This is a genomic window from Streptomyces sp. NPDC050704, assembly GCF_040654355.1.
In the GTDB taxonomy this organism is placed as follows: Bacteria; Actinomycetota; Actinomycetes; order Streptomycetales; family Streptomycetaceae; genus Streptomyces.
In genome coordinates, this window is record NZ_JBFAHW010000014.1 from 57,672 (window position 1) to 155,863 (window position 98,192).

The following is a 98,192-nucleotide window of genomic DNA, read 5'->3' on the forward strand; positions in this document are numbered from 1 at the left end:
CGAGTGGAACCTGACCAGGCACAGGGCCAGGCCTGAAGAAGACGGCTACGAAACCACCGCCGGATCCACGGACTTGGCGGTCCGCTCGGAGTTGCCTTCGTCACCCATGGCGATGCCGCGCCGCTTGGACACGTACACCGCGATCACGATGACGGCGATCGAGAGCACCGCGATGAGGACCCGAATGCCGACGCTCGCGTCGTCGCCGTAGCTGAATTTGACTACTGCGGGCGCGATGAGCAGCGCCACCAGGTTCATCACCTTCAGCAGCGGGTTGATCGCGGGGCCCGCGGTGTCCTTGAAGGGGTCGCCGACCGTGTCGCCGATCACCGTCGCGGCATGGGCCTCGCTGCCCTTGCCGCCGTGGTGGCCGTCCTCGACGAGTTTCTTCGCGTTGTCCCACGCGCCGCCGGAGTTGGCGAGGAAGACGGCCATCAGCGTGCCGGTGCCGATGGCGCCCGCGAGGAACGAGCCGAGTGCGCCGACCCCGAGCGTGAAGCCGATCGCGATCGGCGTCAGTACGGCGAGCAGACCTGGTGTGGTCAGCTCACGCAGCGCGTCCTTCGTACAGATGTCGACGACGCGCCCGTACTCGGGTTTCTCGGTGTAGTCCATGATCCCGGGGTGCTCGCGGAACTGCCGCCGCACCTCGTAGACCACGGCCCCGGCGGACCGCGACACCGCGTTGATCGCCAGCCCCGAGAAGAGGAAGACGACCGCGGCGCCCGCGATGAGCCCGACCAGGTTGTTGGGCTGCGAGATGTCCATCATCAGGTTCAGCGGCGCGTCCTCGCCGGAGACCTTCTCGCCCACTTCGTCCGCGGCCGTGAAGATCGCGTCACGGTACGAGCCGAAGAGCGCCGCCGCCGCCAGGACGGCGGTGGCGATGGCGATGCCCTTGGTGATGGCCTTGGTGGTGTTGCCGACGGCGTCCAGGTCGGTGAGCACCTGCGCGCCGGCGCCTTCGACGTCACCGGACATCTCGGCGATGCCCTGCGCGTTGTCGGAGACCGGACCGAAGGTGTCCATGGCGACGATCACGCCGACGGTGGTCAGCAGACCGGTACCGGCCAGCGCCACCGCGAAGAGCGCCAGCATGATCGACGTACCGCCGAGCAGGAAGGCCCCGTACACGCCGAGGCCGATCAACAGGGCGGTGTAGACGGCCGATTCGAGACCGATGGAGATACCGGCGAGAACGACGGTGGCCGCGCCGGTCAGCGAGCTCTTGCCGATGTCCCGTACGGGACGCCGGGTGGTCTCGGTGAAGTAGCCGGTCAACTGCTGGATCAGCGCGGCCAGCACGATGCCGATGGCGACCGCGATGAGCGCGAGGATCCGCGGGTCGCCGGACTTGCCGATGATCTCCTCGTCCGTGACGCCGTCCAACTCCGCGTACGAGGACGGCAGGTAGATGAAGACGGCCGCGGCCACCAGCACCAGCGAGATCGCCGCGGAGATGAAGAACCCGCGGTTGATGGCGCTCATCCCGCTGCGGTCCGCACGGCGCGGTGCCACGGCGAAGATGCCGATCATCGCCGTCAGGACACCGATCGCGGGCACGATCAGCGGGAAGCCGAGCCCGTAGTCGCCGAACGCGGCGCTGCCGAGGATCAGTGCGGCGACGAGCGTGACGGCGTACGACTCGAAGAGGTCGGCGGCCATGCCGGCGCAGTCGCCGACGTTGTCGCCCACGTTGTCGGCGATGGTCGCGGCGTTGCGCGGGTCGTCCTCCGGGATGCCCTGCTCGACCTTGCCGACCAGGTCGGCGCCGACGTCGGCGGCCTTGGTGAAGATGCCGCCGCCGACACGCATGAACATGGCGATCAGCGCGGCGCCGAGACCGAAGCCCTCCAGGACCTTCGGCGCGTCGGCCGCGTACACCAGCACCACACAGGAGGCGCCCAGCAGACCGAGCCCCACCGTGAACATGCCGACGACGCCGCCCGTACGGAAAGCGATCTTCATGGCTTTGTGCGAGACGGCGGTGAGATCCTTTTCGGGTTCACCCTCTGCCGGAGTCGCTTCCCGGGCCGCGGCGGCCACGCGGACATTGCTTCGTACGGCGAGCCACATGCCGATATAGCCGGTGGTCGCCGAGAACGCGGCGCCGATCAAGAAGAAGACCGATCGGCCGGCGCGCTGACTCCAGTCGTCCGCGGGCAGCAGCATGAGCAGGAAGAACACCACGACGGCGAATACCGCGAGCGTGCGCATCTGCCGCCCCAGGTAGGCATTCGCGCCCTCCTGGATCGCCACCGCGATCTTCTTCATGCTGTCGGTGCCCTCGCCGGCCGCGAGCACCTGGCGCACCAGGACCCCGGCGACGGCAAGCGCCGCAAGGGCGACGGCCGCGATGACCATCACGATGAGCCGGTTGTCGTCTGTCAGTACTGCGGCTGCGAAGGTTGTGGGCTGGTCAAACTGATGAGGGGTAGAAAGCCCCGCCATTCGTCCTCCTTGACGCTTGGACCGAGCTCAAGATGTGGACGGATTGTAGGTACCGGAACCTGATCAAAACAGTGCGCGGTAAGCGGAATTAGCCTTCACGTGCTCTTCAGCAAATGATCCAGGGGCCACCATGGGGCCCGAAAGGGGTAATGCCCCAAAAGCATTGACGCCTGACCCTCGACGAGCGGCGCGGCGTAAAGCTGATCGTATTGTTGATCGTCATGCGGATCGTGAATTGATTCACGAAAACCCGGAACACGGTCCGGACATGCGAAAGGGCCCTGCTGAGCAGGGCCCTTTCAACGGGTCGGGGTAGTTCCCAGGGGGTGGGATCAGGAAACGAGCGCGGCCGGCGGCGTGGTGGGCCAGCTCATCCTGATCAGACCGCCGTTCTCACCGGCGGTCACTTCCACGTCATCGACGAGGCCGCTGATGACCGCTAGGCCCATCTCGTCCTCCTCGGTCTCGATGTCCGGATCGTCGGCTCCGCCGTAGGCTCCTGGCGTCTTGTCGCCGGGAGCCGTATGCGGGGCCTCGTCGCCGACCTCGATGGAGAACTGCTTCTCCTCCTCGATCAGCGACACCCGCACCGGCGCCGAGATTCCGCCGCTCTGGTGCAGGCCGACGGCCCGGGTGCAGGCCTCGCCGACAGCGAGCCTGACCTCATCGAGGACGGCCTCGTCCACTCCGGCCCTGCGCGCCACCGCTGCCGCCACCAGTCGGGCGGTCCTGACGTGCTCGGGCAGCGCGCTGAAGCGGAGTTCAACGGTGGCCATGCATCCCCCTCGGAACTACGGGCGCGGTCGGGGGGCCGGGTCGCCGAGACTCCGGACTCCCCTCCATTGACTTCTGCCTCCCGGGCCACGGCCCGGGATTCGACTGCCGGCCACTGACCGACCGGTCAGTGGTGGTCGGTCAGCGCGTGGCCGCTCAGTCGGTGGCCGCCACCGCTTCTTCGACCGAGGTGTGGATCGGGAACACCTTGGTGAGACCGGTGATGCGGAAGATCTTCAGAATGCGCTCCTGGTTGCAGACCAGCCGGAGCGAGCCCTCGTGGGCACGCACCCTCTTCAGCCCGCCCACCAGCACGCCGAGCCCGGTGGAGTCGAGGAAATCCACGCCCTCCATGTCGACGACAAGGTGGAAACTGCCGTCGTTCACCAGCTCGACCAGCTGCTCCCGCAGCTTGGGCGCGGTATATACATCGATTTCGCCACCGACCTCGACGACCGTACGATCGCCGACGGTACGGGTCGACAGGGACAGGTCCACGGATCCTCCAGCACCTTGCTATCGAGCGGTCATCCCAAGGGACACCTCGGCAGAGCCCCCGGGACGGTTCGCCAGCCGCGATGGCATTCAATCACTTACCGGCAGGCGTGCACGACGCCTTGGGTCCATTGTCCGTCACGCCAGTGACACACTCGATGCCGATGGCCAAGAATCACCGATCCGATCGACCCTCGACGGACACCGCTTCCCGCCCCTCGCCGGGCGAGATCCTGGACCGGCTCGCCGCTGGGCCGAGCCGGGCTTCGCGCATCACTCATACGGAGCACTTGCCCCCGCGCGAGGGTCGCCATGCCGTGTGGCCCGACCGGATCCGCTCAGAGGTCATCGCCGCGGTGCAGTCCGCGGGTATCGAGCACCCCTGGGCCCACCAGGCACTCGCGGCCGAACACGCCCTGGACGGCGATTCGGTGATCGTCTCCACCGGCACGGCCTCCGGCAAGTCGCTGGCGTACCTCGTGCCCGTCCTGTCGTGTCTGCTGGACGGCTCCGAGGCTCCGAACGGCCGCGGCGCCACCGCGCTGTACCTCGCTCCCACGAAGGCCCTCGCGGCCGATCAGCGGCGTTCTGTGAAGGAACTTTCACAACCGCTGGGCAATGCCGTACGCTCCGCGGTCTACGACGGGGACACTCCCGTCGAGGAACGCGAATGGGTACGCCAGTACGCCAACTACGTCCTCACCAACCCCGACATGCTGCACCGCGGGATACTGCCCTCGCACCCCCGCTGGGCCTCCTTCCTGCGCGCCCTGCGCTATGTCGTCATCGACGAATGCCACACCTACCGGGGCGTCTTCGGCTCGCATGTCGCCCAGGTGCTCCGCCGCCTGCGCCGCCTGTGCGCCCGCTACGGCTCCTCTCCCGTGTTCCTGCTGGCCTCCGCGACCGCCGCCGAACCTTCGGTCGCCGCGACCCGGCTGACCGGCCTGCCCGTCGTGGAGGTCGCTGACGACGCCTCACCGCGTGGCGAAGTGGTGTTCGCCCTCTGGGAACCGCCCCTCACAGAACTCCACGGCGAGAAGGGCGCCCCCGTCCGCCGAACCGCCATCGCCGAGACCGCGGACCTCCTCACCGACCTGGCCGTGCAGGGCGTGCGCTCGGTCGCCTTCGTACGGTCCCGTCGCGGGGCCGAGCTGATCTCGGTGATCGCCCAGGAGCGGCTGGCCGAGGTCGACCGGTCGCTCGCGAGACGCGTGGCGGCGTACCGCGGCGGCTACCTCCCCGAGGAACGCCGCGCCCTCGAACGCGCCCTGCACTCCGGCGAACTCCTCGGCCTCGCCGCCACCACCGCCCTCGAACTCGGCATCGACATCTCCGGTCTGGACGCCGTCGTCATCGCCGGCTACCCGGGCACCCGGGCGTCGCTGTGGCAGCAGGCGGGCCGCGCGGGCCGCAGCGGGCAGGGGGCACTGGCGGTCCTGGTCGCCCGTGACGATCCGCTGGACACGTTTCTCGTCCACCACCCCGAGGCCCTGTTCGACCAGCCGGTGGAGTCCACCGTCCTCGACCCCGACAACCCGTACGTCCTCGCACCCCACCTGTGCGCGGCGGCCGCCGAACTGCCGCTGACCGACGAGGACCTGCCCCTCTTCGGTCCGGCCACCGCCGATCTGCTGCCGCAGTTGGAGGCCGCGAAACTGCTGCGTCGCCGCACGAAGGCCTGGCACTGGACGCGCCGGGAGCGGGCCGCGGACCTCGCCGACATCCGCGGCGGGGGCGGCAGTCCGGTGCAGATCGTGGAGGACGGTTCGGGGCGGCTGCTGGGCACGGTCGACGCCGCGGCCGCGCACACCAGCGTCCACGAGGGTGCGGTCCACCTCCACCAGGGCCGTACGTACCTGGTGAAGGAACTGCACCTCGACGACTCTGTCGCCCTGGTCGAGGAGGCCAACCCGCCGTATTCGACGGTCGCCCGCGACACCACGGCCATCTCCGTCCTGGAGACGGACGTCGAAGTCCCCTGGGGCGAGGGCCGGTTGTGCTACGGCTCCGTCGAAGTCACCAACCAAGTCGTCTCCTTCCTGCGTCGTCGTGTCATCACCGGCGAAGTGCTCGGCGAGTCGAAACTCGACCTCCCGCCTCGTACGCTCCGTACGCGTGCCGTGTGGTGGACGGTCACCGAGGACCAGCTCGACGCCGCCCGCGTGAACCCCGAGATCCTCGGCGGCGCCCTGCACGCCGCCGAGCACGCGTCGATCGGCATGCTGCCGCTCTTCGCCACCTGCGACCGCTGGGACATCGGCGGCGTCTCCGCCCCGCTGCACCCGGACACCCTCCTGCCCACCGTCTTCGTGTACGACGGCCACCCCGGCGGCGCGGGCTTCGCGGAACGCGCCTTCCACACCGCCCGCGAGTGGCTCACGGCCACCCGCCAGGCCATCGCCTCCTGCGAGTGCGAGGCCGGCTGCCCGTCCTGCATCCAGTCCCCCAAGTGCGGCAACGGCAACGAGCCGTTGCACAAACGGGGGGCTGTCCGACTGCTGACGGTGCTGCTGCAGGGAGCGGCGGGGGCGCGACAGGGAGAGGCGGGGGTCGCGTCGGGGGCGGGTCACACCCCCGGCGAGGGCGCGGGGCACGCCCCCACTGAGGGCGTGGGGGGCTAGGGACGTCGCCGCCGTACCGCGTCCCGGACGCCCCGACGACTCACCCCCACTCCCACCCCCACTGTCCAGCCGGGGCACCGACCAGCCGGGGCCTCACGGGCGAGGGAGGCCGGCCCCGCCATCGTGTCGTCGTCGAAGACGCCGAAGAGGCCCAGGAGACGGGGACGGGGGCGCGAGCGGTCGAAGGAGCGGGAGGCTGACAGTTGAAGGGGCGGGAGGCTGGCAAGGGGGCAGCTACGGCCCCACCTCCCCGGCAACTCGCCCTGAAGACCCGGCTGCCGTCACCGGTTCCCCGGGACCGGCCGACACCGCCGACTCCTCAGCCCGTGCCAGTCCCCCAGACCCTGCCGGTCCCCCAGGGCCTACCGGGCCTACCGGTCCTGCCGGTCCTGCCGGAGCCACTGGCCCCGCCGGGCCCGCCCGCGACCTGACCTCGGCGCCCCACGGACCCCGTCCCGCCGCGACCGTGACGTCCGAGATCTCGCCGTGGACGGCGCACTTCACGATCCAGGTGCCCTGGGCCCGCGCCACCCGGTCCGCCTGGGCGCAGGCTTCCGTTCCGCCGTCCATCCAGTGGTCGGCCGCCGCGAGCGCCGCCAAGTCGGCCGCGCTACCCGCGCGATGACGGATCACCACCGCCTGGCTCATCGCGAGGACGGCACCGAAGACGACACACAGCACCGCAATCGCGCCCACGGTCCAGACGGTGGCCGACCCCCGGTCCGAGTCCGACGCGAACGCCCTCGTACGCGACCGGAGACCGCCGCCCGTCACCGTCATCCGCCCGCTCCCACCGTCTCCTCGGCCAGGGCCACGGCCTCGTGGTCCAGGTCGAGGACCAGCGCGTCGGGCCCCGGCGGCTTCGCCTCGACCCGTACGCGTACCAGATCGCCCTCACGTCGGACAGTGACCCGCGCGCCACTCGGCGCCGTCTGCCGGGCCACCGCCGTCACCGTGCCCGGCGGATCCTGCCGGGCAGCCGCCCGAGCCCCCGCCCGGGCCGCGTCCACGCACTGGATCTGCGCGGACGCGGCCAGCAAGGCCCAGACCAGCGCCATCGTGAACACGACCAGCACGGGCAACACCACGGCCGCCTCTGCCGTCACAAACCCCCGGTCACCGCCCCGGCCCACCGCTCGGGACCCGAGTCCGCCCTTCTCAGACCCGCCGGAACTGTCGGAGCTGCCAGAACTGTCAGAACTGTCCATGGAGTGCCTTCTCCACCAGCTCCTGCAGAGCCGCGCGCACCTGCCCACTGGTCAACACCTGATAGAGCAGCGCGGCGAACCCGACCGCCGCGATCAGCCCCATCGCATATTCGGAAGTGACCATTCCGGTATCCCTCCGCATGGCCCGTCCCCGGCCCGCCAGGGCCCACATCCGCACTCGCAGCCACACCCGCATTGCCTTGCTCATCCGAACCCCCGTGCAGTTCAACTCTGTTGCCTCGTCCGGCTCATCCGGCTCGCGCAACTCGTACAGATCCACGCTGTTCACCACTCGTCGTTCACCGTTCACCGCGTCCCGTCCGTCATCCGCCACCCCCTCCCAGCACTCCGTCCGCAAGCCCGATCACCACAGGCAGCACCCCGATGGCGATGAACGCGGGCAGAAAGCAGAGCCCCACCGGCGCGGTGACCAGGACGCCCGCCCGCCGTGCACGAGCCGTGGCGGTACGCCCCCACTCCGCGCGCGCCTCCGCCGCGAGGCGTGCGACGGGCACCGCCGCCGGCACACCGGACTCGCCGGCCCGCTCCAGCAGCCGAGCCAGCGCCCGGGCCCTCGGCAGGGCGGCCAGTCCTCGCCACGCCTCGGCCGGTTCACCCCCCAGCCGCATCTCGGCCGCACCCCGCGCCAGCCGCTCCCCCACGGGCCCGCCCAGCGCCTCTCCCACGGCCTGGGCGGCCACTACGGGACCGGCACCCGCCGCGATACAGGCCGCCAGCAGATCGGCGGCGAGGGGCAGTTGCCGCTCCGCCAGAACGGCGTCGAACTCCTCGGCCGGCACCGGTCTCCGCTGCCACCACCCGACCCCGGCACCGGCCACAAGCCCCACCACGAGCCCGGGAACACCACCGACGAACACCCAGCAGGCGCCCACCGCCCCCACAACCGGCAGCCACCGCCTCACCCCGGCACCGACCTCGAAGCGCCGACCGACGGGGCCCGACTCCACGACCGGTCCCGGACCCGGCTCGCCAAGAAGGTCCAGCACCGCCCCCAACCGTCTGCGCACCCTCCGCTCCCGTCGCGCCGTACCCAACGCCCGCGCCAGCGACCACACTCCTGCCACCACGCACAGGGCTACCCCCAGCCTGTGGACAACCTCCACGCTCATCCCGCCTCCGCTCCGCGTACGATCCGCAGCGCCCACCACAGCCCGACGCTCTCCAGCACCCCGCCGACCAGCAGACAGCCCAGGCCCGCCCCGGTGTGCAGCACTACGTGGAGCGGATCGGCGCCGAGCGCGGTGCCGAGAAGCAGCCCCAGGACCGGCAGTCCGGCGAGCAGCACCGCAGTCGACCGTGCGCCCGCCAACTGGGCGCGCAAGTCCGCCCGTTGGTCCCGCTCGGCACGCAGCGCTCCCTCCAGCCGGTCGAGCCCGGCCGCGAGTCCGGCGCCCCGGTCCACGGCGACCCGCCAGCACGCGGCGAGTCCCAGCAGCCCTTCGGCGCCCGGCCGCCGTGCCGCATCGGTGAGCGCGCCGGGCACATCCCCGCCGAACCGGGCCGCCGCCAGCACCACCGCCTGCGCGCCACCGAGCCCGTCCGAGTCACGGGCGGCGCCGAGCAGTGCCTCACCCGGCTGCCGACCGGCGCGCACCTCCCCCGCGAGCGCCCCGCACAACGCGATCACCGCGTCGGCCCGACGCTCCCGCGCCCGCCGCCCCGCCCCGGCACGCCGGGCCCGCCGCACCACCGGAACCCCGAGCGCTCCCACGACGAGCGGCAGCACGGACGCGCCCAGCAGAGCGATCACCGACCCGGCGACCAACGACCACCACTCGCCCCGTGAACGGTGCAAACGCCGCAGCCACTCCCCGGCCCGCGCCACCTGCTCCCGCGACGGCGGTCCGACCCCGGCCGCGCCACCACCCGCGCACAGCAGCTGCGCCCGCCGCGCTCCCGGACCCTGTCCGCCCATCAGCCAGGCTGCCGCCCCGGCACACACCGCGACCGCCCCCACGGACACTTCACCGACCCCCGTCACAGCCCTTCAACCCCTTTCACGGTCATCACGAACATCACTGCCGCCACTGAAAACACCGCCCGCACCGACTGCACCGACCGCCCTGGCAGTACTGCCGGCACTGATGGCACTGACGGCACCACTGGCCTCAAACAGCCCCCGCAACCGCTCCCACCCCCGCTCGTACACGAAGGCCTCCGCGCCCCACCGCAGCGCCGGTACCGTCACCACCAGCCCCGCCGGGTCCCGTTCCAGCACGTGCACCTCGGCGATGCGCCGCCGCCCGGCCCGGTCGCGTGCCAGATGGAGCACCACCGACAACGCGGCCGCCAACTGGCTGTGCAGGGCGGCCCGGTCGAGTCCCGCGGCCGTGCCCAGTGCTTCGAGGCGGGCCGGTACTCCCGAGGCCGCGTTGGCGTGGACAGTTCCACAGCCGCCTTCGTGACCCGTGTTCAAGGCGGCCAGCAGATGGACCACTTCGGGCCCGCGCACCTCGCCGACGACCAGCCGGTCCGGCCGCATACGCAGGGCCTGGCGCACCAGGTCCTGGAGGGTGACGAGTCCGGCGCCCTCCTGGTTGGCGGGGCGGGACTCCAGGCGTACGACGTGCGGATGGTCGGGGCGCAGCTCCGCCGAGTCCTCGGCGAGCACGATTCGCTCGCCCGGCCCGACGAGGCCCAGCAGGGCGCTCAGGAGCGTGGTCTTGCCGCTGCCCGTACCGCCGCTGATCAGGAACGACAGCCTCGCGTCGAGCAGGGCCCGCAGCACTCGGTCCCCGCCGGGCGGCACCGTCCCGGCCGCCACCAGTTCGTCGAGCGTGAACGCCCTCGGCCGTACGACCCGCAGCGACAGGCACGTCGAGCCGACGGCGACCGGTGGCAGCACCGCGTGCAGACGGGTGCCGTCCGGAAGCCGCGCGTCCACCCAGGGGTGTGCGTCGTCGAGCCGCCGCCCGGCCACCGCGGCCAGGCGCTGCGCGAGACGTCGGACGGCCGCCGCGTCCCGGAAGGAGACAGCCGTCAGCTCCAGGCCGCCGCCCCGGTCCACCCACACTCGGTCGGGCGCCGAGACCAGCACATCGGTCACCGAGGGGTCGCCGAGCAAGGGTTCCAGCGGCCCGGTTCCGACCAGCTCCGACCGCAACCGGGCGGCTGCCCCGAGGACTTCGGCGTCCCCGAGCACCCGACCCTGCTCCCGCAACGCCTGCGCCACCCGTGCCGGAGTCGCCTCGGCGCCACTCTCGGCAAGCCACTGCCGCACCCCGTCCAACAGCCCCGCGTCGGCCGGCCCCGCATCGGCGGGCACACCCGCGCCCGCCCGTCCGCCGGGCCGTCCCGTGTCCGCGGGCACACCTGCCCCCGCCCGCCGACCCACCGGTGCCATCTCCGCAGACAGGCCCACCGAGGGTGCCGGGCCCCTACGCCCGTCCGAGAGCCCCGCGTCCACAGGCAGAGCCGCGCCCCCACGCTCGCCGTGCAGCCCTTCGGGCACGGACAGCCCCACAGGCACCCGGCGCCGCACACGCGTGCCCCCGCTCATACGATCCCTCCCGCCACCGCGGCCCGCTCCCAGAACGCCGAGCAGAAGCGCGCGAGCGGCCCCCGCCCGTCTCCGCCCGGCGGAGCTCCTCGCTCCTGGGCCGCCGCCAACCCCGCCTCCACGGGCACCTCACCCGCCAGGGGCAGCCCGAGCAGCCGGGCCACCTCCTGGTCGTCCAGACCGGGCGCGTACGGCCCTCGTACCGCGACCCGCAGGTCCCGGAGCACCATCCCGACCGCGGACGCCACCCGTCCGGCCGCCGCGACCGCGCGCAGCTCGGCGGGGACGACGAGCAGTCCCAGGTCCAGCTGGGCGAGGGCCTCCGCGCCTCCTTCGTCGATCCGGCGCGGCAGGTCCACGACCACGGCTCCGCCCCGCCGCCGGGCCGCGGCCAGCACCGCGCGGACGGCCTCGGGCGCGATGGTGACGGCATCGCCCCGGTCCCAGCTGAGGACCCGGAGGGCGTGCAGGGAGGGCAGCGACTCCTCCAGGGCGCCGCCGCCGACCCGTCCGTGCGAGGCGGCGAAAGCCGGCCAGCGCAGACCTTCGGCGGCCTCTCCGCCGAGGAGTACGTCGAGTCCGCCGCCCAGCGGATCCGCGTCGACGAGAAGGGTGCGCCGTCCCTGGCGCGCCGAGGTGACCGCTAGGGCGCAGGCCAGCGTCGAAGATCCGGCGCCGCCGCGACCCCCGATCACGCCGACGGTGAGGGCGGGCGGCCCGACTCCTTCGGCCACGTCGGCGATCCGGTCGACCAACCATTGTTCGCCATCCGGCAGCAGCAGAACATGGTCGGCACCGATCTCCACGGCCCGCCGCCAGACCCCGGAATCGTCCTGATCTCGTCCCACCAGCACGACGCCGCGTCTGCGGGCGGCCCCGCGCACCCGTCGCGCGGCATCGTCGCCGACGAGCACCAGAGGCGCCGTCTCCCAGCCGCCACCGCGCTCCGGCACCCCGTGGTGGACTTCGGGCCGGGCGCCGGCCGCGGCGCACAGCCGCAGCAGGTCGTCCAGCAGATCCACGTCCTCGGTGACGATCAACGGTCCGCCCTGCCGCCCCTCGGCGGCCGACGGCCAGTCGTGTGTGATGGCTCCCGCCACGATCTCCATCCCCCTTCACAGCGTCCGCCGCGGAGCCCCGGTGGCCCCGCGATTCCCGCCCGCACGCAAGAACCGGCAACCGGCCCTCCATATGAACCGCCGATACGAACCGGCCATAGCCGTCGGGCAAACCGAACCGGCCATGAACTTCCGCGAGCGGGACGCGCTGGAATCACGGTGCAGCGATCCCGGAAATCGTGTGGATCTTGATCGATAACTGTGGACAACTCGACGGTTGTGAATATCGCCTTCACCCAAACCGGCGACGCCCGTGCGACTTCCTTAGAGCAGCGCGACGACTACCCACAGTGACGGATCACGGGATGGGCACAGAGAAGCGCCGACGCCCGCACAACGGGCCCCGGCGCTCGGGAAGGAGAGAAAACGGAGGGCGAAAACCCATCCGGACATGCGACGACCCCCGCCGGGGGGGAGAGCGGGGGTCGTCTCCACGGCCGACTCGGGGGGGGGAGGAGCCGGACCGGGTTAGACACGGTCGCGAACGATCCGTGACTTCCATGGTGTACCCGAGAGGCCTCTCAGGCAAACCCACACGCCCCACACTAGCCCGAATGGTGGGCGCATATGCTCGGCCCCGTGGAAAACCACTCCTTGCCTCGCACAGCGGCCTTCTTTGACCTGGACAAGACGGTCATTGCGAAGTCGAGCACGCTCACCTTCAGCAAGTCGTTCTACCAAGGCGGGCTGATCAACCGCCGGGCGGTGTTGCGTACCGCATATGCCCAGTTCGTCTTCCTCGCGGGCGGCGCCGACCACGACCAGATGGAGCGGATGCGCGCATACCTGTCCGCGCTGTGCCGCGGCTGGAACGTCCAACAGGTGAAGGAGATCGTCGCCGAGACCCTTCACGACCTGATCGACCCGATCATCTACGACGAGGCCGCCTCCCTCATCGAGGAGCATCACATCGCCGGTCGCGACGTCGTGATCGTCTCCACGTCCGGGGCGGAGGTCGTCGAACCGATCGGCGAACTGCTCGGCGCGGACCGGGTGGTGGCGACCCGCATGGTCGTGGGCGACGACGGCTGCTTCACGGGAGAGGTGGAGTACTACGCGTACGGCCCGACGAAGGCCGAGGCCGTCAAGGACCTGGCCGCGTCCGAGGGGTACGACCTGTCCCGCTGCTACGCCTACAGCGACTCCGCGACCGACATCCCGATGCTGGAGGCGGTGGGCCACCCCCATGCCGTCAATCCCGATCGCACACTGCGCCGGGAGGCCACCGCGCGCGGGTGGCCCATTCTCGACTTCCACCACCCGGTCCGACTGAAGCAGCGGCTGTCCGTACCGCCCCGGCCGGCCATCGTCGCGGCCGCGGCGATCGGCGCGGCGGCGGCCACCGCGGGGCTGGTCTGGTACGCGAGTCGACGCCGTTCGGCGGTGAGCTGAGCCCGCCGGAAACCCCTCCGGGAGAGACCTGCGCCCGATTCGCTCGCCTTTGAACCTAAAAGTAAAGAAGTACAGCGAGGGCTTCCGCTTCCTCCGGTCCAGGAGTACAAAGGGATTAACGGCCCGCGAGACCAAGGACATCCGAGAGGATCACCTTTAAACGCAACCAAGGCCCCACGGACCGAGCATGAACACCGAGCACCCACGCGACGTCGACCCGTCGATTACGGGCCAGCCGCACCAGGGACGGGCAACAGTTCCCGACCTGATGGGCAATACATCGAGGACGCTTGGTAACCCGGTGAACATGCCAGCGGCGGTACGAACCTCGTACCGCCGCAACCCCTTTTCTAGGGCTCTGTTCGCCTCCGGGGCGCAGAAGCCGGTGTCCTACGCAGCGCCGCGCTGCAGCGCCTCGCAGACCGCCGTCGATTCCCGGGCCCCCAGCTCAACCGCCTTGCCGCAGTGGCTGATCCAGGCCGCCATGCCCTCCGGGGTGCCGGAGACGTAGCCGTCCAGGGCCGAGGCATAGGCGGCGCGGCCCAGTTCCGCGTGGCCGACCTCCGCCGGGCAGACCGACTTGGGGTCGAGGCCGCTGCCGACCAGGACGACACGCTCGGCCGCGCGCGCGACCAGGCCGTTGCGGGAACCGAAGGGGCGCAGCGCGAGGAGTTCGCCGTGCACCACCGCGGCGGTCACCAGAGCGGGCGCCGATCCCCCTGCGATGACCAGCCGCGAGAGACCGTCGAGACGGCCCGCCACCTCGGCGGCGTCCGGCAGCGGAAGCTCGATCAGCGGCTCGTCGACGGGCTCCCCGTCCCGCCGCGGACGCCCGACCTCGTCACCCTCGCCCTTGCCCGCGGCGGCCAGCAGATGCAGCCTCGCCAGTACTCGAAGGGGCGACTGCCGCCAGATGGACAGGAGTTGGCCCGCCTCGGCGGTCAGCCTGAGGGCGGCGCCCACCACCCGGGCCTCGTCGTCGCCACTGAAGTCCGTGCGCCGGCGCACCTCTTCGAGGGCCCAGTCGCCGCCGGACAGCGCCGCGGAGCCGCGCGCACCACGCAGCGCGGCCTCCGAGGTGATCTCGTTGCTGCGGCGCCGCATGATGCGGTGCCCGTAGACCCGGTCCACGGCCTTGCGCATCGACTCGACGGCTTCGGGCACGCCGGGCAGCGAGCCCAGCGCCGCGAGCGGGTCGGCGTTCGCACCTGTCGTACTCATGAGTACGACCCTACGCACCCCTGGCCCGCATCCCACTGACGAGTGGTCTTCTTCACGTTTCACAGCTCGCTCGCACGGTCGCGCCACTACGCTTTCTGAACATGAAAATTGCTTTCGTTGGGAAGGGCGGCAGCGGCAAAACCACGCTGTCCTCGCTCTTCATCCGCCACCTCGCGACCACTGGGTCGCCCGTCGTCGCGGTGGACGCCGACATCAACCAGCACCTCGGGGCCGCGCTCGGCCTGGACGACACGGAGGCCGAGGCGCTGCCCGCCATGGGCGACCGGCTGCCGCTCATCAAGGACTACCTGCGCGGCTCCAACCCCCGGATCACCTCGACCGAGACGATGATCAAGACGACCCCGCCCGGCGAGGGCTCCCGGCTGCTGCGGGTCCGCGAGGACAACCCGGTGTACGAGGCCTGCGCGCGGCCGGTGGAACTCGACGGCGGTGCCGTCCGTTTGATGGTCACCGGCCCGTTCACCGAGGCCGACCTGGGAGTGTCGTGCTACCACTCCAAGACCGGTGCAGTGGAGCTCTGCCTGAACCATCTCGTCGACGGCCGGAGCGAGTACGTCGTCGTCGACATGACGGCGGGCTCGGACTCCTTCGCGTCCGGCATGTTCACCCGCTTCGACATCACGTTCCTCGTCGCCGAGCCGACCCGGAAGGGAGTCTCCGTCTACCGGCAGTACAAGGAGTACGCGCGTGACTTCGACGTCACCCTCAAGGTCGTCGGCAACAAGGTGCAGGGGCAGGACGACCTCGACTTCCTGCGGGGCGAGGTGGGTGAGGACCTGCTCGTGACGGTCGGGCACTCTGACTGGGTGCGCGCCATGGAGAAGGGCCGCCCGCCCCGGTTCGCGGAGCTGGAGGACGACAACCTCCGCGCGCTGCGGACCCTTCGCGCCGCCGCCGACGCCACGTACGAACAGCGCGACTGGGCGCGCTACACACGTCAGATGGTCCACTTCCATCTGAAGAACGCGACCTCCTGGGGCAGCGAGAGGACGGGCGCCGACCTGGCCGCCCAGGTCGACCCCGCTTTCGTCCTGCGTGAGGCCGAGACCGCCACTGCCTGAGCGCCGGACTGCGTACGACCGCCCGCCCAGGCCTACGGCTACGGCTTGGCCGCCGGTGTGCCCGGGACGCCCTTCGGGGCCGGGGCGGGCCGGCCGGACAGGAGCGACGGCCAGCCCTGCTTCGGAGCCTCGCCGACCTTGAGCGTGCGGAGCCTGTCGAGGGTCTGGGGGTCCTGGGCGTCGAGCCAGTCGGCGAGCTGCCGGAAGGAGACGCAGCGCACCTCGCGCCGGGTGCAGACGCGCTCGATGGTCTCCTCGATGGCGCGCATGTACGTGCCGCCGTTCCAGGACTCGAAGTGGTTGCCGATGATCAAGGGCGCGCGGTTGCCGTCGTAGGCGCGCTGGAAGCCCTTGAGCAGGCCGTCACGCATCTGGTCGCCCCAGTACCCTTGCTTGGCGGGATCGCCCTGGGATGTGGTGCCCGACTGGTTGACCATGAAGTTGTAGTCCATGGTGAGCGTCTCGAAGCGACGGCCCGGGACCGGGACGAGCTGCAGTGACAGGTCCCACAGCCCCTCCTTCTTCTTGGGCCACAGCTGGTTGTTGACGCCACTGGTGTCGTAGCGGAAGCCCAGCTCGCGGGCGGCGCGCATGAAGTTCCGCTGCCCCTCCAGGCACGGCGTGCGGGCGCCGATGAGCTCCTTCTCGTAGTCGAAGGGCAGCGGGGCGGCCGTCTTCGTGCCCGTGTTGGTCTTCCAGGACTTCACGAACGACTTGGCCTGGGCGATCTCGCTCTTCCAGTCCTCGACCGACCACTCGCCCACACCGCCCCCGCGGCCGCAGAAGTGGCCGTTGAAGTGCGTGCCGATCTCGTTGCCTTCGAGCCAGGCGCCGCGCAGTTGCGTAACGGTGTCCTTGATGCCCTGCTCGTCATTGAAGCCGATGTCGGAGCGGCCCGGTGAGTGCTGCGGCGGCCGGTACAGGTCCCGCTTCTCCTCCGGCAGCATGTACACGCCGCTCAGGAAGTACGTCATCGTCGCCTTGTTGGCCTTGGCCACCTTGCGGAAGTGCGAGAACAGCCGCTGGCCGTCCTCACCGGCGCCGTCCCAGGAGAACACCACGAACTGCGGCGGTCTCTGACCGGGCTTCAGCCGCTCGGGCCGGGGCAGATACGGCTGCGCGCCGGTGAATGCCGTCGAGCCGTCGCCGATCAGGCGGACCGCGCTCTTGGGCGCCGGAGCACCCGGCGCTTTCTTCGCGCCGTGCGCGCCTTCGCCTCGCGCGACTTCGCCCCGGGCACCTTCACCCTGCGCGCCTTTCTTGGCGCCGGTGGAACCGGTGTCGCCGATGGAGCAACCGGCGAGCGCGGCGGCACAGGCCGCGACGACCATGACGCCCGCGGCGATCCTCTGGGTGGCGGCCATGTTCCGCCCACCTTCTTCCTTCAGTCAGGCCGGCGCCGACGTGGGGCGCTGGGACAGCGCCATCAAGGTCGCAGGGACCGAGGGAGGAAGTAGTACGACAAGCCGATCAAAATGCCCAATCACTCGCCAGAGTGAATTACTGACCTATTTGCACCACTTTTTCGTACGGGGTCTTTACTCTCCATTACCATTCATTTACCGAGCGTTGATAAATCCCGCCGCTGTACGCCGTGACCCACGGCCGCGTCCCAAGCGACCGCGTAGCCCCGGAGGAGACGGGAACATGCCTGCCTGCGACCCCACCCGCACCGACAACTCTTCACCCCGGATCAGAGCCTCCGATCTGTCCGCATCGATCGCCGTCTTCCTGATCGCCCTCCCTCTGTCCCTGGGCATCGCCCTCGCCACCGGAGCGCCACTCCAGGCGGGACTCGTCGCCGCCGCCGCGGGCGGGCTCGTGGCCGGCCGGCTGGGCGGCGCGCCGCTCCAGGTGAGCGGGCCCGCCGCCGGGCTCACGGTGGTCACCGCCGACCTCATCCAGACGTACGGGTGGCGTACGACCTGCGCCATCACCGTGCTGGCCGGTCTCGCCCAACTCGGTCTGGGGTTCCTGCGAGTGGCCCGTTCCGCCCTCGCCGTCAGCCCCGCGATCGTGCACGGCATGCTGGCCGGTATCGGCATCACCATCGCCGTCGCCCAGCTCCACATCGTGCTGGGCGGCTCCCCCCACAGCTCCGTCATCGACAACATGCGCGAGCTGCCCGCCCAGTTGGCCGACCTCCATGGGGCGGCCCTGTCGATGAGCGCCCTGACACTGGCCGTACTGCTGCTGTGGCCGCGCGTTCCCGGGCGGGCGGGGCGAGTCGTCCGTACGATCCCGGCGGCGCTCGCGGCCGTCGCGGTGGCCACAGCCGTGGCGTCCCTCGCCGGGCTGCGGCTGCCCCGGGTCGACCTGCCCTCCTGGAGCAGCCACACCCTCGTCGGGCTGCCCGAAGGGCCCGTCCTCGGCATCGTCGCGGCCGTCCTGACCGTGGCGCTGGTCGGCAGCGTCGAGTCGCTGCTCTCCGCGGTGGCCGTGGACAAGCTGGTCGCCGCCCGGAAACGCGGCCCGCGCATCCCGCGCGCCGACCTGGACCGGGAGCTGCGCGGCCAGGGCGCGGCGAACATCGCCTCCGGCGTCCTCGGCGGACTGCCCGTCACGGGCGTCGCGGTACGCAGCGCGGCCAACGTCCAGGCGGGCGGCGTGAGCCGCGACTCGACCATGCTGCACGGGCTGTGGATCGGGGTCGCCGCCCTGCTGCTGGTGCCCGTGCTCGACCTGATCCCGCTCGCCGCGCTCGCCGCGCTGGTGATGGCCGTCGGCGTACAGATGGTGTCGATCAACCACATCCGCACCGTCACCCGCCACCGCGAGATCCCGGTGTACGCGGTCACGACGGCCGGCGTGGTGTTCCTCGGCGTCCTCGAAGGAGTGCTGATCGGTGTCTGCGTGGCCGTGGCCGTCGCGCTGCACCGGCTCACGCGCACGCGGATCACCCACGAGCGGGACCCGGAAGGCGTCCACCATGTGCGGGTCCGCGGGCAGTTGACGTTCCTCGCCGTGCCGCGCCTGAGCCGGACGCTGCACCTGGTGCCCCAGGGGGCCGATGCCGTCGTGGAGCTGGACGGCTCGTTCATGGACCACGCGGCGTACGAGTCGCTGCACGACTGGGAGAGCGCGCACCTCGCGCAGGGCGGTCGCGTCGAGCTGACCGGGCGCACCGGGGCACGGCTCGCGGAGCCGCACGACAAGCACGGCCCCGGGCAGGCCGCGCACTGCAACTGCCGGCCGTGGACCCCGTGGCGCAACCACCACTGCGAGCGCCCGGAGGACGCGTCGGCCGGCGGATCCGGGGACGAGCCGACGGGTTCCGCGGACCCTCAGAGCCCCAGCGGGCATCAACTCGCGCGCGGGATCAGCACGTTCCAGCGCAACACCGCGCCCTTGGTTCGCGGTGAGCTGGCCCGGCTCGCGCGGGAGGGGCAGCGGCCCTCACAGCTCTTCCTGACCTGCGCCGACTCCCGGCTGGTCACATCGATGATCACCTCCAGCGGCCCCGGCGACCTCTTCGTCGTACGGAACGTGGGCAATCTCGTGCCGCCGCCCGGCGAGGAGAGCGGGGACGACTCGGTGGCGGCCGCGATCGAGTACGCGGTGGACGTACTGAAGGTGAGGTCCATCACGGTGTGCGGGCACTCCGGGTGTGGGGCGATGCAGGCGCTGATGAACACCGAACCGGGCGGCGCGCGGACGCCGTTGAAGCGGTGGCTGCGGCACGGGCTGCCGAGTCTGGAGCGGATGGCCGCGAAGGACCGGCCGTGGGCGCGGATCACCGGGCGGGCGCCCGCGGATGCCGTCGAGCAGCTCTGTCTGACCAACGTGGTGCAGCAGTTGGAGCATCTGCGGGCGCACGAGGCCGTGGCGCGGGCGCTGGAGGAAGGCGCGCTCGAACTGCACGGGATGTACTTCCACGTGGGCGAGGCCCAGGCGTATCTGCTGACGGAGCCCACCCGCCACGAGGAGCCCGACGGGGAACTCTTCGACCGGGTCACGGCGACGGCGTTGTACGACACCCCGGCCTGAGCCGCGGCCGCCCCGGCAGGCTCCGACACCCCGGCCTGAGCCGCCCCGGCGGCCACCGCGGTCCTCCCGCGCACTGGTCCACGAAGGCGTCCGCGCACGGGTCCGCGCACGCGGGACCGCCCGCGAGCCTGAACCGCCGCCCTCCCCCGTCCGTGAGAACGTGTGGCCCCCCGGTGCGCCGAGGGCCGGCTGCACACAAGATCCGTACACAGGTCTAAACCAATTCTCGGGCGGCCCTTGTCACCAGGGGTCCACGTCTGATGAGCTGGCCTGGGACACAACGGACACCCCGGGAAAGGGAGATGTCGTGAGCAACGAAAGCCTGGCCAACCTGCTGGGGGAGGAGACGGGACAGTGAGCGAGAACCCCTCCCTCTCCAACCTGCTCAAGGAAGAGCGCAGGTTCGCGCCGCCCGCCGACCTGGCCGCGAACGCCAACGTCACCGCGGAGGCGTACGAACAGGCCAAGGCTGACAGGCTCGGCTTCTGGGCCGAGCAGGCCCGCCGGCTGACCTGGGCCACCGAGCCGACCGAGACGCTGGACTGGTCGAACCCGCCGTTCGCCAAGTGGTTCGCGGACGGAAAGCTCAACGTCGCGTACAACTGCGTGGACCGGCACGTGGAGGCCGGGCACGGCGACCGCGTCGCCATCCACTTCGAGGGTGAGCCCGGCGACAGCCGCGCGATCACCTACGCCGAGCTCAAGGACGAGGTCTCCCGGGCCGCGAACGCCCTGACGGAGCTGGGCATCGAGAAGGGCGACCGGGTCGCCATCTACCTGCCGATGATTCCCGAGGCCGTCGTCTCGATGCTGGCCTGCGCCCGCATCGGCGCCGCGCACTCCGTCGTCTTCGGCGGTTTCTCGGCCGACGCCATCGCCACCCGCATCGCGGACGCCGACGCCAAGCTCGTCATCACCTCCGACGGCGGTTACCGGCGCGGCAAGCCGTCCGCGCTCAAACCGGCCGTCGACGACGCGGTCTCCCGGGCCCCCGGTGTCGACAAGGTGCTCGTCGTGCGCCGTACCGGCCAGGACGTCGCCTGGACCGAGGGCCGCGACGTCTGGTGGCACGAGATCACGGCCAGGCAGTCCGCCGAGCACACGCCCGAGGCGTTCGACGCCGAGCACCCGCTCTTCATCCTCTACACCTCGGGGACGACGGGTAAGCCGAAGGGCATTCTGCACACGTCCGGCGGCTACCTCACCCAGGCCGCGTACACCCACCACGCCGTCTTCGACCTCAAGCCGGAGACCGACGTCTACTGGTGCACGGCCGACATCGGCTGGGTGACGGGCCACTCGTACATCACGTACGGGCCGCTCGCGAACGGCGCGACGCAGGTGATGTACGAGGGCACGCCGGACACCCCGCACCAGGGGCGGTTCTGGGAGATCGTGCAGAAGTACGGCGTGACGATCCTCTACACCGCGCCCACGGCCATTCGTACGTTCATGAAGTGGGGCGACGACATCCCCGCGAAGTTCGATCTCGGCAGCCTCCGGGTGCTGGGGTCCGTGGGTGAGCCGATCAACCCCGAGGCCTGGATGTGGTACCGCAAGCACATCGGCGGCGACCGCACCCCGATCGTGGACACCTGGTGGCAGACCGAGACCGGCGCGATGATGATCTCGCCGCTGCCGGGCGTGACCGAGACGAAGCCCGGGTCCGCCCAGCGGCCGCTGCCCGGCATCTCCGCGACCGTCGTCGACGACGAGGCGCGGGACGTGCCGAACGGCGGCGGTGGCTACCTCGTGCTCACCGAGCCGTGGCCGTCGATGCTGCGCACCATCTGGGGCGACGACCAGCGGTTCCTCGACACGTACTGGTCGCGGTTCGAGGGCAAGTACTTCGCCGGTGACGGGGCCAAGAAGGACGATGACGGCGACATCTGGCTGCTCGGCCGGGTGGACGACGTGATGCTCGTGTCCGGGCACAACATCTCCACCACCGAGGTCGAGTCGGCGCTCGTCTCGCACCCGTCGGTCGCCGAGGCGGCGGTCGTGGGCGCGGCGGACGAGACGACCGGCCAGTCGATCGTGGCCTTCGTGATCCTGCGCGGGACGGCTTCCGCCGAGGACGAGGGCCTGGTGGCCGACCTGCGCGCCCACGTGAGCAAGGCCCTCGGCCCGATCGCCAAGCCCAAGCGGATCCTGCCGGTGGCCGAGCTGCCGAAGACCCGCTCCGGCAAGATCATGCGCCGCCTGCTCCGTGACGTCGCGGAGAACCGTGAGCTCGGTGACGTCACCACGCTCACCGACTCCACGGTGATGGACCTCATCCAGGCGAAGCTCCCGGCGGCGCCCAGCGAGGACTGACGTACGGAGCTGCCGTACGACCTGACGTACGAGCTGAGGGGCACCCGGCGCCGGACGCGCCGGGTGCCCCTTCCGCGTTTAACGTGAAGATCACCGTTTGGCTCCGGCCGCAGCTTGGATAAGCTGAGGAACGCGTCAACAACGCGACAAGAGAACTCAGAAATCTATAGGTGCGCCGGGAAGTCTGGTCGGCATGTGCTCAGTGCTGCCCACCGACCGGAGGTCGTCCCCGTGTCCGCGCCCACCCCCTCCCCCGCTCCCGACCCCGATCCCGCTCCCGAAGAAGCCGGGAAGGACCGCAAGGTCCTCGGGCGGCTCTCGCTCCCCGAGCGGACCTTCGTCGCGGACGCGCTGCGCACCGAGACGGTCGGCGGCGTACTCCTCCTCGTCGCCGCGATCACCGCGCTGATCTGGGCGAACACCCCCCTGCGGGACAGTTACGAAGCCGTCCGCGACTTCCACGTCGGACCCGCCTCCCTCGGCCTGGACCTCTCCGTCCAGCACTGGGCCGCCGACGGGCTGCTCGCGGTCTTCTTCTTCGTCGCCGGTATCGAACTCAAGCGTGAACTGGTCGCCGGCGACCTCAAGGACCCGAAGGCCGCCGCGCTCCCGGTCGTCGCCGCGCTGTGCGGCATGGCCGTACCCGCGCTCGTCTACGTACTGGTCAACGTCACCGGCGGCGGCTCGCTCGCCGGCTGGGCCGTACCGACCGCGACGGACATCGCCTTCGCGCTCGCCGTCCTCGCCGTCATCGGTACCTCGCTGCCGCACTCCCTGCGCGCCTTCCTGCTCACACTCGCCGTCGTCGACGACCTCTTCGCGATCCTGATCATCGCGGTCTTCTTCACCGAGGACCTGAACTTCGCCGCCCTCGGCGGCGCCGCCGTCGGCCTCGCCGTCTTCTGGCTGCTGGTGCGCAAGGGCGTACGCGGCTGGTACGTGTACGTCCCGCTCGGCCTCGTCATCTGGGGGCTGATGTACAACAGCGGCGTCCACGCCACCATCGCCGGTGTCGCGATGGGCCTGATGCTGCGCTGCACCCCCCGCAAGGACGAGAGCGAACAGCGCTCCCCGGGCGAGCACATCGAACACCTCGTACGTCCCCTGTCGGCGGGCCTCGCCGTACCGCTGTTCGCACTGTTCAGCGCCGGGGTCGCGGTCTCCGGAGGCGTACTCGGGGATGTGTTCGCGCAGCCGGAGACCCTCGGTGTCGTCCTCGGCCTGGTCGTCGGCAAGGCGCTCGGCATCTTCGGCGGCACCTGGCTGACGGCCCGCTTCACCCGGGCGTCGCTCTCCGACGACCTGGCCTGGCCGGACGTCTTCGCGGTGGCCTCGCTCGCGGGCATCGGCTTCACCGTCTCGCTGCTCATCGGCGAACTCGCCTTCGAGGGCGACCAGGCGCTCACCGACGAGGTCAAGGCCGCCGTGCTCGTCGGCTCCCTGATCGCGGCCGTCCTGGCGGGCACGCTGCTGAAGATCCGCAACGCCAAGTACCGCAAGATGTACGAGGACGAGGAGCGCGACGAGGACCAGGACGGCATCCCCGACATCTACGAGGTGGGCAACCCTGCGTACCACCTGCGGATGGCCGACATCTACGAGCGGAAGGCCGCAGAGCACCGGAGGCTTGCCGAAGTGACGGCCGGGGCAAGCGATGAGGACGACGGTCCGGCATGATCTGACACGCACGGTCCGACACGTACGGAAAACGCCCCAAGAGAACGTCCCAAGAGTCCTAAGAGCCCTAAGAGGACGTCCCAAGAGAACAGGGAGAACGCGATGAGCGCACCCGACGGCAGCCCGGTCGGCGCCGAACGCAGCATCGGCCAGCTGTTCGCCTCGGCGACGACCGAGATGTCCGCACTGGTGCACGACGAGATCGCACTGGCGAAGGCGCAGCTCAGGCGGGACGTCAAGCGCGGCGCGGTCGGCGGCGGCGCCTTCGCGGCGGCGGGCATGGTACTGATCTTCTCCCTCCCGATGCTGAGCTTCGCCCTGGCGTACGGCATCCGCACCTGGAGCGACTGGAACCTGGCCGTCTGCTTCCTGCTGTCGTTCGCGGCGAACGTGGTGGTGGCCGGGGTGCTCGCGCTGATCGGTGTGGTCTTCGCGAAGAAGGCCCAGAAGGGCAAGGGTCCGCAGAAGACCGCGGCCTCGGTCAAGGAATCGGCAGCCGTACTGCAGAACGTGAAACCGCACCCCCGTGAGGTGGGCCCGGCGGAGCGGGTCGGTGACAGCGGCAAGGCTGTGGCACGCTCGTCCTCATGACGGACCCCTCCATCCCTGCGGGGCAATCACCTTCGGCGCAACCCACCTCGGTCGTACGGCTCGACGTTCCCGGCGGGCACGAGGTGACCCACCGGGACGTCGCCGCCAACGGCGCGCGGTTCCACATCGCCGAGATGGGCGACGGGCCACTGGTCCTGCTGCTGCACGGTTTCCCGCAGTTCTGGTGGACCTGGCGGCATCAGCTCGTGGCGCTCGCCGACGCGGGCTTCCGCGCCGTCGCGATGGACCTGCGGGGTGTGGGCGGCAGCGACCGCACGCCCCGGGGCTACGACCCGGCGAACCTCGCGCTCGACATCACGGGGGTCGTCCGGTCCCTCGGCGAGCCCGACGCCGCGCTCGTCGGCCACGACCTCGGCGGCTATCTGGCGTGGACGGCGGCCGTGATGCGGCCCAAGCTCGTCCGCCGGCTCGCGGTCTCCTCGATGCCGCATCCCCGGCGCTGGCGCTCGGCGATGCTCTCGGACATGAAGCAGACCGCGGCGGGCTCGTACATCTGGGGCTTCCAGCGGCCCTGGATCCCCGAGCGTCAACTCCTCGCCGACGACAGCGCCCTGGTCGGCCGGCTCATCCGGGACTGGTCCGGGCCGCGGCTGCCGGACGACGAGGCAGTGGAGGCGTACCGGCGCGCGATGCTCATCCCGTCGACGGCGCACTGCGCGCTGGAACCGTACCGGTGGATGGTGCGCTCGATGGCCCGCCCTGACGGCATCCAGTTCAACCGCCGCATGAAGCGGCCGGTGCGGGTGCCGACGCTCCATCTGCACGGCTCGCTCGACCCGGTGATGCGCACGCGGAGCGCCGCGGGATCCGGGGAGTACGTCGAAGCGCCGTACCGCTGGCGGCTGTTCGACGGGCTGGGGCACTTCCCCCACGAGGAGGACCCGGTGGCGTTCTCGACCGAACTGGTGAACTGGCTGAAGGACCCCGAGCCGGACCGCTGAGGCCCGCCGAGGGCCGACTGAGGGCCCGCCGACGCCGCCGCACCGCACGTCCGACGCGCCCCGGGGAACACTTGTCCTACGAACAGCCAATTGCCTGGCGCATAGGCCAATTGGGGGGAGTGGGGGCGGTTATCGACCTTGGGGCAGGGGCAGACGTCGGGGTATGGGCTGGACGCACGACTACAGTGACGCAGCACGAAACCGCCGCTCGGCCAGTGGTCTGAGCTCCCACCAGAGGGGTGCCCCGCAACTACAGGGCACCGATCCTCGGCTGGGAATCCCGCACATTCTCAGGCGTCGGGCCCGCTGGGTCTCGGCGCGCCTGCGCCATCCTCGCGGCTGAGTCCTCCACCGAGTCCTCGGCCGGGGCCCTCGTACGTGCGACCCTCGCGGCCGGTCCTCCCGACGCCGCCGAGCTGCCGGGCTACAGCGCGCAACTGTCGCTGTCCACCTGCTGGTTGGCGGTACGGCCCCGGGTGATGTCCTCCTGGACCTCGTCCACGGTGAGCGCGTAGCCCGTCTCGGCGCTGTCGAGGGACTTCGCGAAGACCACCCCGGACACCTTGCCGTCCGGGGTGAGCAGCGGGCCACCGGAGTTGCCCTGGCGCACGGTCGCGTGCAGCGAGTAGACCTTCCGCTGCACGGTGCCGCGGTGGTAGATGTCCGGGCCATTGGCCGTGATGAGGCCGCGCACGCGGGCGGGGTTGATGGTGTACGACCCGTTCTCGGGGAAGCCCGCGACGATCGCGCTGTCCCCGGTCACGGCTTCCTTGGTCGTGAACTGCAGGACGGGCGCCCGCAGATCCGGCACGTCGAGTACGGCGATGTCGCGCTCCCAGTCGTAGAGCACGACCTTCGCGGCGAGCCGCCTGCCCTCGCCGCCTATCTGGACGTACGGCTCATCGACGCCGCCCACCACGTGCGCGTTGGTCATCACACGGCGCTGCCCGAAGACGAAGCCGGTGCCTTCGAGGACCTTGCCGCAACTCTCGGCGGTGCCGGTGACCTTGACGATGGAGCGCTGGGCCCGGGCCGCGGCCGCGCTGTCGGCGAGCGCGGGGTCGGGGGCCTTCACCTCCTTGATGGGCTCGTTCGAGAACGGGCTGAAGACCTGGGGGAAGCCGTTCTGCGCGAGTACCGAGGAGAAGTCGTCGAACCAGGTGTCCGCCTGGTCGGGCAGCACCCTGGACACGCCGAGCAGCACCTTGGAGTTACGGATCTCCTTGCCGGGCGTCGACAGTGGCGTGCCGGCCAGGAGCAGGCCGATCAGCCAGGCGACCAGCAGCATCGCCACGACGTTGACCAGAGCGCCGCCCGTGGCGTCCAGGGCGCGGGCCGGGGACCAGGTGATGTACCGGCGCAGCTTGTTGCCGAGGTGGGTGGTCAGGGCCTGGCCGACCGAGGCACAGACGATCACGATGACCACGGCGACCACGGCGACGGTCGTGCCCACCGTCCCGTCGTCCGTCAGCGCGTCCCAGACGACGGGCAGGAGGTAGACCGCGACGAGGCCGCCGCCCAGGAAGCCGGTCACCGACAGGATGCCGACGACGAACCCCTGGCGATAGCCCACGATCGCGAACCACACGGCGGCGACCAGCAACAGGATGTCCAGCACGTTCACGGAGGCCACCCTGTCATGCGCGCCAGTCGAGCGGGACCTGCTTGTCGCGGTCCCAAGGTCGCTCCCAGCCCGAGTAGTGCAGGAGGCGGTCGATGACTCCGGCGGTGAAGCCCCAGACCAGAGCTGATTCGACCAGGAACGCCGGACCTCGGTGGCCGCTGGGGTGGACCGTCGTCGCGCGGTTGGCCGGGTCCGTGAGATCCGCCACGGGGACGGTGAAGACCCGGGCCGTCTCGTTCGGATCGACCACGTCGACCGGGGTCGGCTCGCGCCACCAGCCCAGCACCGGGGTGACCACGAAGCCGCTCACCGGGATGTAGAGCTTCGGGAGCACGCCGAAGAGTTGGACGCCGCCGGGGTTCAGCCCGGTCTCCTCCTCGGCCTCGCGGAGAGCGGCCCGAAGCGGCCCGTCGACCTTCGGGTCGCCGTCCTCGGGGTCGAGGGCGCCACCGGGGAAGGACGGCTGCCCGGCGTGCGACCTGAGCGAGGTGGCGCGCTCCATGAGCAGCAGCTCGGGACCGCGCTCGCCGTCCCCGAACAGGATCAGTACGGCGGACTGGCGGCCCGCGCCGTCCGCGGGCGGCAGGAAGCGGCTCAACTGGAGCGGCTCCACCGTCTCGACGGCCCGCACCACCGGGTCCAGCCAGCCGGGCAGGCCGTCCTTGATCAGGTCCACATCGCCGCCCCGCATGTCGTGCGTACCGCCGCCCTGTCTGTCGTGCGTATGGCTCGCGCGCGTCATCGCCACCCCCGTTCTGCTGATCTCAACGCCTGCGGGTCCGCAGATCGTTCCGTCATCCGGCCTCCGTCATCCGGCCCCTGGCGGAGGTGAACCGGGCACGGGCGCCCCCAGCGGCGGTGCGGGGATGCCGCCCGCGTCCAGGTAGGCCTGGGGAGGATTGAGGCGCTGGCCCGGGAAGCCACCCTTCTCGTACTTCAGGAGCTTCTTCGCCTTCTCCGGGTCCGTCTCGCCCTCCCCGTACGCCGGGCAGAGCGGGGCGATCGGGCAGGCGCCGCAGGCGGGCTTGCGGGCGTGGCAGATACGGCGGCCGTGGAAGATCACGTGGTGCGAGAGCATCGTCCACTCGCTCTTCGGGAAGAGCTCGCCGACGGCCGCCTCGATCTTCTCCGGCTCCTTCGCGTCGGTCCACTGCCAGCGCCGGACGAGCCGCTGGAAGTGCGTGTCCACGGTGATGCCGGGGCGCCCGAAGGCGTTGCCCAGCACCACGAAGGCGGTCTTGCGGCCCACTCCGGGGAGCTTGACGAGGTCTTCGAGGCGGCCGGGGACCTCGCCTTTGAAGTCGTCCCGCAGCGCCTTGGAGAGCCCTATCACCGACTTGGTCTTGGCACGGAAGAACCCGGTCGGCCGGAGGATCTCCTCGACCTCCTCCGGGTTCGCCGCGGCCAGGTCCTCGGGGGTGGGGTACTTGGCGAAGAGCGCCGGCGTCGTCTGGTTCACCCGCAGATCGGTCGTCTGGGCGGACAGGACGGTGGCGAGCACGAGCTGGAAGGGGTTCTCGAAGTCCAGCTCCGGATGCGCGTACGGGTACACCTCGCCGAGCTCGCGGTTGATGCGGCGGGCCCGGCGGACGAGGGCGGTGCGGGACTCGTTCCGGGGAGGCTTGGCGGGGGCGATTTTGGCGGGGGTCACTTCGGCGGGCGCGGCTTTCTTCGCGGGTACGGACTTCTTCGCTGGTGCGGACTTCTTGGCGACCGCGGGCTTCTTGGCGGCCGCCTTGGACGGTGCGCTCTTCGTGGCGGCCTTCTCGGCCGCCCGATTGGCGGTCGTCCCGGCGGTCTTCTTCGGGACGGCCGGCTTCTTCGGGACGGCAGTTTTCTTGACGGCCGCTGCTTTCTTGACGGCAGCGGCCTTCCTGGCGGACGCGGCCTTCTTCGCGGACGCGGCCATCTCCTCGGCCGCCACCCCCGCGGCCTTCCCGGCGGCCCCCGCCGACCTCTTCACCGGCCCGGACGCTGCCGCTTTTGTCGTTTTCTTCGTTCCACCGGGGCCCTGTTCGCCCACAGCGGAATCACGACGTACAACCACCCGTCCAGCCCCCTTGGCCTGTGCTCTCACCGGCGATTTGGACACTCGGCCAGCCTAAAGCCCACCGCTGACATCCGCCCCGGCCCTCGTGGATCGGCCCCCAATTGGCCCCCTGCCGCACTGCCTGGGACTCCAGTGCGGCAGACTTGTGACTGATCACACTGTTTGGACCGTCCAGCAAGATGGGGAGCACGGTCCCCGGGTACACCGGGGAACAAGATCCCCTGAGCAGGTCGACAAGGAGAGAACTCGTGGACGACGTTCTGCGGCGCGCCCCGCTCTTCGCGGCGCTCGATGACGAGCAGGCCGCGGAGCTCCGCGCCTCCATGAGTGAGGTGACCCTCGCGCGTGGTGACGCCCTCTTCCACGAGGGCGACCCCGGCGACCGCCTGTACGTGGTCACCGAGGGCAAGGTGAAGCTCCACCGCACATCCCCCGACGGCCGCGAGAACATGCTGGCGGTCCTCGGCCCCGGCGAGCTCATCGGCGAGCTGTCGCTGTTCGACCCGGGCCCGCGCACGGCGACCGCCACCGCGCTGACCGAGGTCAAGCTGCTCGGCCTCGGCCACGGCGACCTCCAGCCCTGGCTGAACGTGCGGCCCGAGGTGGCCGCCGCCCTGCTGCGCGCCGTCGCCCGGCGCCTGCGCAAGACCAACGACCAGATGTCCGACCTGGTCTTCTCCGATGTCCCGGGCCGGGTGGCCCGCGCACTCCTGGACCTCTCGCGCCGCTTCGGCGTGCAGTCCGAGGAGGGCATCCACGTCGTGCACGACCTGACCCAGGAGGAGCTGGCCCAACTGGTCGGCGCCTCCCGCGAGACGGTCAACAAGGCGCTCGCCGACTTCGCGGGCCGCGGCTGGCTCCGCCTGGAGGCCCGCGCGGTGATCCTGCTGGACGTGGAGCGGCTCGCCAAGCGCTCGCGCTGATTTCGTACGTCTACGTAGTAGGCGACTTCGTACGCGCCCGAGGGACCCTGCCACACGGCGGGGTCCTTCTCGTGGGCCTTGTAGGTCTCCGCGGGCCTTGTAGGTCTCGCGGGCCTCACGCCTCCTCGATAAGCCCGTGCTCCCGCAGATAGTCCAGCTGCGCCCGTACCGACAGCTCCGCCGCCGGCCACAACGAGCGGTCGACGTCGGCGTAGACGTGGGCGACGACCTCGGACGGGCTCGTGCGGCCGTCCTCGACGGCCGTCTCGACCTGGGCGAGGCGGTGGGCGCGGTGCGCGAGATAGAACTCGACGGCGCCCTGGGCGTCGTCCAGGACGGGCCCGTGGCCCGGCAGCACCGTGTGCACGCCGTCGTCGACCGTCAGGGACCTCAGGCGCCGCAGGGAGTCCAGGTAGTCGCCCAGGCGCCCGTCGGGGTGCGCGACGAGCGTGGTGCCCCGGCCCAGGATCGTGTCGCCGGTCAGGACGGCCCGGTCGGCGGGCAGATGGAAGCAGAGCGAGTCGGAGGTGTGGCCGGGCGTCGGCACGACGCGCAGCTCCAGGCCGCCCGTGGTGACCACGTTTCCGGCCGCCAGGCCCTCGTCGCCGAGCCGCAGCGCCGGGTCGAGCGCCCGCACCTTCGTGCCCGTCAGCTCCGCGAACCGCGCGGCACCCTCCGCGTGGTCGGGATGCCCGTGCGTCAGCAGCGTCAGCGCGACCCGCCTGCCGGCCTTCTGCGCGATGTCGATGACGTTGCGCAGGTGTACATCGTCCAGGGGGCCCGGATCGATCACCACCGCCAGCTCGGAGTCCGGCTCGGCCACGATCCAGGTGTTCGTGCCGTCCAGGGTCATCGCGGACGCGTTGGGGGCGAGGACGTTGACGGCACGCGGGGTGGCGGGGCCGGACAGGACCCCGCCGCGTGGCTGGCCGGGCAGAGCGGCGGCGTCGGTCATGCGGGGGTGCCTTCCGTTTCCGTTTCCGTTGCCACGAGGAGTGGCAGCACGTCACGTCGCCGGCCGGGACGGGCCGCGGCGCCGGTCATCCCCGGGCTCCGCCGTTCGGGATGTGCTTGGTGAACTCGTCGTGTCCCGGCCAGCTGAGGACCAGCTCGCCGTCCGCCAGCCGGGCCTCGGCCAGGACCGGGGTCAGGTCCCGCTCCGGGGCGGCGGCCAGGGCCTCGGCGGCGGTGCCGTACGCGCGCAGCTGGCGCAGGGTCGCGATGGTGGGCGGCATCATCAGGAGGTCGCCCTTGTCGTACGCGTCCGCCGCCGCCTCGGGGCGGATCCAGACGGTGCGGTCGGCCTCCGTGGAGACGTTGCGGGTGCGCTGCCCCTCCGGGAGGGCGGCCACGAAGAACCAGGTGTCGTAGCGGCGGGGTTCGAACTCCGGAGTGATCCAACGGGTCCAGGCGCCGAGGAGATCGGAGCGCAGGACCAGCCCCCGGCGGTCGAGGAACTCGGCGAAGGAGAGGTCACGGGCGACCAGGGCCGCACGGTCCGCCTCCCACTCGTCCCCCGTGGTGTCGCCGACCACGGTGTCCGGGGCGGGGCCGGCCAGCAGGACGCCCGCCTCCTCGTACGTCTCGCGCACCGCGGCGCAGACGATCGCCTGGGCGGAGGTCTCGTCGACGCCGAGCCGGGACGCCCACCACGCGCGCGTGGGGCCCGCCCAGCGGACCTGGCGGTCGTCGTCCCGGGGGTCCACACCCCCTCCGGGATACGCGTACGCGCCTCCGGCGAAGGCCATGGAGGCGCGTCTGCGCAGCATGTGCACGACGGGTGCGGAGCCGGTGTCCTTGAGCAGCATGACCGTGGCGGCCCGCCTGGGGGTGACCGGTGTCAGCGTGCCCTCCGCCAGCGCGCGGATCCTCTCGGGCCACTCCGGGGGGTACCACTGCCCATTCGCCATGGGCGGAGGCTATCCCGGAGAAGGCTGATGTTCGAGAGGCAACAATCGGCTCCCTGGAGAGCTCCCCCTGCTGGAGAGCCCTCTACGGGAGAACGCCGGGAGCACGCCTACGCCTCGGTCAGCTCCACCTGGATCTCGACCTCCACGGGCGAGTCCAGCGGGAGCACCGCCACGCCGACCGCGCTGCGCGCGTGCACGCCCTTGTCGCCCAGGACCTCGCCCAGGAGCTCGCTCGCACCGTTCAGGACGGCGGGCTGGCCCGTGAAGTCGGAGGCCGAGGCCACGAAGCCGACGACCTTCACGACGCGCGCGATGCGGTCGAGGTCACCCGCGACCGACTTGACCGCGGCGAGGGCGTTCAGGGCGCAGGTACGGGCCAGTTCCTTGGCCTCCTCGGGGGTGACCTCCGCACCCACCTTGCCGGTGACCGGCAGCTTGCCGTCCACCATCGGGAGCTGGCCGGACGTGTACACGTACACCCCCGACTGCACCGCGGGCTGGTACGCGGCCAGCGGCGGCACGACACCCGGCAGCGTCAGCCCGAGCTCGGCCAGCTTCGCCTCGACAGCGCTCACGCGGACTTCTCCCGCTTCAGGTAGGCGACGAGCTGCTCGGGGTTGTTCGGCCCGGGCACGACCTGGACGAGCTCCCAGCCGTCCTCGCCCCAGGTGTCCAGAATCTGCTTCGTGGCATGGACGAGCAGCGGCACGGTCACGTATTCCCACTTGGTCATGAGGGCGACTTTAGCCGCTGCCGCACACGCCCTGTCCGCCCCCGTCACCGACCCCCGTCACCGGGACTGGGCAAGGCCTTCTCTGGGCACCCGTACTCAAGGACGGCGGCATCCCGTCGGCCCCGGACACCCCGGCAACCCCCACCCACAGCCACCGCAACGCACGGTGAGGAATTAGGCTCGAAGACGTGAGCAGGCTTCAGGTCGTCAGTGGCAAGGGCGGTACCGGCAAGACGACGGTCGCCGCAGCCCTCGCGCTCGCCCTCGCGACGGAGGGCAAGCGCACCCTTCTGGTCGAGGTCGAGGCCAGACAGGGCATCGCGCAGCTCTTCGAAACGGAGGCGCTGCCCTATGAGGAGCGGAAGATCGCCGTCGCTCCCGGTGGCGGGGAGGTGTACGCCCTCGCCATCGACCCCGAACTGGCCCTTCTGGACTACCTCCAGATGTTCTACAAACTCGGCGGCGCCGGACGCGCCCTGAAGAAGCTCGGCGCCATCGACTTCGCGACGACGATCGCGCCGGGTCTGCGGGACGTGCTGCTCACAGGCAAGGCCTGCGAGGCCGTCCGCCGCAAGGACAAGAGCGGGCGCTTCGCGTACGACTACGTGGTGATGGACGCCCCGCCGACCGGGCGGATCACCCGCTTCCTGAACGTGAACGACGAGGTGGCCGGGCTCGCCAAGATCGGCCCGATACACAATCAGGCGCAGGCCGTCATGCGGGTGCTCAAGTCGCCCGAGACGGAGGTGCACCTGGTGGCCCTCCTGGAGGAGATGCCCGTCCAGGAGACCGTGGACGCCATCGCCGAGCTGCGCGCCGCGCGGCTGCCGGTGGGGCGGATCATCGTGAACTCGGTGCGGCCCGCGCTCCTCGACGAGGCCGGCCTGGAGCTCACCCGCGCGGCACCGCGCACGGCCATCGCCAAGTCGCTGTCCGCCGCCGGACTCGGCGGCGCGCGCCGCGGCGGGGTCGCCGAGCGCCTCGTGGAGCCGCTGCTGGTCCAGGCGGAGGAGTACGCCGAGCGGTACGCGCTGGAGCGCGACCAGCGGGCCGTACTCCAGGAGGTGGGCCTTCCGCTGCACGAACTCCCGCTGCTCGCCGAGGGAATGGACCTCGCGGGCCTGTACGAACTCGCCACGGAACTGCGTCAGCAAGGGATCTCATGAGTCCGGACCCGGCCCGCGCAAACGATCCTGCCCACGCGGGCGACGCTGCCCGCGGGCACGACCTCGCCCACCCGCACGACCCCGCCCGCGCCATCGACTCCGCCCGTGTCCTGGACGTCGATCCGCTGATCGACGACCCGAAGACCCGCATCGTGGTCTGCTGCGGCTCGGGCGGCGTCGGCAAGACCACCACCGCGGCGGCCCTCGGGCTGCGGGCCGCCGAGCGCGGCCGCAAGGTGGTCGTCCTCACCATCGACCCGGCGCGCAGGCTGGCGCAGTCGATGGGCATCGACGCGCTCGACAACGTTCCGCGCCGCGTGAAGGGCCTCGACGACTCCGGCGACGGCGAACTGCACGCGATGATGCTCGACATGAAGCGCACCTTCGACGAGATCGTCGAGGCGCACGCGGACCGCGAGCGGGCGGCCGCGATCCTGAACAACCCGTTCTACCAGTCACTCTCGGCGGGCTTCGCGGGCACGCAGGAGTACATGGCGATGGAGAAACTGGGGCAGCTCAGGGCCCGCGACGAGTGGGACCTCATCATCGTCGACACCCCGCCCTCGCGCTCGGCGCTCGACTTCCTGGATGCCCCGAAGCGGCTCGGGTCGTTCCTGGACGGCAAGTTGATCCGGCTGCTGACCGCGCCGGCGAAGCTGGGCGGCCGGGCCGGGATGAAGTTCCTGAACGTCGGGATGTCGATGATGACCGGCACCCTGGGCAAGCTCCTCGGCGGCCAGCTCCTCAAGGACATCCAGACGTTCGTGTCCGCCATGGACACCACGTTCGGCGGCTTCCGCACCCGCGCGGACGCCACGTACAAGCTCCTCCAGACACCCGGGACTGCGTTCCTGGTCGTCGCGGCCCCCGAGCGGGACGCGCTGCGCGAGGCCGCGTACTTCGTGGAGCGGCTGGCCGCCGAGGACATGCCGCTCGCCGGGCTCGTACTGAACCGGGTGCACGGCAGCGGTGCCGCTCAGCTGTCCGCCGAGCGGGCACTCGCCGCCGCGGAGAATCTTGCTCTCACGGCTGCGGAAAATCTTGCCGAGACCCGCATTGTGGATCAGATGGACGGGAAAGCTGGTCTTCGTAACTCCCCCGACACATACGACAGTTCAGACGACAGCGACGACAGCTCAGGCGCCGATCCAGATTCTCCCGCTTCCCGGACCGCCGTTCCCGAGGCTCCCGCTTCCGACGCAGGCTCCCCCGCCGCGGACCGGACCGCCGCCGACGGAGCCGGGACGGACCGAACCGTCGAGCACCTCACGGCAGGCCTGCTGAGGCTGCACGCCGAGCGCATGCAGCTGCTCTCCCGCGAGCAGCGCACGCGTGACCGCTTCTCCGCGCTCCACCCCGAAGTGGCGGTGGCCGAAGTGGCCGCGCTGCCCGGCGATGTGCACGACCTCGCAGGGCTGCGGGACATCGGGAACCGGCTCGCGGCCGGTACCTCGCCGGCCGGAGCTGCGTAAGCCTTCCAGGGCCGCGGGGGCCCCTGGTGCGACAGGGCCCGTGCGGTCCCTGACGCGGTGCGTACCGGGTCACGTGCACCCTGACGCGTACGAGGCCGCTGTGGGCCCCGCTGGCATGCGGAGGCGGAGGGCGGTCAGCCCACCGCCGCGTAGTGCTCGTACACCTCTTCCTCGTCGAGGGGCAGGATCCCCGCCCCTCGCTCGTACTCGGTACGCGCGGTTTCGAGCAGCCTGCGCCAAGAGGTGACGGTGGGCCGCCTGCGCAGCAGTGCGCGGCGCTCCCGCTCCGTCATTCCTCCCCACACGCCGAACTCGACGCGGTTGTCCAGCGCGTCAGCCAGGCACTCCGTACGTACCGGACATCCGGTGCATACTGCCTTGGCCCTATTCTGCGCTGCTCCTTGAACGAACAGTTCATCCGGATCGGTAGTGCGGCAGGCCGCCTGCGCACTCCAGTCGGTTACCCAGCCCATACCGGCGCCGTCCTCTCCCGAATCGAGGCTCCCCCACGGCGGCAGCGGCATATTCACCGCCGCCAGTTGAGGACGTTACGGAAGGTGGGCACAGTCAACCAGCCCCTTCGGGCCCAATCTTGAATGGCCCGAATGGACTATGCGTACGCGGCAGATCACCCAACGGAGTGACCTGGCGACATGCGTGATCTTCCCGGCAAACCGGGACAGTTGAGTTGAGTCACAACGGACGCCAGGTGACGCATGAGGCGGATTCGGACACGCGTCCAACAAAAAAGTTGGTTCCGACCGGAACGATTCGGGGTCGCCGGACGTATTGATACGTAGCCCTACTGCTGTGACAGTTGAGAGCAGCTTAGGCCAAGGCCTGTACGCGTGTCCGGAGAATGAGAACGTAGGCTGCCCCTATGCCAAAGAAGCGCTCGGGCGGTGGTCTGTCGCCAACGCAGCAGGCCGCCAAGTTCCTCGGTGTCAGTGTGCTCGCAGGAGCCGTCATGGCCGGTATCGCGGTGCCGGCGGTGGGTGCGCTCGGTCTCGCGGCCAAGGGATCCGTCGAGGGATTCGACGAGATCCCGGCCAATCTGAAGCGGCCACCGCTGAGCCAGCGCACCACGATCCTGGACAACCAGGGCGGGCGGATCGCCACGGTCTACTCACGTGACCGCACGGTGGTCGACCTCAAGGACATCTCGCCGTACATGCAGAAGGCGATCGTCGCGATCGAGGACTCGCGCTTCTACAAGCACGGCGCGGTGGACCTGAAGGGCGTCCTGCGCGCCCTCAACAAGAACGCGCAGAGCGGAGGCGTCTCAGAGGGCGCGTCCACGCTCACGCAGCAGTACGTGAAGAACGTCTTCGTGGAGGAGGCGGGCGACGACGCGACGAAGATCGCCCAGGCCACCCAGCAGACCCTCGGCCGCAAGATCAAGGAACTGAAGTACGCGATCCAGGTCGAGGAAGAGCTCGGCAAGAAGAAGATCCTCGAGAACTACCTGAACATCACGTTCTTCGGACAGCAGGCCTACGGCGTCGAGGCCGCGTCCCAGCGCTACTTCTCCAAGTCCGCCAAGGACTTGAAGCTGGAGGAGGCCGCGCTGCTCGCCGGCATCGTCCAGTCGCCGAGCCGGTACGACCCGGTCAACGACGAGGCGGAGGCCACCAAGCGGCGCAACACCGTGCTGCAGCGCATGGCCGCCGTCAAGGACATCTCCCAGGCGGAGGCCGAGGCGGCCATGGCGAAGCCGCTCGGCCTGAAGGTCAGCAAGCCGGACAACGGCTGCATCACGGCGGTCAAGGACGCCAGCTTCTTCTGTGACTACGTCCGCGAGGTCTTCCTGACCGACCCGGTCTTCGGCAAGACCAAGGAGGCCCGGGCCAAGGTCTGGAACCGCGGCGGTCTGACGATCCGTACGACGCTCGACCCGCAGTCCCAGGACTCGGTGCAGGCGTCCATCAAGGCTCACGTCTACAAGAAGGACAAAGTCGCGGCGGCTTCGACGCTCGTCGAGCCCGGCTCCGGCAAGATCCTTGCGATGGGCCAGTCCAAGCCGTACGGCTACGGCAAGAACGAGACGGAGTACAACTACTCGGTCGACGCGAAGATGGGCGGCTCGAACTTCGGCTTCCCGACGGGTTCGACGTTCAAGCCGTTCCTGGCCGCGGCCGCCCTGGAAGAGGGCAAGCCCGCCAACCAGGTCTATCCCGCGCCGTTCGAGATGCCTTATCCGGCCTCGGTGCAGACGTGCAGCGGAAAGCCCTGGGTCAACCAGGGCGGCAAGGCCAAGGTCGAGAACGAGGACGAGTCGGAGGTCGGTCCGTACGGCCTGCAGGAGGCCATGGCCAAGTCGGTCAACACCTACTTCGTGCAGATGCTCGAGGACACCGGCATGTGCCCGGTGGTGAAGATGACCGACAAGCTGGGCGTGGTGCAGGGCAACGGCACCAAGGTGCCCGAGGTGCCCGCCTCGCTCACCCTCGGATCCACCGGCCTCTCGCCGCTGACCATGGCGAGCGCGTACGCGGCCTTCGCCAACCGCGGCACGTACTGCACGCCGGTCGCGATCGAGTCGATCAGCCAGCAGCTCGGCGGTGAGAAGAAGTCCCTCAAGGTGCCGAAGTCGACGTGCTCGCGGGCGATGTCGGAGTCCACCGCGGACATGATCAACGCGCTGCTCAGCGGCGTGATCGACTCCGGTACGGGCCAGCAGGCCGGTCTCACCGACCGGGACAACGCGGGTAAGACCGGTACGACGGACTTCCGCAAGAACGCCTGGTTCGTGGGCTACACGCCGAAGCTGTCCGGCGCGGTCTGGGTCGGCAGTGCCACCCAGAAGGTCGAGATGGTGAACATCAGGATCGGCGGCCAGATGCACGACAAGGTCTTCGGCGGCGCGGTGCCCGGACCGATCTGGAAGGACGCCATGGCCGGCGCCCTCGCGGGCCGGGACTCCGGAACCTTCAACAACGTCAGGATCCCCGAGGTCGAGCGCCCCCGCGAAGAGGACCGCGACGACGAGGACAACGGGAACGGCGACAACAACGACAACGGGGGGAACGGCGACAACGGGAACGGCGGCGGGAACGGGGGGAACGACGGCGGCACCGTCGGCGGCCCGTTCCCCGACCCGACCATCTCGTTCCCGGAGGAGTGGACGATCGGCGGAAACGGGAACGGCGGGAACGGGAACGGCGGCGGGAACTTTCCGTAGGCCCTAGCCCGGTCCTGTAGGTGTACGAAGAGGTGGGCGCCCCCTGATGATTGGGGGCGCCCACCTCTTCGTACACGTACAGAACCCGGCCGTATGCGTACGGGATCTGGTCGTATGCGTACGAGATCCGGTCGTATACGTACGGGATCGGGCCGGGCTCAGCCCGCGAGCTGTTTCTTGACCAGCGCGGCGACGCGGCCGCCCTCGGCCAGGCCGGCCACCTTCGGGTTCACGATCTTCATGACCTGACCCATGGCGCGCGGGCCCTCGGCGCCGGCCGCCCTGGCCTCCTCGACCGCCTGCGTGACGATCTGCTGGAGCTCGTCGTCGGAGAGCTGCTTGGGCAGGTACTCGGCGAGGAGCTCGCCCTCCGCCTTCTCCCGCTCCGCGGACTCGGCGCGGCCGCCCTGCGCGAAGGCCTCGGCGGCCTCGCGGCGCTTCTTCGCCTCCTTGGCGATCACCTTCTGCACCTCGTCGTCGGAGAGTTCGCGCTTCTCCGTGCCCGCGACCTCTTCCTTCGTGATCGCGGTGAGGGTCAGCCGGAGCGTCGAGGAGCGGAGCTCGTCGCGCCCCTTGATCGCGGCGTTGAGGTCAGCCTGCAGCTTCGACTTGAGCGTGGTCATGGGTCGATTGTCGCAGGTGTGGTGCGACGGCTGCGCGTTGATTTCGGGCAGCACCTCCGGTGGGACCGGGTGTGCGTACCAACACCTCCGGTGGGACCGGGTGTCGGTGCCGTCTGACACGATGGACGTATGCGCGCGCGATACGGAGTACCCCTGGGAATTGCGGCGGCCGGCGCCGCCGGTCTGCTCTACTCGGCAGGTTTCGAAGCCCGATCCTTCCGTCTGCGGAGAGTGACGGTCCCGGTGCTGCCTCCCGGGATGCGGCCGCTGCGCATGCTCCAGGTCTCCGACATCCACATGGTGAGCGGCCAGCGCAAGAAGCAGCGTTGGCTGCGCTCACTGGCCGGGCTGCGCCCCGACTTCGTCATCAACACCGGGGACAACCTCTCCGATCCGGAGGGCGTGCCCGAGGTCATGGACGCGCTCGGCCCGCTGATGGAGTTCCCGGGCGCGTACGTCTTCGGCTCGAACGACTACTACGGACCCACACTCCGCAACCCCGCCCGGTACTTGTTCGAGAAGACGCAGGGGCGGCACGGGCTGAACGGCAACGCACCCGTAGTCGACGCGGTCCACAACCCGTGGGAGTCGCTGCGCGACGGCTTCGACTCGGCGGGCTGGCTGAACCTGACGAACGCGCGCGGCGGCCTGAAGATCGACGGCTTCGAGATCGAGCTGACCGGGCTCGACGATCCGCACATCAAGCGCGACCGGTACGCGCGTGTGGCCGGCGGCCCGTCCGACTCGGCCGACTTCTCGATGGGCATCGTGCACGCTCCGTACCTGCGCACGCTCGACGCCTTCACCGCGGACGGCTACCCCCTGATCCTGGCCGGCCACACCCACGGCGGGCAGCTCTGCCTCCCCTTCTACGGCGCCTTCGTGACCAACTGCGACCTGGACACGGAGCGGGTGAAGGGGCTGTCCACGCACACGGAAACGGCCTCCGGCCGGACGTCGTACATGCACGTGTCGGCGGGGTGCGGGACGAGCCGGTACACGCCGGTACGGTTCGCGTGCCCACCGGAGGCGACGTTGCTGACGCTGGTGGGGCGGGACTGAGGCGGGGGCGGTTTTGGTGGGGTTGGGCTGATTCCGGTTCCGGTGAGGCGGGGGCGGTTTCGGTGAGGCGGGGCTGACTGTGGTGAGGCAGGACTGAGGCTGGGCCGGTTTTGTGGGGCGGGGCCCGTTCCGGTGAGGCTGGGCCGACTGTGGTGGGCCAGGGGCGACACCCGGCCGGTTCAACACGAATCGCCCCTTTTATCCACCCTGCTTAGCGTGAGGGCATGACCGCCCCCATACCCGCGGATATCCCGGGCATCCCCGCACTCCCCCGCATAGCCGCCGGCGCCGCCGCTGCCACCGTCTCCGTCGTCCCGGCGGACGCCGTCGTCCCCCGCGTCCGCCGCCCTCTGACCGCCGCCTTCCGCCTGCTCGTCGCACTGACGGCGGCCGGGGGCGTCGCACTCGCCCTGGTCCTCGGCTCCCCGCTCCGAGTGCTGAGCTACTTCACGATCCAGAGCAGCATCCTGGTGGCCGCGGTGTTCGCCCTCTCGGCGTGCCGGGCCTGGACGGCCCGCCGCCCGCTACCGCCGTCCGTCACCGCCGGCACACTGCTCTACGCCGTGTTCGCCGGCCTGGTCTACCACCTGGTCCTGGCGGACGACGCGAGCACCTTCGCCATGACGGGCGACCTCGACACCCTCACCGGCTGGCACGCGCTCACGAACCACCTCCTGCACACAGTGGTCCCGGTCGCGGCCGCGCTGGACTGGCTCCTGCTGACCCGCCCGGGCCCGCTGCATCCGCACCACGCGGTCGCCTGGCTCGCCTTCCCCGTGGCCTACCTGGCCTTCGTCCTGACCCGGGGCGCGCTCCTGCCCCCGGACACCGCGGCACGCTACCCGTACCCCTTCCTCGACGTGCCCCAACGCGGCTACGTAGAAGTCCTGGGCAACGCCACCGTCCTCGGCCTCGCCTGCTACGCCCTCGCCCTCCTCCTCGTCGCCCTCGACCACATCCGCCCCGGCCCACGCCGCCGCCGACCCCCCGAAAACCGGATTTCGTCTCCGGCCACCAGTGGGCTAAAGTAAACGACGTCGCCACGGCACAAACCACGCGAGTGGCCTGCCGAGCAGCGACATCGGGGTGTAGCGCAGCTTGGCAGCGCGCTTCGTTCGGGACGAAGAGGTCGTGGGTTCAAATCCCGCCACCCCGACAGATGAAACACCAGGTCAGGGGCCTGATCCGCATTGCGGGTCGGGCCCCTGAGTGGTTGATGGGGGCCGTCTGGGTACCGGCTTCGGAATTCCGGCTCCCAGCCCTCGTCGCTGTTCGAGCTCTCGGCCGGGTTCAGGAGCCGTCGGGAATGTGCGGCGTGCTGCCTGCGTCTCGGGACAGGAGCCGGGCGGATGCGTAGAGGGGTGCGGAGAACGCAGAGAGCATGATGCCGCCCACTGCCGCCGGCGCATGCTCCGACCGGGCGCCGCGGTGGTCGGCCGTCCGGGCCGCCCGGACTCCGCAGGTGACAGGTGACAGGTGGCCAGGGCTCCGATGCAGGTCTGCCGGGGTTCCAGTGCTCTCGTCGTTACAGGGTGAGCGGCAGGGATGTGAGGCCGCGCATCAACCGCGTGTGCCGCCAGGCCAGTTCCTCAGGGGGAACTGCCAGTCGAATGTTGGGGAAGCGGAGAATGACGGCCCGGAGGGCGAGTTCGGCTTCGGCTCGGGCGAGGGGGGCTCCCAGGCATCTGTGGATACCGTGGCCGAAGGCGAGGTGCCCGGTGGCACCGCGGTTGATGTCGAGCCGGTCCGGCCCGGGGAATCGGGTGGGGTCACGGTTGGCGGCACCGGGAGCGATGAGTACCGGAACGCCTGCGGGGATCGTGGTCCCGCCGAGTGTGAGCGCCTCGGTGCTGTAGCGGAACGTGGCGATCCCGACAGGCGAGTCGAAGCGCAGCAACTCGTCCAGGGCGCTCCCGAGCAGCTGGGGTTCGGCTCTCAACTGCGCGAGCGACTCCGGGTGTTGCAGAAGAGCCAGGGCCGCGTTGCCGATGAAGTTGGTGGTGGTCTCATGGCCGGCCACAAGCAGGAGCACGGCGAGCGATATGAGTTCGTCCTCCGTCAGCTTGTCCTGGCCGTCGCGTACGGCGATGAGGTCGTCGAGCAGACTCTCGCCGGGCGAGCTGCGTCTGGAGGCGACGAGGTCGGTCATGTAACCGCCGACGGCATGTGAGGCGGCGTCGATCCGCCGGGGATCTCCGGCGGCGAACAGCTCGCTCGACCACGTGTGCACGAGCCGGCGGTCGGATTCGGGTACTCCCAGCAGCTGACAGATGACGGTGACCGGCAGCGGTACCGCGAGGCTCTCGACGAGGTCCACCCGTCCGTGATCCGGCCAGGCGTCGAGCAGTTCGTCGACCAGGTCGGCGATGTAGGGGCGCAACCGCGCGACGGCCCCGGTGGTGAACGCCTTCGTCACCAGCGCCCGCAGCCGTGCGTGGCGCGGCGGGTCGGTGGCAAGCATGTTCTGGGAGACGGCAGGATGGAGGTCCCGCTGCGACGGTCGGCCGGCGAAGAACCGCACGGTGTCCTTCGAAAGCCGAGGATCGGTGAATGCCTCCCGGGCCTCTGCGTAGCCCGTGACCAGGTAGCTGTAGCGCCCTCCTGAACCGGTGGGCACCTGCTGAACCGGGGCTGCGTTTCGCAGCCGGGCGTAGGTCGCGTAGGGATCGGCGAAGAAACGCGGGTCCTGCAACGGGTCGGTCACGCTTGCGAGTCCATTCCTGCGGGTGCCGGTTCGTCTGCGCCGGTGCGCGTGATCCCGCTCTGTGCGCAGGCGCAGGCGCGGGCGACGAGGAGCAGCCACTCGGTCTCGGCGCGGAGGTTGCCCTCCCGGGAGACAGTACCGGGGGCCGGCGGTGCGGCTTCTGTCCGCGGCTCGCTCCCGGACGTGATCGTCGTCAAGAGGGTGTGGCCCGACCAGCGCCCCGACGGCGCCCGCTCCGTCACAAGCCATGCGGAGCCTCAATCAGCCTCAATCAGCCTCAATGAAGTGGTCTTCTGCCAGTTCGCGGGCCGCGGTCTCGATGTCCGTCAGCAGTTCGTCGATCTCGGACCTGGTCGTGGTCGGGTTGAGGAAGACCAGTTTCAGGTGGACCTGTGGTCTGCCTTCCGAGTCGGTGATCTTTGTGCGGGCCAGCAGTGCTCGGCCCTCCGTCATGAGCTTTCTGCGTACCGCCGCGTTCCAGGCGCTCTCGTCCGCCACCGGGTTGGCGCTCGTGGGACGGCAGCGGAAGATCACCGTGCTGAGCAGCGGTTCCGCCACCAGGTGCAGGCCGTCGGTGGCGGTGATCCGGGCCGCGGCGTGGCGCGCCTGTTCGTGGCAGGCGTCCACCCAGGCGCCCATGCCCTCGCGCCCCACCGTCAGCAGTGAGGCCGCGATCTTGAAGGCGTCGGAGCGGCGGGTGGTCTGGAGGGAGGTGCCGAGCAGGGCGGTGAAACCGGCGGCCTCGTCGTCGGACGGGTTCAGGTAGACCGCCTGCTGGTCTAGGCAGGCCATGTGGTGCCGGTCGCGTACCAGCAGCACGCTCGAAGAGGCCGGAGTCCAGCCGAACTTGTGCAGGTCGAAGGCGACCGAGTCGGCCCCTGCCAGACCGTCGAGGAGCGGGGCGAGCGTCGGCGAGAACAGTGCCCCGATGCCGTACGCCGCGTCGACGTGCAGCCAGGTCCCGTACTCGGCGGCGAGGGCCGCCAGTTCGGGCAGCGGGTCGAAGGACCCGTGGTCCGTGGTGCCGGCCGTCGCGACCAGGGCCACCGGGACCTCGTCGGGGGCGAAGCCGTCGAGTATCCGCCTGGCCTCGTCGACGAGCATCCGGCCGCGGTCGTCCACCGGCACGGTATCCACGGCGTCCCGGCCGAGGCCGAGGAAACCGGCGGCGCGTGCGATCGAGAAGTGGGCGGCCTCCGAACAGAGGATGCGCGGCCGGATCCGCCGCCCCGCCAGCCCCGCCCGGGACACCTCCCCCGAGCCGGGACCCGCCGGGTCGGCGTCCTTCAGCGCGCGGTCCCTGCTGAGCAGCAGCCCCATCAGGTTGGAGATGCTGCCGCCGGGGGTCAGAGTCCCCGACGCCTGGTCGCCGAAGCCGACCCAGGAAGCCATCTCCTTGATCAGCTGCCGCTCCAGTTCCAGCGCGAAGGGCCCGCTCTCCCAGGCATGCAGCGACTGGTTGAGCGCGGCGGCCAACAGTTCGGCGGCGGCGGACGCGGCGGTGGGTGCGCACTGCATACGGGCCACCGCCGACGGGTGCGTGAGGTCGGCCGCCCACATCGCGTACGCCTCGAAGAGGTCCGTCACCCGCTGGGCACTGGGCTCGTCGGCGAGGAACTTCCCCCCGCCCATCGCCTCGCGCACCGCTGCCACAGCCGCCTCGGGCCCGCCGGGCGCGACCGGGCCGCCGCGCTTGAGCGCGGCGCCGCCGAGTGCGCCGAGGGCCGTGTTCAGGAGGGTCCTCAGCTGCTCCAGGCCCTCCGGACTGCCTGCGAGTGCCGCGTTCCTGCCGGTTTCGATCATTTCTCTTCGGATCCTTGAGTGAGGGTGGACGTGGAGGTGGGGGCGGGAGGGAGAGGGGCACCAGGGGTGAAGGTGGGGGCGGTACCGGGCGGGCGCTCGCGGGGCGATCGGGTGCTGCGGATGACTCCGATCGACGCCGCCACGACCGCGGCCAGGCCCAACGCCTGGAGCGGAGACAGGGTTTCGTGCAGGACGAGCAGGGCGACCAGGGCGCCGATCGCCGGTTCCAGACTCAGCAGCACCCCGAACACCAGCGCCGACACCCGGCGCAGCGTCTCCATCTCGCAGGTGTACGGGACGAGGGACGACAGCATCGCGACACCGAAGCCGAAGGCCAGCACCTCCGGCCGGGCGAGCGCCGCGCCGCCCTCCACCAGCCCGGCCGGCAGGGAGCACAGGGTGCCGAACGCCATGGCGAGCGCGAGTCCGCCGCCACCGGGCAGTACCGCCCCGACCCTGGCGGACAGGGGCACGTACGAACCCCAGAAGACGGCGCAGGCCAGGGCGATCAGCAGGCCGGTCACGCCCGCCGCGCCGCCCTGCCAGCCGAGGAGGGCGATGCCGCTCGCCGCGAGCACGATCCAGAGCCGGTCCCTGGCCCGGCGCGAGGACATCGCGGCGACCGCGAGCGGGCCCGCCATGCCGACGGTCAGGGCCACCCCGACGGGCATCCGGGCCATGGCCAGGTAGAAGCAGATGTTCATGCCCGCGATGGCGACGCCGAGTGCCGCCACCGCACCCGCCGTACGACGGTCCAGGCGCAGCGAGGGCCGCCACCACAGGAGCAGGACGACGGCGGCGAAGCCGAGTCGCATCACCGTCATCGCCGCCGGGCCCACCGTGCCGAACAGCTGTTTGGCGAATGCCGCGCCCAGTTGCGTGCTCACCATTCCGATGAGCATCAGCACCGGCGCCGGGACCACGTCCATTCCCTTCCACCCGCCGGTGGTCGCCGGTGCGGACGCCGATGCCTTCGTCACCGCGTTCGTCGAACTCGCCGTACTCGTCCTGATGTCAACGCTCATGGCGTGCTCCCGTCTCCCCTTGTGTGCTCACGGCGTGAGCAGGACCTTGCCCGTGGTGAGGCGGCCCTCCAGCAGCTCGTGCGCCCGCGCCGCGTCGGCCAGTGGCAGCTCCGCGTGCACGCGCGGACGTACGACGCCCTGGGCGACGTAGGCGAAGAGTTCGGCGGCGGCGGCCCGCAGGGACGGCGCGTCCGGTACGTGGTCGGCGAGAGTGGGGCGGGTGAGGTGGAGTGAGCCGCTGGTACGCAGCGACTCCACGTCGAAGGGCGGCACGGGTCCGCTGGACAGGCCGCAGACAACGAGGGTGCCGCGGCGGCGCAGGGCCTTGAGGCTCTCCTCGAACGTCGCCGCACCGACCGAGTCGTAGACCACGTGCGCGCCCTCGCCCGCGGTCAGTTCGCGTACCTGGGCCGCGAACTCCTCGTAAGGGACGGCATGTTGGGCACCCGCCGCGAGGGCGGTCTGCCGCTTCTCCTTGGTGGAGGCGACGGCGACGACGTTCGCACCCCGGTGCGCGGCCAGTTGGATCAGGAGTTGGCCCAGGCCGCCGGCGGCGGCGAGGACGACGACGGTCTCGCCGGACGCCACGGGGTGAGTGGTGTGACTCAGGTAGTGCGCGGCGAGCCCCTGGAGCAGGACCGCCGCCGCGTCCTTGAGGGAGACGGCCTCGGGGACGGGTACCAGCTTGGCCGCCGGTACCGCCGTGTACTCGGCGTAGGCGCCGAGTTGGGTCGCGTAGGCGACGCGGTCGCCCGGCGCGATGCCCTCGACGCCCTCGCCCACGGCGGTGACGACGCCGGCCGCCTCCTGGCCCGGGACGAGCGGATAGGGGGCCGGGTAGGTGCCGTTGCGGTAGTAGACGTCGATGAAGTTGAGGCCGATCGCGGCATTGCGGACGACTGCCTGACCGGGGAGGGGCGACGGTTCGGGGAGGTCGGTGGGGGTGAGGGCGGTGGGACCGCCGGGCTCGGTGACGTGGAGGGCTCGCATCGGATCAGTTCCTCGATTCGCTGAGTGTGGGGGCGGAGGTGATCGCGGAGGAGGCGTGAGTGACCCCAAGTGCGCCAAGTGCGCCAGGTGCCCCAGGTGCGCCAGGTGCGCCAGGTGCGGGGACGGACAACGGGGCGCTGTGCGGCCGCGAAGTCGGCTCCTCCTCCTGAAACACGTGCCGGAAGTAGTTGATGTCGCCGGTCAGTCCCCGCGTCAGCGCGTCGAAGCCGGGTTCCGGACCGTCCACCGCGTGCAGGAGTTCCTCGTTGCGGCGCAGGTGGGCCGCCGAGAACGGCAGCGCGCCCGCCGACAGATAGCGGATGGCACCCGTGCGGTCCCGCCTCGGGATCAGGTCGGAGCGGGCGTGACGGCTGGCGCTGAAGGGGATGTCGAGCCGGCCTTCCGCGAACGCCTCGACGATCGCCCCGGTCACATCGGCGTGCGCCAGGAGTGGCTCCACGAGGTCCGCGACCTCCGCGAGTATCCACTCCAGCTCCTGGCCGACCTGATGGTCGTCGACCGTGATGAAGTCGAGGAGCGGTGAGTTGGCGCGGTCCGCCAGCCGCAGGCCCGCCACGTTGGCCGCCGTGTCGGGAATCCCGTACGCCTCCTGATGGGTCTTGGTGATCAGCTTGGAGGCTCCGCCGAGCCGGGCGACGAGCGCCCCGTAGAGGATCAGGTCCTCGGCGTTGCCCCGCTCGCGCGGGAAGACACCCATGAACTCGTGCAGGACCGCGTGGACCGTGACCCCGGCGGGGAGGTAGCGCTCGGCGAGTACGGGGATGCTCCGCAGGGCCGCGACGTCCTGGGCGAGATGACCGCCCTGCGGGTAGGCGACCGAGATGCAGCGGACGCCCGCGCGGGCCGCGAGCACCGCTTCCAGCACGCTGATGGCGAGGCTGATCGAGGGCGGCACCAGCACGGCGGTGAGCGTGCCGAACAGCTCCCGGTCGATGACCACACCGTGCTCGGCGAGTTCCCCGCAGCGCCGGTCCACGTCCTGCCAGGCCGCGAGCGACCCGGCCAGCGGTACGGCCTTGGAGTAGGGCAGGTTGTACGAGATCCCGCCGCCCTCGAAGGAGGTGACGCCGGAGGCCACGGACACGTCGAAGAGGATGCGGGCGTCCGGTGAACCGTGCCGGATCTCCAGCGGTGCGGCGACCAGTTCGTTGATCTCCCTGCCACGCTGCCAGCCGTGGGCCACCAGGGGGTAGCCGTTCAGGTCGGCGGGGCGGACGTTGAGGGTTCGCAGGGCCTCCTCGAACCTCTTCAGCCGGGTGTGCGAGTCGATGGTGAGCGTGAGGATGTCGGGCGCGGCCTCGGCCTCCAGGGCCACGAGGAGGGCCTTCATCTCCTCGTGCCCGCCGACGCCGCACCGGGGCTGGACGGCCACCCGTCCCCGCGCCCGGCACGTGTCGAGGACCTCGGCGGCGGTGGGCTTTCCCAGCGAGGTGATGTACGCGGCCGACTCGGCCGGTGTCGGCAGCGTCGCCGGGTCGCCGTCGGTACGCCCGCGTGCGGTGCGCGGTCCCGCCGCGCGCGGCGGCAGCGATGACAGGCTCAAGACGCCGCCCGCCCGGCGGACACGGCCGACCGGCGGCGTGTCATGCGCAGTTCGTCGAGGAGGGCCGGCAGTTCGGCCGGCTCGGACAGGATGTGGTCCACGCCGGTGGCGTAGAGGCGGTCGAGGGAGGAGGAGTCCTTGTGACTGCCGACCGACAGATTGCCGCCGACGACGACGGGGCAGGTGATCCGGCCGGACTGCTTGGCCCGGTCGAGGCCGCGCAGGTCCTCGTGGACATGGCCGTTGAGACTGCCGATGACGACGGCCTCGGCGTCCGGGTACTGCTCGCACGCCTCGGCGAACTCCTCGACCGGGGTGCAGGTACCGAGGTTGACCACGTGGAAGCCGAGACCGCGCAGCGAGTAGGCGATGAGGTGGTTGGCCACCGCGTGGCTGTCGCTGGCCGCGACCCCGAGTATGACCGTGCGAGGCGCTGGTGTCTGGTGTGGCATTGTCCGCATCGATGATTCCTGAATCGGTATGGGAGCCGGGTTGGGGGTTCGGGAAGCCTGGGCGCCGGCCGTGCCAGCCATGTCGGTCATCTCAGCCATGTCAGTCGTCGAAGGCGGCGAAGAGTTCGCGCTTGCTGACGGACTTCAGACGGTGCACGTCGAACTCCTCGGCGTCGGCGGCCGCCAGTGAGTCGAAGACGTGGCTGATGGCGGGCGCCAGTCCCCACACCTCGTGGTACGGCGGACGGTTGCGGTCCCCTGCCGCGGCCGCCTCCTCGGCATCCAGCCGTCGGACGAAGATGTAGTTCGACCAGTCCTCGGCGCGCGGGTGCCGGTGGTGGTAGTCGTGCACCACCGTGTCGCCGGTCAGTACGAGGTAGCGGGACGGGGCGTGCACGAACAGCATCCGCAGCGTCCAGCGAGCCCAGGCGAGGGCGCGCCGCCCGGCGGGCAGTGCGGCCGGGGGGACCCGGTCGCCGATGAAGATCGCGTTGGTGAGGGAGGCGAAGTACGCGCGGCTGCGCCGGTCCTCGAGTCCCGGCTCGGGAAAGGTGTGCTTCACGCACAGCCGCAGGGTGTTGCTGATCTGGAACAGGGGGACGAGCGGTACGAACCAGACGACCAGCAGCACCTGCCAGGTACCCGTGAGGACGGTCGCGGCGAGCGCCGTGCCGTACAGGGCGAGTGCGCAGACCTTCTCGCTGCGCGCCGATTCCTTCGAGAAGGACCGCACCCGGGAGACGGCGAACGCGAAGTGGAAGCGCGGCGAGACCAGCTTGCCCAGGAGCCGGCGCCACATCTGACGGCGCGTCATCCCCGGGCGCATGTCGAGGCTGACCAGGAACGCCTGGACCGTGGGGTCCTGCAGCGTCATGTGGTGGGTCGCGTGGTGGTCGCTGACGTGCTCACGGCTGTAGCGCTGGAAGTTCTGGATGACGAGCAGGCTCGATATGGCGTGGCCGATCGCCCGGTCCGGCCTGCGGCTGCGGTACATGTTCCGATGCGAGCACTGGTGGTAGACCATCATCCGCAGGTTGCGCATTCCGTGCAGGGTCATCGCCCAGCCGGGCAGGAGGAGCAGCAGGAACGCGCCGCCGAGCACCTGGCCGAGGATGCCGACCAGGGTGCCGGCGACCATCGACGCCGTCGCGGTCGCCAGATGGAGGGTGGGGGTCCAGCGGAGGGACTTCTGCCGGGAAAGGGCTTTGCCGGTGAAGATCGTCAGCGGGTACTGAAGGATTCCGGGGAGAACGGTCATGCTCTGCCGGGGGTCCTGCTCCACGACGTCGTTCCGGTGGACGGCGAGGGGTTCCTGGTTGATCACGGTCACGGGGTCTCCTGGAGCGCGGAAGCGAACGAAGGGCCGGCCTGGAGGCGGACTCCGACCGAGCAGGGAACGGGCACGGTCTCGCCGCGCATCGGTACCGACAGCAGTCCTCGCGCGTCACTGCCGGTGAGGACGATCTCGATGTAGTCACTGCCGTCGGCGCGGTTTCCGGCGCCCCTGACCACGATGTGGAGGGAGACGTTGCCTTCCGCGTCCACCGAGGGAGTGATGGTCCCGTCCACGACACCGGGAATCATGGTGGTCCGCGTCATCGGATTCCTCCTCGAGAGGTAGTTCGTACGCTGGTCACGCATCGGCCGGTACCGGGGCGGCCTGCCGCCGTCGCGCCCCGGAGAGCGCCGTCGCGAGGCGTCTCCCGTACAGGCTGACGATCAGTCCGACCACGATCAGGGCCAGACAGAGCAGCTTCGGTACGGAGAGGCGCTCGCCGAAGATCAGTGCCGAGCCGGCCAGTCCGAAGACCGGTACCAGCAGGGACAGGGGCGCCACGGTGGATACCGGGTACTCCTTGAGCAGCCAGTTCCAGGCCGCGTACGCGAGGACGGTGTTGGGGTACGCCTGGAACAGGATCGACAGAACGGCGGTGAGGTCGAGGTGCTCGGCCAACTGCGTGTAGCCGGCCGTCCCGTTGACCGCGAAGTCCAGCGCGAACAGGGGCAGGGGGGCGAAGAGGCTCGACCAGACCAGGAAGGCCAGCACGTCCGGCGGCGAGGTCTTCTTGAGGATGATGTTGGCGACGCTCCAGGAGGCCGCGCCCAGCAGGACCAGAGCGATACCGACGCCCGTCACACTGCCGTCGGTGATGAACGCGGTGCAGCCCAGGCCGAGCAGGGCGACCGCGAAACCGGCCCACTGGTAGCGGGTCAGCGACTCACGGAAGACGGCCGCGCCGAGCAGGATGGTGAGGAACGCGCTGACCTGGAGGACGAGTGAGGCGATGCCCGACGAGAGTCCGGCCTTGATGCCGAGGGTCACCACGCCCCACAGGCCGACGCCGAACACCAGGCCGTAGGCGACGAGGTTGCGCCACGGCACGTCCGGCTTCCTGATGAACAGGACGGCGGGCAGCGCGCACAGCGTGAAGCGGATGCCGGCGAGGATGAAGGGGTCCATCGAGGCCAGACCGAGCTTGATGACCGAGAAGTTGATTCCCCAGACCGCGGTGATCGCGACGGCCAGCAGGACGTGCCGCGGTTTCATCGGATTCTCCGGGAGAGGTCGGCCGTACGCGGGGACAGGGCCGGGGCCGCCGCCCGGAAGTCCCGCCGGTACCACAGGAGCGGTCGCGCCTGCCCGTGGGTGCGCAGGCCGGTGAGTTCACCGATCAGCAGCTGGTGGTCGCCCGCCGGTATCCGGTCGACGACCGTGCAGCGGAACACCGCGGTGGCGTCCGGGAGGTACGGCAGCCCGCTGTCGGCCCAGGTCTCGAAGTCGCCCTCGGCGAACCGGTCCACGTCACGGCGGGCGAACCGGTCCGCGAGCCCCGTGTGGTGCTCGGCCAGCACGTTGACCACGAACTCGGGCGACTCGCTCAGCGCTTCCCGGCAGCTGGAGTGGTTCGCCAGCCCGACCAGCACGAGCGGCGGGCTCATCGAGACCGAGGTCACCGCACTGGCGGTGAACCCCCGTCGGTGGCCGGCCGCGTCGCGGGTGGTGACGATGGTCAGCGGCGCCGCCAGGTGGGCCATCGCCTCGCGGAAGGTCTCACTGTCCACCGGAGACGGCGAGCTCAGCTCCAGGGCCGACATGGGATACCTCCTTCGTGCGGAAGCTGCGGATGGTGAGCGGTATGAAGACCGCGCCGTACACACTGAGCAGGACGGCCAGCACGACGATGAGCCGCTGGGGGCCGTAGGCGGCTCCGACGGTGCCGATGAGGAGACCGCCGATGGGGTAGGAGAGCAGGCCGACCAGGAAGAAGGGGCCCATCACCTTGCCGAGGTGCTCGCGGGGGATCACCCGCACCCGCTGCGTGCGGTTGAAGATGTTGAAGTACGCGACACCGGACATCGCCACCACGAACGCGGCGGCGTAGACCCCGAAGGACGAGGCCGCCCCCAGGACCAGCAGGCAGCCGCACAGGACGGCGTAGCCGAGCGCACCGAGGAAGTTGACGTCGAACTTCCTGAGCAGCAGCGGCGTCAGCAGCAGATTGAGCAGGCCGACGATGCCGACGAACATGTTGAGCATCGCGTACTGCGACTCGGGGGCCTTGAGGACGTCGGTGACCACCGCCGCGTTCGCGGCGAGCACGGTCGAGAAGACCAGGTTGATGGCGAAGTTCAGGCCGACGAGCAGCATGACCGGCTTGTTGTGGACGAGGAGCCGCCAGCCGAGAGCCAGTTCGGCGACGGTCGCCCGCACCCTCCGGCTGTCTGCCGGGACCGGAGCCGCCGCCTCCCGGGGCAGCACCAGCCAGCAGCAGGCGGCGGTAGCGAACAGCGCGCACGCCAGCGCGAGGAGCCAGATCTTCCCCAGGTACAGCACCGCCACCATCGCGATACCGGGGCCGAGCGCCATGGCCAGCAGCTCCATGTTCTGTACGAGGGACTGCGTCCTGGCCAGGTCCGCACCCTTCGCCAGCTGCGGGACGACCTTCTCGATGGACATCCGGATCGGCGCGACGAGCGTCGCCAGCAGGCCGCCCGTCACCATCAGGGTCGGCACGGTCCACGACGGTCGCAGGACGCAGATCAGGACGGCGAAGCCGATGACGACGGCGCGCGCGGTGTTGGCGCGGGAGAAGAGCCGGGGGCCGCCGTCCCGGTCGGCGAGCAGCCCGGCGAACGGGTAGGCCAGCAGGCAGGGCAGCCACTCGACGGCGTACGCGATACCGAGGGAGGACACCTGGCGGGTGTGCTGGAAGATCAGCAGCGGCACACTGAACATCACGACCTGCTCGGCCATCAGCCCGATCAGGACTCCCGACCCGAAGAGGCCTCGGCGGGCCCGTTCCCCGGTCATCAGACCGCCGCCGCAGTGGCGCCGACGGCCGCGGGGCGCGCCGCGTTCTCGTACGCGCGCACGACGGGCAGCACGCGGGTGAAGAAGGTACGCATCTCGTCGCGGGCCGGCCAGCCGGAAAAGATGAACTGCCCGACGCCGGCCGCCTTGTACTCCATGAGGTACGCGGCGACCTCCTCGTAGCTGCCGACCAGGCACAGCGCGGGACCGCCCCGGTAGGCGACGGCGCCGGAGTACAGCACCGGCGAGAGCCAGCCGTGGCCGGCCTCTTCCGCGAGGCGCATCGAGTTCTTCACGGCCTCCGAGTCGCCCGCCTCGACGAACGCCCGTACCCAGTCCCGGTGGCTCTCGTCGGTGTCCCGCATGACCTCGGCGAGTTCGGCGAGCGCTTCCTCGCGCGTCTCGCGGGCCAGCACCTGCATGCGCAGGCCCACGTCCCGTCCCCGGGCGACCACCGGGGCGGCCGCCTCGGCGATCGCCTCGGGGGTGTCCCCGTATCGGAACCAGCAGTCGCCGTGCCGGATCGCGGTGCGCTGGGCCACGGCCGAGGAGCCGCTGATGTAGATCTCGGGCCGGCCGCCGCCCTTGTGGCCCAGGCCGAGCTGTGCGTCGACGAGCCGGTAGTGCTCACCGGTGTACGTCAGCGGCTGCTTGCCGCTCCACAGGCCGTGCAGGATTTCGAGGAACTCGTCCTCGCGGGCGTAGCGGTCGTCGTGGGCGAGGAAGTCACCGTAGTAGCCCTGTTCGACCGGGGAGGTGCCGGCGACCACGTTGAGCGCGACCCGGCTGTCGGACATCCACGACACCGTGTTGACGATCTGGGCGAAGAGGGTGGGCGAGAGCAGGCCGGGCCGGTACGCCAGGATGAACTTGACCCGCTCGGTCTCCCGCACCAGCGCCCCGATGACCGGGAGCGGGTCCGGCAGACTGAAGCTCTGGGCCATCAGCAGCGATTCGACCCCGAGTGCGTCCGCCTCCTGGGCGAACTCGACGGCACCGTCCAGGTCGAGCAGATCCGACCGGTACTTGTCCGTCGACTTCTTCTGCCCGCTGTCCAGCGACGAGCCCCAGTGGAACCTGAGTTCAGCCATGTCCTTCTTCTCTTCTCTTGCTTCCGGTATCGGACGGGTGTCGCGCGCGGTCGGCGGTCGGGGCGCTACGCCACCGCGTCCGACACGGCCGCTCCGGGCAGGGGTGTGCCGGGTGCGACCGGTTCGGACACGCGCAGCGTCAGCGACGCGAACAGCCGGGTCATCCACCGGCGTGTCTCCTCGGGAGAGCCCGTCACGGCGATGCCGGCCAGCGCGGTCTCGTGCGCGCCGTAGGTGAGGTGATCGGGCAGCGGGGCGCCGACCGGCAGTTCGTGCCAGGTGACGACCTCGGGGGCGGAACGGAAGGGCTCGGCCCCGTCGAAGCCCTCGAAGACGCGGTCGCCGAGGTGGTGTCCCGGGTGGACGAACCAGCCGTACCAGTCGCGCTCCGCGGGGAGTTCGGGCAGGGTGCCCGCGGTGGGCTCACCGAGCAGGATGCGCAGTTCGAACGACGGCAGGTGGATGCCGGTCGCCAGCTCGAAGGTGTCGACGACGTCCGCACCGCCGACCCTGTTGCCGACTTCGAGGAACACCGGCTCGGTCCCGTCGACGATGGCCTCCAGGTGGAAGCTGCCGTCCTCGATCCGTACGGCGGCCAGCGCGGCGGCGGCCCACTCCCGCGCGTCGTCCGTGACCTCGAACTGGAAGGAGCCCATCGGCAGGCCGCGCGCGTAGTCCAGGCAGGTGCCGACGTATTCGCTGGCGCCCAGGGCGAGCACGGTGCCCTTCTCCACCAGGCCGTCGAAGTGGAGGATCTTCCCCTCGACGAACTCCTCGACCTCGTGGTCCGGCAGTCCCCTGCCGTCCTCGTCGATCGACCGGACTCCGGTGCGCCGCCCGGCAATCGCCTCATGGGCCTGTGCGGCGCTGTCGAACACGACGACGTCGATGCTGGAGGCGCCCCGGTGCGGCTTCAGCACCGTCGCCCCGGCCCAGGGGGACCGCCCGCCCGAGTCGAGGAACTCCTGCACCGGCAGGAAGCGCGGCACCCGCAGCCCCGCCCGCTCGACCGCCTCCTTCATCAGGACCTTGTCGCGGGCGAGCATGACCTGCTCGACCGACGTGCCCTCGACGCCGAGGTCGGCGCGCAGCCGCGCGGCGTCGAGCAGCTCGTACTCCGACATGGAGATCACCCGGTCGAAGGTCCGCGGCCGGGCGTCGAGCCAGGCCCGCGCCTCGTCGTACGGGCCCTGGAGACCGGCGCGTTCGACCTGTTCGCAGCGCAGACCGGCCGGGAGGTTCGCGAGTGCCTCGCGCCTGCCGAAGTAGGTGACGTCGTGCAGGTCGTGGTCGATGCCCCGGCTGTAGGCGATCTTCGGATACGGCACGCGGTGCAGTACGAGGATCTTCATCGGGCAACCTCCATCAATGTGGTCGGGACGAGAGGGACCGCGGGGATGGCCTCGCGGAGCGGTCCCTGGCCGGCCCGCGGACAGCAGGCGTCCAGCGCATCGAGCCAGGCCTCCCGAAGGGTGCGTACGACCTCGCTCATGTCGACGCCCGCCGCACTCAGCACGACACAGCCCTGGGCGGCGAAGTCGGCGTTGTCCCGGGCGGTCGCGTGCAGTTCGCCCGGGACGGGGGGCAGCCACCCGAAGTCCTTGACGGCGAGTTCGTGCGGGAGCAGGCGGTGCGCGGCGGCGGTGGCGGCGACCGCGTCCTCGAAGGGGGTCGCACCGGGGGTGACGTCCGCGGGCGAGAAGCTCCGGTCGGTCTTGACCCCGAGCATCACCGTGGCCGCCGAGCAGGCGGGTTCGGGGAGGGCCTGACCTGTCGTGTCCCCGAAGGCCGCGTCGACCCAGCGGTGGTAGAAGTCGATGCCGTAGACCCAGTGCGCCAGCGACCAGATCTTCATGCCCGCCGGGCGCCGGTTGGGCTCCACGACCGCCGTGCGGCTCGCGTCGTCGCTCAGCTTGATCTCGTTGTGGAACGGGCCGTCGCACTGCCCGACCAGCCAGTTGACCTGCCGTCCGGCCCGCTCGACGGCGGACCGCTCGGCGTGGTTCAGCCGGGCCGGCAGGATCTGCGCGACCTCGACGGGGTAGCGCCCGGTGGCGCTGACCTTCTCGGTGACGAAGGACAGCTGTCCGAGCCCGTCGAAGGAGTACTCCCGCCGGTAGGGCAGGATCTCCTCGCAGATGACACCGCCCGCGACATACGGACCGACCTCGGCGAACGCGGCGTCGACGTCGTCGCCGGGGCGGACGATCACCACGCCCCGGTTGTTGCCCTCCTTGGCCGGCTTGACCACGAAGCCGTCGGGATGGGCGGCGGCGAACGCGTCCAGTCCCGCACGCGAGTCGACCGTGGCGAAGTCCGGCACCAGGAGGCGCTGCGCGGAGAGCAGCCGACGGTGGGCCGCCTCGGTGAGCCGGTACTCGTGCTTGCAGAAGGCTCCGCCGGCGAGTTCCGCGGAGTCGACCCGCAGGCCGAGGCGTTCCAGGAGCACCGCGCCGCTCCTGACCGCGTTGTCGGAGAAGACGATGCCCGCGGCGAACTCGTCGCGCCGGTGGCCCAGCAGCTGTTCCGCCGCCTCGGCGAAGTCGGCCCGCAGCGGATCGAGGTCGATCACCTCCTCGCAGATCCCGGCGTCGAGGGACGTCGGGTCGGCGCGGATCAGGGTGACGGCGGTCCCATGGTGGTCGCGTGCGTACGTACTGATGTGGCGCACGTCGTCCACACGGGAGAGGTTGTAGTCGACGATCAGGAACCTGCTGGGTGATTTCGTCACCGTGGGGCCCTCTCGTACTGGTCGACGTGCTGATCGACGTGCTGGTCGTCGTACTGGATGTCGATGGCGGACGCGGAAGTGCGCAGCAGTTCGGGGAGCAGCCGGGCGCTTTCGCTCCTCGGGTACTTCCACAGCAACTGGCCCAGGAATACTTCACGCGAGGTCGATTCGACCGTGTCACCGGCCTTGAGCAGAATGTGGGTGACCACGGGTTCGCGGGTGAGCTCGTCGCTCAACCGCACCGACTTGATACGTCCCTTGTCCGCGAAGAAGACCCGGAAGAAGGTGGCGTTCACCGTCGGCGTCTCACCGTCGGCGGTGAAGGAGAGCGCGCTCACGTGCTCCAGGAATTCTTCCGACGCGACCGTGCCTTCTCCCGGCGAGGCCGAGAGGAGCAGGTCGATCCAGAGATCCAGGAGGCTTGTCCCACCCGTCAGTTCCCTGGTGCTGTGGGATATCAGGCTGCCGCCGACCCGCGGGTTGATCTCGATGAGGTCCCAGTCGGAATCACGGTGCCGGGCCTCGATGTGGAAGCAGCCCCAGCGGAGTTCGAGATGGGACAGCACCTGCCGCACCCAGGCAATCCCCGCGGCGCGTTCCTTGACGGAGATGCTCACCGGCGGACTGGCACAGGAGTTCTCCAGTACGGTGCCGGCCGTCTCCGTCACCTCGCACTTCTCGTGCACGGCGACGACCTGGGCCACTCCGTCCACGACGATGACCTCGAAGCTGAACTCCTGCCCCGGGAGGTAGTCCTCGACGAGAAAGGCCAGTCCGTCACCGAATGCCGAGGCGTAGACCGTATCGTCCAGAGCGTCGGCGGTGATCTTCTCGATATCCGCCCAGGTGGTTCGGGAAGAGAGCGGGAAAGCGCCGTACGAGGCGATTCCGCTCACGGGCTTGACGAAATAGCGGCTGTCGCTGTTCCGGTAGAAGTCGAGTGTCTCCCTTGTGAGTTCGGCGGCTCGTACGCGGGAGAGGCCCGCGTCGGCCAGCCGATTGCGCAGAGTGAGTTTGTTGCGGAGGCCGATGATCTGCTTCTCGCCGAGATCGCGGACACCGAGCAACTCGTTGGCGAAGGCCATCAGTTGCCGATAGCCCTCCCAGACCGTGACACAGGCCAGCACGGTCTCACCACGCCGCCGGAGGTCTTCGAGACACGCCTCCACATCCTCGTGGGTCAGGACGTGCTCCGCGGTCACCGTGACGTGTGCGGCCTTCTGCCGCAGTTCGTCCGGCCGGCCCCCGTGCGCCGCCTCGGGCAGCGAGGTGAGGACGAAGCTCTTGAGCCCTTTTGTGTCGAGTGCCTCGAGGAGGTCCTCCATGAAGGAGAACCCGACGTGGCTGAGAAGGAGAATCCCCCCGCCCGTGTGCTGGTACTGCACGATGCTCCTTTCGCCCGAGGGCCGCGGTGGACGCGGCGGGGACAGCCGAAGAACACTGCCCCTGCCGCGTCGCACACCTCCGCACAAGAGAGGGTCAGACGGCTGTTTTCACTTCCGCGGAGATGGTGTTGTCGGCGAGCTCCTTGAAGTACAGGGCCAGAATCGACTGGTGCTCCTGGAGGTACTTCTTGAACGCCGTGATGTCCTGCTCGTCGCGGATCAGGAAACGCACCGCGGCCCAGACCTCGCCCGGGTGGTCATCGTTGATGTCCGTGTGCGAGTGGCTGATCTGACCGCCGATGTTCTTCTCGCCGATCGATTCCTTCAGCGCGACCAGCTTCTTCGGCTCGAGCTTCACGTTCACGTACTCGACCAGGTACGAGTAGGCGACCACACCGAGCGGCCCCTCGTGGTCCAGGAGGTAGGAGAAGTAACCCGTGAGAAGCTTCGTGGAAAGGTAGGGCTCGGTGGCGAGGAACTCCTCGCGCGAGACGCCCACCTTGGCGAGGTCCTGGATGAAGAGCTCGTCGTGGAGCATCTCCTCCTGCTCGTAGTTCGCCCATATCTGAGCCGCTTCCGGACTCTGCTTGGCGATCTCGGTCAGGGCCTTCGCCTCGGCGACACGCAGCAACCGGATACGCCAGGCGGTCTCGATGAGATTGCGCTTGTAGTACTCGGAGTCGACGTCCTTGCTCTCCAGGTGGGCCGCGGCCGGCACATTCGCGTACCACTCGACGACCTGCTCGTCGATCTGCTTGTCCATCACGCTCCGCAGCTCCACCGAGGCGGCAGCGCTCAGGAACGGCTTGCGGTTTCCATAACCCGCGTTGGTCACTCGGTTCTTCATGACACTCCTTGTTCGGTTCGGTCCGATGCGTAATTCGGTTTGATACGTGATTCGGTCTGATACGTCATTCGGTCTGATGCGCTAGCTCTCCACGACACGTACGGTCGCGGAATCCAGGAGACGGCACTGGCAGGCGAGACGGTAATGGCCGTCCGTCCGGCCGAGGTCCTCAAGAAAGTCTGTTTCCTCGGGGTCGGTCTCCCCGAGCGAATCGAAGCCGTCCAGGACTTCGACGACACACGCCCCGCAGGCTCCCGATCGGCACCCGAAGGGAATCAACGGCTCGGCCGTCTCGTATTCGATGTCCGTCAGTGGCGAGCCCTGCGGCAGAAGTATTTCGATGCCGGCCGGCATGAGTGTCAGTTTGTTGAGGAGCATCGCTTCCCAAGCCCTCTCTGGGCATATCGAAGTGAGCGGAACGGGCGTGGCTGAACCCCGCGTTCGGGGATACGGGCCGGCTGCTTCGGGCAGATCCGCTACGCGGACACCGCGGCCGGACCGGACACGACGGGACGGACGACGGCGGGGACCGCGGGCCCGTCGCTCCCGGGGAGCGTGTCGGACGAGTGCTCGGGGGCGAGGCGCTCACCGGGCCGCAGGGCCACCGCGGCGTGGTTGACCGCGGTGCCGGCCTCGCCGAAGCCGACCGAGATCAGCGGCACCCGGCCGGGGTAGGTACAGCCGTCCCCGGCGGCGTACACCTGGGGCAGGTTGGTACGCATGGACTGGTCGACCCGGATTCTGCGGTGTTCGAGGTCCAGCCCCCAGTCCGCGACGGGACCGAGCGCGGAGGAGAAACCGAGCGCCGCGACCAGTGACTGCGCCGGCAGGACCAGGGTGTCCTCCCCGGCACGGACCTCGACCTGTTCGAGCCGGTCCGTGCCGTGGCAGGCGACCACCTGGGCGTCCGTGAGGACCCGGAGCGGGGCGGCGTACACCTGCCGGACGCTGTGGTCGTGGGCGCGGAACGTGCCCCGGCGGTGCACCAGGGTCACGCTCCTGGCCACCGGCACCAGGGCCAGCGCCCAGTCCACAGCGCTGTCCCCGCCGCCGACGACCACCACGTCGAGCCCGGCGTGCGCGTCGAGACGCGGCACGTGATAGGCCACTCCCCGGCCCTCGTACGGCACCGAGCAGGGCAGTTTGCGTGGGACGAACCTGCCGAGTCCGGCCGCGATCACGACGGCCCCCGCGTGTACCCGGGTGCCGTCGTCGGCACCGAGGGTCCAACCGGCCCCCCGGCGAGTCAGGCTGACGGCCGTGCGGCCGAGGAGGTGGGTGGTGCCGAAGGGCGCGGCCTGCAGCAGCAGGTTGTCGATCAGGTGCCGGCCCTTGATGCCGGGGTGCCCGGCGACGTCGTACAGCACTTTCTCCGGATACATCGCCGACACCTGGCCGCCCGGCTCGTCGAGCCCGTCGACGACCGCCGCCGACAGGCCGCGGAACCCGGCGTAGTACGCGCCGTACAGTCCGGCGGGGCCGGCGCCGACCATCGCGATGTCCACCGTCACCTCGGTGGCTCCGGCTATCGGTGTCACGCCGCGCCCCCTTCGGCGCGGCGCTCCTCGGAGCGTGCCTCACGCAGGCTCAGCACCTCGTACAGGAAGGTGTTGACGGGGACCGGGGTACCGGTGCTCGCGCCGAGCCGGACCACCGTGCCGGTCCACGCTTCGAGCTCGGACGGCTTGCCCGCGCCGATGTCACGCTGCAAGGACGAGGTGCCCTCGGCCGGTTGCCGGTCGACGAAGTCCATGGTCGAGGCGACGATGTCGCCCGGCAGTCCGATGCCGGACGCGCGGGCCACCTGCTCGATCTCGGACATGGCGTCCGCGAGCAGACGCCGGGTGCCCGGCCGGGACCGGAGCGCGCCGATCGGTGCGTCCGTGACCGATCCGACTCCGCCGAACGGGGCCACGAACAGGAACTTGGCCCAGAGTTCGGCCCAGATGTCCTGCGGCACCACGGCCGTCACACCGGCCTCGTCGAGCGCCTTGCGCAGCTCTTCCACCCGCTGCGACGGGCGGTTGTCCCACTCGCCGAAGGTGAGGGAGCCCAGCCCGCCGACATGGCGGATCAGACCGGGCCCCTCCAGATACGTGATGATCTTCGCGCTGCCCGGCAGGACCGATTCCGCACCGATCGCCGCCGCCACCTCGTGCGGCGCCTCGACACCGTTCTGCGTGGTGACCACCGCTGTCCCGGCACCGGTCAGGGGCTTCAACAGGTCGACGGCAGCGGGAAGTTGCCATGCCTTCACACCGAGGAGGACGAAGTCCACCGGCCCTATGTCCGCCGGGTCGTCGGTCGCCCGCAGGTTCGCCGGGGCCACGGAGAAGCCGCCGGACGGACCACTGACAGTGAGTCCGTCGCGTCGGAGTGCCTCCAGATGGCGCCCTCGTGCGAGGAACCGGACGTCGTGTCCGGCCGCGGCGAGACGGCCACCGAAGTAACCGCCGATACCGCCGGCCCCAACCACCGCTGCTTTCACGGACTCCCCCACTCGTCTTCGACATGCCTGCGGGCACGCTCCGCGGTGGGTTGCTCACCCCCGATGACCTTTAAAACATACAGAACGCTCGCTATGTTTTGCTAGAGGTTTTGGCCTCTTCTTGGAAAAAAGAAGTGATCGGGCGAGGGAACAGCGGATGTCAGGCGCTCTCGGCCGCGACTCCTCGCAGAGCCAGCCGCCAGATCCGTTCCAGCTGGTCAGAGGCACTTCCTGGGGCCCCGGCGGGGGCCGCCGCCCCGGCCCTGATCTGGGACTCGGCGCCGACCAGCAGATACACGACCAGGTCCGCCACGGTCTGCGGAGACGCCTCGGCCTGCCGCAGCTGCCCTCCTTCGTAGGCCCGGAGCAGCAGTTCGCGGACGGCCGGAATCCACACGTCCACCCAGCGGCCGCCACCCCTGGACCGCTCCCGGCCCAGCCGCACGGAGGACCGTACGACCACATCGGTCTCCAGCAGGCCGGCCAGCCCGACGGTCAGGCCGAACACCGCGTCCAGTTCGGAGCCGTGGTTGTCCAGCAACCGCTCGACCAGGGCCTTCGTGATCGACCCGCCCTCTTTCTCGACGGCATCCGCCAAGGCCGCCTTGCTGCCGAAATGGAAGGTCAGCGCCCCCATCGAGACGGCCGCCGACTCACAGATGCGCGCCAGCCTGGCACCTTCGTAACCCAGCTCGTCGAACTCCCTGGCCGCCACCCAGACGAGCACTCCGCGCGTGCGGACCGCCCGCTCCTGAACCGTCATACGCGCACTCCTCTCACGTCTCACGCCCAAAAAACATAGCAAGCGCTTGGTTTTTTCGCTGCGGGAGGCGCAGAATGGGCCAGATCGTATCGGCCTGGAGCAGGAGTTCATGCTCCTCGGTCTTGCCGAGGTCGTGCGGGGGTCGTGCGGAGGACGACTGGCGGGCGGCGGCGAGGCGCGCCAGTGGCGGCCGGAAGGTCCGGACCGCCACTGGGCGAGAGGTGACAGTCACTACAACTCGCGGCCCCTACTGGGCGGTTGCACCTCCGTCGACGGCCATCGCGGTCCCCGTGACGAACGAGGAACGGTCGCTGCACAGCCAGGCCGCGGCCTGGGCCACCTCTTCCGGCGCGGACATCCGACGCTGCACCGAGTGGGACAGAAAGGCCTCCTCCAACGCGGGGTGCGCGCCGAGAACCTCGTCCATCATCTCGGTCCTCGTGCTGCCCACGACGAGCGCGTTGACCCGGATCCCCTGCTCGCCGTAGTCCAGGGCCGCCGCCCGGGTCAGCCCGATCACCGCGTGCTTGGCGGCGACGTACGCGGCCGACGCACCGGTCGCCTTCATCCCGGCGACGCTGGAGGTGTTGACCACCGAGCCGCCGGTACCCGACCTGAGCATCACCGGCACCTGGTGGCGCAGGCAGTTCCACACGCCGCGCAGGTTGACGTCGATGGTCTGTTCGTAGACGTCGTCCTCGATCTCGTGGAGCGGCTTTCCCGCCGTGGCGAAACCGGCGTTGTTGAACGCCGCGTCGAGCGTGCCGAAGGTGTCGACCGCCGTGGCCACGGCGCGCTCGACATCGTCCGAGGAGGCCACGTCACCGTTCACCGCGACGGCCCGCCCGCCGGTCGCGCGGATCTCCTCCACCAGGATGTCCAGCCGATCCTTCCGGCGGGCCATGAGCACCACGGCCGCCCCTTCGGCGGCGAACAGTCGGGCCGCCGCCGCCCCGATGCCGCTGGAGGCTCCCGTGATCATGGCTACCTTGCCGCTCAACAGCGACCGCTCACCGCTCATGCGCTCTGCCTCTCCCCGTACGGATGTCCCTGAGGTGTCCCTGATCGGCCCTCGCCGCCACGTCTCAGCATCGCGAGGCAGTCATCGACGTGGCAGTCGTCGATCCGGCAGTCATCGATCCGGCAGTCATCGACGCGGCGGCCGCCGACACCTCTGCGGCCTCCGCGTCGAGGGCCCGAAGCAGGTTCTCGTCGACGGAGTGCAGCGAGTCCACCAGGTGCCGGACCCCGGCCTCCACCATCAACTCCCGTTGGAAGCTGTGCTCGAAACCGCTCGGGTATCCGATGAACCCCATGCCGAGCCGCCCGGCCTCCTCCGCCACCTTCGCCACGTCGTCGATGACCAGCACCTGGTCGTGTTCGAGCCCGAAGTGGTCCGTGGCGATCTCGTGCAGACCCGGCCGGATGGAGTCGGTGCAGATGTATCCGGGGGCGTCGAAGAGTGCGGCGTGCTCACCGAGGAAGGTGTCGAAGTGGTCCTTGCCGAGCCCTCCGTAGCAGACGACCCGGAGCCCCAGCGACCGCAAGGTCCCGATGAGTTCGACGGCGCCCGCACTGATCCGCACCGGATGCGTGGCGACGTACCGCGCCCGCTCCTCGAAGTACGCGTCGAGCGCCTGCTGTCCGGTCATGGGCTCGTCGACGGCCTCGGCGAGCAGCCGGCCGGCTATCGCACGGGGCTGCGAGAAGATGGCGCGCTCGACCTCGGCCGTGTACTCGCAGCCGCGGCTGACGAGGAAGAGGTGGATGACCGGGCTGAAGGTGTCCTCCAGCATGACACCGTCGATGTTGACAGCGCCGAGGCGCAGATGACTGAGTGGCTGAACCATGCGTTCCCTCTGGTGGGCATCGATCGTGGTGCGACCTCACCGGGTCGCGAGGGTCGGCGCATCCTTGGCGCGACCCTCGGCGGAGCTTTCAGACACAGGCGCTCAGCAGGGAGAGGGCCGCGCCTCCCGGCGGCGGTGCGCGGCGGGGACCGAGGGCAGGATGCGGCGGGTGAACGGGGCGACCGGTGCCGGGGTCGCGGTGACGAGCGCGGTGAAGGCGCGGGCGCCGTTCTGCACGGCGGAGACCTGTATCGGCTCCGTGCCGTCGCCGGCGGCCTCGGCATGGACCCAGCAGGGTGCGTCGAATTCGACGTACTGAGTGAAGACGACCTCCATCGCGGTGGCGATCACCGGCCGCGGATGAGCCACCACGTGCATGGCCTGCCTGGCCGCTTCGAGGAGCAGCATGCCCGGAGCGTGGTCGACCGGGTGGTCGAACAGGACAGGGTGGGTGTGATCGACGCGCAACCGGGTGCGGAGCGGGGAGTCGCCGGGGGACAGCACCACGTCGGCGGATTCCGTGCGGGCGACCTGGCCCCGCGGCACCGGAGGCGTGAGGGGCAGGGACCGCCGGACGGCTTCCTCGACATCGGCGTACGGGCCACGCAGCCGGGGGTAGACGGCGGGCGCCATGTTGGCGAACCCCGTTTCCGCCACACCCAGGCGGACGCCGTCGACCGTCAGCTCGACGTGCATGTGCAGGGAGACGAGCCGGCCGCCTCGCTGCACCACATCAGAACAGGTTATGTCCATGTCAACTGAAGCCGGGGAGTCGGTGACGGCCAGCGCCGCGGGGTCGATCTCGTAGCGGAAGGTGTGCCAGGTCTGGCGGTGGCCGAACGGGACGTCGTACGCGACGTGGCTGAGCAGCGGAACGGCCTGCCGCACCGATTCGGCTATCAGCAGCGGATCGTGGCGGCCGTTCACGGGGTGGTAGTAGGAGTGGTCGACCGGCCACCGGGCGGTGACCCGGAAGCGGTCGGGTGCCACGGGGAACCAGCCCGTCAGAATGACTTCAGACTGCACCGTTTTGTGGACGAACTCCCGAGGAACGGACGTGGCGAGCAGAGCGTGCAGCTCGTCGGGATGCTGACTGGCGACAGTGACGGACATCTGGATTCCCCCTGGAAGACCAAAAGTAAGCTGGTGCCCCGCGTGACAGTGACGCGTGGGACGAGTGCTGCCGGACAAAAATAAAGAATGCTCGCTTTGTTTTGGGTCAAGAGAACGCAAAGAAACCTGTTCGCCACGCGGCGTAGTCAGCCGCACGGCGACGGCAGCAGAGAGAAAAGACCCTATTTATGCGCAATAGGGGTGCAATAGGAGTCCCATACGGTTCCGGGGGTGACCGGAACTCAAGAAGAACAGCTGCGTAAAATAAAAAACGTTCTGTTTGCTCTAGGAGGTACCGTGACCCAGCAGCCGAAGCAGGAAAGGGCCATCCAGACCCGTAAGGAGATCCTCCGGGCCGCTGCCGTGGTCTTCGACGAATCAGGCTTCGCGGGCGCGAGTATCAACCGCATCCTGAAAGAGGCCGGGGTCACCGCGGGCGCCCTGTACTTCCACTTCAGCTCGAAGAAAGAGCTCGCCGGCGCGATCATGAACGCGCAGCCCGACACGATCATCCCCTGGCTGACATCCGAGGGCCTCCAGCGGCTCGTCGACATCACGCTGGTCTGGGCGCAACAGCTGCAGAGCGACGTCGTACTCAGAGCAGGCGTACGACTCACCAGCGAGCAGAGCTCGTTCGGCGTACGGGACATCACCCCGTACCAGGACTGGAGCCGCATCATGGCCGACTGCCTCCACCATGCCGTCGACAAGGGCGAGTTGCAGGCGGGCGTCGAACCGACGGAACTCGCCGAGTTCATGGTCGAGGCGTGTACGGGCATGCAGACCTACTCCGCCGTCGCGAGCGAGGCGCGGGCCGACCTGGTCGACCGGGTGGTGCGGATGTGGCGGCTGCTGATGCCGGGCATCGCGGTCCCGACCGTCATCGCCCGCACCGAGGTGAACCCCTCCCGCGCGAAGGCCGCCACCCTGAACGCCATCGAGTCCGCTTCATCTGACAACGCTGTCTAGCCGGTGACCGGCTGGAGCGGCTGACGTGAGCGGATGACGTGCGGATGACGTGCGGCGGGGCTCCGGTCATGGAGCCCCGCCGCTGTCCTTTTCTCAGTCTCAGATGGGGGCCGTCTCAGATGGGGACCGCGACGCCCGTGAACGTCGTCTCCGGGGTCTGCGGGCTCGTGAAGCGGGCGTTGACGAGGTACAGCCGGTTGCCGAAGCGGGCCACCGTGGAGGGGACGTCGAAGCGGGGGTCGGTGATCGTCCGGGTCAGGGTGGCCGTGGTGGCCTTGGAGTTGAGGTCGAACACGCTGATGAGGTTCAGGCGGTTCTGTACGACGTACAGGGTGCGGCCCATGCGGTAGAGGCCGTCGCCGTTGACGACGCTGTCCGCGCCGATCAGCGTGATCCTGGTGGCGTGACCGGTCTTGAGGTTCACGTTGTAGAGCTCGCCCGGCGTGCTCTTGACGACGATCAGGGCGCGGCCGTCGGGGGTGTCGACGATGCCGTTGGCGTTGTTCGCGTCGGGGGTCTGGACCCAGTCGCCGGTGAGCGCGAGGGTGCGGATCTCGCCCTTGCGGCCGCGCGGTACGGCGTAGAGGGCGGCGGCGCGTGAGTCGGTGAACCAGGCGCGGTCGCCGAGCAGGGTGACGTCGTTGATGAAGTGGCCGGTGGGTTCTGACAGTTGGTGCGTGGCCACGATCTCGCCGGTGCGGGAGTCGTGGACCCGCGCGACTCCGGTGTTGCCCGCCACGTACAGCAGGCCGTCGTGGTCCAGCTTCAGGCCGACGGCTATCAGGCCGGTGCCGCCCGGGAAGAGGATCTTGCCTTCGCCGGTGCGCAGGTCGGTGCGGTAGATGGCTCCGTTGGCGCGCGAGCCCATGTAGGCGTACGGCTTTCTGCCGATGGCTATCCCCTCGGGGAGGAAGCCGTCGGGGAGCGGGAACTCGGTCGGCCAGGCGGGAGTGGCGGCCGGGGCGGCGGAAGCGGCGTTCGCCGTGCCGGCTCCGGCGCCGGTCGCCGCGGCGAGCGTGGCGAGGGCGGCGCCGCCCAGCAGGGCGCGCCGGGAGGGCTGGGAGTGGTTGCGGGTCATGGTTCCGGGCCTCCGTGGAGAGAAGGGGGAGGGTACGGGCAAGCTCAGAAACTCGATGAAACCGGTGAACGCGACGAACCCGACGGACGCGATGAACCCGACGGCAACTCCGGCCGGCTCCACCACCGGACCAGGCGCGTTGCGCGTTGCCCGGGGCCGAGGCCGTCCACATCGAACTTGATGGCGTTCACCGATCGGTTGCCCATCGCCCGTTCGCCGACCGCATCGGCCGGCTCGACGAACTCGTCCGCGAGGTCGGTGAGTTCAGGCGTCTCAGGGACTCGTCGAGCGCGGTCGCCGTCGGCGGTGAGCACACGATTCAGCACCCGCTCATCCTGACCCACGACCCGGCATCTCTCCGGGCGTATGGCGGGTATCGACAGAGGATCGACAGCTTCCTCAGCGCCGGTGCCTTCCTCCTACGCATGCCGGCACACGCCGCGCGCTCGCCGGCGCGGTCGCGGCATTGAGCCGACACAACCGCCGACGCCGGGTTCAGCCGTTCCAGCTCTCGTCGTACGTGTCCCGTGGGGCCTTGACCGGTGCGACCCGGGTGACGTCGAGGAACGGGATGATGCCGTCGTTCACCGGGTCCTTGGTCTGCTTGGTGGTGTAGGTGCCGGTGACTTCGACCCAAGCGTCGGGTCGCAGTACGGGAGGTATCCGGCCGGTCAGGCCGATCTTGACCGGCTGGGCGTCGGCGGCGCAGCAGCTGAGGGCCATGCGGACCAGGTACGGGGTGCCGCCGCGGTCCAGGGCCAGGAACCCGGTGATCCTGATACGGCGGTCGCTGAGGGAACGGCCGTCGTCGTACGCCGCACGACCCGCGTAGTCGACGAGGCTGAGCCGGACCGGATCGCCGGCGGGAAGGTCGGCGAAGCCCCAGGGCTGTTCCTGCAGGGCGGTTCCGGTACGCATGGCGCTGTACGAGCCGAGCGCGGGCGGGGCCACCAGGATGAGCGCGAGGATGGGGAGGACGAGGAGCCAGGAGATACGGGGTTCGCGGTGAGCGTGGGCATGGCCTCCGTCGGCGTGCCCTTCGAAGTACTCGGAGCTTTCGAGGCGTTCGGCCCCGCCGGCGGCATGCCCGTCCAGGTGCTCGGGACCTTCAAGTCGCTCGCCCCCGCCGGCAGCGGGCCTTTTGAGGTACTCGGAGCCGTCAAGTCGCCCGGCCCCGCCGGCAGCGGGCCTTTTGATATGCCCAGACCCTTCGAGGCGCCCAAGCCCTTCATCGCGCTCAGCCTCTTCATGGCGCTGAACCCCTTCGAGACGCTCAGCTCCATCGAGTCGCTCAGCCGCTTCACCGTGCTCGGGCTCGTGTCCCTCGGCCGCCTCGCGCGTGCCTGATCCACGGCCTTGACGCTCGTACCAGACCGTCGCGACCGCCGTGGCGATCAGCACCACGCCTGCCGCGAGCAGCAACGGCCGCAGCCCGGCCTTCACGTACCGCAGGTACAGATCGGTGAGGCCGGCGTGCAGGATCGCCCCGCCGGTGAGGAACAGCACGGCCGCTTGTGCCTGGCGGTTCACAGCAGTACCTCCCCGACCAGGACCGACACGAGGACGGCCAGGACGAAGGTGGCCGGGGCGAAGCGCAGGGCGAAGTCGCGGCCGAACGTGGCGGTCTGCATGGCGAAGAGTTTCAGGTCGATCATCGGGCCGACCACCAGGAAGGTCAGCCGGGCCGTCAGCGAGAACTGGGACAGGGACGCGGCCACGAACGCGTCCGCCTCGGAGCAGATCGACAGCAGGACCGCGAGGACCGCCAGGGCGAGGATCGACACCACGGGGTTGTCCGCCGCGAGGCTCAGCCAGTCCGCCGGAACCACGGCCTTGAGCGTGGCCGCGGCCATCGCGCCGACGACCAGGAACCCGCCCGCGTGCATCACGTCGTGCCGAACGGAACCCCAGAACGCCGCCCCCTTGCCGAGCCCGTCGGACCCCGGCCGGGTCTGCGGGCGCAACCAGTCGGCACGGCCGAGGCGTTGCCACAGCCAGCCCATCGCACAGGCCACCAGCAGACTTGCCACGAACCGGGCCAGGACCATCTGCGGCTTGCCGGGGAACGCGACGGCGGTGGCGGTCAGCACGATCGGGTTGATCGCCGGGGCGGACAGCAGGAACGCCAGCGCCGCCGCCGGCGTGACGCCCCGCCGCACCAACGCCCCGGCCACCGGCACGGAGGCGCACTCGCAGCCCGGCAGCACCGCCCCGGCCATCCCGGCGACCGGCACCGCCAGAGCGGGCCGTGCCGGCAGCGCGCGGGCGAAGAACGACGGCGGGACGAACACCGCGATGACCGCCGACAGCAGCACACCGAGCACGAGGAAGGGCAGGGCCTGCACCATCACCGCGACGAACACGGTCATCCAGCTCTGCATCACCGGGGTCGACAACGCCGTGCGGATCGAGCCCTGCAGCACCAGTGCGACGAGCAGCACCATGGTCAGGACCAGCGGCGAGCTGAACTGCCAGCCCTGCGCCGACTGTTCCGGATCGTCCCCGTCCCGGTGTCCGGCCTGTGGCGGGGCCGTCTTGGTGGTCGTCACGGGGAGGTACCTCCGGTACTCCGGTGGGGAGGCGGGGAAGGGCTTCGCGGATGGCCCCTTGCCACCTTCAGTACGCCGGTTCGGGCCCAGCTTCTCATCCCGGGTTCCGACCGGGGCGCGACCGGTGCAACCACCCATGCCGGTGAGGCACTCTTTGCTGTTGTGGCAAGCGTCTCTGATCAGCTAAGTGATCCCGTGCAAGACGTGGTGTCTGGCACTGGATCTGCCCATCGTGGAGGGGTGACGTGGGCGTGCAGGTGGAAGCCCGCGCCCAGTGCTGTTCCTCGTGGCCGGTGTCGGCTGGTGGTGGGTGTGCTGATCGTCGTCACGCTCTGGTGCCGGTGGGCTGCGCGGGGCAGCCGTCTGCGGTCCGTGTGAGCGTGTCCCTCCGGACGCTGGCCCGCCGGACCCGTGGGTCTGGTGGGGGAGGGTGTCCGGCGTCGCCTGGGCGTCGGACGTGTGGTGCGGTGCCGGGTGGGTCCGGTCTTGGACCGGTCCGCCCGGCTGGTCTTCGGCGCGGGTGTGATGACCGCGCCCGCTTCAAGCTTGTCGATCACGGTGCGAATGGCCATGGCACCGGTGGTGCGGTCCACGGCGGTCTTGTTCTGGTGGGTGAGGCCGCGGGCGGCGATGCGCCGCCACGCGCCCGCATCGCGGTCGCCCTGCCAGCCGCAGGAGCCGCACAGCGCCCACTTCCAGCCCGGTGTGGTGGGCCGGTCGGGGGCCTTGCGATGCCGCAGTGGAGCCAGGCACTGCGGGCAGTGCTTCGAGGTGCCCCGGGCCGGGACGGTGACCACGGCGATGCCCACCTCGGCGGCCAGGTGCCGCATCCGGTCTACGATCTGCCCGCGCACCGCTTGGGACAGCCGGGTGTTCATCGTTCGGCCCATGCCGCGGGCCTCCATCGAGCGCAGGTCCTCGACGTAGATCACGCTCGCCCCGGCGGTGATGGCCTGGTCCACCGCCCAGCGGGCGGCAGCCCACGCAAGGGCGTCGTTGAGGTTCGACCGCCGGTCGGACACGTGCCGGATCTCGTCGGTGAGAACCTGGTGCCTGGCCGTCAGGGCGTGCTGTTCGTCTTCGCCGATGAGCCGCTGGTAGTGATCGGCCTTGGCCTGCAGGTGCTCGGACAGACGTCGCAGCCGGTGCTGTTTCGCAAGGACCCCGGCGGCGCGGAACATGCCGCCGCTGCCCAGGGCGGTGATGGTTTTGTCGGCGTGGAGCCGGGCGGCCCCGGCGGACAGCAGGGTGTTCAGCCCCCAGTCCACGCCCAGCGCGACCGTATGTCCGGTCCGCTGCGCGGTGGGGACGGCATGGGTGTAGGCGAGATCGGCCCGCACCCGGCCCCGGTCGAGACGCAGGGTGGGCAGGTGCAGCACCGCGCCGACGGGGACCGTCGGTGGCAGGCTGATGGGGCAGGAGATCCACGTCCAGTCCTTGTAGGACCGCGGATCGGGGCGGGTGGGCAGTTGCAGCCGCAGCAGCGCCCGGCCCGGCTCGTCGGCGCGTTCGAGGGTGGCCTGCTGCCCGTCGCAGGCGGACAGCAGCATGCGGGCGATGCGGGGTGCGGCCTCCAGCTCGAACACGTGCACCGGCATCCGGCCGTGCCGCGTGACGAACGCGGTGATCTGCCGGGTACGGCCCCTGATGACGCTGGAGGGCAAGTACTTCCCGCCGGGCACCGCCTCCCGCACCTGATCCCACTCCTTGGGGGTGCGCCTGGCGGGGTCGGCGGGCCAGGTCGCGAGGACCGCGGCGGTCAGGTCGGCGCGCCACTTCGCCGCCCGCAGTGTGCGCCCGGCCGTCTCCTGGGCGATGCGCACGATGCGGTCGTTGACCCGGATGCCCCCGGCCGGGCCGACCGTCCAGCCCAGGCGGCGCAGCGCCATCCAGGCATTCGACGGCAGTGCGCGGCCCGTGGCGTCCTCACCGGCAGCCAGCATGTCCACATCGGCGGCGTTCCAGTGCCCGGCCAGCAGCGTGGCGACCATGCCCGACACCAGGTCAGCAGCCCAGCCCACCCTCGCCGCCAGCACCGCAGCGGACAGGACTTCACCGGTCTTCTCCTCCACACCGGTACGCAGCAGACCACGGGCACAGGCGGTACGAGCGATCTCGCCCCCGGCAAGCGGCAACTTCCGGCTCACCGATACCCCCTCCCGCCCGTGATGCTGTCATCCGATCAACGACACCCCCCGCGGAAGGTCACGCATTCGATCCACGTACTCACATACGACACCGACACCGACACCGACACCAAGCACACGGCATGACGCCGGCGGATGACGAATCGCTACGGATACCTAAGGAAATACATGACCCTTCCGAATCAGAGTGGGTCCGACGATCATGCCGCGCACATGGTGGTGTGCGGAGACGATGCCCTGGCGCACCGGCTGGCGGCCGAGCTGCGCGGGGTCTACGGGGAACAGGTGACACTCGTCGTGCCGTCCGCCGAGCGGACCGTACGACCGCCGGTCGTCGGGCGGGCCCGTGCCTCGGCCCTGCTCGACCGGGTGTCCGCGGCGGTGACCCGAGCGGCGGGAACCGGCGGCGGAAACGGCAACGGTGGCGGAAGCGGTACCGCCACCGGTGGCGGCGCCGGTGGCAATGGCGGTGGCAGTGGCGGTGCTTCGGCCGGGCGGATCGCCGCCCCCTCGACTCGGACCGTCCCCGAAGGGACCCGCGCCGAACGGGTGCTGGAGGCCGTCGAGCTGACCGAGGCCGTGCTCGCCGAGGCCGGTGTCGAGCGGGCCGCCGCGCTGGCGCTCGTGCACGACGACGACGAGACGAACATCCGCGCCGCGCTGATGGCACGCCGGCTCAACCCCCGTCTGCGCCTGGTCATCCGGCTCTACAACCGCCGCCTCGGCCAGCACATCGAGGCCCTGCTCGACCAGGCCTCCACCCTGGCCACGGCCGGCGTCGGCGCGGACGGCTCGGTGGAGCCCGGCCTGTTCGACGCGTCCACGACCGTGCTCTCCGACGCCGACACCGCCGCGCCCGCGCTGGCGGCGACCGCGGTGGCCGGGACCTCCAAGGTCGTGCAGACCGACGGGCTGATGCTGCGGGCCGTGGAACGGCAGCCGCCGGGACCCGGCGAGGTCGCCGACCCGGGCCTGTGCACGCTGGCCCTCCTCTCGGCCACCACCAACGACCCGGCCGGCGCGGACGGTTCGGAGAGCAGCGGCGATCAAGGGCCCCGGCTCCTCCCCGACGAACGCTCCGTCGCCGCGGCGACCGGCCGCGGCACGGTCGTCCTGGAGACGGTGTCCTACTCCGGTCCCCCGCTTCCCGCGGGCCGCAACTTCGTGCCGTTCGGCAGGCTGTTCTCCCGGCGGCTGCGCTGGTCGTTCGCCGGCCTGGTGGCCTGTGTGGTCGCGCTCGCGGTCGCGTCCATGGTGACGACGGGCGACAACCCGCTGCACGCCACCTACCTGACCCTCCTCGATCTCTTCGCCATCAACGAACCCGCGCTCAAGGAACCACTCGGCCGCCAGATCCTCCAACTCCTCTCCGGGCTCGTCGGGTTGCTGCTCCTTCCCGTGCTCCTCGCCGCCGTACTGGAGGCCCTCGGTACGTTCCGCAGCGGGTCGGCGCTGCGGAAGCCGCCGCGCGGGCTCTCCGGCCACGTCGTCCTCCTGGGTCTCGGCAAGATCGGTACGCGTGTGCTCGCGCGCCTCGGTGAACTGCGCATCCCCGTGGTGTGCGTCGAGTCCGACCCCGAGGCGCGCGGGATCGCGACCGCGCGCCGGATGCGCGTGCCCGTCATCCTCGGCGACGTGACTCAGGAAGGCGTCCTGGAAGCCGCCAAGATCAACCGCGCGCACGCCCTGCTCGCTCTGACCAGCGAGGACACCACCAACCTCGAAGCCGCGCTGTACGCCAGGTCGGTGCGCCCCGATCTGCGCGTCGTCCTGCGTCTGTACGACGACGACTTCGCCACCGCTGTCTACCGCACCCTGCGCGCCACCCACCCGCGCGCGCTCACCCGCAGCCGCAGCGTCTCGCACCTGGCCGCGCCCGCCTTCGCCGGAGCGATGATGGGCCGCCAGATCCTGGGCGCCATACCGGTCGAACGCCGGGTCCTGCTCTTCGCGGCCCTGGAGGTCGCCGGGCATCCGCAGCTGGAGGGCCGTACGGTCGCCGAGGCGTTCCACGCGGGGGCGTGGCGGGTCCTGGCCCTGGACACCGCCTCACCCCGGGACCGCGTGCCGGACCTGGCGACGCCTCCCGCCCCGGGCACCCGCGGCCGGCCGTCGGGCCTGGTGTGGGACCTGCCGCCCACCTATGTACTCGGCGCCCAGGACCGTGTGGTGATCGCGGCCACCCGACGCGGACTCGCCGAGCTGCTTGGGCGGCGGCCCCGGGAGCGCACGGGCGCGTAGTCACGGCGGGGCAGGCCGTGTCCCTCAGTAGCGCTCCACCAGGTGCTCCCGCCCCGGCGGCGGCTCGTACGGCTCGGGCCAGAAGTCCGTGATCTCCAGGATGCGGCCCTGGTCGTCGCCGGTGAAGAACGAGATGCCGTACATCTCCTCCAGGCCCACCGTGAAGTGGATCCAGCTGACGACCTGCCCGGGCTCGGCGACTATGCGCTCGACCCGCAGGTGCCAGTCGCCCGGATACTCCTGGTTGAACCGGACGTACGTCTCCCGCCCGCGGATGCGCTCGCGCGTCTGGGGCAGGGTGTAGAGGAAGTCCTCCGAGAGGGTCTCCGCGAAGGCCGCCCAGTCGCGGGCCTCCACCGCGGCCCAGTGGCTTTCCACTGTCTTGCGCAGATCGGTCGATGAGGTCATACGGCGATAGTGCACCCGGCCACTGACAATCGGCTCCGACCTGTGGAAAACCAGGACGCCGAGGCCGATGGCCGCGAAGTTGTCCACAGGCTGAGGACCCCGTCAGCGAAAAGTCGTCCGGTGCGGGCAGTATGGGGCCATGACTGAGAGCAACGGGGCCGCCCCGCACGAGGGGACCATGCCGGACTGGGAGAAGCGCTTCCGGGCGCCGCGGGTGTCCTTGCCGGACTGGGCGGAGGACGCACCGCACCGCTCCCTGTTCGTGTCGAACGCGACAGGGACGTACGAGTTGTACGCGTGGGACCGTGCGACAGGCGCCCAGCGCCAGGTCACGGACCGGACCAACGGGACGACGGACGGGGTGCTGTCCCCCGACGGCGAGTGGGTCTGGTGGTTCGACGACAAGGACGGCGACGAGTTCGGGATCTGGCGGCGACAGCCGTTCGCCGGGCACGGCGGTGAAAGCGGTGCGGGCGGCGCGTCCGTTCCCGACGAGCCGGCGGCGCCCGGTCTCGACCCCTCTTATCCCGCCGGGCTCGCGCTCGGCCGGGACGGACGGACGGCGGTCGTCGGCCGGTCCACCGACGAGGACGGCTCGACGATCTACCTGTCCCGGTCCGGTGAGGACCCCGTCGAGATCTACCGGCACCGGGAGTCGGCGGGCGTCGGCGACCTCTCGCACGACGGTTCGCTGATCGCGATCGAGCACACCGAGCACGGCGACGCGATGCACTCGGCGCTGCGGGTGCTGCGCAAGGACGGTTCGCCGGTCGCGGAGCTGGACGACACCAAGGGCGGCGCGGTCGAGCTGGGCCTGGAGGCGCTGGGCTTCGCCCCGGTCGACGGGGACACGCGGCTGCTCGTCGGGCACCAGCGGCGCGGGCGCTGGGAGCCGATGGTGTGGGACGTGGCGTCCGGCGAGGAGACGGACCTGGAGCTGACCTCGCAGCTCGAGGGCGACCTGAGCGCCGAGTGGTACCCGGACGGTTCCGCGCTGCTCGTGGTGAACAGCTTCGAGGCACGCAGCGAGCTGTGGCGGTTCGAGCTGGCGACCCGCCGTCTCGAACGGGTGCGGACGCCCCGGGGCACGGTGTCGGGAGCCACGGCCCGTCCGGACGGCAGCGTGGAGTACCTGTGGTCGTCGGCGGAGGAGCCGCCGGTGGTCCGCTCGACGTCGGGCGAGGTCGTCCTGGACGCACCCGGCATGAAGGCACCCGCGTCGGTGTCCGTCGGGGACGTGTGGGTGACCGGTCCCGGTGGCACCATCCACGCCCTGGTCCAGCGGCCGGCGGACGTGACGGGTCCTCTCCCCACGGTCTTCGACATCCACGGCGGCCCGACCTGGCACGACAGCGACTCGTTCGCGGCGGGCCCGGCGGCCTGGGTGGACCACGGGTACATGGTGGTCCGGGTCAACTACCGGGGCTCCACCGGGTACGGGCGGGAGTGGACGGACGCGCTCAAGCACCGGGTCGGCCTGATCGAGCTGGAGGACATCGCGGCCGTACGGGAGTGGGCGGTCTCGTCCGGGTTCGCCGACCCGGACCGGCTGATCCTCACCGGCGGCTCCTGGGGCGGATACCTCACGCTCCTCGGTCTCGGTACGCAGCCCGACGCGTGGGCGCTCGGCATCGCCGCGGTGCCGGTCGCTGACTACGTCACGGCGTACCACGACGAGATGGAGGCCCTGAAGGCGATGGACCGCACGCTGCTCGGCGGCACACCGGAGGAGGTCCCGGAGCGCTTCGAGGCGTCGTCCCCGCTGACGTACGTCGACTCGGTGAAGGCACCGGTCTACATCTCCGCCGGGGTCAACGACCCGCGCTGCCCCATCCGCCAGGTCGACAACTACGTGACCCGGCTCGCCGCGCGCGACGCCGTCCACGAGGTGTACCGCTATGACGCGGGGCACGGTTCGCTGGTCGTGGACGAGCGGATCAAGCAGGTCAGGCTGGAGCTGGACTTCGCGGAGCGGCACCTGGGCCGGTAGCGGAGCGGCACTGGGCCGGTAGCGGCCGGACACGGCCCCGATGCCGGATGCGATGCCTTGCGGGAGCTCGGCCGAGAACAGGCACCCCCTCGGCCCAGCCCCCGCAAGGGCCCCGTACCTTGGAGGTTGTGTACCGGTTCCTGCTGACGCCCCGCTGGTGGGGGATCAACGTCTTCGTGCTGTTGGCCATCCCCTTCTGCGTCTTCATGGGGTCGTGGCAGTTGAGCCGGTTCGAGGACCGGGTCCAGGACCACCGTGACGCGGGCGAGCAGGCCACGGCGGCCAAGACGCAGGCGGCCCGGCCACTCGCCGAGCTGCTCCCCGTGGACAAGGTGACCTCGGGCAAGCAGGCCACGGTGGTGGGCCGGTACGGGAAGCAGTTGCTCGTGCCGGACCGGGAGCTGGACGACAGGCGCGGCTTCTACGTGCTGACGATGCTGCGTACCGACGAGGGCAAGGCCCTGCCGGTGGTCCGGGGCTGGCTCCCCGGTGACGCGGACCCCGCGAAGGCACCGGCGGCTCCGGCCGGCGAGGTCACCGTGACCGGCGCGCTGCAGGCGTCGGAGACCCCGGGGTCGAACGGTGTGAGCGCGGCCGGTGGCCTCCCCGCCGGCCAGACCGGCGCGATCAGCTCGGCGTCGCTGGTGAACCTCGTGCCGTACGACCTGTACGACGCCTGGGTCACCCTCGCCGAGGCCGACGCCGGGATGAAGGCGGTGCCCGCGACGGCTCCGTCGGACACGGGCCTGGACCTGAAGGCGTTCCAGAACCTGGGCTACACCGGCGAGTGGTTCGTCTTCGCGGGCTTCGTGGTCTTCATGTGGTTCCGGCTGCTGCGGCGCGAGGTGGAGTTCGCGCGGGACGTGGAGCTGGGCCTCGCGGAAGACGCCTCCGCGGACGGGACCGAGACGGACGGGGCCGAGACGGACGAGATTCAGGCTGCCGGGACCCGGACGGACGGGACTCGGGCGGGCGGCGACAAGGCCGACGACAGCGAGGCCGGTGCGGCCGGTGCGGCCGGTACCGAGAACGGCACAGCGGCGAAGGCGTCGAGCTCTTCCACGGCCTGACTTGTACGGCGGCCCGACTTGCACGGCGGGTCACTTGCACCGCGGCCCGACTTGCACGGCCTGCCCGGGACCATCGACCCCGCGCCAACCACCCCGCCCAAGCTCCGGGCCCGATCTCAGGACCCGGGCTCCGCAGGACTCAAGTTCAGGCCCCGGCCAGCAACCCGGTCCGGTAGACCGTTCCCGCGCAGGCGTTGGACACGGTGGCCGAAGCGATCGGTGCGCCGCCCTCCGCCGAGTAGGACACCACGACGCTTCCGTCCTGGACGCCGTCCGCCCTCATGAGCTGCGGGCTGACACCGCTGGTGCCCTCCGAGGTCGTACCGCCGCTGTCCCCGGTCGTGGGGTCGGCCGTGGGCGTCGGCTCCGTCGAGGGGTCCCCGCCGTTGCCACCGTTGCCGCCGTTACCGCCATTGCCACCGTTACCGCCGGTGTCACCTGCGGGCGGACAGGACTCCGAGGGCACCCAGGCGAACTGCATCTCGTACGCCGCGCCCGGCTTCAACGGCAGGGAGGCGAGGTAGGTGGACGGGTCGGGCAGGCTGGTCGCCGGGCCGCCCGCCGCGTGAACGGCAGTATTGAGCTTGGCCGGGTCCGCCGCGCTCACCGCGCCCGCGGAGATGGAGCCGGGACCGGTGACCGTACAGACGGCGGCCGAGATGTTGGTGATGCGGAACGTGCCGTAGACCGCGCCGACGGCGTCCGGCGCGCCGAGGACGGTGCCGGAACTGCCGAGCTGTGTGGACGTGCAGGCAGGCATGTTCGCGGCGGAGGCGGACGGCTGCGACCCGGTGGATCCGGCGCTCGTCCCCTTGCCCTTGCCCGGCTCTTTCTTCTTGCCGTCCTTGTCCTTGTCCTTGGCCTTGCCGGAGGAACTGCCGGAGTCGCTGCCCGCGTCGGTCTGTCCCTTGCCCTCGCTCGACCCCTGGGTCTGCGTGGTGTTGCCCGCCATGGACGGGTCGGCGTTGGGGCCGGTGGCGTTCGAGACGTGCAGCAGGGCCGGGACGGCCGTGCCGATGAAGAGCGCGGCCGCTGCCATGCCGACGACGGCCTGCCGCTTGCGCGCCCGCCGGGCCGGTACCGCACGCCGCAGATGGTCCAGCGTGCCGTCGGTCGGCTCGATCTCCTCCACGGCCTGGTGCATCAGTCTGCGCAGCGCGAGTTCGTCGGACTCGAGCGTGTCCAGGCCTGGCCGCCGCGTACCGGATCCGGCGGTGCCGAACACCTGCGCACCGAGTACGTCGGCACCGCGCCCGGCCGGGCGCGTCGGCTCCGAGTTCATCGATGCCGAGCTCATCCACTCCGGGTCCGCGTCCCCCGTATCCGCGTCCCCCGAGCTCGCGTCCCCCGCGTCCGGGGCGTCCGCGTCCGGGGCGTCCGACGGAATGTCCGTGTCCGAGAAACCCGGGTCTTCCGGGCCCGAGTTCTCCGATGGGCCGTGATTCACAGTTTCGTTCCCAGCGTGCTGCTCATGCTCGTTGTGGTCGCGTGCGCCGCGACCCTCGCCGTTGTCGCCGTCCTCGCGACCGTGTCCATTGTGACGCGCCCTGTCGTACCCACTCATGCCTGCGCCTCCATGACGACGCGCAGCGCCGCGATGCCGCGCGAGCCGTAGGCCTTCACCGAACCCAGCGATATGCCGAGGGTCTCGGCGGCCTGCGCCTCGGTCATGTCCGCGAAGTACCGCAGGACCAGGACCTCGCGCTGGCGTCTCTGGAGCCCCTTCATCGCCTTGATCAGGGCGTCGCGCTCCAGCTGGTCGTACGCGCCCTCCTCCGCGCTCGCCATGTCGGGCATCGGCTTGGAGAGGAGCTTCAGGCCGAGGATGCGGCGGCGCAGCGCGGAGCGCGACAGGTTGACGACCGTCTGGCGCAGATACGCGAGGGTCTTCTCCGGGTCGCGAACCCGCTTGCGCGCCGAGTGCACCCGGATGAACGCCTCCTGGACGACGTCCTCGCAGGACGCGGTGTCGTCGAGGAGGAGCGCCGCGAGGTGCAGCAGCGACCGGTAGTGGGCGCGATAGGTCTCGGTCAGGTGGTCGACGGTCGTGCCGGCCGCCAGGGCTTCGTCGGTGCCCTCGCGCTGGTTCGGTATGCGGGTAGGCCGCGCTGCGGGCATGGGGGCGATCACCGGCATGCCGCCGCCGGACGCGCCGGACGTGCGGGGTCGGCGGGGCGGACGCAGGGCACCGCCGAGAGCGGCGCCGCGCGTCGGGACGGTGAATTCGAGTACCTCAGCCACGCCAGTTGGACACGTTTCCCCCCGTCGGGGTTGTACGCGACAGGCATTACTTTTGCGTCAGGCTGCGCACCACGGCCAGCGCGGCCGTCTGACAGTGCGTCAAATGCCCTCATGCATACCAGCTCTTCCCTTATGCCCCAATTGAACGCAGCACCCGGACGCCCCCTGAAGGGCGACCGCAAAGACGCTCCCCGCCCTCCGCGCGGTTGCGGAGAACGGGGAGCAAAATCTTCGAACGCCAGAGGCCTCGACACAAGTGGTCCGGACCAGCGTCCAGCCACAAAACTCACACAGATTCTACAAATTTTTCCAGTTTCGGCCAGAAGATTTCCGGGGCGGACCACTCCGAACGCTGTGACCAGTCACAACGCCGCGCACAACTCCGCCGCTCACAGCTCCGCCGCCACCAACTCCGCGATCTGCACCGTGTTCAGCGCGGCACCCTTGCGCAGGTTGTCCCCGCACACGAACAGTTCGAGCGCCGTCGGATCGTCGAGCGCCCGCCGCACCCGCCCGACCCAGGTGGGATCCGTACCCACCACGTCGGCCGGCGTCGGGAACTCCCCCGCCTCCGGATTGTCGAAGAGCACGACCCCGGGGGCCGTGGCGAGGATCTCGCGCGCCCGGTCCACCGTCACCTCGTCCTGGAAGCAGGCGTGGACGGTCAGCGAGTGCGCGGTGACGACCGGCACGCGTACGCAGGTGACGGCGACGCGCAGATTCGGCAGCCCGAGGATCTTGCGGGACTCGTCCCGCACCTTCATCTCCTCCGAGGACCACCCGTCCTCCCGCGCCGTCCCGGCCCACGGCACCACGTTGAGCGCCACCGGCTCCGGGAACGGCCCGGTGTTGTCCCCCACCGCCCGCCGTACGTCACCGGGGGTGGTCCCCAGTTCCGTACCGGCGACGAGCGACAGCTGCTGCCGCAGGGTGTCGACGCCCCGGCGCCCGGCCCCGCTCACCGCCTGGAACGCGGTCACCACCAGCTCGCGCAGCCCGAACTCGGCGTGCAGCGCGCCCAGCGCCACGATCATCGACAGGGTCGTGCAGTTGGCGTTGGAGACGATGCCGCGCGGCCGGACGCGGGCGGCGTGCGGATTGACCTCGGGCACCACCAGCGGCACCTCGGGATCCATCCGGAAGGCGCCCGAGTTGTCCACCACAACGACACCCTTGGCGGCCGCGAGTGGCGCCCACCGCTCGGCGACCTCGTCCGGTACGTCGAACAGCGCGACGTCGACCCCGTCGAAGGCCTCCTCCGTCAGGGCCACCACCTCGACCTCCTCGCCGCGCACGGCCAGCTTGCGGCCGGCCGAGCGCGGCGAGGAGACCAGACGGATCTCGCCCCAGATGTCCGCGTGCTGGGACAGGATCTGGAGCATGACCGTGCCGACGACCCCGGTCGCTCCCACGACCGCGAGCGTCGGCCCTGCGGATCCGGGTCGCACGGTCCCGGATCCCACGGTTTTGGCCATCAGCGGCCGGTGCCTCCGTAGACGACTGCCTCGTCGCTGTCGGAGTCGAGCCCGAAGGCGGTGTGCACGGCGCGCACGGCCTCGTTGACGTCGTCCTGGCGGGTCACGACCGAGATGCGGATCTCAGATGTCGAGATCAGCTCGATGTTGACGCCCGCGTCGGACAGCGCCTGGAAGAAGGAGGCCGTGACCCCCGGGTTGGTCTTCATCCCCGCGCCGACCAGGGAGATCTTGCCGATCTGGTCGTCGTAGCGCAGCGAGTCGAAGCCGATCGCGTCCTTCGCCTTCTTCAGCGCGTCGATGGCCTTGTGGCCCTCGGCCTTCGGGAGGGTGAAGGAGATGTCGGTGAGGCCCGTGGAGGCCGCCGACACGTTCTGCACGATCATGTCGATGTTGATCTCGGCGTCCGCGATCGCGCGGAAGATCACCGCGGCCTCGCCCGGCTTGTCCGGGACGCCGACGACCGTGATCTTCGCTTCGGAGATGTCGTGAGCAACTCCGGAGATGATGGCGTGCTCCACCTGCGTGTCCCCTTGCGGATTCTCGTTGCTGACCCAGGTGCCCGGCAGTCCCGAGAAGGACGAGCGGACGTGGATCGGGATGTCGTAACGGCGTGCGTACTCGACGCAGCGGTGCAGCAGCACCTTGGAACCGGAGGCGGCGAGCTCCAGCATGTCCTCGGAGGCGATCCAGTCGATCTTCCGGGCCTTCTTCACCACCCGCGGGTCGGCGGTGAACACACCGTCGACGTCCGTGTAGATCTCGCAGACCTCGGCGTCGAGGGCGGCGGCCAGCGCGACGGCGGTCGTGTCGGACCCGCCGCGCCCCAGCGTGGTGATGTCCTTCTTGTCCTGGCTGACGCCCTGGAAACCGGCGACGATCGCGATGTTGCCCTCGTCGAGCGCCGTCCTGATGCGGCCCGGCGTGACATCGATGATGCGCGCTTTGTTGTGGACGGAGTCGGTGATCACGCCCGCCTGGCTGCCGGTGAAGCTCTGGGCCTCGTGGCCCAGGTTTTTGATCGCCATCGCCAGCAGGGCCATGGAGATCCGCTCTCCGGCGGTCAGCAGCATGTCGAACTCACGCCCGGCAGGAATCGGGGATACCTGCTCGGCGAGATCGATCAACTCATCCGTCGTGTCACCCATCGCCGACACCACGACAACGACCTGGTGGCCGTTCTTCTTGGCGTCGACGATTCGCTTGGCGACACGCTTGATGCCCTCGGCATCGGCTACGGAGGAGCCTCCGTACTTCTGCACGACAAGGCCCACGTGCGCTCCTCGCTCAATCCGTCTGGTACCGCATGAGTGCGGTCGGCTCAGTCTAACGAGCGGCCGAATTCCACCCCGGAGATATCGCATCGTGAGATGTCCCGCTCACAAGTTGATCACTCCGGCTGTCTGGCCGGCTGTCTGGCTGTCCGCCTTCCTGCCTTCCCTCCATCGGGGCAGTCCCGGCCGCTCCAGGACCGCATCTGCCCTGCGCACCCGATCCTCACTCCCAAAGTGCGCCTCGTCACACCCATGACCGGGCACCTTAAATTTCAAGCACTAAGGTTCCGCTTGTGCGCGTACTCCTGGTTGAAGACGACGAGCCGGTCGCCCAGTCGCTCCGGCGCGGGCTGCAGCGCTACGGATTCGAGGTGGCGTGGGTCGCCACGGGCGGTGACGCCCTGGCCCACGGGGACCCGTACGACGTCGTACTGCTCGATCTCGGCCTGCCCGACACCGACGGGCTCGACGTCTGCAAGGCCCTGCGGGCGCGCGGTGACGTGCCGATCATCGTGATCAGCGCGCGCAGCGACGAGACGGACCGCGTCGTCGGCCTGGAGCTCGGCGCCGACGACTACGTCTCGAAGCCCTTCGGCGTACGTGAGGTCATCGCGCGGATAAGGGCGGTGATGCGGCGCGTCCAGCCGCGTACGGCCGCGGAGAGCGGCCCGGACCGGTACGGGTCCCGGCTGACCGTCGACCGCAAGGCGGCCCGCGTACGCCTGGACGGTGCCGAGGTGGCCCTCACGCCCAAGGAGTACGACCTGCTGGCCTTCCTCACCGAGGAGCCGGGCGCGCTGATGTCGCGCGAGCAGATCATGGAAGCGGTCTGGGACGCGAACTGGTTCGGCCCGACGAAGACGCTCGACGTCCACGTGGCGGCGCTGCGGCGGAAACTGGCGGGTGCCATCGCGATCGAGGCGGTACGGGGGGTCGGCTTCCGCCTGGAGATCATCAACGGAGCCGAGACCGGCACCGGCGACACCGGCGACGGCGCCGGCAGCAACACCGGCAGTAGCGGCAGCGGCGTCTCATGATCAGCCAGCTCGTCCGCAGCTACATCCTGCTCGTCGCGATCGCCATCGCGCTGTTCACCGTCCCGGTCGCCTTCACACTCACCGACCAACTGCGCGACGACACCCGGCTGTCCGTCCTCCGCGAGGCCAGGACCATGGCCCTGCTGCTGGGCAACGGCAACTCCGCCTCCTGCCAGGCACTGGACGAGATGGCCGGGGCGTACAGCGTCGAGACACCCGGCAAGGTCCAGGTGATCACCACCGGCGAGCGGAGCTGCGCGCCTGGCCTGCTCCGGCCGGAGCAGGACGCGGCGCTGACCAAGACCCTGCGGCGCGGGGGCGAGACGACCGACTGGGGCTCGGACTTCATCTGGGGCGAGAACCTGGTGATCACCGTCCCCGCCCGCGAAGCCACGGCGGACCGCGAGAGCAAGGGTCCGGTCGTGGGCGCCGTAAGGATCGTGTACTCGACCGACACCCTCACCTCGCGGCTGTGGACGATCTGGGGCTTCCGGGCCGGGCTGGCCGCCGCCGTCCTGGCGGCCGCGGCCGGTCTCGGCGTCCTCGTCGCCCGCCGACTCACCCGCCCGCTGCGCCAGCTCAACGACATGGCGACCCGTTTCAGCGACGGCGATCTCACCGCCCGCTCACCGGTGACGGGCCCGCACGAGACCCAGCAGCTGGCCCGCACGCTCAACTCGGCCGGCGAGCGCCTCGACAGCCTGATCGGCTCGCAGCGCGTCTTCGTCGCCGACGCCTCGCACCAGCTGCGTACGCCCCTGACGGCGCTGCGCCTCTCCCTGGACAACATCGCGGACGGCGTCGACGACGAGTTCGTACGGGAGGACGTGGAGCAGGCCACCTCCGAGGTGGTCCGGATGAGCCGCCTGGTGAACGGCCTGCTGGTGCTCGCGCGCGCGGAGGCGAAGGTGTCCGCCGCCGAGCCGCTGCAAATCCTCGACGTGATCGAGGAGCGGTTCTCGGTCTGGAGGCCGGCCGCCGACGAGCGCGGTGTGACCATCGCGCTGGAGGAGGGGGTCGACGGCCGGCCGCTCGTGCTGGCCAGCCCGGGTCACCTCGACCAGGTCCTCGACAACGTGCTGTCGAACGCCCTGGAGGTGTCCCCGGACGGCGCCACGATCACCGTCCGGGTGTCGGCCCGTGCCGACGAGGTGCTGCTGTCCGTGCTGGACCAGGGTCCGGGGATGTCCGACCAGGAGAAGTCCCGCGCCTTCGACCGCTTCTGGCGCGGCCAGGGCCTGACGGGCCGGGCCGGCTCGGGGCTCGGCCTGGCCATCGTCAAGCAGCTGGTCACGGATGACGGCGGTGCGGTGGTACTGAGGGACGCCCCTGGTGGGGGGTTGTGCGTGCGGTTCAGCCTTCGGCGGGCAGCACCGAAGAGTGGTGGTTGACGATCAGCCACTCGCCGCCACGCTTCTCGTACTCGTACGTGTAGCGGGCCTCCAGCTCCTTCTTCTCACCGGTCTTCGGGTCGGTGAGGTGGAACTCGTAGATCCCGGCGTCGATCGCCGAGTTGGAGTCCAGGACGTTGATCACCGATCTGATCTTCTCGCCCGACGGCTTCTTCAGCAGGAAGTGCTCGAAGTAGTCGACGATCTCCGCACGGTCCGTACGGATCTTGGGCGACGCGGTGGGCAGGAGCACGGCGTCCGGGGCGTAGCGGTCGGCGACCTTCTCCGCGTCACCGGTCTGCAGGGCGTCGTTCCAGCCGTCGAACAGCGCGGCGATCGTCGCCTTGGTGGCCTTCGCGGACTTGGCCTTCGCGGGCTTCGCCTGGTGCGCCGGCTCGGCCTGGCTGACACCGACGGTGACGGCTCCGGCGGTGACGAGGGCGGCGGCGGTGACGATGACCGCACGGGTCCGTATGTGACGCTTCATCACAACTCCAGTGTTACCGAGGGGGGTTTGAGTTGCTCCCGGTGGGAACGCTCCCAACCCTCTCGTTACGCTGGTAAAGCTCTGGCCAGCACATGTCCAGCACAGAGCCAAGGTTCGTCCAATTCAAGCCATGGTCGCGATGGCCGATGTTTTTCGCCGTACTACGTTCTCCTGCTGGACATGTTCCCGGCAGCCCCTGTCGGCAAGTTGCTCATATGGCCTGGTGACAGGGCGAAGAAGAGGCAGGGAAGGGAAGGGGCCAGCCATGGCGGGCGGTTGGGAGGCCGGCTTGCTGCTGGGCGGGATCGTGATGCTCGGCGCGTCGGTGCAGTGGCTGACGGGCATGGGGTTCGCACTCGTCGCCGTACCCGCGCTGGCGCTGCTGCTCGGCCCGGCACAGGGCGTCGTCCTCGCCAACTGCGCCTCGGGCGCGATCTGCCTGGTCGGCCTCGCGGGCGGCGGCTGGCGGCTGGTCCGGCTCGGCGCGATGGTGCCGCTGTGCGCGGCGGCGGCCTGCACGGTCCCGGCCGGAACCTGGCTGGCCCGCCGCCTGCCCGAGCCCGAACTGCTGGTCTTCATGGGCGCCTTGGTGACGGCGGCCGTCCTGTTGGTGCTGCGCGGCGCCCGGGTACCCGCCCTGCGCGGAGGCGGCGGCGCGGTCGCCGCGGGCGCGGTCGGCGGCTTCATGAACTCGGCGGCCGGGGTGGGCGGCCCCCCGGTCTCCCTCTACGCGGTCAACGCGGGCTGGACGGTACGGGAGTTCGTACCGAACGCGTTCTTCTACGGAGCCGTGGTCAACGTGTTCTCGGTCGCGGCGAACGGGGTGCCCCGGCTGAGCGCGCCGGTGTGGGGGTTGGCGGTGGCCGGGATGGTGGTGGGGGGTTTGATCGGCAGGGGGCTCGCGGGGCGGGTGCCGGAGAAGCAGGCCCGGCTGCTGGTGCTGCTGCTGGCGTTGGGGGGCGGGGTCACGACTCTGGCCAAGGGGTTGTGGGGGTTGTAGGGACCGCGTCTCTCAGCTCCCTCAACCCACGAACTCCTTGAGTTCCTCGGTCTCCAGGGTGAAGCCGACAGGGACCGGGATCTTGACGGATGCCCCGAACGGCTCCTTCAGCTGCCGACGGTAGCGGCCGTCCTCCGGATCAGTGAAGACGGTGACCGAGCAGTCGTCCCGGTCGATGAGCAGGTACACCGGGATGCCTGCAGCCGCGTAGCCGTCGGGCTTCTCGATCCGGTCCCGCCGGTCGGTGTCGGCGTCGAACGAGGTGACCTCAACAGCCATAAGCACTCCCGGGGCATCCGACCACTCCCCGTGCCCCTTCGGGAAACCGAAGGGTGCCAGAACGCCGTCAGGACGAGCACGGCCCTTGCGATAGCGCTCGACCTTCATCCCGCGCTCCCCGTACAGCCACAATTCGGGACGGTGCTGCATACACATCCTCTGCAACCACGCGATGATCTGGTCGTGATCACCATCGGTCACTGGCTTGACCTGGACCTTCCCATTGATGAACTCCAACCGCACGTTCTCCGGCGCGCGGCTGGCCAACTCCTCGAACTCCTCGACGGACATCTGGGGCCGGTCTGCGGTCATGGGGGTCATGGGGTCGCCTCCTTGCCACCATGGTGCCCCGACCGGCACGTCCTGCAAGCTCATACGTCGCCGTCCTCTCTCGATGGACCGTCCCTCGCGTCGTCGCAGACCCCGAAAAGCCGCCGGGCCCAGGCACTGGCCTCCGCTTGTTCCTCTGCGGTGATGGGCCCGTACTCCGCCTCGTACTCCCGCATGGCCGCGAGACCAGCGGCCCGCCGTTGCTCGTGGTTCGGGTGAGTGCCGAGGTACTCCTCGACTGCATCCGCCACCACGGCGTCGACAGAACGCCGATCCGCCTGTGCGTACCCCTGAAGCCGGGCGATCAGGACCGCGTCGAGCCGCAGGGTCAGGTGCCCGTTCTCGACCGTCACGGCTTCCAGCGCCTCGGCGGGAGGCCGTTCGCGATGCGGTCGCGGTTGTCGCGGTAGTGATAGTGGACGCGGTCCTCGATGGGCACGGGGCGGAACGTGTCGGACACGGGTCCGCCCGTACGCCGCTCCAGCTTCTGCTTGAGGAGACGGGCGGTCGCGGTGCCCATGTGGGCGATCTCCTCGAAGCCCTTCTTGACGTCCTCCGGCGTCATCCCCAGCTCCGCCTCCTCCGCGAGGCACTCCTCGCACACGCCCCGTTCGATCTTCGCCGTCCGCTCGTCCGCGTCGCAGGTGGCGCACGCCATGATCACGCGGGTCACGCGAGCGCGGAGGGGGCGGCCGGAGCTGGTCTCGGCGGTGTCGTTCTTCTTCGGAGGCATCTTGTTCTCCAGTCGGATGCGGGCGAGACCGCCCGGGTTCGTGATGGTGGGCGGCAGCCCGTCGGTCAGTGCGCGAGCCATGTCGGCCGGGGTGGCGCCGCGTGCCAGCCACTGGGCGGCGAGGGGTTCGAGCGCTCGGCACTCGGTTTCGGAGAGGGTCATACGGGCGTCTGCGGCGCGGAGTTGGGCGAGTGCGCGGTACGCGGCGCTGGGCTCGGGGGTCGGTTCCGCGTCCGGAGCCGGCTCGGCGGCCGGGGGCGGGGCCGAGGTTGGGGCCGGGGCCGGGGCCGAGGTTGGGGTTGGGGTTGGGGCGGACGGCTGGGACTCCGTTCGGGCCAGGCCCGGCTGGTGGTTCCGCGTCACGTCCTTGCCTCGGCGCTCGCGTGCGAACTCCGTCCACCACTCCCGCGACCTGGGCGTACGCGACCAGTACGTCCGCGTCACCCATCGCATCGAGCCGTCCTCGACGGTGATGTGCTCCTTGATCCAGCGGAGGTGGCCGACCTCGGTGAGGCTCCTGAGAGACGTACGGGATGCCTGCTGGCCGTGGCGGGGGTGTTCGGCCGCGATCACCTTGTGCCCCATCGCGTGGCCGTCGTCGAGGTGGTCGATGAAGACGGCGAACTCGGCGTCCCGGGGGCACAGATGCGCGAAGTCCGCGTCCGCGTGTGGGGATTCGTCACCCACGGCGCGCTTTCCGTAACCCGTTTTGGCCATGGGGTGGGTGGTGCGCGGCAGGGCAGGGCTAGGCTGGGCGTAAGCCACGGTCGAACTCTCGATTCGATGCGTAGGTCTAGGCCTCGGAGCCGGTGTTGGCGCACCGACCGAGGCCGATCTATTTGCCGCGAACCTAGAGTGGCTTTACGTTCTGATGCAAGCTGATCACGGAACGTCACCCTTACGAGTTACGCGCCCTCAACTCATGTACAGACTTGGTTGGTTGGGTAGATCCATCTTTGAAAACCCAAACCAAAACCCAGAAGAGGAGCTCGGGTCTCGGGGCTCAAGCTCCGGGTTGAACTGCGGAGATGAAGGCGGACCAGGCCGGGGTGGGGACCCTCAACTCTGGGCTGTTGGGGGCCAGTTTGGTGTCGCGTATGTGGGTGGCTACGGGGGCGAGGGCGACTTCGACGCAGGCGCCGCCCTCGTCGTCGCTGTAGCTGGACTTGAACCACTGCAACTGCTCGCTCATAGCTGATCCACCATCCGCTCGATGAAACGGGCCGACTCAGCGGGGCTGAGAGCCTGCGCGCGGATCATGCTAAGCCGCTCCATCACTCGGCTGACAACCTCCGGATCAGCCGACAGTTCGCTGGCGAACGGGCCTTCCGTGAAGGCGAGCCGCTCGTGTTCGCGGGTCTCCAGTAGCACCATGGGCCCCATGAGCGCGGCGGTGACAGCTCGCTCGAAGGGGAGCACCTGCAACACGACGTTCCGCAGTGAGGCCGATTCCAGTAGTCGGTGCAGCTGCTTGGCATTCACCTGAGGGCTGCGCAACACCGCTTCGTAGAGTACGAAGCTCAGGCCCACCGGAGGCTTCCGATCCGTGAGGATGGACTGCCGTTCCATACGTGCCGCGATCCGCTCCTCGACGGTCTCCTCGTCCAGAGGCGGGTAGCGGTTCTCGATCAACGTTCGCGCATACTCCTCCGTCTGCAACAGGCCGGGGATCAGCGTGACTTCGTACCACCAGAGACTGATCGCCTCCCTCTCGTGCTGCATGAAGTCCTGCGCCCGTGCGGGGAACTTCTCCCTCTGCAAGTACTGCGTGGCCGCACTCAGCAGCCCTTCCGCACAACACAGCTCATCCGCCGCATCGAGGGCGCGCGGCGTCGGCATCCGTACGCCTTGCTCCATTGCCTTGATGGTGTCCGGTGAGTAATTGGCGGCGGCGCCCAGCTCCTCGCGGCTGATGTTCGCCTTCATGCGCCAGCGCTTCATCTGGTTGCCGCTGTAACGCCAGTTGATCGGCGACGGCGTAGCGGCGTTGTACTGGACTGACACTGCGGCCACCTTCCACGGCTACACCCCGGCGCGTAGCGCTCCAGTCACTACCGAGAGTAGCCTCGCGACCGCCACCGTGTGACCATGACGAACGCACTCCCCCACTACCGCCCCGCCTGGGTCCCCCTCGCCGGCCACCAACTCCGCGTGTCCGGGATCTACTTCGACACGCTCCGCATCCAGGGTGTTCGCGGTGAACAGGTCGCCGCGGCCCTCATCGAGGCGGCGGACGGTGACGCGGGACCCGTCGTCTGCGAGGCGGTCGGGTTCCGGTGGATGTACTTCCTGCTGGCACCGGGGGCGGCGAAGGCGCGCGAGTGGCCGCTGGGCGTGCAACGGTTCGGCGGGGTCGGGACCCGCACGGTCACGTACATCGGCATCCCGGCTCTGGACGGGAACACCTGGCCGTTGCAGTGGTACAGCGAGCCGACACCGAGCACACCGTACGTGGACCCGGCCCGACTGCACGCGACGCTCGGCCTACTCGACGCGTGACGCACCGCTATGCGAGGGCCGCCTCGAAGACCCGGCGATGGGCGGCGGTGTACGCGTGCTCCCGCCGGGACCAGGCGATCCGGACAACGCCCTTGGTGAGGCGCCCCCCGGCCAGCGGGACCACGTCATCAGAGGTGTCGGCATACCGCCAGTTCCTCCTGGCCGGGGTCAGGCCTGCTCCTCGCGGATCTCCGGCAGTCGATACCCCGCCACGTACGCCTCGGTCGCCGTGCGTGCCGCGTGCCTGCGGGATTCCCATTCGGCGTCGGTGACGTCGGGCTGGTTCTCCCGCAGGCGGCGCTTGGTCTCTGACCAACTGCTGTACTGGCCCATCGGGTTGGCTACTTGACCGTCCGCAACCCCAGTGGCTCCGCGATCTCCTCCACCATCACCTTGCCGGCTGCCTCAGCGAGAGCGTCCTCGCTGAGGTCCTGGTCGGTGTCGAGGCCGTCCAGTTCTTCCAGGGGTTGGTTCAGGCGGACGTGGGCTACCAGGGACTGGAGGGCGCGGAGGGTGGCGGAGGCGGTGGAGCCCCAGTTGGAGAAGTAGGAGAACTGCCACCACCAGAGGGCCTCGGTGGTGCGGCCCGCGCGGTAGTGGGCCATGCCGTGGCGGAGGTCGGTCATGACGTCGGCCAGGTCGTCGGAGATGCGGGCCGGGACCGGGGCCTTGCGGGGCTCGTACGGGTCGAAGACCTCGGAGTAGACGTCGACCGGGTCGAGCATCAGCGCGAGGCGTTCGCGGAGTCCGTCGACGTCCGGCTCGGGGCCCAGGTCGGGCTCGTAGCGCTCGTCGGGGACGATGTCCTCGTGTGCGCCCAGCCGGCCGCCCGCGAGCAGGAGCTGGGAGACCTCAAGGAGGAGGAAGGGGACGGCCGAGTCCGGCTCGTCGCCCTTCGCGACCTCGGTGACCGCTACGAGGAAGCTCTCGATCTGGTCCGCGATCTGGACCGCGAAGTCGTCGGGGTCCTGGCTGGTCGCGTGCAGCGTGGCGTCAGACATCTAGAAGCCGACCTTCCTCATGAACTTCCTCAAGAACTACCTCAGACATCCAGCAGCCGCCTTCCCTCGAAGGCGCGGCCCAGGGTGACCTCGTCGGCGTATTCCAGGTCACCGCCCACCGGGAGACCGCTGGCCAGGCGGGTCACCCTGAGGCCCATGGGCTTGATCATGCGGGCGAGGTACGTGGCCGTGGCCTCGCCCTCCAGGTTCGGGTCCGTGGCCAGGATGAGCTCCGTCACCACGCCGTCGGCCAGCCTCGCCAACAGCTCCCTTATACGGAGGTCGTCCGGGCCCACGCCCTCGATCGGGCTGATCGCGCCGCCCAGGACGTGGTACTTGCCCCGGAACTCACGCGTCCGCTCGATCGCGACCACGTCCTTCGGCTCCTCCACCACGCAGATGACGGAGAGGTCGCGGCGGGTGTCGCGGCAGATGTTGCACAGGTCTTCCTGTGCGATGTTGCCGCAGGTCGCGCAGAAGCGGACCTTCGCCTTGACCTCCATCAGGCACTGCGCGAGACGGCGCACGTCCGTCGGCTCCGCCTGGAGGATGTGGAAGGCGATCCGCTGCGCGCTCTTGGGACCGACGCCGGGGAGCCGCCCCAGTTCGTCGATGAGGTCCTGGACCACGCCTTCGTACAACGGATTGCCTTCCTGTTCCCACTCGCTCGCTCAGTCGGTCAATGGGTACTTGGTACTGGGTACGTACCGTAGTCGGGCTTGCCTTCTTGGTACGTACGGTAGTTGGCGCCCGGCCTTCTTAGAAGAGACCGCCGGGTTGACTTAGAACGGCAGGCCAGGGATGCCGCTGCCGCCGCCCAGTCCCTGGGCCAGCGGGCCGAGCTTCTGCTGCTGGAGTGTCTGGGCGTTCTCGTTGGCCGCCTGGACCGCCGCGACGATCAGGTCGGCGAGGGTCTCGGTGTCCTCGGGGTCCACGGCCTTCGGGTCGATCTGCAGCGCGCGCAGTTCGCCGGAGCCCGTCACCGTCGCCTTCACCAGGCCGCCGCCCGCCTGGCCGTCGACCTCCGTGCGCGCCAGTTCCTCCTGCGCGTTCGCGAGGTCCTGCTGCATCTTCTGGGCCTGCTGGAGCAGCTGCTGCATGTTGGGCTGGCCACCACCGGGAATCACGATCAGCTCCTGGTTTCGTACGGCTGGGAGTACTGCGGTGAGTACTGCTGTGTGCATTGCCTGCGGGCGCCGCTGTGTACGGCTGTGGCGGTGTTTTCCGCCCTGGCACGAGCCTACGTGGTCCGCGGGGCCGTCGCCCCAGCACTCTTTCGAGTGAGACAACCGATTGGCCTATACCTGATCAAGACCCACGTCCGAGCGGAAAACCACCGAAACCGGGGCCATCGCCACCCATTGGGAGGTAGTAAGGACGCGGCGCATGAGCACCTCGCGCCACGTTACCGTCACGCAACGTAACGATAGGGAGTGTCGGGTGAGCCAGCCGGACATGCACCCCGAGGGGTCGGCCCAGAACGACGGTCGGGGCGACGGCCCGGACGACGGCCAGGGCGAGGGTGCTCGGCGCGACGGAGCGCGGCCCGGGTTCCTGCGGCCCGGTGAACCGGGGCCCGTGGACCTGATGGGGCGGCCGTTTCCGCTCGGGGACTGGGGGGAGCCGGCCGAGCGGCTCCACGAGCTGTACCGGTGGGTGGAGGCGGGGGCGCTGACCACGGCGTCCTGGTATCTCGCCGACCGGGTGTGGAAGCGGCGCGGGGCGCGGGCGCTGCGGGGTGGGGCGGCCGTGGGGGCGCTCGCCGGGGCGGCGCTGCCGGTGCTCGATCTCACGGGGGTGGTCGGTGGGGCCGCGGCCTGGGGGTATCTGGCGTTGGTGCTCGGGGTCGCGTGTGTGGCGGGGGACCGGTACTTCGGGGTCACCTCGGGGTGGATAAGGGATGTGGCCACCGCGCAGGCCGTGCAGCGGCGGTTGCAGGTACTTCAGTTCGACTGGGCCTCGGAGTGTGTGCGGGAGATTCTTGGGCCGACGGACGGGACGGCCGGGGAGGCTGCCGAGCGGTGTCTCGGGGTGTTGCGGCGGTTCTCCGAGGATGTGACGGAGTTGGTGCGGGCGGAGACCGCGGACTGGATGGTCGAGTTTCGGACCGGGTCCGCTCCTCTTGCCATCCAGGCCGGTGGGGGTGGGGTGGCTCGGGGGGATGTGGCTCCGCCTGGGCGGCCTCCGTTGCCGCCGGGGGCTCGGCCGAACATGCCTCGGCAGCGGCCGCCCGAGCCTCGCTGAAAGCCCTTTTTCGCCCCCGCCGCCCCTACCCGTCCCATCGCTGGGGGCTACGCCCCCAGACCCCCCTTCGGCCTGGACGGCCTCGTCCTCAAACGCCGGACGGGCTGAAAATCAGGCTTGCGGGGCCGGGTATGCCACCGGGCTCCGCAGGCCCGCCCTGTTCACCGCTCGTACGCCGAAGGAGACGTTGTCCTTCGACAGGTCGACCTTGTGGGTCGTTGCGTCGCCGACCGGGATTACGTGGGTCCACTCGGGGGCTGTGGTCTCGCGCCAGACGATCTCGTAGCCGGCGAGGTCGGGTTCGGGGCCTCGGGTCCAGGTCAGCTGGGTGGAGTTGGTGAGGTCGGCGGTGAGGATCTTGGCGTCTCGTGGGGTGCCGGGGGCCTGCGCCATGGTCCACAGGGCGGCCGCGTTGACCTTGGCCACGCGGGCGATGAAGGGGAAGTCGCAGAACTCCGGCAGGTCCCCGTACTGCTTCCCGTCCTCGACCCGTACGTCCTGGTGCTGGTGGGCGAAGTCCTCGGTCGGCTCCGTGAAGCGGGCGGCGGGATAGCCGCGTTCGAGGAAGGGGATGTGGTCGCCGCCCCGGCGATAGCGGTCGCGGCGGTAGATGACCCGTACGTTCATGCCCGTCGCGGAGTTGTCCGCCGTGTCCCGGACGAAACGGGCCAGCTGGCGGGACGGGGAGTCGTTCTCGCCGCCCACCGAGCGGCGTGTCGCGGCCTGTTCGGGGGTTTCGGAGGACGGGACGCCCTCCGCGAAGAGGCGGATCGTGTGGGGGTCCTTCGTGCCGTCGTCGGCCTTCGGGCTGCCGATGATGTCGTTGGTGAACATGCCCTGCACGTCCGCGCCCGCCGCCTTGAACCGCGAGGCCATGTGCGCGGCCCCGTACAGCCCCTGCTCCTCCCCCGCCACCGCCGCGAAGACGATCGTGGCGGCCGGGCGGCGGGTCGCCATCACCCGGGCCAGTTCCATCGCGACGGCCACGCCCGACGCGTCGTCGTCCGCGCCCGGTGAGTCCGAGGTGGCGTCCATGACGTCGCTGACGCGGGAGTCGTAGTGGCCGGAGACGACGTAGATCCGCTCGGGGGCCACCGAGCCGCGCAGGGTCGCCACGACGTTCGTGATGCGGGTCGCGACCGGGATGCGGGACGCGGGTTCCTGGACGTACGACTGGAGTTCGGCGGTCATCCGGCCGCCGGACCTGGCGGCGTACGAGCGCATCTCCGCGAGGATCCAGTCGCGGGCCGCTCCGATACCGCGGTCCGGGTCGTCCTGCGTGGAGAGGGTGTGCCGGGTGCCGAAGGAGACGAGTTTGCGGACGGTCGCCTCGATGCGGGCCGGGTCGATCTCCCGTAACAGGGCGCGGAGTTCACGGGAGGGCGGCTGAGCCGTGGCCGGCGGGCGCGCGCCCGGCTTCTCGGCCTCGGCCGGCGCCGCGGGCCTCGCGGGCGTGTCCGCCAACTCGGCCGTCGGCACGGACGTGGCCGCCGCCGCGGGCGCCGCCGACGGACCCACCGAGACGGCTCCGGCGGCCGCCGTCGCGGCCAGGACGGCTCTTCTGCTGGGGCGGGTGGGCGGTACGGGTGGCGTGGTGGGTGACATGGCTCCATGGTTGTGCGCGCGTCCGGCGCACACAAGGGTCCCTGCCGCCTCCCGGCGGGGACGGGGACGGGGACGGGGACGGGGACGGGGACGGGGACGCCGGTCGGTCATCCCTCGACGCAGATCCGCTGCCCCACCGGCGTCGAGCACGGCAGGTGCCCGTGCGTCCGGATCACGTCCTGTCCGCTGCCCCGGCTGATGTAGGTGAGGAAGCTGGAGACGAGCGAGTCGGCGGGCGGCGAGCCGTACGTGTACGCGTACTCGATCTCGCGGTACGGATAGTCGCTCGTGCCGTGTTCGATCTCCTCGACGGACGGGTCGTGGCCGTCCAGGGTGACCCGGTGCACGCCCTCGTAGCCGGTGGCGAGGTTGAGTTCGCTGTAGCCGATGGCGCCCGGGGTCTTCGCGACCGTGCTCAGCACCTGGTCGGTGGAGAAGAGTTCGCAGCGCACGACCGGGGCGGACGGGTAGTCCTTGCGTACGCAGTCGGACGAGGTGTTGGCGCCCTCGTTCCGTTCCAGGACACGACGCTGGAAGACCTTGCGCGTACCGGAGTTGGCGTCGCGGCTGATCAGGCGCACCGGCAGGTCGGGGCCGCCGAGCTGCTTCCAGTTGCTGATCTCGTCGTTGTAGAGGCGGCGTACGTCCTTGGTCGAGAGGTTCTTCACCGGGAGGTCCTGGTGGGCGACGAGTACGAAGACGGAGACGGCGACGCGGGTCTCGCGCAGTTCGCGAAGGCCGCTCGGTTTGCGGCCGTCGGAGAGGGCGATCATCGGCGGGGAGCCGTTCTTCGACTTGGCGCCGAGGGCGTCGAGTTGCTGGGCTCCGGCCGTGGAGCCGTGCGGGTCCACGTCGATCGACGCGCCCTCGCAGTCGTCCTCGTACTTGTCGGCCAGCTCCCGCATCACCGGCCCGAACGCCGTCGAACCGGTGACCGTCAACTCGCCCTGCTCGCAGCCGATCGGCGGCGGGGTGTCGTCGCGGCCGACCACGATGACGGCGAGCGCGAGGACGCACAGGGTGAGCAGCCCGGTGATCAGCCGTGAGGCCCGGCTGAACAGGGGCGGCTTCTCGTCCGGGGTCGCACTGCGGTTGGGGTGCACCTCGCCGTCGCGGATACCGCCGATGAGCCGTATCCCGCTGCCCACATCGCCGCCGGACAGCAGCACGAGCAGCTTGAAGTGCTCGCCGCGGTTGAGCGGGACGCGGGGGATGCGCAGGGTGCTGTCCTGGTAGCCGAGCCCGTTCGACGGGGTGAAGTGGTCCATGAGGTGGTCGGTCTCGGGCGGCTGGGTCACCGAGACCCCGCGGATGACACGGTCCGTGAACACCGCGGTCAGGCCGTGCCGTTCGCGTCCCGTGTAGTCCATGTCGGCGATGCTCTGCGAGCCGTCGTTCTCGATCCGGAGCAGGACGAGGGTCGCGTCGGCCATTCCCGGTGCCTCGTCGAACAGCCCGAGCCGGACGCTGGCTCTGCCGAGCCGGACGTCGTCCCCTATCGGGTTGTCCATCTGGACGCGGTAGCCGATCCGTTTGCGGCGCGGGACCCGGCGCTCGTACCAGACCATGATTCCCGAGGCCGCGATGCCGACGAACGCCGTGCCCACGGCCACCAGGTTCTCTGCGCTCAGCCACTCCACTGGGTGCCCCCACCACTCCCCGGAGTCCGACGGTTCGGACACTGTACGAGCGGGGAGCACGGCATTCCGCTGAGGACGGCTGAAGTTCAACAGCTGTTCAGGGGCGCCCACTTCAGGGACACCCACTTCACGGGCGGCCGCTTCAGGGGCGGCCGCTTCAGAGGCGGTCGGTCGCTGCTGCTGCTGCTGCTTGGTGTACGTCAGTTCTTCACTGCTTGGTGTACGTCAGTTCCTCGCCGTTGCCCGTGTTCACCCGGCGGAGGCGGCCGTCCGGGAGGATCGTCAGTTCCGAGGCCGCACCCGGGGTGCAGGAGGTCGCCGGTTCGCCGACGGTGACCTCGGACGGGCCCATCCGGAGCGGGCCGCCGTCGGCCGGGGCCTCGGCCAGCTCCGCCTCGAACACGCAGTGGTACGCGCCGGCGCCCGCCGGACCGTCCGCCGTGAGCGCGAGGACCGTGTCACCCACCTCGCCCTGCTGGATGGTGAGCCGGCGGCTGTTGCTGCCCGTGTCGTTGTCGATCGACGCGCTCCACGTACCGAGGTACTCGGTGGGGATCGCGCCGTCCGTCGGCGTCTGCTCCTGTGTGGTCGGCGGCTGGGTCGTGGGGTCCTGTGTGCCGGGGCCCGGGGTGGTGGGCGCGCCGGTCGTCGGGAGCGGGGTGGGGTCGCCTTCGGCGCTGCTGCTCCCCTCGCCCTTCATCAGCGTGTAGACCGAGGCACCCGCGCCGAGCGCGACGATCAGGGCCACCGCGATCAGCGCGGCGGTGGAACGGCCGCTTCTTCGCGGGGGCTCCTGCTGGGGTCCGACTCCCGGGCCGTACGGGGGAGTGGGGCCGTAGGGAGGGGTCGGGCCGTAGGGCGGGGTCGAGCTCGGAGGGGGCGGGTAGCCGTAGCCGGCGGGCTGGGGGTGTTGCTGGGGGTAGCCGTATCCGCCGTAGCCGTAGTCGTAGGCGGGGTGGATCGGCGGGCGGTCTGCGGGTGCGGCGGTCGGTGTCGGTGGGGGTGTCCGGGGCAGGCCCGTGGTCATGGTGGGGAGGTGGTCGAAGGGGGCGGCTCCGCCGGGGGTGCCTGGTGGGGGCGGGGGTGGGGATGCGGCGTCGGGGGTGGGGGCGTGTTCGGGGGTGGGTGCTGTGCCGGGGGAGCCCGGGGGGTTTTCGCCCCCGCCGCCCCTACCCGTCCCATCCCTGGGGGGGGGGGCCCCCCCCCCCCCCCCGATGCGGCTGG

89 protein-coding genes, 1 tRNA gene and 3 pseudogenes are annotated in these 98,192 nt (G+C 70.3%); 25 read left to right on the forward strand and 68 right to left on the reverse strand.

Features of this window, described 5'->3' with window-relative positions; translation table 11 throughout:
- Window positions 1–45 precede the first annotated feature (45 nt).
- The 3 genes from AB0I18_RS10575 to bldG all read right to left on the reverse strand — a co-directional run bounded on the left by AB0I18_RS10575 (window position 46) and on the right by bldG (window position 3,723).
- Window positions 46–2,451 carry a sodium-translocating pyrophosphatase gene (locus tag AB0I18_RS10575; protein ID WP_363105033.1) on the reverse strand — a complete coding sequence of 802 codons (2,406 nt, stop codon included), beginning with the start codon at window positions 2,449–2,451 and terminating at the stop codon, window positions 46–48.
- Window positions 2,452–2,783: 332 nt separating this feature from the next.
- Window positions 2,784–3,227, reverse strand: a complete 444-nt coding sequence (locus tag AB0I18_RS10580; protein WP_363105034.1) for an ATP-binding protein — start codon at window positions 3,225–3,227, stop codon at window positions 2,784–2,786.
- Between the two features lie 154 nt (window positions 3,228–3,381).
- Entirely contained in the window at window positions 3,382–3,723 is a 342-nt protein-coding gene (gene bldG / locus AB0I18_RS10585) for an anti-sigma factor antagonist BldG (RefSeq protein ID WP_003975386.1), read from the reverse strand.
- A gap of 80 nt (window positions 3,724–3,803) precedes the next feature.
- Between bldG and AB0I18_RS10590 the strand changes: the two genes are divergently transcribed.
- On the forward strand, window positions 3,804–6,344 hold the full coding sequence (locus AB0I18_RS10590; protein ID WP_363105035.1) for a DEAD/DEAH box helicase: 2,541 nt from the start codon (window positions 3,804–3,806) through the stop codon (window positions 6,342–6,344).
- A gap of 234 nt (window positions 6,345–6,578) precedes the next feature.
- Here AB0I18_RS10590 and AB0I18_RS10595 read toward each other — a convergent pair whose 3' ends face one another.
- The 7 genes from AB0I18_RS10595 to ssd all read right to left on the reverse strand — a co-directional run bounded on the left by AB0I18_RS10595 (window position 6,579) and on the right by ssd (window position 12,172).
- Window positions 6,579–7,124, reverse strand: a complete 546-nt coding sequence (locus AB0I18_RS10595) for an Rv3654c family TadE-like protein (protein ID WP_363105036.1) — start codon at window positions 7,122–7,124, stop codon at window positions 6,579–6,581.
- The gene (locus AB0I18_RS10600) at window positions 7,121–7,477 is read right to left on the reverse strand and encodes a TadE family type IV pilus minor pilin (RefSeq protein WP_363105108.1); all 357 of its coding nucleotides are present in this window, start codon (window positions 7,475–7,477) and stop codon (window positions 7,121–7,123) included. Before AB0I18_RS10600 ends, AB0I18_RS10595 begins: the two co-directional genes overlap by 4 nt.
- A gap of 61 nt (window positions 7,478–7,538) precedes the next feature.
- Window positions 7,539–7,724 carry a DUF4244 domain-containing protein gene (locus AB0I18_RS10605; protein WP_363105109.1) on the reverse strand — a complete coding sequence of 62 codons (186 nt, stop codon included), beginning with the start codon at window positions 7,722–7,724 and terminating at the stop codon, window positions 7,539–7,541.
- A gap of 151 nt (window positions 7,725–7,875) precedes the next feature.
- The gene (locus tag AB0I18_RS10610; RefSeq protein WP_363105037.1) at window positions 7,876–8,682 is read right to left on the reverse strand and encodes a type II secretion system F family protein; all 807 of its coding nucleotides are present in this window, start codon (window positions 8,680–8,682) and stop codon (window positions 7,876–7,878) included.
- On the reverse strand, window positions 8,679–9,554 hold the full coding sequence (locus AB0I18_RS10615) for a type II secretion system F family protein (RefSeq protein WP_363105038.1): 876 nt from the start codon (window positions 9,552–9,554) through the stop codon (window positions 8,679–8,681). Before AB0I18_RS10615 ends, AB0I18_RS10610 begins: the two co-directional genes overlap by 4 nt.
- A gap of 6 nt (window positions 9,555–9,560) precedes the next feature.
- Window positions 9,561–10,916, reverse strand: coding sequence for a TadA family conjugal transfer-associated ATPase (locus AB0I18_RS10620; RefSeq protein ID WP_363105110.1), 1,356 nt, complete (start codon window positions 10,914–10,916; stop codon window positions 9,561–9,563).
- A gap of 152 nt (window positions 10,917–11,068) precedes the next feature.
- Window positions 11,069–12,172, reverse strand: coding sequence for a septum site-determining protein Ssd (gene ssd, locus AB0I18_RS10625; RefSeq protein ID WP_363105039.1), 1,104 nt, complete (start codon window positions 12,170–12,172; stop codon window positions 11,069–11,071).
- Window positions 12,173–12,757: 585 nt separating this feature from the next.
- Between ssd and AB0I18_RS10630 the strand changes: the two genes are divergently transcribed.
- Window positions 12,758–13,582, forward strand: coding sequence for an HAD-IB family hydrolase (locus AB0I18_RS10630; protein WP_363105040.1), 825 nt, complete (start codon window positions 12,758–12,760; stop codon window positions 13,580–13,582).
- A gap of 390 nt (window positions 13,583–13,972) precedes the next feature.
- Here AB0I18_RS10630 and AB0I18_RS10635 read toward each other — a convergent pair whose 3' ends face one another.
- Window positions 13,973–14,803, reverse strand: a complete 831-nt coding sequence (locus tag AB0I18_RS10635) for an oxidoreductase (protein ID WP_363105041.1) — start codon at window positions 14,801–14,803, stop codon at window positions 13,973–13,975.
- A 101-nt stretch (window positions 14,804–14,904) separates the two neighbouring features.
- On the opposite strand from AB0I18_RS10635, the gene AB0I18_RS10640 reads away from it, so the two are divergent.
- The gene (locus AB0I18_RS10640) at window positions 14,905–15,885 is read left to right on the forward strand and encodes an ATP-binding protein (protein ID WP_363105042.1); all 981 of its coding nucleotides are present in this window, start codon (window positions 14,905–14,907) and stop codon (window positions 15,883–15,885) included.
- Between the two features lie 38 nt (window positions 15,886–15,923).
- On the opposite strand, the gene AB0I18_RS10645 is transcribed toward AB0I18_RS10640, so the two are convergent.
- Window positions 15,924–17,249: a hypothetical protein gene (locus tag AB0I18_RS10645; protein WP_363105043.1), complete on the reverse strand. Its 1,326-nt coding sequence runs from the start codon at window positions 17,247–17,249 to the stop codon at window positions 15,924–15,926.
- A 283-nt stretch (window positions 17,250–17,532) separates the two neighbouring features.
- Between AB0I18_RS10645 and AB0I18_RS10650 the strand changes: the two genes are divergently transcribed.
- From AB0I18_RS10650 to AB0I18_RS10675, 6 genes and pseudogenes are all read left to right on the forward strand, one after another.
- Entirely contained in the window at window positions 17,533–19,872 is a 2,340-nt protein-coding gene (locus AB0I18_RS10650; protein WP_363105044.1) for a SulP family inorganic anion transporter, read from the forward strand.
- A gap of 322 nt (window positions 19,873–20,194) precedes the next feature.
- Window positions 20,195–22,188: pseudogene (acs, locus tag AB0I18_RS10655) on the forward strand (acetate--CoA ligase).
- A 231-nt stretch (window positions 22,189–22,419) separates the two neighbouring features.
- Window positions 22,420–23,865: a Na+/H+ antiporter NhaA gene (gene nhaA / locus AB0I18_RS10660; RefSeq protein WP_363105045.1), complete on the forward strand. Its 1,446-nt coding sequence runs from the start codon at window positions 22,420–22,422 to the stop codon at window positions 23,863–23,865.
- A gap of 102 nt (window positions 23,866–23,967) precedes the next feature.
- Window positions 23,968–24,456: a phage holin family protein gene (locus AB0I18_RS10665; protein ID WP_363105046.1), complete on the forward strand. Its 489-nt coding sequence runs from the start codon at window positions 23,968–23,970 to the stop codon at window positions 24,454–24,456.
- Window positions 24,453–25,418 carry an alpha/beta hydrolase gene (locus AB0I18_RS10670; protein WP_363105047.1) on the forward strand — a complete coding sequence of 322 codons (966 nt, stop codon included), beginning with the start codon at window positions 24,453–24,455 and terminating at the stop codon, window positions 25,416–25,418. The genes AB0I18_RS10665 and AB0I18_RS10670 overlap by 4 nt, the downstream gene beginning before the upstream one ends.
- A 163-nt stretch (window positions 25,419–25,581) precedes the next feature.
- Window positions 25,582–25,761, forward strand: a complete 180-nt coding sequence (locus AB0I18_RS10675; RefSeq protein WP_266500130.1) for a hypothetical protein — start codon at window positions 25,582–25,584, stop codon at window positions 25,759–25,761.
- Between the two features lie 81 nt (window positions 25,762–25,842).
- Here AB0I18_RS10675 and AB0I18_RS10680 read toward each other — a convergent pair whose 3' ends face one another.
- The 3 genes from AB0I18_RS10680 to nth all read right to left on the reverse strand — a co-directional run bounded on the left by AB0I18_RS10680 (window position 25,843) and on the right by nth (window position 28,951).
- Window positions 25,843–27,042, reverse strand: a complete 1,200-nt coding sequence (locus AB0I18_RS10680; RefSeq protein ID WP_363105048.1) for a MarP family serine protease — start codon at window positions 27,040–27,042, stop codon at window positions 25,843–25,845.
- Window positions 27,043–27,055: 13 nt separating this feature from the next.
- Window positions 27,056–27,733 (reverse strand): CoA pyrophosphatase, encoded by a 678-nt coding sequence (locus AB0I18_RS10685; RefSeq protein WP_363105111.1) that lies wholly within the window; start codon window positions 27,731–27,733, stop codon window positions 27,056–27,058.
- A 117-nt stretch (window positions 27,734–27,850) separates the two neighbouring features.
- Window positions 27,851–28,951, reverse strand: coding sequence for an endonuclease III (gene nth / locus AB0I18_RS10690; protein ID WP_363105112.1), 1,101 nt, complete (start codon window positions 28,949–28,951; stop codon window positions 27,851–27,853).
- 389 nt (window positions 28,952–29,340) lie between these two features.
- Between nth and AB0I18_RS10695 the strand changes: the two genes are divergently transcribed.
- On the forward strand, window positions 29,341–30,015 hold the full coding sequence (locus AB0I18_RS10695; RefSeq protein ID WP_010986016.1) for a Crp/Fnr family transcriptional regulator: 675 nt from the start codon (window positions 29,341–29,343) through the stop codon (window positions 30,013–30,015).
- Between the two features lie 115 nt (window positions 30,016–30,130).
- Here AB0I18_RS10695 and AB0I18_RS10700 read toward each other — a convergent pair whose 3' ends face one another.
- From AB0I18_RS10700 to AB0I18_RS10715, 4 genes are all read right to left on the reverse strand, one after another.
- Entirely contained in the window at window positions 30,131–30,970 is an 840-nt protein-coding gene (locus tag AB0I18_RS10700; RefSeq protein WP_363105049.1) for an MBL fold metallo-hydrolase, read from the reverse strand.
- An 85-nt stretch (window positions 30,971–31,055) separates the two neighbouring features.
- A complete protein-coding gene (locus tag AB0I18_RS10705) occupies window positions 31,056–31,925 on the reverse strand; it encodes an NUDIX hydrolase (protein ID WP_363105050.1) in 870 nt (289 codons plus the stop codon).
- A 107-nt stretch (window positions 31,926–32,032) separates the two neighbouring features.
- Window positions 32,033–32,500, reverse strand: coding sequence for a RidA family protein (locus AB0I18_RS10710; RefSeq protein WP_363105051.1), 468 nt, complete (start codon window positions 32,498–32,500; stop codon window positions 32,033–32,035).
- Entirely contained in the window at window positions 32,497–32,658 is a 162-nt protein-coding gene (locus AB0I18_RS10715) for a DUF4177 domain-containing protein (protein WP_363105052.1), read from the reverse strand. Before AB0I18_RS10715 ends, AB0I18_RS10710 begins: the two co-directional genes overlap by 4 nt.
- Window positions 32,659–32,846: 188 nt before the next feature.
- Between AB0I18_RS10715 and AB0I18_RS10720 the strand changes: the two genes are divergently transcribed.
- Together AB0I18_RS10720 and AB0I18_RS10725 are read left to right on the forward strand one after the other, a co-directional pair.
- The gene (locus AB0I18_RS10720; protein WP_363105053.1) at window positions 32,847–33,824 is read left to right on the forward strand and encodes an ArsA-related P-loop ATPase; all 978 of its coding nucleotides are present in this window, start codon (window positions 32,847–32,849) and stop codon (window positions 33,822–33,824) included.
- Entirely contained in the window at window positions 33,821–35,296 is a 1,476-nt protein-coding gene (locus AB0I18_RS10725) for an ArsA family ATPase (protein ID WP_363105054.1), read from the forward strand. Before AB0I18_RS10720 ends, AB0I18_RS10725 begins: the two co-directional genes overlap by 4 nt.
- 134 nt (window positions 35,297–35,430) lie before the next feature.
- Here the strand turns inward: AB0I18_RS10725 and wblA are convergent, their stop codons facing one another.
- Complete coding sequence (gene wblA, locus AB0I18_RS10730) at window positions 35,431–35,769, reverse strand: transcriptional regulator WblA (protein ID WP_033321758.1); 339 nt, start codon at window positions 35,767–35,769, stop codon at window positions 35,431–35,433.
- Window positions 35,770–36,176: 407 nt separating this feature from the next.
- Here wblA and AB0I18_RS10735 point away from each other — a divergent pair, with 407 nt between their 5' ends.
- On the forward strand, window positions 36,177–38,477 hold the full coding sequence (locus AB0I18_RS10735) for a transglycosylase domain-containing protein (RefSeq protein WP_363105055.1): 2,301 nt from the start codon (window positions 36,177–36,179) through the stop codon (window positions 38,475–38,477).
- Between the two features lie 158 nt (window positions 38,478–38,635).
- Here the strand turns inward: AB0I18_RS10735 and AB0I18_RS10740 are convergent, their stop codons facing one another.
- Window positions 38,636–39,100 carry a GatB/YqeY domain-containing protein gene (locus AB0I18_RS10740; protein WP_363105056.1) on the reverse strand — a complete coding sequence of 155 codons (465 nt, stop codon included), beginning with the start codon at window positions 39,098–39,100 and terminating at the stop codon, window positions 38,636–38,638.
- Between the two features lie 129 nt (window positions 39,101–39,229).
- On the opposite strand from AB0I18_RS10740, the gene AB0I18_RS10745 reads away from it, so the two are divergent.
- The 3 genes from AB0I18_RS10745 to AB0I18_RS10755 all read left to right on the forward strand — a co-directional run bounded on the left by AB0I18_RS10745 (window position 39,230) and on the right by AB0I18_RS10755 (window position 41,318).
- Entirely contained in the window at window positions 39,230–40,162 is a 933-nt protein-coding gene (locus tag AB0I18_RS10745) for a metallophosphoesterase (protein WP_363105057.1), read from the forward strand.
- Between the two features lie 224 nt (window positions 40,163–40,386).
- Window positions 40,387–41,193, forward strand: coding sequence for a Pr6Pr family membrane protein (locus AB0I18_RS10750; protein ID WP_363105058.1), 807 nt, complete (start codon window positions 40,387–40,389; stop codon window positions 41,191–41,193).
- Window positions 41,194–41,244: 51 nt separating this feature from the next.
- Window positions 41,245–41,318 (forward strand) — tRNA-Pro (locus AB0I18_RS10755).
- 369 nt (window positions 41,319–41,687) lie between these two features.
- Here AB0I18_RS10755 and AB0I18_RS10760 read toward each other — a convergent pair.
- The 23 genes from AB0I18_RS10760 to AB0I18_RS10870 all read right to left on the reverse strand — a co-directional run bounded on the left by AB0I18_RS10760 (window position 41,688) and on the right by AB0I18_RS10870 (window position 65,280).
- On the reverse strand, window positions 41,688–42,866 hold the full coding sequence (locus tag AB0I18_RS10760) for a cytochrome P450 (protein ID WP_363105059.1): 1,179 nt from the start codon (window positions 42,864–42,866) through the stop codon (window positions 41,688–41,690).
- Window positions 42,867–43,133: 267 nt separating this feature from the next.
- Complete coding sequence (locus AB0I18_RS10765; RefSeq protein ID WP_363105060.1) at window positions 43,134–44,669, reverse strand: pyridoxal-dependent decarboxylase; 1,536 nt, start codon at window positions 44,667–44,669, stop codon at window positions 43,134–43,136.
- Complete coding sequence (locus AB0I18_RS10770; RefSeq protein ID WP_363105061.1) at window positions 44,666–45,694, reverse strand: EamA family transporter; 1,029 nt, start codon at window positions 45,692–45,694, stop codon at window positions 44,666–44,668. Before AB0I18_RS10770 ends, AB0I18_RS10765 begins: the two co-directional genes overlap by 4 nt.
- Window positions 45,695–45,721: 27 nt before the next feature.
- Window positions 45,722–46,684: a quinone oxidoreductase gene (locus AB0I18_RS10775; RefSeq protein WP_363105062.1), complete on the reverse strand. Its 963-nt coding sequence runs from the start codon at window positions 46,682–46,684 to the stop codon at window positions 45,722–45,724.
- Window positions 46,685–46,688: 4 nt separating this feature from the next.
- Window positions 46,689–48,248 (reverse strand): methylaspartate mutase, encoded by a 1,560-nt coding sequence (locus AB0I18_RS10780; protein ID WP_363105063.1) that lies wholly within the window; start codon window positions 48,246–48,248, stop codon window positions 46,689–46,691.
- A complete protein-coding gene (locus AB0I18_RS10785; protein WP_363105064.1) occupies window positions 48,245–48,709 on the reverse strand; it encodes a cobalamin-dependent protein in 465 nt (154 codons plus the stop codon). Before AB0I18_RS10785 ends, AB0I18_RS10780 begins: the two co-directional genes overlap by 4 nt.
- Before the next feature lie 91 nt (window positions 48,710–48,800).
- Window positions 48,801–50,030 carry a fatty acid desaturase gene (locus AB0I18_RS10790; RefSeq protein WP_363105065.1) on the reverse strand — a complete coding sequence of 410 codons (1,230 nt, stop codon included), beginning with the start codon at window positions 50,028–50,030 and terminating at the stop codon, window positions 48,801–48,803.
- The gene (locus tag AB0I18_RS10795) at window positions 50,027–50,299 is read right to left on the reverse strand and encodes a hypothetical protein (RefSeq protein WP_363105066.1); all 273 of its coding nucleotides are present in this window, start codon (window positions 50,297–50,299) and stop codon (window positions 50,027–50,029) included. The genes AB0I18_RS10790 and AB0I18_RS10795 overlap by 4 nt, the downstream gene beginning before the upstream one ends.
- 34 nt (window positions 50,300–50,333) lie before the next feature.
- Window positions 50,334–51,248 carry an EamA family transporter gene (locus AB0I18_RS10800; RefSeq protein WP_363105067.1) on the reverse strand — a complete coding sequence of 305 codons (915 nt, stop codon included), beginning with the start codon at window positions 51,246–51,248 and terminating at the stop codon, window positions 50,334–50,336.
- A complete protein-coding gene (locus AB0I18_RS10805; RefSeq protein ID WP_363105068.1) occupies window positions 51,245–51,796 on the reverse strand; it encodes a flavin reductase family protein in 552 nt (183 codons plus the stop codon). The genes AB0I18_RS10800 and AB0I18_RS10805 overlap by 4 nt, the downstream gene beginning before the upstream one ends.
- Window positions 51,753–53,012, reverse strand: coding sequence for an MFS transporter (locus AB0I18_RS10810; protein ID WP_363105069.1), 1,260 nt, complete (start codon window positions 53,010–53,012; stop codon window positions 51,753–51,755). The genes AB0I18_RS10805 and AB0I18_RS10810 overlap by 44 nt, the downstream gene beginning before the upstream one ends.
- Window positions 53,012–54,103 carry an LLM class flavin-dependent oxidoreductase gene (locus tag AB0I18_RS10815; RefSeq protein WP_363105070.1) on the reverse strand — a complete coding sequence of 364 codons (1,092 nt, stop codon included), beginning with the start codon at window positions 54,101–54,103 and terminating at the stop codon, window positions 53,012–53,014. The genes AB0I18_RS10810 and AB0I18_RS10815 overlap by 1 nt, the downstream gene beginning before the upstream one ends.
- Before the next feature lie 65 nt (window positions 54,104–54,168).
- Window positions 54,169–55,455, reverse strand: a complete 1,287-nt coding sequence (locus tag AB0I18_RS10820) for an ATP-grasp domain-containing protein (protein ID WP_363105071.1) — start codon at window positions 55,453–55,455, stop codon at window positions 54,169–54,171.
- Complete coding sequence (locus AB0I18_RS10825; RefSeq protein WP_363105072.1) at window positions 55,452–56,834, reverse strand: biotin carboxylase; 1,383 nt, start codon at window positions 56,832–56,834, stop codon at window positions 55,452–55,454. Before AB0I18_RS10825 ends, AB0I18_RS10820 begins: the two co-directional genes overlap by 4 nt.
- Window positions 56,831–58,219 (reverse strand): ATP-grasp domain-containing protein, encoded by a 1,389-nt coding sequence (locus AB0I18_RS10830; protein WP_363105073.1) that lies wholly within the window; start codon window positions 58,217–58,219, stop codon window positions 56,831–56,833. The genes AB0I18_RS10825 and AB0I18_RS10830 overlap by 4 nt, the downstream gene beginning before the upstream one ends.
- A gap of 94 nt (window positions 58,220–58,313) precedes the next feature.
- A complete protein-coding gene (locus AB0I18_RS10835; protein ID WP_363105074.1) occupies window positions 58,314–59,066 on the reverse strand; it encodes a hypothetical protein in 753 nt (250 codons plus the stop codon).
- A gap of 81 nt (window positions 59,067–59,147) precedes the next feature.
- A complete protein-coding gene (locus AB0I18_RS10840) occupies window positions 59,148–59,420 on the reverse strand; it encodes a 2Fe-2S iron-sulfur cluster-binding protein (RefSeq protein WP_363105075.1) in 273 nt (90 codons plus the stop codon).
- Between the two features lie 122 nt (window positions 59,421–59,542).
- On the reverse strand, window positions 59,543–60,604 hold the full coding sequence (locus AB0I18_RS10845) for an NAD(P)/FAD-dependent oxidoreductase (RefSeq protein ID WP_363105076.1): 1,062 nt from the start codon (window positions 60,602–60,604) through the stop codon (window positions 59,543–59,545).
- Window positions 60,601–61,554 carry a 2-dehydropantoate 2-reductase gene (locus tag AB0I18_RS10850; RefSeq protein ID WP_363105077.1) on the reverse strand — a complete coding sequence of 318 codons (954 nt, stop codon included), beginning with the start codon at window positions 61,552–61,554 and terminating at the stop codon, window positions 60,601–60,603. Before AB0I18_RS10850 ends, AB0I18_RS10845 begins: the two co-directional genes overlap by 4 nt.
- 160 nt (window positions 61,555–61,714) lie before the next feature.
- A complete protein-coding gene (locus tag AB0I18_RS10855) occupies window positions 61,715–62,317 on the reverse strand; it encodes a helix-turn-helix domain-containing protein (protein WP_363105078.1) in 603 nt (200 codons plus the stop codon).
- A gap of 247 nt (window positions 62,318–62,564) precedes the next feature.
- A complete protein-coding gene (locus AB0I18_RS10860; RefSeq protein WP_363105079.1) occupies window positions 62,565–63,338 on the reverse strand; it encodes a glucose 1-dehydrogenase in 774 nt (257 codons plus the stop codon).
- Between the two features lie 64 nt (window positions 63,339–63,402).
- Window positions 63,403–64,167, reverse strand: a complete 765-nt coding sequence (locus AB0I18_RS10865; protein ID WP_363105080.1) for an HAD family phosphatase — start codon at window positions 64,165–64,167, stop codon at window positions 63,403–63,405.
- Between the two features lie 102 nt (window positions 64,168–64,269).
- Window positions 64,270–65,280: a ScbA/BarX family gamma-butyrolactone biosynthesis protein gene (locus AB0I18_RS10870; RefSeq protein ID WP_363105081.1), complete on the reverse strand. Its 1,011-nt coding sequence runs from the start codon at window positions 65,278–65,280 to the stop codon at window positions 64,270–64,272.
- 297 nt (window positions 65,281–65,577) lie between these two features.
- Between AB0I18_RS10870 and AB0I18_RS10875 the strand changes: the two genes are divergently transcribed.
- Window positions 65,578–66,249, forward strand: a complete 672-nt coding sequence (locus tag AB0I18_RS10875) for a ScbR family autoregulator-binding transcription factor (protein ID WP_363105082.1) — start codon at window positions 65,578–65,580, stop codon at window positions 66,247–66,249.
- 115 nt (window positions 66,250–66,364) lie between these two features.
- Here AB0I18_RS10875 and AB0I18_RS10880 read toward each other — a convergent pair whose 3' ends face one another.
- The 6 genes and pseudogenes from AB0I18_RS10880 to AB0I18_RS10905 all read right to left on the reverse strand — a co-directional run bounded on the left by AB0I18_RS10880 (window position 66,365) and on the right by AB0I18_RS10905 (window position 72,023).
- Window positions 66,365–67,327, reverse strand: coding sequence for a superoxide dismutase (locus AB0I18_RS10880; protein WP_363105083.1), 963 nt, complete (start codon window positions 67,325–67,327; stop codon window positions 66,365–66,367).
- A gap of 44 nt (window positions 67,328–67,371) precedes the next feature.
- Window positions 67,372–67,671 (reverse strand): hypothetical protein, encoded by a 300-nt coding sequence (locus AB0I18_RS10885; protein WP_363105084.1) that lies wholly within the window; start codon window positions 67,669–67,671, stop codon window positions 67,372–67,374.
- 151 nt (window positions 67,672–67,822) lie between these two features.
- Window positions 67,823–68,362: pseudogene (locus AB0I18_RS10890) on the reverse strand (TIGR03943 family protein); the annotation flags it as partial.
- A 321-nt stretch (window positions 68,363–68,683) separates the two neighbouring features.
- Window positions 68,684–68,857 (reverse strand): annotated as a pseudogene (locus tag AB0I18_RS10895) (TIGR03943 family protein); the annotation flags it as partial.
- The gene (locus tag AB0I18_RS10900) at window positions 68,854–69,876 is read right to left on the reverse strand and encodes a permease (RefSeq protein WP_363105085.1); all 1,023 of its coding nucleotides are present in this window, start codon (window positions 69,874–69,876) and stop codon (window positions 68,854–68,856) included. The pseudogene AB0I18_RS10895 and the gene AB0I18_RS10900, both read right to left, overlap by 4 nt.
- Window positions 69,877–70,055: 179 nt before the next feature.
- Window positions 70,056–72,023 carry a zinc ribbon domain-containing protein gene (locus AB0I18_RS10905; RefSeq protein WP_363105086.1) on the reverse strand — a complete coding sequence of 656 codons (1,968 nt, stop codon included), beginning with the start codon at window positions 72,021–72,023 and terminating at the stop codon, window positions 70,056–70,058.
- Window positions 72,024–72,236: 213 nt separating this feature from the next.
- Between AB0I18_RS10905 and AB0I18_RS10910 the strand changes: the two genes are divergently transcribed.
- Complete coding sequence (locus AB0I18_RS10910; RefSeq protein WP_363105113.1) at window positions 72,237–74,264, forward strand: NAD-binding protein; 2,028 nt, start codon at window positions 72,237–72,239, stop codon at window positions 74,262–74,264.
- 24 nt (window positions 74,265–74,288) lie between these two features.
- Here AB0I18_RS10910 and AB0I18_RS10915 read toward each other — a convergent pair whose 3' ends face one another.
- Window positions 74,289–74,672 carry a nuclear transport factor 2 family protein gene (locus AB0I18_RS10915; RefSeq protein ID WP_363105087.1) on the reverse strand — a complete coding sequence of 128 codons (384 nt, stop codon included), beginning with the start codon at window positions 74,670–74,672 and terminating at the stop codon, window positions 74,289–74,291.
- A 139-nt stretch (window positions 74,673–74,811) separates the two neighbouring features.
- Between AB0I18_RS10915 and AB0I18_RS10920 the strand changes: the two genes are divergently transcribed.
- Both AB0I18_RS10920 and AB0I18_RS10925 read left to right on the forward strand, forming a co-directional pair.
- Window positions 74,812–76,662, forward strand: a complete 1,851-nt coding sequence (locus AB0I18_RS10920; protein WP_363105088.1) for a prolyl oligopeptidase family serine peptidase — start codon at window positions 74,812–74,814, stop codon at window positions 76,660–76,662.
- A gap of 128 nt (window positions 76,663–76,790) precedes the next feature.
- Window positions 76,791–77,732: an SURF1 family protein gene (locus AB0I18_RS10925; RefSeq protein ID WP_363105114.1), complete on the forward strand. Its 942-nt coding sequence runs from the start codon at window positions 76,791–76,793 to the stop codon at window positions 77,730–77,732.
- Between the two features lie 145 nt (window positions 77,733–77,877).
- Here AB0I18_RS10925 and AB0I18_RS10930 read toward each other — a convergent pair whose 3' ends face one another.
- The 4 genes from AB0I18_RS10930 to AB0I18_RS10945 all read right to left on the reverse strand — a co-directional run bounded on the left by AB0I18_RS10930 (window position 77,878) and on the right by AB0I18_RS10945 (window position 82,722).
- The gene (locus AB0I18_RS10930) at window positions 77,878–79,179 is read right to left on the reverse strand and encodes a hypothetical protein (RefSeq protein ID WP_363105089.1); all 1,302 of its coding nucleotides are present in this window, start codon (window positions 79,177–79,179) and stop codon (window positions 77,878–77,880) included.
- Between the two features lie 113 nt (window positions 79,180–79,292).
- A complete protein-coding gene (locus AB0I18_RS10935) occupies window positions 79,293–79,868 on the reverse strand; it encodes a SigE family RNA polymerase sigma factor (protein WP_363105115.1) in 576 nt (191 codons plus the stop codon).
- A gap of 494 nt (window positions 79,869–80,362) precedes the next feature.
- Window positions 80,363–81,448, reverse strand: coding sequence for an aspartate-semialdehyde dehydrogenase (locus tag AB0I18_RS10940; RefSeq protein WP_363105090.1), 1,086 nt, complete (start codon window positions 81,446–81,448; stop codon window positions 80,363–80,365).
- On the reverse strand, window positions 81,448–82,722 hold the full coding sequence (locus AB0I18_RS10945) for an aspartate kinase (RefSeq protein ID WP_363105091.1): 1,275 nt from the start codon (window positions 82,720–82,722) through the stop codon (window positions 81,448–81,450). Before AB0I18_RS10945 ends, AB0I18_RS10940 begins: the two co-directional genes overlap by 1 nt.
- 293 nt (window positions 82,723–83,015) lie before the next feature.
- On the opposite strand from AB0I18_RS10945, the gene AB0I18_RS10950 reads away from it, so the two are divergent.
- Both AB0I18_RS10950 and AB0I18_RS10955 read left to right on the forward strand, forming a co-directional pair.
- The gene (locus AB0I18_RS10950; RefSeq protein ID WP_363105092.1) at window positions 83,016–83,759 is read left to right on the forward strand and encodes a response regulator transcription factor; all 744 of its coding nucleotides are present in this window, start codon (window positions 83,016–83,018) and stop codon (window positions 83,757–83,759) included.
- Entirely contained in the window at window positions 83,756–85,150 is a 1,395-nt protein-coding gene (locus tag AB0I18_RS10955; protein WP_363105093.1) for a HAMP domain-containing sensor histidine kinase, read from the forward strand. Before AB0I18_RS10950 ends, AB0I18_RS10955 begins: the two co-directional genes overlap by 4 nt.
- On the opposite strand, the gene AB0I18_RS10960 is transcribed toward AB0I18_RS10955, so the two are convergent.
- Entirely contained in the window at window positions 85,113–85,637 is a 525-nt protein-coding gene (locus tag AB0I18_RS10960) for an SgcJ/EcaC family oxidoreductase (RefSeq protein ID WP_363105094.1), read from the reverse strand. The two genes, AB0I18_RS10955 and AB0I18_RS10960, sit on opposite strands and share 38 nt — an antisense overlap.
- Window positions 85,638–85,902: 265 nt before the next feature.
- Here AB0I18_RS10960 and AB0I18_RS10965 point away from each other — a divergent pair, with 265 nt between their 5' ends.
- The gene (locus AB0I18_RS10965; protein WP_363105095.1) at window positions 85,903–86,637 is read left to right on the forward strand and encodes a sulfite exporter TauE/SafE family protein; all 735 of its coding nucleotides are present in this window, start codon (window positions 85,903–85,905) and stop codon (window positions 86,635–86,637) included.
- A 21-nt stretch (window positions 86,638–86,658) separates the two neighbouring features.
- Here AB0I18_RS10965 and AB0I18_RS10970 read toward each other — a convergent pair whose 3' ends face one another.
- From AB0I18_RS10970 to AB0I18_RS10990, 5 genes are all read right to left on the reverse strand, one after another.
- Window positions 86,659–87,237: a Uma2 family endonuclease gene (locus AB0I18_RS10970; RefSeq protein WP_363105096.1), complete on the reverse strand. Its 579-nt coding sequence runs from the start codon at window positions 87,235–87,237 to the stop codon at window positions 86,659–86,661.
- Window positions 87,238–87,287: 50 nt separating this feature from the next.
- The gene (locus AB0I18_RS10975) at window positions 87,288–87,599 is read right to left on the reverse strand and encodes a hypothetical protein (protein WP_363105097.1); all 312 of its coding nucleotides are present in this window, start codon (window positions 87,597–87,599) and stop codon (window positions 87,288–87,290) included.
- The gene (locus AB0I18_RS10980) at window positions 87,596–88,666 is read right to left on the reverse strand and encodes a hypothetical protein (protein WP_363105098.1); all 1,071 of its coding nucleotides are present in this window, start codon (window positions 88,664–88,666) and stop codon (window positions 87,596–87,598) included. The genes AB0I18_RS10975 and AB0I18_RS10980 overlap by 4 nt, the downstream gene beginning before the upstream one ends.
- A 316-nt stretch (window positions 88,667–88,982) precedes the next feature.
- Window positions 88,983–89,171 carry a DUF397 domain-containing protein gene (locus tag AB0I18_RS10985; protein ID WP_363105099.1) on the reverse strand — a complete coding sequence of 63 codons (189 nt, stop codon included), beginning with the start codon at window positions 89,169–89,171 and terminating at the stop codon, window positions 88,983–88,985.
- A complete protein-coding gene (locus AB0I18_RS10990) occupies window positions 89,168–89,983 on the reverse strand; it encodes a helix-turn-helix transcriptional regulator (protein WP_363105100.1) in 816 nt (271 codons plus the stop codon). Before AB0I18_RS10990 ends, AB0I18_RS10985 begins: the two co-directional genes overlap by 4 nt.
- Window positions 89,984–90,067: 84 nt before the next feature.
- On the opposite strand from AB0I18_RS10990, the gene AB0I18_RS10995 reads away from it, so the two are divergent.
- Window positions 90,068–90,478, forward strand: a complete 411-nt coding sequence (locus AB0I18_RS10995) for a hypothetical protein (protein WP_363105101.1) — start codon at window positions 90,068–90,070, stop codon at window positions 90,476–90,478.
- Between the two features lie 168 nt (window positions 90,479–90,646).
- Here AB0I18_RS10995 and AB0I18_RS11000 read toward each other — a convergent pair whose 3' ends face one another.
- The 4 genes from AB0I18_RS11000 to AB0I18_RS11015 all read right to left on the reverse strand — a co-directional run bounded on the left by AB0I18_RS11000 (window position 90,647) and on the right by AB0I18_RS11015 (window position 92,606).
- The gene (locus AB0I18_RS11000; RefSeq protein WP_363105102.1) at window positions 90,647–90,811 is read right to left on the reverse strand and encodes a hypothetical protein; all 165 of its coding nucleotides are present in this window, start codon (window positions 90,809–90,811) and stop codon (window positions 90,647–90,649) included.
- A gap of 8 nt (window positions 90,812–90,819) precedes the next feature.
- Entirely contained in the window at window positions 90,820–91,479 is a 660-nt protein-coding gene (locus AB0I18_RS11005; protein ID WP_363105103.1) for a DUF5063 domain-containing protein, read from the reverse strand.
- A 41-nt stretch (window positions 91,480–91,520) separates the two neighbouring features.
- The gene (gene recR / locus AB0I18_RS11010) at window positions 91,521–92,120 is read right to left on the reverse strand and encodes a recombination mediator RecR (RefSeq protein ID WP_363105104.1); all 600 of its coding nucleotides are present in this window, start codon (window positions 92,118–92,120) and stop codon (window positions 91,521–91,523) included.
- A gap of 141 nt (window positions 92,121–92,261) precedes the next feature.
- Window positions 92,262–92,606, reverse strand: a complete 345-nt coding sequence (locus AB0I18_RS11015; protein WP_151485156.1) for a YbaB/EbfC family nucleoid-associated protein — start codon at window positions 92,604–92,606, stop codon at window positions 92,262–92,264.
- Between the two features lie 328 nt (window positions 92,607–92,934).
- On the opposite strand from AB0I18_RS11015, the gene AB0I18_RS11020 reads away from it, so the two are divergent.
- Window positions 92,935–93,723, forward strand: coding sequence for an SLATT domain-containing protein (locus AB0I18_RS11020; RefSeq protein WP_363105116.1), 789 nt, complete (start codon window positions 92,935–92,937; stop codon window positions 93,721–93,723).
- A gap of 111 nt (window positions 93,724–93,834) precedes the next feature.
- Here the strand turns inward: AB0I18_RS11020 and AB0I18_RS11025 are convergent, their stop codons facing one another.
- The 3 genes from AB0I18_RS11025 to AB0I18_RS11035 all read right to left on the reverse strand — a co-directional run bounded on the left by AB0I18_RS11025 (window position 93,835) and on the right by AB0I18_RS11035 (window position 97,995).
- Window positions 93,835–95,328 carry a M20/M25/M40 family metallo-hydrolase gene (locus AB0I18_RS11025; protein ID WP_363105105.1) on the reverse strand — a complete coding sequence of 498 codons (1,494 nt, stop codon included), beginning with the start codon at window positions 95,326–95,328 and terminating at the stop codon, window positions 93,835–93,837.
- Between the two features lie 107 nt (window positions 95,329–95,435).
- Window positions 95,436–96,968, reverse strand: coding sequence for a substrate-binding domain-containing protein (locus AB0I18_RS11030; protein ID WP_363105117.1), 1,533 nt, complete (start codon window positions 96,966–96,968; stop codon window positions 95,436–95,438).
- 208 nt (window positions 96,969–97,176) lie between these two features.
- A complete protein-coding gene (locus tag AB0I18_RS11035; RefSeq protein WP_363105106.1) occupies window positions 97,177–97,995 on the reverse strand; it encodes a hypothetical protein in 819 nt (272 codons plus the stop codon).
- Between the last annotated feature and the right edge of the window lie 197 nt (window positions 97,996–98,192).

Excerpts from the sequence above, each read along its gene's own strand:
- AB0I18_RS10575 (WP_363105033.1), bottom strand. The coding sequence starts at position 2,451 with ATGGCGGGGCTTTCTACCCCTCATCAGTTTGACCAGCCCACAACCTTC.
- AB0I18_RS10580 (WP_363105034.1), bottom strand. The coding sequence starts at position 3,227 with ATGGCCACCGTTGAACTCCGCTTCAGCGCGCTGCCCGAGCACGTCAGG.
- AB0I18_RS10590 (WP_363105035.1), top strand. The coding sequence starts at position 3,804 with ATGGCATTCAATCACTTACCGGCAGGCGTGCACGACGCCTTGGGTCCA.
- AB0I18_RS10595 (WP_363105036.1), bottom strand. The coding sequence starts at position 7,124 with ATGACGGTGACGGGCGGCGGTCTCCGGTCGCGTACGAGGGCGTTCGCG.
- AB0I18_RS10605 (WP_363105109.1), bottom strand. The coding sequence starts at position 7,724 with ATGTGGGCCCTGGCGGGCCGGGGACGGGCCATGCGGAGGGATACCGGA.
- AB0I18_RS10610 (WP_363105037.1), bottom strand. The coding sequence starts at position 8,682 with ATGAGCGTGGAGGTTGTCCACAGGCTGGGGGTAGCCCTGTGCGTGGTG.
- AB0I18_RS10620 (WP_363105110.1), bottom strand. The coding sequence starts at position 10,916 with ATGGCACCGGTGGGTCGGCGGGCGGGGGCAGGTGTGCCCGCGGACACG.
- AB0I18_RS10630 (WP_363105040.1), top strand. The coding sequence starts at position 12,758 with ATGCTCGGCCCCGTGGAAAACCACTCCTTGCCTCGCACAGCGGCCTTC.
- AB0I18_RS10635 (WP_363105041.1), bottom strand. The coding sequence starts at position 14,803 with ATGAGTACGACAGGTGCGAACGCCGACCCGCTCGCGGCGCTGGGCTCG.
- AB0I18_RS10640 (WP_363105042.1), top strand. The coding sequence starts at position 14,905 with ATGAAAATTGCTTTCGTTGGGAAGGGCGGCAGCGGCAAAACCACGCTG.
- AB0I18_RS10645 (WP_363105043.1), bottom strand. The coding sequence starts at position 17,249 with ATGGCCGCCACCCAGAGGATCGCCGCGGGCGTCATGGTCGTCGCGGCC.
- AB0I18_RS10650 (WP_363105044.1), top strand. The coding sequence starts at position 17,533 with ATGCCTGCCTGCGACCCCACCCGCACCGACAACTCTTCACCCCGGATC.
- AB0I18_RS10665 (WP_363105046.1), top strand. The coding sequence starts at position 23,968 with ATGAGCGCACCCGACGGCAGCCCGGTCGGCGCCGAACGCAGCATCGGC.
- AB0I18_RS10670 (WP_363105047.1), top strand. The coding sequence starts at position 24,453 with ATGACGGACCCCTCCATCCCTGCGGGGCAATCACCTTCGGCGCAACCC.
- AB0I18_RS10675 (WP_266500130.1), top strand. The coding sequence starts at position 25,582 with ATGGGCTGGACGCACGACTACAGTGACGCAGCACGAAACCGCCGCTCG.
- AB0I18_RS10685 (WP_363105111.1), bottom strand. The coding sequence starts at position 27,733 with ATGCGGGGCGGCGATGTGGACCTGATCAAGGACGGCCTGCCCGGCTGG.
- nth (WP_363105112.1), bottom strand. The coding sequence starts at position 28,951 with ATGGCCGCGTCCGCGAAGAAGGCCGCGTCCGCCAGGAAGGCCGCTGCC.
- AB0I18_RS10700 (WP_363105049.1), bottom strand. The coding sequence starts at position 30,970 with ATGACCGACGCCGCCGCTCTGCCCGGCCAGCCACGCGGCGGGGTCCTG.
- AB0I18_RS10705 (WP_363105050.1), bottom strand. The coding sequence starts at position 31,925 with ATGGCGAATGGGCAGTGGTACCCCCCGGAGTGGCCCGAGAGGATCCGC.
- AB0I18_RS10715 (WP_363105052.1), bottom strand. The coding sequence starts at position 32,658 with ATGACCAAGTGGGAATACGTGACCGTGCCGCTGCTCGTCCATGCCACG.
- AB0I18_RS10725 (WP_363105054.1), top strand. The coding sequence starts at position 33,821 with ATGAGTCCGGACCCGGCCCGCGCAAACGATCCTGCCCACGCGGGCGAC.
- wblA (WP_033321758.1), bottom strand. The coding sequence starts at position 35,769 with ATGGGCTGGGTAACCGACTGGAGTGCGCAGGCGGCCTGCCGCACTACC.
- AB0I18_RS10735 (WP_363105055.1), top strand. The coding sequence starts at position 36,177 with ATGCCAAAGAAGCGCTCGGGCGGTGGTCTGTCGCCAACGCAGCAGGCC.
- AB0I18_RS10740 (WP_363105056.1), bottom strand. The coding sequence starts at position 39,100 with ATGACCACGCTCAAGTCGAAGCTGCAGGCTGACCTCAACGCCGCGATC.
- AB0I18_RS10745 (WP_363105057.1), top strand. The coding sequence starts at position 39,230 with ATGCGCGCGCGATACGGAGTACCCCTGGGAATTGCGGCGGCCGGCGCC.
- AB0I18_RS10750 (WP_363105058.1), top strand. The coding sequence starts at position 40,387 with ATGACCGCCCCCATACCCGCGGATATCCCGGGCATCCCCGCACTCCCC.
- AB0I18_RS10765 (WP_363105060.1), bottom strand. The coding sequence starts at position 44,669 with ATGATCGAAACCGGCAGGAACGCGGCACTCGCAGGCAGTCCGGAGGGC.
- AB0I18_RS10770 (WP_363105061.1), bottom strand. The coding sequence starts at position 45,694 with ATGAGCGTTGACATCAGGACGAGTACGGCGAGTTCGACGAACGCGGTG.
- AB0I18_RS10775 (WP_363105062.1), bottom strand. The coding sequence starts at position 46,684 with ATGCGAGCCCTCCACGTCACCGAGCCCGGCGGTCCCACCGCCCTCACC.
- AB0I18_RS10785 (WP_363105064.1), bottom strand. The coding sequence starts at position 48,709 with ATGCGGACAATGCCACACCAGACACCAGCGCCTCGCACGGTCATACTC.
- AB0I18_RS10795 (WP_363105066.1), bottom strand. The coding sequence starts at position 50,299 with ATGACGCGGACCACCATGATTCCCGGTGTCGTGGACGGGACCATCACT.
- AB0I18_RS10800 (WP_363105067.1), bottom strand. The coding sequence starts at position 51,248 with ATGAAACCGCGGCACGTCCTGCTGGCCGTCGCGATCACCGCGGTCTGG.
- AB0I18_RS10805 (WP_363105068.1), bottom strand. The coding sequence starts at position 51,796 with ATGTCGGCCCTGGAGCTGAGCTCGCCGTCTCCGGTGGACAGTGAGACC.
- AB0I18_RS10810 (WP_363105069.1), bottom strand. The coding sequence starts at position 53,012 with ATGACCGGGGAACGGGCCCGCCGAGGCCTCTTCGGGTCGGGAGTCCTG.
- AB0I18_RS10815 (WP_363105070.1), bottom strand. The coding sequence starts at position 54,103 with ATGGCTGAACTCAGGTTCCACTGGGGCTCGTCGCTGGACAGCGGGCAG.
- AB0I18_RS10820 (WP_363105071.1), bottom strand. The coding sequence starts at position 55,455 with ATGAAGATCCTCGTACTGCACCGCGTGCCGTATCCGAAGATCGCCTAC.
- AB0I18_RS10835 (WP_363105074.1), bottom strand. The coding sequence starts at position 59,066 with ATGAAGAACCGAGTGACCAACGCGGGTTATGGAAACCGCAAGCCGTTC.
- AB0I18_RS10840 (WP_363105075.1), bottom strand. The coding sequence starts at position 59,420 with ATGCCGGCCGGCATCGAAATACTTCTGCCGCAGGGCTCGCCACTGACG.
- AB0I18_RS10855 (WP_363105078.1), bottom strand. The coding sequence starts at position 62,317 with ATGACGGTTCAGGAGCGGGCGGTCCGCACGCGCGGAGTGCTCGTCTGG.
- AB0I18_RS10860 (WP_363105079.1), bottom strand. The coding sequence starts at position 63,338 with ATGAGCGGTGAGCGGTCGCTGTTGAGCGGCAAGGTAGCCATGATCACG.
- AB0I18_RS10865 (WP_363105080.1), bottom strand. The coding sequence starts at position 64,167 with ATGGTTCAGCCACTCAGTCATCTGCGCCTCGGCGCTGTCAACATCGAC.
- AB0I18_RS10870 (WP_363105081.1), bottom strand. The coding sequence starts at position 65,280 with ATGTCCGTCACTGTCGCCAGTCAGCATCCCGACGAGCTGCACGCTCTG.
- AB0I18_RS10880 (WP_363105083.1), bottom strand. The coding sequence starts at position 67,327 with ATGACCCGCAACCACTCCCAGCCCTCCCGGCGCGCCCTGCTGGGCGGC.
- AB0I18_RS10910 (WP_363105113.1), top strand. The coding sequence starts at position 72,237 with ATGGTGGTGTGCGGAGACGATGCCCTGGCGCACCGGCTGGCGGCCGAG.
- AB0I18_RS10915 (WP_363105087.1), bottom strand. The coding sequence starts at position 74,672 with ATGACCTCATCGACCGATCTGCGCAAGACAGTGGAAAGCCACTGGGCC.
- AB0I18_RS10920 (WP_363105088.1), top strand. The coding sequence starts at position 74,812 with ATGACTGAGAGCAACGGGGCCGCCCCGCACGAGGGGACCATGCCGGAC.
- AB0I18_RS10935 (WP_363105115.1), bottom strand. The coding sequence starts at position 79,868 with ATGCCGGTGATCGCCCCCATGCCCGCAGCGCGGCCTACCCGCATACCG.
- AB0I18_RS10940 (WP_363105090.1), bottom strand. The coding sequence starts at position 81,448 with ATGGCCAAAACCGTGGGATCCGGGACCGTGCGACCCGGATCCGCAGGG.
- AB0I18_RS10955 (WP_363105093.1), top strand. The coding sequence starts at position 83,756 with ATGATCAGCCAGCTCGTCCGCAGCTACATCCTGCTCGTCGCGATCGCC.
- AB0I18_RS10960 (WP_363105094.1), bottom strand. The coding sequence starts at position 85,637 with ATGAAGCGTCACATACGGACCCGTGCGGTCATCGTCACCGCCGCCGCC.
- AB0I18_RS10965 (WP_363105095.1), top strand. The coding sequence starts at position 85,903 with ATGGCGGGCGGTTGGGAGGCCGGCTTGCTGCTGGGCGGGATCGTGATG.
- AB0I18_RS10970 (WP_363105096.1), bottom strand. The coding sequence starts at position 87,237 with ATGACCCCCATGACCGCAGACCGGCCCCAGATGTCCGTCGAGGAGTTC.
- AB0I18_RS10985 (WP_363105099.1), bottom strand. The coding sequence starts at position 89,171 with ATGAGCGAGCAGTTGCAGTGGTTCAAGTCCAGCTACAGCGACGACGAG.
- AB0I18_RS10995 (WP_363105101.1), top strand. The coding sequence starts at position 90,068 with ATGACGAACGCACTCCCCCACTACCGCCCCGCCTGGGTCCCCCTCGCC.
- AB0I18_RS11000 (WP_363105102.1), bottom strand. The coding sequence starts at position 90,811 with ATGGGCCAGTACAGCAGTTGGTCAGAGACCAAGCGCCGCCTGCGGGAG.
- AB0I18_RS11005 (WP_363105103.1), bottom strand. The coding sequence starts at position 91,479 with ATGTCTGACGCCACGCTGCACGCGACCAGCCAGGACCCCGACGACTTC.
- AB0I18_RS11020 (WP_363105116.1), top strand. The coding sequence starts at position 92,935 with ATGCACCCCGAGGGGTCGGCCCAGAACGACGGTCGGGGCGACGGCCCG.
- AB0I18_RS11025 (WP_363105105.1), bottom strand. The coding sequence starts at position 95,328 with ATGTCACCCACCACGCCACCCGTACCGCCCACCCGCCCCAGCAGAAGA.
- AB0I18_RS11035 (WP_363105106.1), bottom strand. The coding sequence starts at position 97,995 with ATGACCACGGGCCTGCCCCGGACACCCCCACCGACACCGACCGCCGCA.